This is a genomic window from Pantoea sp. LMR881 (assembly GCF_027157825.1).
Classification (GTDB): domain Bacteria; phylum Pseudomonadota; class Gammaproteobacteria; order Enterobacterales; family Enterobacteriaceae; genus Pantoea; species Pantoea haifensis.
In genome coordinates this window covers 1-114,577 of the sequence record NZ_JAPVOK010000004.1, presented here as the reverse complement: position 1 = coordinate 114,577, position 114,577 = coordinate 1, and the positions used below count along the sequence as shown (strand labels likewise).

Genomic DNA, 114,577 nt, shown 5'->3' with positions numbered 1-114,577 from the left:
TCCCCTCCGGGGTAAAATGTGATTAGTCACATCACCAAGCGTAGCGTTTTATCTGCTAATTTTGTTTTATTCAGGAATAATTTCTGCATGCAGCACCATATAAAGAAAAAATTATGGCAACTGCCGGTCAGATAACAATGACCTGACGGGCTACGGACGAAAAAATTACGGACAAAAAAATCCCGCCATGACGGCGGGAATGCGGGAATTTAAATTAATTATCACCTGAGTGGTCCGGCTGTTCTGTTCACTGTACGGCAGACCCGGAATAAAAAGCAGTTCCGGCAAACATCGTCGTTGTAAAATCAGCACATTTCTTCTGTATCCGCCCTGCTGTAACGCCGGCCTTCAAAAAGAGCGGATGCGCATCAGGTTCCCGTCAGCTAAAGGCACTGCCTGAGCAGGAACTCTGGCTGAAGCAGGGCCGTGTACTTCATTTAACAGATGCTGCAGTAACGTTAATGTTCGCTTTATCCGGATTCATGGCCTTAACTAAAGATTATTGTGATGCGCAAAGCAAAACGGGCGGGGCAATGTGTCAGTTACTTTTTCGCTGCCCTGAATGCGGGTGCAGAAAATTCCTGTACACCACCGTAAACAAGCTGCGCCATCTTCCTCACGGCGCCGTCTGTAGCAGATGCGGCACACGCCTCACGGCTGACTCATGCCTGCGTGAGAAAAAACCGCCTGTTCGCTGACTGAGTCAGTAAATCAGTCCGGCGTGTCGTTTCATCGGGTTTATACGGGCGTGGTATAACGGGATTACATCAGCGGTTACCGCTGAGGATGCGGGTTCAATTCCTGCTGCCCGTTCCTGCATGAGTGATGCCCCGAACATAACACCTCTGCGATGTGTCTTTGTGATACTTCAGAGCACCAGTGTCCGCATCTGGCACAAAGCAGACATGCGCGCGGGGCAAAGTCCGCTTTGAGAGAAAAGCGGACATTTAAGTTGTCGCCCTTTCTGTTGTTCCTGACGGCTGGCACAGCGTATTAGTGTTTCGCTGCGAGAGCGTCACAGAAAAGCTTGGAACAAACTCCCGCCAGTTCCTCAAGGTCCTGCTCACGCTCAGCAATGCGGGACATCTGATCGAGCATCCCCAGAACGAGTCTCGCCTGATAACGGACGGGGATATCGCCACGCAGAATACCTGCCTGCTGCTCCCGCTCCATGTTCAGGGCAATCCATTCGAGCATCTGTGCCTTTGTTGCCTCACCACTGAACGTCTGATAAAAACCCATCTCCGTTAAATCTCGCTCCCTGCACAGTACGGTCAGAAAGCGCATAAAGCTCTGACGTAAATCTTCAGACAGATCATCCGGGTCAAGTCCGGGAGAAATCAGGCACTGACGGGTTGCTTCGCGCAGTTCGTGGCGAAACTCGCTGACCAGCGTCTCAAACAGCAGCTCCTTACTGTCATGGTACAGATAAAAAGTCGGCTGGCTTACGCCCGCTTCAGCCACGATGTCGCTGATTTTAGTGTCATGAAAACCTTTCCGTGCAAAAACCCTTATAGCCGCTTTGCGGAGTGTTGCCTGTGTATGAGCGGCGCGCTCAGCCCTTTTTGACATATTAACCATGATTTTCCCTCCTGTTGCCGAAAGATAACAAAACGGTTGCGTCCTGTCAGCTCAATGGTTACTTTTGAGTAAGTTATTAACCAGTAACCTAGGAAGTTAAATCATGACTGTTCCCGTAATTGCTGTTTTTCGTGTAAAGCCCGGCACTGAAACTACGGTTGAAAAACTGTTTCGTTCGGTCATTGATACTACGCTTGCTGAAGAAGGCTGCATCCGTTATCAGCTCAATCTTGATACGGAGGATGCGTGTCGTTTTATCTGGACGGAAGAGTGGCAAAGCCAGGCCTTACTCGATCGCCATCTGAATGCGCCGCATATTCAGGCGCTGTTTTCTGAGCTTCCGCAATATATTGAGTCGTCAGAAATCATCGCACTGAAACCGCTGGCCGGGGGCGCAGCATGAAGCTTTATGTTTACGACCATTGTCCCTTCTGCACACGGGTTCGTATGGCGTTTGCCCTGAAGAATAAGCCTGTGACGCTTTCCGTTATTATGGAAGGAGATGCGGATACGCCTGTCCGTCTGGTGGGCAAAAAAGTGGTACCCATTCTGGAAAAAGAGGACGGATCGCATATGACAGAAAGTCTGGACATTGTGCGCTATGTTGACGGAACCGGTACACCAGCATTTTCGGGTCAGGTCACACCCGAATTAGAGGCATGGATAAACGATGCCTGGCCTGTTGCTCTTAAGTTGTTCATTCCGCGTTTCACGCAGGGGGATTTCCCCGAGCTGTCCACGCCCAAAGCCCGTGAGGCTTATCGCCAGCGCGAGGAGAAAGCCTTTGGTGACCTGACCGTTTTAACAGCCCGGACGTCCGTCCTCATTGATGAAATGCTGCCTAAACTGCATGCTCTGGTACCGCTGTTACAGCTTCGTCAGCAAACTGATATCAACGATATCGTTCTGTGGCCGCTGCTGCGCTGCTTGTCCATCGTAAAAGCACTTTCTTTTCCCCCTGCTGTTCGAGACTACGCCGTCAGGCTGGAAACCCGGACGGTGATCCCTTTGCTGTTTAACCAGGCGTTTTAGGGGAGAATGAAATGCCAGAACAGGCGCGTTCCGCACGTTTCATACCGGCTGAAATCGCTAAACGGCTGCCCGAATATTCAGACACCATGCTGGCTGACGAGTATCTCACTGACAGACCTGAAGCGAGCTGTCGTGTTTTTCGTGCTTATCATGGCGTAAAGCCGCATTTTCACCAGCAGTGCGATGAGTACCTTTATGTACTTTCCGGACGGGGCACATTCTGGATGGAAGATCCCAGTGATGAGGCTGAATTTGGTCCGGGTCACCTGCTTTTTTTGAGCGTAACGTTGTACACGCGCTGCCAACGCTACTGGAAGAACCTGTTATCTTCCTGTCGTTAGACAGCCCGCGTCGTAGCCCTGAAGATATTACGTTCGTTGATCCTGATGATGGCAATGCAGGGACGTTCATGGCCAGAAATAATAAGCCGGCATAGTTTGTTTCAGAGACATCTGCTTTTGACGCTAAGCTGGTCATAGCGGGCTGTGAGTCCGCTATGAGCGAAAAGCGGACGTAGTGGCATATCCGTTAAGGCGGCTATGCTGCAAACTAACTACTCAGCCTCACCATTTGACAAACAACAAGGCTTACGCAGTTAACCGGGTACATCCAGCGTTTTCGTGCGAGGCAACCCACCTTCTCTTTTATATCTTATAAAACAAAAAGTAAGCAAAACAGAGTACATAAAAGTGAATAACTGTTAATTTTCTGGCAAGACTGTGCTCAACACCAGTTGATGTGATGAAGATATCAGGTATTCATTCAACACAGAGTGGGTCGTGCCCTCCTAAAGAGAATAAAATTTATTTTGCTTGACATTTTGTGCGCCTAATTTAATGGAAAGGCGATATGCGGTCTCTTTCATTAACTTGCCAATACCGCTGTCACGCATCGACAGTATCAGACGTGAAGAGGGTCCCGTTAAAGCCAACGCCGCGAGAAGTGTATCCCGCTCGCCAAAAACCGGCAGCGAGAACGCAGCGATATGTGGATCGCGCATGCCGGAAGTGAAAAGTGGCAAATCGGGCATAGAGTCAAACAGGGGTTCATTTAATCCCCAATAGCGAAGCACTTGTCCGATCGCGGAATTATCCAGCGGCAGCAATGTACCAGGCAAACGCGTTTCACGTAGTCCTTCGGACGGCTCAGCTCTAAGCAGGCAAAGCCTTTGGCCTTTTTCAATGACATACCATGTAGCGCTCTCGCCCGTTGCGGTGGCCAGGGCGTGAAGTTCAGGTTGAACGATACTGGCCAGATGAAAGGACTGTTCATAAAGCTTACCCAGATAGAGAAGTCTCGGGCCAAGCGTGTAAACGCCACTGTCGCGTCTGATCACATAGTTCATGCGTTCCAGTGAATTCATCAGACGATAAACCGTGGTTTTATGATAACCGGACAGTTGAGCGAGAGCGGTAAGCGTCAGAGATTCTTCGCCAGGTTTAAAGCAATCCAGTAACGCCAGCGCTTTTTCTACGGCAATTACGCCTTCATTTCCCATTCGTATCTTCTCCTGTTTTCAACGGTAGAGAGTTTACCGTGCAAATTGTGATTTACATCTTATTTACATCATAAATGAAGGCTTAACTGTAGCGAGAACTAAATTAACATCGCTATAGTAGTTTTATATTGTACAACGTAGTTGTATACAGTAAAACAAAGTGAGGACTTTTTATGCCAAATGCAGACAATACTTTCATCAAACGTGACATCACTCGTGTTTCGCCAGAGTTGGTAAAACAGGCTGCAGAATTTCAAGCCGCGATTCTGGCTGATGTTGCTGGACGCCGTGGCACACTACACGGTCGCGTTAAGCCTCTCTCCACCTCAATGAAAGTTGCAGGTCCCGCCATAACAGTTGAAGTCCGCCCCGGTGATAATCTGGCTATTCACGCAGCACTGGCTATCGCTCAGCCTGGCGACGTCATTGTTGTGGATGGTAAAGGTGACATCAGTTGTGCCCTGATTGGTGAAATCATGTCCACGCAGGCCGAAGCCTCCGGTATTGCCGGCATTATCATTGATGGCGCTGTCCGCGATGCTGATGCGCTGAGTGAAAATTCATTTCCGGTCTTCTCGGCAGGTCTGAATCCTTGCGGCCCGACAAAATCTGTTGCCGGCCGTGTTAATTATCCGACCTCTGTAGCAGGGGCAGCTATAGAGCCCGGCGATCTCATTATTGGTGATGTCGATGGTGTGGTGGTTTTACCCCGTGAAGCAGTACCTGCCCTGCTTGACCTGGCACAGAAAAAGTTGGATGCCGAAACCAAACGTATTGCGGCCATTCGTGAGGGTGATACTCGTGCGCCCTGGCTGGAAAATGCCTTGCGTGCTGCCGGTATGCTCACTGAAGGGGAGAGCCTGTAATGACTGTATCTCAACCTGTAATTCTGGTAACAGGCAGTGACTTAGCACAAGAGGCTCTGGATTTGCTCACAAACTTTGAAATTATCTATGCAGGCAGGCAGCCCAGTGAAGATGATTTATGCCTGCTGTGTGAAAAGCACGATCCAGTCGCCATTATCGTCCGCTACGGCAAAATCACTGCCCGTATCATGGATGCTGCCCCGCATCTGCGGGTTATCTCCAAGCACGGCAGCGGCATCGACGTTATTGATCAAAAAGCGGCGGCTGAACGTCATATCAGCGTACAGTCTGCTCCCGGTGCTAACGCTGCAGCGGTTGCCGAACACGCCTGGACAATGATTCTGGCCTGCGCAAAATCTGTGCTTCCTCTGGACCGGCGTATGCGTCAGGGACACTGGGATAAGTCAACGCATAAGTCAGTAGAACTGGAAGGCAGAACGCTGGGGTTAATTGGACTTGGTGCCATCGGCGCTCGTGTCGCCCGTATTGGCAATGCGTTCGGAATGAATGTCATTGCTTACGATCCTTTTGCCAAAACCTTTCCTGATGGATGTCACTCCTCTTCTCTGGACGCGTTGCTGCAAAATGCGGATGTTATTTCCCTGCATTGTCCGCTGACCGAAGATACGCGCAAAATGATCAACAGTGACACGCTGGCCTTGTGCAAAAAAGGCGCGATATTAGTCAATACCGCACGAGGTGGTCTGATCGAAGATGATGACCTGCTGCGTTCGCTTGATAATGGCACTATCAGTTGGGCAGCCCTTGACAGTTTCACCATTGAGCCTTTAACGGCGCCGCACGTCTGGCAGTATGTCGATAACGTTATTCTTTCACCTCACATTGGCGGAGTCAGCGATACCTCGTTTGTTAAAATGGGAACGGCTGCGGCCAGTAATGTACTGAAAGTGCTGGCTGAACCACTGAAAAATGAAGGTGTTCTGCCATGATTTTTCTGAACCAGCCAGAAATACGCGCAACCACACTTTTTACACGTCTTCCTGATGCGTTTCGCCAGCCGGACCAAAATAATGCGTGGGCACAGGCCAACCGGGGCGGCCAACTTGTCGACTCGTTTCTGGAAGGGCCAGTATGGCATCCATCGGGATGTCTTTACCTGACGGACATCCCTTATGGCCGCATTTTCAAAGTCGATATGCAAGGCAACTGGGAGCTGATCGTTCAATACGACGGTGAGCCGAACGGCATGAAATTGATTTCAGCGAATACGCTGCTAATCACGGATTACCGTCACGGTTTAATGAAGTTGTCGCTGGATGACCGCACCGTCAGCCCGTGGCTGGCGCGGCGAAACAGTGAAAGCTTTCGCGGCATCAATGATCTGACACCAGACAGCCAGGGAAACATTTACTTCACCGATCAGGGGCAAACGGGGCTGCACGATCCGACCGGCCGCGTGTACCGTTTGTCTCCGGACGGAAAACTGGATTTGCTGCTCGATAACTGCCCCAGTCCTAATGGACTGGTGTTATCGCCGGATGAGAAAACCCTCTATGTCGCAATGACGCGCGGTAATTCAGTCTGGCGCTGTCCGTTACAGCCAGATGGTTCAGTCAGTAAAGTCGGTCAGTTTTTCACTTCGTATGGTCCCAGTGGTCCTGACGGGCTAGCCATAAATGCAGATGGCGAACTTCTGATTGCTAATCCGGGGATTGGACGAGTCTGGTATTTGAATGATTTGGCTGAACCGGTTGAAATCCTTACCAGCCCGCTTGGTCGATCGACCACTAACCTCTGCTACGGCGGTGATGACCTGCGCCAGTTGTACATCATCGAATCCGTTTCAGGTTCTGTTCTGACCTGCTCAATGGCAACGCCTGGCAAACCTGTTCCTGTCCCGTCATTCGTTCCCACCAAATAAAAGTTTTGCCTGAAAACGCACAGGAGATCGTTATGGCCCTGCTTACTTCCACTGAACATAATGCGACATCATCTCCAGGGTCGCTTGGCGAACCTGGTACCTTGAATGAGCAAGATTTTAAGCTCAGTGAAGCCGCTGCTAAAAAAGCCTTCAAACGGATATTGCCGTTTATTTTTTCTTTGCTATGTCGTCAGTTATCTGGACAGAACGAACGTGAGCTTTGCCGCGTTGGGAATGAACAGTGATTTAGGGATAACCGCAGAACAGTTTGGTTTTGGTGCCGGGATGTTCTTTATTGGCTATTTCCTGTTTGAAATTCCCAGCAATCTGATTATGCAAAAAGTCGGCGCGCGCGTCTGGATAGCGCGCATCATGATCTCATGGGGCCTGATTTCCATGGCCACGGCATTTGTTACCGGCCCGGTCAGTTTTGCTATAGCGCGTTTCTTTCTCGGCGTTGCTGAAGCGGGTTTTACGCCGGGCATCTATCTGTTTTTTACTTACTGGTTTCCGGGAACGTGGCGAGCCAAAATCACTGCCGCCTTTTTAGTGGGGATACCCGTCGCAAACATCATTGGCGCGCCGGTTTCAGGTGCATTGATGCAAATCACGCATCATGAGCATATTCGTAACTGGCAGTGGTTGCTGTTGATTGAAGGGGCACCGGCTATAATTTTAGGCATCATGTGTTTGTTTTTTTAAGTGATAAGCCTGCAAAAGCGAAATGGCTTGATGATAATGAAAAAACAGTGCTTACCCGACGCCTTGAATCTGAACAGAAAAAAATCGCAGCCTCACATGGTTCAAGCCTGAAGGATGCCCTGAAGAATCCGCTGTTGTATCTGCTGGCATTCATCAATTTTTGTGGGATCGTTGGATCAATAGGGGTTGGCCTGTGGATGCCTCAGATCATTAAACAACTCGGGGTCAGCCATACTCAGACAGGCCTTCTGACAGCCGTGCCTTATCTGTGCGGTGCGCTGTGTATGCTTTTGTGGGCACAGCGCGCCAATCGTGCACAAAACCGGATTATCTGGATTTGCGGTGCTCTGTTGATCGCTTCGGTTGCGCTTGCCGCCAGTGCGTTGGTGGATGATCCTGTTCTGAAAATGATTGCCCTTTGTTTTACCGTAAGTGGCATACTCTCTTTTCAGGCCTCATTCTGGGCGTTGCCTTCGGGTTTTCTGACAGGCAGTGCAGCCGCTGGTGGGCTGGCGATGATTGTCTCTATTGGTAATCTGGGCGGTTTCTTTGGTCCTTCACTGATCGGCTATATCAAGCAGATGACTGACGGTTTCATGTGGCCATTGCTGGCTGTTTCTGCTGTCCTGCTGGTGGGGTCGCTTGCTATCGCTTTTGTTAAAGATCCTTACCGTCACATCTGATAAATCCAAGTCAGTATAACCCGGTTGTACTCACATGCTTTCCATCGGCCTTCCTGATCTCAATTGACTCATGCGTTTTCAAGTCTGGGGCACGACGTGTTCGCTGCCCAACTCATGATGAGCTGAGGGAAGGGCTACCGCTCCGGATACGGCCCGTGCCAGGAGTAAACCTCAGCAAAACTGTAAATGGCGTTGCTGAAATCCCGCCACAATAAATCTTCATCCCGCTGCGAAAGTATTGTCAGAAAATCTGCTCATAATGCCGCAGCACAGCAAAATTACCTGACTATTGCCGGAAGTGAATAGCATAAGTAAAAGGTGTTAGGTGAGAGGTAAGGATAAAAGAATTACACATGAAAAGTGGGACGCTGCAGGCACTTGTGTAAGTGCCTGCAGGCTGCTCATTTATTTGCTAACCGAAGAAGCGGTGTTTTCAACTTCAATGTTCAATTCTTTTTTACGGCCCATGACCAGAACGGCGATACCCCCGATACTACATAATATAGCCAGTGGTACCATGGCCAGCGTATGGCTTCCTGTAGCCTGGTTAATGATCCCGTAAACGTTCACCATTAATCCGCCGCCAATCAGGTTAGCCACCGCACCGATAGCTGCCAGGCCCGCCGCTGCGGTAGTTGAAGACATCCATCCTGAAGCCAGCGCCCAAAATGGCCCTTTCATTGAGTAGGCGCCCACCAGAACGAGTGACAGAATGATCACGCTGCTGGCCAAGGAATTGGAGATAAAGGCAGACAACAGACCACCTGCAATCAAAAACAGCGTCAGCGCGGTGTGCCAGCGGCGTTCACCCGTGCGGTCAGAACTGCGGCCCCATACAATCATCAGTACTGACGCCAGGCCGTAAGGGATAGCATTAACCAGACCCGTCGTAAAATTATCCAGTCCGTAAGATTTTAACAACTGAGGTGACCAGACGCTCAACGTTGAGCCTGCTGCTGAAGCACCTGCATAAATCAGTGCCATGACCCAGATATGCTTGTGACGCAGTAACTGCCATAAAGAAATATGACCAATGGCCTTTTTCTTGCCGTTCTCGGCTTCAAGCGTAGCGTTGAGCCAGTCTTTTTGCTCATTATTTAGCCAGCTTGCATTGTTGGGGCGATTACTCAACATAAAAAAGGCTGCAATGCCCAAAAGCACAGCAGGAATACCTTCCAGAATAAATAACCAGTGCCAGCCCCTCATGCCATGCCAGCCATCCAGCGACAATATTGCTCCTGAAATCGGGGAGCCGATGAAGTTTGCCGCCGGGATAGCCACCATAAAGGTTGCAATTACCCGTGCGCGGTATTTGCCTGGAATCCAGTAAGTCAGATAAAGGATAACGCCAGGAAAGAAGCCCGCCTCCGCCGCGCCCAGTAAAAAGCGCAATACATAGAGCGTATTGGCACTTTCCACAAATGCTGTACATACAGAGATAACCCCCAGGAAACCATGATGCGGGATATCCAGATTTTGGCACCAATTTTCTGCATAGCGAGATTACTTGGCACCTCAAACAGAAAATATCCCACGAAGAAAAGGCTGCTCGCCAGGCCAAAAACGGCTTTGGAAAGGCCCAGATCTTCATTCATTTGCAGAGATGCCATGCCGATGTTACCGCGGTCAATAATGGCAATCAGATAGCAAACAATCAGGAATGGCAGAATGCGCCAGACGACTTTCTTGACGGTCTGCTGCTCTATATCGGCGGAAAAAGTCTTGTTTTGCATTTCCTCAGACATGATGTTCCTCACATATTTGTCATGGCTTTACGCGGAAAACGTAAAAAACGCCTTGTTTGTTTTACTGTGTAAAACCATGATGTACACAGTAAAATCATTATCATGGTAAACTCGGTTTCATGCCTGAAGTTGTAATCAGGATGTGTCTTTTGTCACAGAAAGGTATCGACTAGTTTTCATTTATGTGATGGCCGGAGGGTTTCTTAAGCCCTACAAACCTTACTTCTTAGTGATAAGAGATAACGCCACCAGGCAGCAGGCGCGATCGGAAGCCCTTGCTAAGCAGCATGGCCGGCAACCGCTTAATTAAATCTGCAACTTTAAACAAGACGGAGTGATGCAATGCAGACTCAAGAAAAGATCGGTGAATATCTGCAGCTTCTGGGTATCCAGCGACTGCAATCTATTATTCATAATCCCGATTACGCTAGTTTGTTTGAAGCCGAGACGCAGGCAGGTTTGAGTGGCTATGAACGAGCGCAGGTGACCTCATCAGGGGCAACGGCCGTTGACACAGGCATGTTTACCGGGCGTTCACCGAAAGACAAATATTTCGTTTATGACGAAGTGACAGAAAAGACATTATGGTGGAATGATAATCAGCGTAATAAAAATGATAACAAACCCATTACTCCTGAAATCTGGCATCATTTGAAATCCTTGGTTGTACAACAGTTATCCGATAAAACGCTATACGTGGTCGACGCCTGGTGTGGTGCCAATAAGGAATCAAGAATTGGTGTAAGGTTTATCACCGAAGTTGCCTGGCAAGCGCACTTCGTCACTAATATGTTTATTCAACCCAGCGAAGAAGAACGCGCTGGTTTTAAGCCTGACTTTACTGTCCTTAACGGATCAAAATGCACGAATCCTGCCTGGCAGAGTCAGGGCCTCAATTCTGAAAACTTTGTGGCTTTCAACTTAACCGAAAATACCCAGCTTATTGGCGGCACATGGTACGGCGGTGAGATGAAGAAAGGTTTGTTTTCAGTCATGAACTATCTTATGCCTCGTCGCGGTATTGCCTCTATGCACTGCTCAGCTAATGTGGGCAACAAAAACGATGTCGCGCTCTTTTTGGTCTGTCCGGTACAGGAAAAACAACCCTTTCAACCGATCCTAAACGTAAACTTATCGGTGATGATGAGCACGGATGGGATGATGAGGGTGTGTTTAATTATGAAGGCGGATGTTATGCAAAAACCATTCATCTGAGCGAGAAAAACGAACCTGAAATTTATCAGGCCATACGACGTGACGCTTTATTAGAAAACGTTGTTATTCGGGCTGACGGCAATGTCGATTATGATGATGCGAGCAAAACAGAAAACACCCGTGTTTCCTATCCGCTCACTCACATCAAAAATATTGTCAGCCCTCCTTCCCGTGCTGGCCACGCGCGTAAAATTATCTTTCTGACTGCAGATGCTTTTGGCGTATTACCGCCTGTCAGCAGGCTCACAGAAGCGCAGATGCAATATCATTTTCTGTCAGGTTTTACAGCCAAACTTGCAGGTACTGAGCGCGGTGTAACCCAACCACAACCTACTTTCTCTGCCTGTTTTGGTGCCGCTTTTCTGACCCTTCATCCTACTCATTACGCAGATATTTTGCTGAAAAGAGTTAGAAATGCGGGTGCCGAAGCCTGGCTGGTGAATACCGGCTGGAACGGACGTAATGAAAGAATGTCTCTTGCGAATACGCGCTGCATCATTAATGCAATTTTAAATGATGATCTGGTAGATACCTCGGTCAACATCCTTCCTGTATTTAATCTTGCCGTTCCTGCTCATATAGAAGGCGTGCCAGAGGAAGTCTTGGATCCACGTACTTCATGGGAATGCGCTGAGCAATGGCAGGCTAAAGCTGAAGAGCTTGGCGCGATGTTCAAAGCAAACTTTGCGCGTTTCTCTGACACAGAGACAGGACATAAATTACAGTTAGCTGGGCCTGTTATTCCCTGATTACGAATGAATACGCCGCCCTGCCTCGCGCGGCGTATTCAAGTAAACGTGCCTCAAATGAATATCATTTTAGATGAAATTCCAGGATTTTTATGAAAAAAGATAATCAGAACCAAGCTATTGCTCATTTTGCATGGTGCGCGCTAATCGCACTGCATATCGCCAGAAAAGAAGGGGAGATTGACCACCCGCACTCAGAACACTTTTTTCTTCTGGAGTGGCTTGGAAAAGCACTTAAACAGCACACTTTTAACAAATGTACGGAAGCTGAAATAAGATGGTTACTTAATCAGGCACTGATGTTTGGCGAACAGTTTGATCTGCTCAGTAAGCTCAATTTATTATGGAATACCAGCAGTGGCGCGATAAAGGATGAATCAGATTTGATTCATCTGACCCAGGCGGTTGATAAAATCAAAACGGCAAGCTGGGATTATGGATTATTAACTGCTGATGAATGGAATTTGAATATCCGATCCAGAGCGGAATATCACAAAAACGCGCTGCTCTTATTAAGAAGCAGCCTGGATAAAGCATTTGATCAGACAGGAAAACAAACAGAAGCAATAATGGCTATTGCTTCTGGTCAGATAAAACGCTTAAAAGATATTTTGGAAGCATTCGGCTGGACTTACGTAAAAGTTGATAACACCAATATCATTAAAATCTCAGCTCAGGTGCAACAAACTATGTCATTTTCAAATCATCTACTTAAAAAATGGGCTGTGTCATGTTAAAAATTCTGCTATTGGGTGACTCAGTAAAATTAACGACATTATTTTTCCATCAGGACACGGCCTGCGAACCGGTAATTTCCACCAGTGAGCCAAAGAGGTAAGGGGCTTCATCCGAGGCGAGAAAGGCTATCAGGACTGCGGTTTTTCAGGCTCTCTGATACGGCCAAACTGCACCAGCGCATTGAGATCCTCCAGTGTTTGCCCGCTACGCGCCAGGTTGTTTTCTGGCACGGGGTATGCGATTCGCCGGGACACACGGCGTTAACACGTACAATTTGTGATGCGTAGTGGCAGCGACGGCCGTTTTTGAAGTGTTATAGGCAATATGCCCGGGTGCCGGATGCAGCCCCCATTGCGAAGCCGTGTTGACAATTGCTCCTTCTCCTTGGGCGATCATATGAGGCAGAACGGCCCGGCACATATGAAAAATTGCATCAAGGTTTACGGTAAAAGTGATATGCCAGTCCTCTTCGCTGAGATCTATGAACGGGCCACGACGATTGATGCCGGCATTATAACCAGCACGTCCAAATAAATGTTCGCCTTCAGCTGTGATCTCCTCAACAAAGGCGAAAATAGCCCGCGCCTTAGCTAAATCAACAACGAGCCATTTTGCCTGACCACCTTGTTCGCAAACTGAATCCGCCAGTGCGGCAGCCTGCGCAGCATTAGTATCGACAACCCAAACTTACGCATCTTCTTCAGCAAACCGGAAATATATTGCATCACTAATGCCACCAGCACCGCCTGTCACAATGACGCTTATTCCTTTGAAGCGGCTCATTATTTATGTTTAAAAGAGGAAAATATCAGGAGATATAACCGTTCTGATCTGAACATAATTGCGGTTTTTTCTGATGAAAAGCAGCACAGGCAAGCGAAAAGCTTTATATTAGTATGTCGATTTTTTCGTGATGCTTTTGTAATACATTGCATATACAGGTCAGAAAAGCTTACCCGAAAGAAGAATGTGTGTCTATGGATTGCGTTATTCGCCGCATCAATATAGTACGCTTACTTTTTTGCTTTCAGACGTCAGCGTTTATTTCATCTTTCACTACGGTAAATGAAAGCCAGCATTATGCTGATCTTTTTAAGATAACAGGAAAAGAAGCAGAAAGTTTAAACAGTAAAAACTAAAATTTTGTAATCATGAATAATCTCTTTGCAGAGAAACTGTCTGATAAGGATATTGATTACGTGACTCCGTTGAAAAAGGCACGGCCGGAATAGTCGTGCCTCGCTTTTATTTCATTATAACAGGGCCATGTGCAGTGATTACTGTAGTTTCACGCCTTTTGTTTCCGGTGCCAACCAGACCACAATCATCGCGGCGATAAAGGCTACAACAGTAGTAGCCAGCCCTGCGGTAAACCCACCCATACTGGCAACGAAGCCAATCAGTAGCGGGGCGATGAAACCGCCTAAACGACCACCATTATAGGCGAGTCCCATTAAAAAACCGCGTGACTGAGTGTCGCCAATAATCTCGGCGAGAAAGGGTCCGGAGCCGGCAAAAATACCGTTTACGCCAAAGCCTGCCATAAAGATTGCTACCATCAGAATCAGCGGCTGGGTTGTCGCGAGATACATTCCAACCGCAACAGCACCGATAAACAGATAAAGCAGAAACATGGGCCTGCGCCCCCATTTATCTGCCATAAGTGAGAAAACCAGGAAGCCGGCAATCGCACCGGTTTGCAGTGCCAATACAAACTTCAAGCTGTGAAGAAAATCAAGGTGTTTAACCTCCCGGAGATAAGTTGGGGTCCAGGTAAAGACTCCCCAGAACAGGTACTGGATGAAAAAGATAAAGATAAACGCCAGCAGCAGCCCCTTGAGATTGGTTTTGCCTGATCCTGCCGTCCTGATACGGTTGTGAGCACGTTCTTGTCGGCGCGCCAGCCACACTGGCGATTCAGGCGTGATATAAGCAATTATCATCATGATAAAAACCGGCAGCGCACCAATCATGAAGAGATATCGCCAGCCACCGTTTTCCAGTCCACCCGTCATTGCCGTTACTAACGCCGTAAGGACTATAGCCAAAATTGCGCCAACCGGTAATCCCATTTGCATCAGCGCGCCACCGCGCGCGCGCCGCTCCGGGCGCCAGGTTTCTGCGATAAGTGCCGCCCCTGACGTCCACATGCCGCCCATGCCCAGTGCACCACAGAACCGCAGAACCGCAAAGGTCTGCTGATCGTGAGTAAAAGCCAGCAATCCGGAGAAAAGTGAATAGATGGCAATGCAGAGAAGCGCCGTTCTGACCCGCCCAATTTTGTCAGCGACCAGCCCGAACAGAATGCCGCCAATAATCTGCCCGCCAGCGGTAGTACTTATAAACACGGCAAGTTCGGTTTTGCTGATGTCAAAGACCACGCCAAGTACAGGTAATAAAAGAGAGAGTAAAAATGAGTCATAGCTTTCAAATGTCCATCCCAGCCCCCTAGTGCAAGGGTTCTTTTTTCTGCCGTGGTATAAGAGAGCGTAGCGTTGACCGCATCCTGATCCAGTGGGTGAGCCTCATGCAGTCTTGATTTTATATTCATCGGTGTTCTCCAGAGAGGATAAGCGGTAGCGTGCAGCCGCGGTACGCCAGAAAAGGTGTTCTCGTTCCGCTGAAGAAGCGTTTTCAGCTAGCCGTTTGCAGGCATTCCAGAAGACTCCATAGCTGAACATCCCTTTGTCGACGGGGAAGTTGCTGGCAAACATACAGCGCCCGGACCCGAACTGCTCGACAAGGGTTTCAAACAGCGGCCGCCAGGCTCGGGAAAGTGTCAAGGAATCCGGTGGTGTTGCGGCCTGTGCGAAGGAATAGCCCATAACTGTCATGCCAAAACCGCTGATTTTGATGCTCACGTTTGGCAACTCTGCCAGAGCTGTAATGGATTTTTTCCATTCCTGAAAGACGTCATCCCTTTTGCCGGCATAAGGCCCGGTTCCAATCGGCCCTCCGCAGTGGTCCACGATGATATGAAGATCGGGTAGCGCCCGCGCCAGCTCAGCAATTTCATTTAGTTGGGTGTGGTAAACCCATACATCCAGCGAAAGCCCGGCCTGGCAAGGCAAGCTGCACCGCGTCGAAATGCGAAACTGGTAGCGAGACCGGCGGGGGAGTCACGGGACTTGAAACTACGCGTGGATCGTCGTGCCAGGCAAGCGGATTACGCATACCCCGTAGTCGGCCTCCTGAACGCTGCATCATGAGTTCAATGACCGGCAGTAGATCATCCCCTGCCAGCAGGCTGGCACCACCAACTATAGCTTCGCAACCCAATGCCTGGCCGTAATGACCACTATCAAACATAGCGGCGACGCCGCTGGCGAACTCTATCTCTCCGACGGGCCTAAGCGCTTCTGGTCCGTTACGGCGAAGCATTGAACGGCACTGAATATAAACTGAAGACAGTACCCGGTGCCCGGACAGTTGTATATCGCGGCTAAATTCAGGTGCCAGATAAACTCCTGACTGGCGATCCCACAAATGATGATGCGCATCTACTATCGGCAGTTCGGGCATCAAGGCTTTTTCATGATGCAGTTCGAGCCAGTGTTCTCTGACAGATAAATGCGGTGCATTTACAATCTCCATTGCTTCCCCCTGAAGCGCGTCTGCTTACAATGAAAGCTTTGAAATCTCAAAGCGCGGACCAAAGATAGACCTGATAAAATGCCAGTTGTTTTACCTTGTAAAACTACGTTTTACACAGTAAATTGACTATAGAATCACCGCACAACCTTTAGCCAATAAAAAGGGAATGTTAATGATGTAAATAAGAAGTTAATCACAAATCCCCCTGTATCACTTCAAAAGTGAATTTACAGGGCAAAAAGATCTGTTTTCATGTTAAAGAGGCTGAATAATTCATTAACACCATTACATTTGCAAAATTCAATAAAACTATCCTGCACCTTTTATGGGGGCAACCGCATCAAATAAATCAACTTTATCAGCGAGACTGGGTGTATCACGGGGCATCATAATCATAAGTGAAGAAAAGTGGCTCGCTGCATTCTATGCAAATGATAAGTAGTCATAACGTATTATGTTCAGGGTTCTTCAAAGCTCAGAGATGCCATCAATCCACACCTGATGTCATGACTTAAGGCAGGTATATCAATGGTTCAGAACCTTCCGCCAAATACACGATCGAATCGTGGCTGGATGATGGGCATCATTATGAAGTGAATCGCCACGGATAATCTAGACACTTCCGAGCCGTTGATAATACTGGTTTTCATATTCTGTCGGTGACATCCAATCGCTCGAACCATGCCGACGCTTACTGTTATAAAATATTTCGATGTAATCAAAAATATCGCTGCGGGCTTCTTCCCGCGTTCCGTAGTTCTTTCTCTTTATCCGCTCGCGTTTCAGTAACTGGAAAAAGCTTTCTGCAACCGCGTTATCGTGACAGTTACCGCGACGGCTCATACTCCCCTCCAGGCCGTGTGATTTCAGGAACGACTGCCACTCATGGCTTGTGTACTGACTGCCCTGGTGCGAGTGAACCAGCACCTGTCTTTGGGGATTACGCCGCCATACAGCCATCAGCAGTGCGTTCAGGACAATATCCTTTGTCATCCGGGATTGCATTGACCAGCCGATAACCTTAAGTGAGAACAGGTCAACAACCACGGCCAGATACAGCCACCCTTCGTGGGTCCTGATGTAGGTTATATCCGTTACCCAACGCTCATCCGGAGCATTCGGATTGAACTGTCGCTGGAGCCTGTTGGGCGACACAATACTGGCCTCGCCTTTACGTGCCCGCGGACTCCGGTACCCGACCTGAGCCTTTATCCCGACACGCTTCATCAGTCGCCAGACTCTGTTCACTCCGCACTGTTGCCCGCTGTCCCGCAGGTGCAGATGGATCTTGCGATAGCCATAAACACAACCGGACTCCAGCCAGAACTGTTTAATCTGTCCCGTCAGTCTCAGATCTGCCTGGTGGCGCTGAGAATGCGGCTGCTGAAGCCAGGCGTAAAAGCCACTGGGATGAACATCCAGCACCCGGCAGAGCAGACGAACAGGCCAGCAACGGGTGTTGTCACGGATAAAGGCGTACCTCAGTCGGACAGCTTTGCGAAGTACGCCGCGGCTTTTTTTAATATGTCCCGTTCGTCAGTAACCCGCTTCAGCTCCTTCTGGAGTCGGCGGATCTCGGCATGAGCATCTGACTGTTCTTTATTAGTCGATGAGTCTGGACCCTACTTCTTTATCCAGGCGTAAAGGCTGTGGGTGGTGATATCGAGACGTGTTGCAACGCTGGAAACAGAATGACCGCGATTAACAACCTGTTTGACTGCTTCAATTTTAAACTCTTCGGGGTAACGCTTACCGCTCATAGGCACCTCTCCTCAAATCATCTCAAATGACTCCGGGGTGTCTGTTAAACCCGTTGCGATTCATGGCGGACATTTATGTATACCCTGTTTAAAAGTCTAACGCTTGAGCAAAGCAGTGACCTTGCGAGCTTAGCGCGTCAATAAACTACACTGGATAAATAAACAGACAGTTGGTTAATTACGCTATGCGGCGCAACAATATATTATGATGGGTAAGGGAGTAAATTGGTCAGAAATATAGTCACTCATGGTGTGTTAATTTTGAGAGTAGATGATCGGCCAATAAATAATTTTAGTTTTAAAGATAGGCTGTGAACCGGCGAGTTGTGAGCCGGGGATGTGGAAAAAGAGCAGGAAGTAATTTACCATGAATGGTGCTTTAACTGGCGTTCAGACACTTTACCAACTCAATAACATTGCCATTTTTCAGTCTTTTAATGTTAGCCGGGTGGGTCACGCTACATTAACAGGCTCCTTAGACTTAAGAGCCTGTCAATACAGCCAGTTAACTGTTTTTATACTATTAACTTTAAAAACCAAAGCTCAGCGCACCACCGTCAACAGCAATTTCCTGACCATTTATATAGCGACCTGCGTCACTCAGCAGGAAACAGAACACGGGAGCCAGCTCTGACCACGCGTCGCCGTAACGATGCAAAGGCATGCGTGCCAGAATTTTCTCAAGCCGCTGTGGATCGGCTACCGTGGCGGTCATGTTGGTTTTAACCCAACCTGGCGCGACAGCGTTAACCAGCACGTTTTGTCCAGCCCACTCCACCGCCAGGCCACGCGTTATACCCATTACAGCCGCTTTAGTGGAGCAATAAGGTGTGACACCATCGAAGCCGAGATGTGCAGCCATCGAGCTGACGTTAACGATACGCCCGACATATGGCGACTGTCTCAGCCAGGGTAGCAAAGCTGGCTGGTGCGAAATAATGCATCAACGTTCAGGGCATGAATCTCGCGCCAGAAATCTGACTCAACCTCATCTGCACCAATACGCCGGGTTTTGCCGGCATTATTCACCAGAAAATCGATACCCTGCTGTTCAGCGACGTTACTGATTGCTGCAGCAAGCGCTGCTTCATCCGTGATATCAACGGAAATATCGATTACCCGGTCACTCCAGGGTAAATCAATGTCACGCTGCGTCGGGCGACGGCTGAAGTTGTAGACTTTAGCTCCGGCATGACCAAGCAGGTGCGCGACCGCACGGCCGATCCCTGCGGAAGCACCGGTGACTATGCCGCTGCGTCCTGATAGTGAGAAAAAGGGTGAGATAATATCGTTCATCCTTCCTCCTTACAGTTCCTGCAGATGCTGTTTCAGGAAAGTGAACCCCCAGCCGGCACCTTCACGTGCCCAGGCCTCACCGTTTTCAACCCGCATTTTGTTGTCGATGATGCCGTCGATCCAGTCGAAGGACTCACTCCCGTAAAAGTTTGGCACTGTGCACAACAGCGGAACATCATAATCTTTGTAGTAATGAGGTAACACAGGAATGTTATGCGCATGCGCCAGTAATGCAGACTGACGCCAGGCTTCTACGCCGCCAATACGGATGATGTCGGGCTGCCACAGGTCCAGCGCGTTGCGATCAATCAGATACTTGAGCGGTTCCATATCATATTCGCGCTCGCCCATAGCCAGTGCAATGCCTGTCTTTTGGCGGATTAGCTGATAACCGGCGAAGTCAGTGTGCGGCACCGGCTCCTCAAACCAGTGAATGTTGATACCTGCAGCAAGCGTAGACAACTTGATAGCATCCGGCACATTCATGCCCTGGTTTGCATCCATCATGATATTGAGCTTGTTACCCACGACCTCACGCACTTTGCGTAAACGCATTATGTCACGTTCAACACCACCTTTGCTCTCCGGCGTACCGACTTTGATCTTCACCGCGCCGAATCCCCGAGACTTATAATCACTGACTTCATCAATCAGTTCCTGATCGCTGTAAGAAAGCCAGCCACCCGATCCGTATACCGGTACTTTGTGTGTTGAAGCCCCCAAAATTTTCCAGACCGGTTGCTTCAGAGTTTTGCCCCATGCGTCCCACATTGCCACGTTTACAGTAGCCAGAGCCCATTTTTGCAGGCCGTTGTGGCCGAAATATTCGGTTTCGCGCTCAATCGCAGCTGTCAGTTTCGCCGTTTCATAACACTCAAACCCCACGACTGCGTCGCGCAGGTCGTTAAGTGCCCCGGTTATTGCCTGTGGTGAGTAGTGAAATGACAGCAGATAGCCTTCACCCGTGACACCATTATCCAGTTCGAGTTCAACCACATAGAAAGCAATCTGGCTGATGTCATGTGTCGCATCGGAAATTGGTTTACTCAGGGTAGATACAGCGCGGTAGACGTTCATCTTTTGAATAACAGGCATAGCGATAACTCCATTATTGATGTTTTTAAATCCTATACCGATATATTGGAAAAAGTGAAGGCCTGGCGCCGTTGTTAAATAAATATATTTATAAGAATATATTTATCAATAAGTTATAATTTGATTAAATATTTTTGTTACGTGTGTGTATTTTAATTGTGACTTTAATCACGTTTAAAATTACAAAAAGATCAAGTATCGATATATCGGTGAGCAGGGAAACTACTTTAGTTGTCCCGTTGAATGCATCGGCAACATCACACTTATAACGATTGACAGAACTCTGAGGATTACCCTATGTCCCAAAACGCCATCGTTTACCCACCGGAGCAATCGGCCGAACATGCCGGAACGCGGGAAGATCGCCGCAAGCTGACCTATGTTGTTGGCTCATCTCTGGCGGGCAACACCATCGAACAATACGATTTTATGATTTACGGCCTGGCGGCAACGCTCGTGTTCCCGCACCTGTTCTTTCCCAATCTGTCACCTTTTGCTGGCACCATCGTGTCGTTTCTCACCATCGCCATAACTTTCTTTAGCCGCCCGCTCGGTGCAATTTTCTTTGGTCACTACGGCGATAAGATCGGCCGTAAGAAAACGTTGATCATCTCCATAGTGATGATGGGGCTCGCCACATTTGGCATCGGTTTGATTCCAAGCTATGAGGTGATTGGCAACTTTGCGCCTGTGTTGTTGGTGTTTCTGCGCCTCTGTCAGGGTTTCGCTATTGGCGGCGAGTGGGGTGGTGCTTCCACTATGATTGCCGAATATGCCCCCGCAAACCGTCGCGGCTTTTTCGGTACGTTTGTACAACTTGGCAACAGCATAGGTTTATTCCTCTCGACAGCTGCATTTGCGCTGGTCGCCAGCTTGCCGGATGAGCAGCTCTTTTCATGGGGCTGGCGCGTTCCGTTTCTGGTGAGCGTTGTACTGTTAGGCCTTGGCCTGTTTATGCGTAGCAAAGTGGATGAAACGCCGGTATTCCTTGAGGCGCAGAAGAAAAAAATGCAGCAGCCAAAACAGTCAATGCCGCTGATGCGCCTTCTGAAAACTCATCCTCGCGCTATTCTTATTACGGTAGCGATGCGTATGACCGAGTTGGTGCTCGCTTACTGGATTGCGGTGTTTTTTACCTCCTACGCCACTACCACGCTGGGTTTGTCGCGTGATATCCCTCTTATTGCGATAGCTATTGCCAGCGTAGTCGGCACCTTTACCTTTTATTCTTCGGTCACCTTTCCGATCGTATTGGCCGTCGGCCGCTCTATCTGACAGGCGTTTCATTAGCGCTAATCTTTGCGTTCCCGTTGTTCTGGATGATCGGTAGCGGCTCTGTACCGCTGTTCATCTTTGCCATCGTGTTCAGCTACAGCATCATCTATGGGCTGATGTACAGCATTCAGCCTGCACTGTTTACCGAATTATTCAGCACCGAAGTGCGTTACTCAGGCGTATCACTGGGTTCACAGCTGGCCGGCGTGATAGGGGGAATGACTCCGATGGTATGCGCCTTCCTGATCAAATGGAGTGATGGGGCAGCCTGGCCGCTGTCGCTCTGGCTGGGTGCAATGGCGCTTATTACCCTGTTCGCCACGCTGAAAACAAAAGAGACCCTGCATCAGGATCTCTCTACCGACAGAAGTGAGTAATCAGCTTTTCAGAACGCAGTGGCGTTCGCTTTGGAGGAAAAATGGAAAGTATTAAGGTTATCGCACCGGGGAACTGCTGGTTGAAAAGCTGCCAGCACCCAAGCCGGCGGCTGGTGAGGTACGGGTGAAAATCAGTTACGCCGGCATATGCGGTTCTGACCTGCACATTTATCACGGCTCACATCCGTTCGTTAAATATCCAAGAGTCATCGGCCATGAATTTGCCGGTGTGATTGAGGCGGTCGGAGATGGAGTATCCGCCTCCAGGATTGGACAGCGTGTTTCTGTAGATCCTGTTGTCAGTTGCGGGCATTGCTACCCCTGCTCAATTGGACGTTCGAACATCTGCCATAACCTGCAAGTGGTTGGGGTACACAGGGAGGGCGGCTTCAGCGAGTTTTGCTGTGTACCGGACTCACTTGCCTATAACGTACCGGATAATATTAACGCACCTGCAGCTGCTATGGTTGAGCCGTTTTCCATCGCTGCCAATATGCTGAACCGCACCGGTGCCAGCGCACGGGATGTGGCGCTTGTCTATGGGGCAGGGCCGATTGGTCTTACGGTGGTTCAGGTACTTAAAGGCGTTTACGGCGTTAAAAAGTTGATAGTGGCGGACCGCTTGGATAGCCGCTTAAAAGGCGCTTTAGAAAATGGAGCGGATGTTGTGGTGAATAACAGCGAAAAAGAACTGGCGAGCTGGCTGCAGGAACAAGGTATTGCTCCGACTCTTGTTATCGATGCTGCCTGTCATCCATCGATATTTGCAGAGGCGACACAAATCGCTGCACCTGCCGGACGCATTGGTTTAATGGGCTTTCCGGCAGAAACATCGTCAGTGGTACAGCGTTTTCTCAATGCCAAAGAGTTGACGGTTTACGCGTCGCGCCTTAACAACAAGCTTTTCCCGACGGTGATCGACTGGATGGCTAGCGGCAAAATTCAGCCCCATAAACTGATAAGCCACCGCTTCGACTTTCACGATATTAAGCAGGCACTGAATCTGTTTGAGACCAATCCAATGGCATGCTGCAAAGTGCTGCTGCAATTTGACGAGGAATAATTTATGGCACGTTTATTATGCCCTTCTGTTTACAGTGTGGATTTCAACCTACTTCAGCAGTCCATCCAGGCTTTAGACGCAGCAGACAGTGACATCTTTCACGTCGATATTATGGACGGTCATTTCGTTCAGAATCTGGCGCTCAGCCCGCAGGATTTGCGCGTAGTACGCGACAATACTAAAAAGCGCGTTGATGTACATTTGATGATTGAAAATCCGGGTCGCTATATCGATTTGTTTGTTGACTGCGGTGCAGACATTCTCTATGTACACCCTGAATCGGAAGTACATATTGCCCGAACGCTGGACCGCATTCGGGCTCATGGAAAAAAGGCTGGTATCGCGATTAATCCTGGTACTTCAGTGGCTACCATCCAGGAGCTCTTACCACTGGTAGATTACATCATGATCATGGGCGTCAATCCCGGGTTTGCCGGTCAAAAGTTTCTGGACTACATAACGCCTAAAATAGACCAGCTGGCAGCCCTGCGTGAACGTTATGGTTTCCAGACGCTGCTTGATGGCGGTATCAATTTTGATTCACTTGATCGCCTCAGTCAGCTTGATATTGATGGTTTTGTCGTGGGGCATGACCTGCTGCACAACCAACCTGCCAGCAGTTATGTGGAAATTCTGGATCGGGTTCGGCATATAACTGGCTAATCACCCTCATGTTAAGCCGCTGCTGCGGCTTAACATCCTCCCGGTGCGCAGGTAAACTGTTACTTTATCCCCACTCAGGGCAGAGCAGATGCTGAACACTCCCGTCACGGCAAAGATGCAGATTTATGAATGGCTAAAAAGCGAAATCATCATTAATCGCCTGCGGCCAGGAACCATCGTAGAGAAAAATGAGCTGAAGGAACAGTTTAACGTATCGCTGACGCCTCTACGAGAAGCGCTGATTTTACTGTCGCATGACGGACTGCTGGAAGTTAACCCCAACCTCAATACGCGTGTCACACTGATTGATATTAATATTGTCCGTGAGTCCGTATTCATTCGCGCAGCGCTGGAGGGCAGTATTGCTGAAGCACTGGCCGAAAAAGGCCTGACCCCGGAACAACTGGAAGGACTACAGGTTATTCTGGACGCGCATGCGGATGCTCTGAGACGTAAAGAGATAAAAGAAGTATATCAACTCGATTTTAGTTTCCATCAGCGACTGAGCGAGTTATCCGGCTATCAGTCGTTGTGGAAACATGTTGAACAGTATCGTATACACATCGATCGTGTTCTCAACTGCTCGCCGGATAACTTTCAGCTGATTCGTGCCTCGTTCAATGACCATAAAAAAATCATTGAAGCAATACAACAGCGTTCAGCTACGGTAGCACGTAATCGCATGCGTAAACATGTATCTCGTATAATGCAGGACATAAACAGCCTGCCAGACGAGTATCTACTGAAGGGCAAGAACTGAGGGCAGTAGTTCTAATCTGCCCTAAACGGATGTAGCATTATTAAGAGTGCATAATGCCTTCTTCAGATTAACGGTTTCTCGTTCAGTATCATCGGCGTAAGAAAATCCAGACGTTCATCAAGAGCCATATAAATAAACCAGCGCAGATTAGAGATTATGTTTTCAGAAAGGCGCGCAATATCACACAGCAACACTTCCTCCTTCTCAACGTTTCGAACGTCATAAACTTTGTCTGTTTGAAGTGGTCAACAAAAACTGGCCACTGCGTTAGAATATTTCCAGTATCGATTTTCCGATTCGTTGGGTGGTAACCCGCCGTTATATTCGTGCGGTCTGAGCGCACTGTAATATCCATCGGTATAATCTGTTATTGCATGAGTAGCATCACTGAAGTTTATGTAACCTGTTACCGGCACCCATTCATTCTTCAGGCTCCTGAAGAACCGCTCCATCGGGCTATTATCCCAGCAGTTTCCACGTCGGCTCATACTCTGTTTGATCCGGTATCGCCACAGTAATTGCCGAAACTGCCTGCTTGTATAATGACTGCCCTGATCACTGTGGAACATCACTCCGTCTGGCTTGCCGCGAGCTTCCCATGCCATTTTCAGCGATTTGGCCCTCAGTTTGGTATCCGGGGAGAACGACATTGCCCAACCCACCGGCTTCCTCGCAAACAGATCGAGAACAACTGCAAGGTATGCCCAGCGCTTACCTGTCCAGATAAACGTCACGTCGCCGCACCACACCTGATTTGGCTCTGTCACTGCAAACTGCCGCTCAAAAACAGATCGAGAACAACTGCAAGGTATGCCCAGCGCTTACCTGTCCAGATAAACGTCACGTCGCCGCACCACACCTGATTTGGCTCTGTTACTGCAAACTGCCGCTCAAGGTGATTAGGGATAGCGACGTGTTCATGGCCGCCGCGTTTATATCGATGAGTCGGCTGCTGGCAACTGACCAGCCCCAGCTCTTTCATCAGTCTACCAGCAAGCCAGCGTCCCATCCGATAGCCTCTCTGGGTTGCCATTGTGGCGATGCTCCCTGCTCCGGCAGAACCATGGCTGATGTTATGCAGCTCCATCACCTGGCTTCGTAATACAGCCCGTCTACCGTCTGGTTTTTCAGGACGGTTTTGCCAGTATTTGTAGCTGCTACGATGAACCCCGAACACGTGGCAGAGAGAGGCCACTGGATAACGCGCCCTGAGTTTCCCAATTAACGAGAACTGTTCAGGGAGTCTGACATCAAGAGCTCGGTAGCCTTTTTTAATATTTCTTTTCCCATTTCAATATGTTATAGTTTTTTTAGCTCACGTATTTCGATTTGTTCCGGGGTTATTGGAGAGGCGTTTGACGTTTTCCCTGCCGCTCATCACGTAGCTGTTTTACCCATTTCGTCATCGTAGAAAGCCAACGTCCATGGCCTTAGCAGCCTGAGCGGCTGTGTAATTTTGATCGACAACCAACTGGGCTGATTCGCGTTTGAATTCAGGACTAAAATTTTTTCTTTTCATTGGTGCACCTGTGTTGTTCTGAGGTAAGCATATCACCTCTGTTCAGGTGGCCAAATTCAGTAAACCACTACACCGTGCGGAAAGAATTGGAACCGGCGGCATATCGTCAGACGATCCTGATGCTATCTATAAGCTGGAGCTAAAGCTTGAAAATCTCCAAAAATCTCATGCAATAATGATTGCCGGTAATAAGGTGCTCCGCAAAAAATCATTGTCAGACGAAGACAAGATAGAGCAGCTTTTCTGTCTAGGCTTCAGCGAAAAACACGCAAAAGAAGTTGTTTAAGCAGTCTACGGCGAGACAGGATTTCCAAAATACAGATTATCGAACAGCAACGCCAATATTAAAGCAACTGAGAAGCGAATCAATGAGCTTAAAAGCGTAAAGAAAATAGATGCCGAGACGAAAACATATAAGGGCTTTGAATTTGAGATTAATACAGAAGATAATCGAATTCTGTTCCGGTTTGACAGTCGTCCCCGCCAGGACGTTTGTTCTCTTATGCGCAGGCACGCTTTTAAATTTAGTCCAACGCGTAATAATGCCTGGATTCGACAGATAAACCCAAATGCTTTAAGAGCAGCCAGGCTTCTCACAGAGGAACTGCAAAAATTATTGTAAATCTTAAGGGGTATTGCCCCTTATTTTTTATTGAGTCATGTTAAAAGGAGTGTGTAATGAATTATTTTGAATCAGCCGAAGGCGAAACAATCGACCGTAAACGGTTGTAAAAGAATTGAAGGATCATGGTGCTTCTGAAATAGACCAGATAGATTTTTTCAGTAAATATCCACCTGAGCATGATGCATTTGACGCTTAAGCAGTTCTGATTTTTTTGGCTATTAAGAGGTAATGATGCGTTATGAGTGATTTACATAATTCACCTGCTTTTAGAAAACGATACACAGGAATTTTCTTACAGGTTGTGCTTACGATTTTTTTAATCATATCAATTAAATGGTATTTTAATGCAACAAAAGAGGCGTTAACTAACCTGACTTATTTTGCTAATGATCGATATTCTTTAACCTCATTGTTGATTTTCAGTCCAACGCTTTTTCTTATGCTTGAAATTTTGTTGAACGGATTCAATAAGCTCGTTTTATATTCGATGAAAAAGTTAACGAAAATTAAGCCAAAAGACAGGCTTGCACTTCATCGATTTATGGCTGACATACTAAGGCTATTATTTGTGTCTTTTGCCCTGTACTACACTTCTGATGTGCTTTATGCACAGGGCAGTAAGCTGGCAAGTGATCTTCGCTTTATAGTCTTGGGGTTTGTCTGGGCGGGTTACTACGGGTTTGTTCTGACGCGTATTATCACAAACATTATCCAGAGTTTTGAGGATGCAAACGCCTCCCTGTATGAATGATAAAAATTGCGCATGCGCAACGTTTTGGTTTTGCTGGCAGTAGTGCTTTGTAAATCAGTAAGGTGATTTTAATTTATAATCAACGTGTTATCAAAGTAAGCGGAACTGTTGCTTGCGGATTTCAGAACCCTCTTTTCAACTGTTTATATGTACAGTTTTTAATAAGGAGGTGAAACATGAACTTGCATATTTTTAGACCAACAGAAGAAGAATTACTAATCAGCGCCCCGTTCTTTATGGAACCTGTGAAGGCCCGGTTTCCAAGCCCTGCGGCTGGCTATGAAGAAGCTGAACTCAACTTACATCAATATTGCGTAAATCATCCCAGTACTACTTTTTTGTCAGAGCATCCGGCTCATCAATGCTTGAGGGGGAATATCAAATAACGATTTACTTGTTGTTGATCGTTCTTTAACTCCTGAAGATGGCGATATAATTATTGGCAGCATCGATAATGAATTCACGGTAAAAATGCTAAAAATAAAAGGTGACAGACCGTGTTTAATGCCTATGAATCCTCAGTATTCCCCTATCTATTTTGACCCTGATACATTTCAGGTATGGGGCGTTGTTACGTTCATTATAAAGAGAACGAACAATGTGCGCGCTTGTTGATGTTAATTCTATGTACTGTAGCTGTGAGACAGTTTTCAGACCTGACTTGCAGGACAGACCTGTAGTTGTTTTGTCAAATAACGATCTGAGTGGTGGGAAAAGTTAGTTAATTTGATGCTGTTCATGTCAGCAGCTCTGGAGAGTTTTTTGGTCTGCTATGAGCGTGAAGCGGACGTCAAAATCATGGCGACAGGGTAGTTATGCCACATTAAACATAACATCCCTGTTGCGTAAGGCAGTAAAAAGCCCGCCAGAGACGGACTTTTTACTGCCTTTGAAAAAACAGCTCAGGAAGCGGAACTGTCAGAGCGACTTCTCCGGCTGACCAGGCCGCCTCTGCGTCCGGCCTCACTGGCACGTTCAGGGCTGTTTTTAAAGTTTCCGCCGCTGGCCTTTCCGCCTTTTCTGCCTGCTTCAGCGGCCCGTTCCGGGTTCTCCGCAAAGTTTCCTGCCCCACCACGATGTGCTGCCATAACCCCTCCACGGGAAAAATGTGCGTTATCACACCATTAAGCGTAGCCGTTTTTATCCGTAAATTTAGTTTTATACAGAAATAATCAATGCAAGCGAAACCGCTGACAGCAAAAGATTACCCCACCCCGGCGACCGGTGAGTGACCAGCGGGAGTGCAAAAAAATCCCGCCATGATGGCGGGAAACCGAGAATTTTCAGTTAATTACTTTTTTATGGCCCGGATGCTCTGTCTGCCATACAGCTCACACAGAAAAAACGCAGGCCCGGCAAACAGCATCGCAAAAAAAGCACCCTCGTCAGGGTGCTGACAGAAAAAGGTCTCGTTTTATCAGGATTCCCCTGGTGCCGGGCAAAACAGTTATCGGGCCATTTTCAGAATGCCTTAGTGCACGGGTAATTTTTTTAATTCACGTTGTCGCGCTGTACACGTCAGGAAACAGGGGAGCGGCTTCTCACCGGGCCTTAGAAGGCCGAAAGAGTAAAAAACCCCGCCATCTAGAGCGGGGTGAACCAGAGACAAGATTCAGAATTCCTCACTGTGACCGGGACCAGCAGGCACCGGCACTCTCTGAGTCTGGAGAAAAATGCTCTGCTGCACAAGCAAACCGGTACACACAGGCTGACCAGTTTCGCCTTGCGGCAAAAAAATCCGCCGTACGGCGGGAACATGAGGATTTCAGGTTTTTTATAATTCTTGTGGCCCGGCCAAGCACCGGAGCGCCAGCCTGGCGAAAAAACAAAAGGCTGGCAAGCGTCATCGTTAAAACGGCGCCGTTTTTCCGACTGATCCCACCCTGGCGGATTTAACATAAGAGTTCTAGCCCGCACCTCCTGAGAGGCCCTCAGCGTGTTTCTGGCGCGTGCGGGTCGTTTAGTGCACCTTCTCATGTTCATACAGTGAAAAAATATTCCTGATGATTTTGGCGTGCCTGCATGACTATGCAGCGAGATCTGTTCTCCACAGATTAGTGCATGCAGATGCTGGAAACGTCCGCTTCTGGCACAAAGCGGACTGACACGCGGGCCAATGTCCGCTATCAGCGAAAAGCGGATCTTTGCAATTTATGCAGCAGACAGCGATTTTGCTGGGACATTTGAAAATTGATTGAACTAAAGCTGGTCACGACATGCCCTTCACATAAAGCAGCAATCTCAAACAGGTGGTTTACTTAACTTCACGGATCATACGATGAAATGAGTCATTGGCACGTCAGTTCCCGGACCATAACTGTTACCAATTCACCAGCAACTACACGTTGCTCTTGCTCTACCCATCCTAAATTTCTGTATAAAGACTGCTTGTCAGGAGTGTAGAGCCAAAGCTCTGTAATACCTTGATTAGCAGCTAACTCAATAATGCGTTTAATCAGTTTAGAACCTATCCCCTGACCTCGATGAGTTGAGCGTGTAATCACCTCTCCTAACCAGTAAATACGCGCCGGATCATCCTTAAGCTCATAACAGATGAGGCTACCGGCAGCAGTCACTGTATTTTGTGCATCTAAAGCCACTAAGGTGAATTGCTTACTATCGGTAGAATTACGCTCAATAAGACGGGTACGAATTTGTTGTAGTCCCGCCCAGGAAGGCAGATGTGACCATTCATTAAACAGCAAATCCGTTGTAGCATGAAGATAATCAGGGTGATCCATTAGGTTTTTAATTCGCATTTTTAACCTGACAGTTGTGGATTTGAAGTTCTTTATAGCGCCAGTATGTATCCATCATCAATTAAATAAATTCTGCTAAATCGACTGGTCCTACGGCTTCATAAAAATATTCTTTCGAGTAAGCGGCAATGTCCGCTTTTGGCACAAAGCGGACTGACACGCGGGCCAATGTCCGCTATGAGCGAATAGCAGACGTTCAGACTGGTATAAGTAAAAGCAGAGCGAGAGGTATAGTTATTGACGCTTAATATCAGTCGGCTTGCGTGAAACGAAAGACTTTGGCAGCATCCCGCTCATTACGCCGTCCCGGTCGATCATTGCATGCTTGAGAGCAATCAGAATATGCCCGGCGATTAAAGCGCCCATTGTGAAGGCAAGAGTGACGTGAATATTTTTCATCAGTTCATAATATTCGGGATGCGGTGCGGTCAGTGGCGGCAACCTGAATGACCAGAGCACCATAATCGGCTTGTCAGCAACCGAGCTCCAGAGCCATCCGGATACCGGCAGTGCGATGAGGCCTGCTGCGTATATCACAAAATGCCCAGCATGGGCGGCCCTGCGCATGACTGCACTCATGCTGTCCGGTAAAGGCGGAGCAGGATGCGTCAGACGCCAGGCTATACGTATGACGACGAGTAACAGTAACGTACTCGCCAGAGCTTTATGAGCGATGGTGAGCGAATGGTCCTCGTTAAGCTCATCGCGCCACGTTACCGCAACATAGCCAACAAACCAGGCTCCAATCCAGATGAAAGCCATCAGCCAGTGAAGAAACTTAGCCAGGGACGTGAAATGCTGAACCTTAACGGGGGACATAAATATGCTCCATGCAGTCAAAACGGAAAGGTGGCAGCTGGCTGGTAGCGCAGCTCTATATGAGTCAGCAGCTTACGCACCACCGCTACTGAGATAATTTTCAGTAGCGGTGGTTCGCCAGCACAGGCGCACCAGACAGCTGTCAGGGCTTCCAGCGACGCAGAGAGGTGTGGTCTTCATACGGAAGCTTTGAAGGCAGAGAAATCAGTTCAATGACGCTGCCCCACGGGGTGCGGCCATAGCAGAAAAAGTTATTCTCTCCGACCTCGGTCGGGAACATCAGGGGCTGAGGAGAGGTAAACATTTTACCGCCTGCCCGCTCAAACAGGCTGACAGCCTCGCTGATGTCATCAACATATACGGCAAAATGCTGCAGGCCGTAATCGCTGGGGCGTACGGGCTGGCTTTGCTCTGGCCCCTTCATCTCAAAAAGCTCCAGCCCGGGGCCATGCTTGAGCTTCATCATTCTTACCGTGGTAATTTTCGTTCCCGGAAACAGGTTCAGAATGCTTTCCGTTTCTTCGCCTTTTACGTCGTCATCTGACGGTGAAACAGAGTCATAGATAACTTCTGCGCCAAAAGCCTCAGAAAAGAAGCGGGTGGCCTCATCAATATCGGAAACGGTAATGCCGACGTGGTCCATACCGCGAATAATGTCGGTAGACATAGTTTTCTCCCTGTGGTTTTACAGATATGTGTGACGTTAAAAATCAGCCCTGCCTGCCCGCCATTTTCGCGAGCGCACTGAGCTGGGCCGTAATCAGGCTGCGGGTGTCCGCATCCGTTATGCTGCCGGTTTCCGGGTCAAGCCGGGATGGCGCCTTTCCTATCATGACCTCTGGCTTGTTAAGCACTCTGCCATCCAGAAAGACCAGAATCTGGCGCAGGTGATACTGCGCCCGCGCACCGCCTGTGGCACCTGGTGACGCCGTGAGTATGGCAACGGGCTTGCCGGCGACAGGGGTGTCGGGCAGGCGGGAAAGCCAGTCCAGCACATTCTTCAGCGCGCCAGGCACGGAGTAGTTATATTCAGGCGTAACGATAATCAGACCGTCCGCTGCCGCTATCGCTTTTCCCATTGCAACAACCGCTTCCGGAAACCCCTGAGCCTGCAGGTCTGCGTCATAGTGGGGTATGTCAGCGACAGAGCCGAGCGCGCTGACTTCCACGCCTTCCGGCGCCAGCAGGTCAAGGTTACGGGCCACAACGGCGTTGAAAGAACCCGCGCGAAGGCTGCCCAGCAGTGAGACAAATTTCAGAGGTTGTGCCTGAGACATAACTGCTTCCTGTGCTTTGAATGAATTTCCGGCAGCGCCGGCGCTTTGTTTACGGACTGACTTAAGCCTGGTGTAGAATTACACATCGATAAACGTGCTATGAGTCGACAGAGAGTCAACTTTATGTCTACCGGATTTACTGCTGAATCCCTGCGGGGAATTACCAATTTCGTCACGACGGCCAGGTCGAGCAGCTTTACTGAAGCTGCAGAACAGCTGGGCATCACAAAATCTGCCGTTGGAAAAAGCGTGGCGCGACTTGAGGAAAGGCTGGGAACGCGGCTGTTTCATCGCTCAACCCGTAAGCTGAGCCTGACCAGTGATGGTGAAGCCTATCTGGCCAGCTGTCTCTCTGCGCTGGAGATACTGGATTCGGCTGAAAATACGCTCAGCAGGCGCCAGGACAACCCCGCCGGAACGGTCCGTATAGACATGCCGGCCTCATTCGGACGCAACCTGATGATGCCGGTGCTGCTTGAAGTGATGGCCCGTTATCCGGCTCTGCGACTGGCGCTGACCTTTAACGACCGGCTGATTGACCCGGTAGAGGAAGGCGTTGACCTGGTGCTGCGTCTGGGCGACCTGCAGAGCACCGATGAGCTGATTGCCCGTCGCCTGAGCCGGCAGCGCCTCATGCTGTGCGCATCCCCGCTTATATTGAGCGGCACGGTCAGCCCGGCAATATCGAGGCGCTGAAAAAGCACTGCTGCATAATGGGCTACCGACGCGGGGCGCCTCTTGCCTGGCGTCTGCGACCGGCCGGGGAACGGGAGATAAAGTTTATCTCCGGTTCGGCGCATCAGATAAGCGACGGAGACGCCATGCTTCAGGCCTGCCTGGCGGGAGCCGGCATTGCTCAGTTTCCGGAGTCGATGGTGAATGACCATATTGATGCAGGCAGCCTCGTTGCCGTTATGCCCGATTATATGCCCGTACCGGTCGAGCTGAACGTCGTCTGGCCCCGTACAAGGCACCTGATCCCTAAAGTCAGGCTTATCGTGGATGAGCTGCTCAGAAAGGCCGGCGAGGGGTATTTCGGCGCGATCAGGTAGAGTTTTTGTCACCACTCAGGGGATTTCAGGGTTATTTATCAACTTCCGGCAAACTTATATTCTGCACGTCTCGCTGCTGCCAGTAAGTACCGCACCGGTTTTTTAACGGAAACCGGCCGGTGCCATGCGCAGTCCAGACACAACCATATTTAACTGACAGGATATTTGTTATGCCATTTGCTCTCTGGGCGCTGGCGATTGGTGCATTCGGTATCGGAACCACTGAATTCATCATTGCCGGCCTGCTTCCCGTTATTGCCGCTGATTTCAACGTAAGTATTCCCGTGGCCGGAAACCTGGCGACGGCTTACGCCCTGGGCGTTTTTGTTGGCGCGCCGGCCCTGATTATTCTGGGCTCAAAAGTGCCCCGTAAAGCGATGCTGGTATTCCTGATGCTGCTGTTTGTGGCGGGTAATCTCGTGACGGCCTTTGCGCCGACGCTGGGTATTGCCATCCTCGGCAGGATTATCACGTCAATGACCCACGGCGCCTTTTTTGGCATCGGATCGATTATTGCTGCAGATATGGTCGCGCCGTCTAAGCGCGTCAGGGCTATTGCGTTCATGTTCATGGGGCTGACCGTGGCCAACCTTATCGGTGTTCCGGTCGGGACCTGGATTGGACAGCACCTGTCCTGGCGGGAAGCTTTTATGGCGATAGCCGCAATCGGAGCCATTACGGTTATCAGCGTCGGCATGCTCATCCCGCATCAGCCCCGCCCGGAAAACCATAATTTTGCGCATGAGTTTAATGCCTTCCGGAACATTAACGTACTGCTGGCAATGGGCATCACAGTCTTCGGACCGGGCGCATTTTTTACCTCAATCACCTATATCGCCCCCATGATGACGGAGCTGGCAGGCTACAGCGAAAGCAGTCTGGCATGGCTGTTGCTGCTGTTTGGTCTGGGGCTGTTTGTCGGCAATCAGCTGGGCGGCAGATACGCCGATCGCGCGCTGATGCCGATGCTTTATGTGACTCTGGCCGCGCAGGCCGTGGTACTGCTGGTATTTAACTTTACGGCCCACAGTCAGGTTATGTCGGCGATCTGTATTTTCCTGATGGCTGCTTTTGGTTTTGCGACCGTATCTCCGATCCAGAAACTGGTCATGGATAAGGCGCGGGCAGCTGGCGCACCAACGCTGGCCGCGGCCGTTAACATCGGCCTTTTCAATCTCGGCAATGCCGTCGGTGCCTGGCTGGGTGGCGCTGTGATTGCGGCAGGGTTCGGCCTGCAGTCGCCTAACTGGGCTGGCGCGGTACTTTCAGTCGTAGCGCTGGTCCTGGCTGTACTGTCGGGCCTGACGGATAAAACAGGACATGCTGCAGAAATGCACTAGTCGTATCAGGTTCTGTGAGTCAATAAGATGCACTGAATGATGATTTTGCTGATGTGGCGAACACACTGCTGCGCCGGCACGGAAAATGCAGTTTCAGCCGGTCTCATCTGAAACGATTAAGGCCAGATATTACCTGATACAGCTTTCAGTACAGTTAAAGTCCGGTACTTACGTACCGGACTTTAGTGAAACCTGATATTCCGGTTAAGTTACGCTTTGCAGCACTGACCCGCCGAAGGATTATCGCGAACTGTGCTGTCAGTGTGTCTGGTAAAAGCGGGCTATGCGGTGAAAAGCTTTTTTGGGTGCCCAGGGCGGCATCTGTTTTGATCGCGGATCGTCTTCCGGAAAGGTTTTAACCAGAGAAAAACTTATCATATCGAGATCTTTTGCCCCTTCTCCGGCGCGATAAGTCGGGAACGAAAATACATAAATAAAGACGCCATCAACCCCGGCACCGCTGAGAAGTTCAAGCTGTTCGCCAACATAATCAGCCTGCTCCTGTTCACTCCTGAGAGGCGGAATGCCCCCGCGAACTTACCGCTTCCATCCGGATTTACGCCCTCCAGAATCATAAAGCCGCCGGCACCTTTCTGTGCAGCACCTTCATAAGCGCAGCAGCCCACTTCCATTACCACAAAAGGCTTTTTACTGCGGTAACGTTCGATGCCCGCAACATATTCTTCTGCCGTTTCACCGTTCCGGTAATAATCCACACCTGTGATATCAAACAGATCCCAGTTTACGGTTTCCCAGCTACCGGCTGAATACGTTAAAGGTCCCCGGTATTCAGCACGCACCTCTGTCACAACTGAACTGAGCAATGCATTCAGCCTGACGGACGCCTCTGAGAAAAGCGCATACGCATTCTGCTCAGCATCATGCCCGGACTGTGAACCCATCCACGTTGCCCGTTCTATCACCGTATTACCGGGGAAAATACCTTCATTGAACATCGTAATTTCGCAACCACAGACAAAAACGATATCCACCCTTTCTTTTCTGAGAATCTCAGCTTCTCTGGCTGCCTGTTTAAAATAAGCAGGCAGTTCGCTGACAGGGACATTCATTTTCCAGGGATTGAAAAATACGGTCAGCCCGGCCTCGTGAGCAATGCGTGCTGCCGTCGTCAGGCGACTGATCTCTTCACCCTCGATACGTATTGCGTTGGCATGCAGCGGACCGGCAATTGCATTAATGTCATACCTGACCAGCTCCGGATCAAAATCTTCGACCGAATAAGGATTTTCCGCGACGAATTTCAGCCCGACATCATACACAACACCTTTATATTTCATAGGATTCCCCTTTTTTTGTCCTGCAGAAGAACTGTTACAGCCCGCAATCGCAAGCGCAGCAGTTCCGGCCATCATCCGGAACAGGGTTCTTCGGCTCAGTTTCATAATTTTCTCATTTTGAGGCGCTTCCAGGTTTAGTAGCCGGTACGGGTTATGATTCGCTTTAACATGGTTAACCCGCACTGACCGGGCAATGTATGTTCGTTATGTCCTGTCTTTCTTATTCAGAACGGATACGATAGGCAAATCAGGACCCCGTAACCTGCCACCGGCGGGCGCTGTACTGTTCATGCAGCGGAGCTTTTGATGTGCAGCTCCTGAATAACAAATTTTTAGCAGGCCCCATAACTAAATGTCACTCTGTGACATCCGTTTCAGCTGACTCTAAGAACACGCTAATGAATACACGCACCCTGGCCAGAAAAGCGATCAAAGAGCAAATCACCCTGACTGCATATAAAATGTTCAGGGAAAACGGGTATGAAAAAACAACGGTAGAAGCCATCTCAGGTGCGCTTGGCATGTCTGCGCGCAACTATTTCAGGTATTTTCCTGCCAAGGAGGATGTGCTTCTGGAGCCCACCCATGAGTTCAGGTCCCGTTTTCTGACAGTCTTCGCGAAAAGACTTGATACTGAGGAAATCTGGGAGGCAATGAAAAATTCAATAGCTGAATGCGCGCTGCACTTCACCAGTCAGCAGGAAGAAGAGATGCAGGCGTTTATCCGGCGTACGCCCGCACTGTTTTCACGACAGCTTGAGATATTTGAAAGTCTGGTTTCTGAGGCCACGGACTATTACGTACAGCATCATGCTGAAACACTGAGCAGGAACACGGTAAACGCTGTGATTCGGTCCGGTTTTGCCTGTCTTCAGGCTGTTCAGGGGGACAGCACTGAAATAGCGCCAGGTGAAGCGTTTATCACCCTGATGGCAGAAATGAAACCTGTATTCCTTGCCATGTCCCGATAACCAGACGGATCAGAAACCGAGCCATTTTAGCCCGATGCTATCGGCATGACGTAACGCCTGTGTTGGTGAGTTAAGCCATGCCTGTAGCCCATGTAAAACTATGCTTTTCTTTTACTCTCGTGATTTGCCAGTTGCCGGCTGAACTCGTCAGCTGGCCAGCCTTGTTGTAACGCTTCAAGCAACAGCTGCTGTTGCGTTTTGGGCACCAGACCACCCAGCGGCGGATCGGTATCAAGATTAGTCGGGAAGGAGTAACCTTCGCCACTCGCTGCCACAACGGCCTGTTGCTGCTCATCGCTTAATGGCTTACTCAGCAGAGTAGAGTAGATCGCCTCCATCACCCTGACATGATTCACTTTTTCCATGGTTTTGCCAAAGGCGGATGAGACCTGCAGCAAATTAGCCGTACGCACATGGTCCTGCGTGACGTTATTGCCCGCGGCATGGAACAGCGCCGGATTAAAGAACAACCCGTCGCCTTTTTTCAGCGGCAACTGAATGGCATGCTGCTGGAAAAATTCGATAAAACGCGGATCGCGCCAGGCCAGATAGCCCTCTGCATATTGCTGCGACCAGGGTAACAGCTGCGTCGGCCCTGATTCTATCGGCATATCGGTGTGCGCGACCGCACCCTGAAGCGTCAGATATTGAGACAGAATCTGCAGCGGCAGCGGGAAGCGGGCGACTACGTCATTAAGCTGGAAGCCCAGATGATAATCCCGATGCGGCTGTTGTGCTTTGCCGCCGGGACGAACCTGATTTACCTGTGCCGTGATTTCATAACCGGGGCCAACCCAGGCTTCGCAAATCAGCGCCAGTAAAGGGTTGCTGTAGTATTCAACGAAGACATCGGCATCACGCTCTGCGACTTTTTGCAGCGCATTCCAGACTCGCCCGTTGCTGCCCGCTCTGGCAAAGTGGTCGCCGCCCCCGCCGCTTGCCGCTTCGCTGGCGAGAATAGCCTCAAAAACCTTATTGCTGCTGTCTATAGCGGAAACGTCGCTGTATAAGCCCTGAACCACGAACACCCCGGCCCGCCAGACAATGCGTGATGCAGTTCACCCAGCATGGACTGACGATCGGTTCTGGCTGCCGCCATCAGATCGTCATGATGATAGATAAGCACATTCTTATCGGCGGAACGCGCCAGTGGAAAGTCGTCTTTACGCAGCGTCTGCGCGCAAAGCGTAGCAAACTTATCGAGAGAACTATGACTGTCATTTATATAGATGCTGTTCATGTTTTACCTCACAGAGTCAGAACATGTGATGGCTGAAAGCCACCGTTGTCACCGCAACCCACCACACTTTGGTCAAAATCGATCACCGCGCCTGTCATCATTCCCGACTCGCCGGAAAGCAGAAACGCTACGGCCCGTGCGACCTCGGCTGGCTTCAGCAGACGGCCAAAAGGTTGCGCCTGCTCAGCTCTGGCCAGCCAGTTTTCTTCAGCATTGTGATAGTGCCGCTGGATCTCGTGCTCATGGGGCGTGTCCATCCAGCCAATGTTAAGACCGTTCACCCTGATACGATTACGCATGGCGCTGAAAGCCACGTTTTTGGTGAGCGTGACAAGGGCACCTTTCGATGCGGCGTATGCGCTAAGGAAGCTCTGACCGCCATGAGAGGTCATTGTAATGATGTTGACAATGCTGCCTTCGACGCCTCTGGCAATCATCAGCCTGATCGCCGCCTGCATCAGAAAGAAAGGGGCGCGAATGTTGACCGCCATAATGGCGTCAAACAGTTCCGGGGTGGTGTCGAGGATGGTGCCGCGGTCGGACATTCCTGCGCAGTTCACCAGTCCATGCAGGGTGCCAAACGCCGATTCTGCTGCCGCCACTACTTTGTTACAGGCTTCTGGCGAGCTGATATCCGCCTCAACAAATATCACCTCACACCCGGGGTGGCTGAGAGTTGCTGCCTGTTCGCGTCCGGCTTTCGCGTTACGTCCGCAAATTACGATGCCCCGTGCTCCTCGCTCTGACAGCAGACGGGCAACGGCGGCGCCCAGTCCCTGGGTTCCGCCGGTAACGACAAACACTTTATTATTGAAACTACTGCTTTCACTCAGGTCCATTTGTTGTCCTTTTATATTGAGGTGACGTAGGGTTGTCCGCTTGCTTACCCTGACCTTAGCAATTACATTCGGTTAACAATACGCCTACATAACCTCAAAAAGACCTCAACTTATGGCTAGGTCATTCTCTATCAAACAAATCGCGGCCCAGTCCGGCGTCAGTAAAGCCACTGTTGACAGAGCGCTGCATCAGCGCGGCAGCGTGAGCCCGCGTACGGCGCGACGCATTGACCAGGCAATCCGGGATCTGGAATTACAACAACGCGCCAGCCTTGCCAGCGGACGCACGTTGCCCATTGACCTGATAATGCACACGCCGGAACGCTTCAGTTCGCTGACGGTGGCGGCGCTCCTACGTCAGATTAAAAGCTTTGCACCTTTCCGGCTGACGCTGCGCTGCCACATCTTTGAAGAGGTCACGCCAGAGGAGTTACAACGCGAGTTGCGTCGCTGCGGTAATGACAGCTATGGCGTATTGCTCAAAGCCAGCGATCATCCGCTGCTTGAGAAAACTATCGCAGAACTGGCGGAGCTTAATGTTCCGGTTGTCACACTGGTTACAGACCTGCCGCACAGCAGGCGTATCAGCTATGTGGGAATGGATAATGTCGGTGCGGGGCGAACGGCAGCATGGCTCCTTTCCCGATGGCTTTCGAGAGCGACGCAAACGGTCGCGATAGTAATCAGCAGTACGGATTTTCGTGGAGAAGAACAGCGCAAGGCAGGCTTCATACAGGCGCTAAATCAGCGGGCGCCGTATCTGAAAACCATAACTGTCAGTGAAGGATATGGTATCGATTCACTGACTTTTACGCAGATGTGCAAGGCGCTGGAACACGACTCTTCTATCCAGTCTGTTTACAGCGTGGGCGGGGGAAACAGCGCGATTCTGCGGGCTTTTACAGCAATGCATCGGGATATAGAAGCGTTTGTTGGCCATGACCTGGATGAAGAGAACCGTGCTCTGCTGGCTGCTGAAAAAATGGATGCGGTGATTGATCATGACCTGAATGAAGACGCGAGGTCAGCATTTAGCGCGATTCTGCGTTTTCATGGTTTTTTGCCGGAAACAGAGGATGAAGCGGCGTTATCCCGCGTGATTGTTGTGACCCCTTACAACATCTGACTTATATCTCCAGCAAGGTCTACCGGGCGCTGAGAGGTATACGAGTTAAAAATTAATTTACTGATGCGCTGGATTATTGATTCCCTTCCCTAAACATCAGCGTAGCCAGGGATGAATAACGTCTGCTTTTGGCACAAAGCGGACAGACGCGCAGGCTAATGTTCGCTATGAGCTAAAAGCGGACATCAGGGCTATGGGGACTGCCTTACTGTATTTGCTTATTCGCGCTTTGGCCTTCACCTGACACGTCATCGCAGTAACCAGGGTCGACTTTTCTTTTCACGTGGTTTAGGTTAGTGGATTGCCGGCCAATCATGCTCCTTGCTTACTATGTACACCCAAATGGGCAATAGCCGATTGCAGGTGTTCCAGAAATGCCTTCACTTTGACCTGTAAGTATTTACTGCCGGAATACAACGCGTATAGCACCAGATCTTCTGGTTCGCGGTTACAGTTAATTTTAACAAGGGAGCCGTTGTTCAATTCTGATTCACAGGCATGAAGAGGCAAAATGGCGAAACCAAGTCCTTTAAGTGCAGCGGACTTGGCCATCTGTCCACTGTTCACTTTGTAGCTGGACTGCACCTGGACGGTTTGGTTTTGTTTAAACCTCCACGGCATTCCCTGGAGTACAGACATGCTGGTAATGCAGGGTGTTTTGGTTAATTCATCAACCGATTGTGGTGGTGGGTGACGTTCCAGAAGTGCTGGTGCGGCTACCACACAGCTCGGCCAGCGGAGAATTTCTCTGGCGACCCAGCAAGAATCCTTCAGTGGTCCACGTCCAAAGCGTAATACCAGGTCGAATCCATCGAGTAGCCCTTCTGTTGGGTTCAACTGTGTGTCACAACTTAACTGCATTTGTGGATGCCGAATGCAGAAGTCAGCAAGAATGTCTGCCATGAATGGAAGGTCTGGAGTAATAATCTTCAGATGGCCTGATAATGAATCACCAAACAGTGAGACTTTTTCCAGGGCATGATCCAAAGCGTGCGTGAGCGGCGTAATGGATTGATACAACAGCTTACCGGCTGCAGTTGGAATTATCTTACGCGTTGTACGCTCCATAAGCCGCACATGAAGTTGTTGCTCAAGTAAAGCGACATGCCGACTGACATTAGAGGGTGGCAACTGAAGCTGCTCTGCCGCGAGCTTAAAGCTCAACTTTTCATAAACAGCCTGGAAGCAGATTAACCACTGCATTTCTAATTTTTCAATCATTAATCATCCCAAAAAATGAAATTAACAAACCTATAATTCCATATTTATCACTAATCAGACGGTCATTACAATTTCCATTAAGTTTCGTTACAGGAAGGAAATGATGACCAGACCTAAAACAATTGCCATTGTGGGTGCCGGGGTTGCTGGATTGGCACTGGCAATACTCGCAACCAGGGAGGGCTATCAAGTCAGCCTGTTTGAGCGTGGCAGCAACGTGTTTTCTATGGGAGCGGGTGTGACGTTATGGCCCAATGCCATGTTCGTCATGCAGAAGATGGGGCTGGACAAAAGGTCATGCAAGTGGGTGGTACACCATGCATGATGCGCCAGTTTAATCAGCATGGTTTCCTTCAGACCGAGTTCAATATTTTAACAGTAAATTCACTTTGCGGTTTTCCCAGTGTGACAGTTTTACGGCGTGAGCTGATGAGTTTACTGGCCGGTGCGTTAGAGAAACTGGGTAGGGAGATCTCGTTCAATTGTGAAATCACTGCAACGGACGTGAAGAAGTTGAGCCAGGAGTTTGATCTGGTAGTCGGGGCTGACGGGCGTATGAATTCAATTGTCCGCCAGGCATTATATATGGAGAAGGTCACTCCTCGTTATCATGGTTTTGTGAACGTAATAGGTGTGGGGAGACAACGAAAGGGCATCTTGAATAACGCTATTGATGACTTTCGCGGCCAGGGTGAGCGTTTTGGAATCGTCCCATTGAATAATGGGTGGTGCTATTGGGCAGGAGCGTGGAACATTTCTGCTGACAATGAACATCCCAGGGTGCATTGGTGCAATGAGTTGCAACGGCGTTTTCGGGACTGGCCTGATCCTGTGCAGAATGTGCTGCTGTCATGTGACAGTGCATCAGTGAATGGCATTTTTGTTCATGACATTGATCCTCTTCCCTTTTGGCATCAAGACAATGTCTTGATGATCGGAGATGCGGCTCACGCTTCCTTGCCGACATCTGGACAAGGAGCATGCCAGGCGCTGGAAGATGCATGGCACCTTACTCGCTTACTGAAGGAGAACGACAATCTGGAGATTGCTCTACAAGAATTTTACCAACAGAGACATATCAAGACCTCAGCAGCACAGATGGTTGGAAGACAATTCGCTAAGAAAGTTTTTTCTGAACGAGCTGAGCCACTGCTGCCTGCATCCAATATTTCCGCAGCAGAACTCAGCCGGTTTTGGATGCAAGGTTTAACGTAATTAGCCTTTGAAACCAAATCATATTAATTCGGTATGCCTGTATGTCAGACGAATACCAACCGATGCGATGTTCTTTGATAAGCACTGCCCTGTTTAACGGTAATGATGCAGTGCGGATCTGGCAATGCCTGCTTCTGGCACGAAGCAGACTGCGTAAAGGTTGATGTCCGCTTTGAGCGAGGAGCGGACGTTTTCTTGTTGTCGGGAAGAGTGGAAGTGCGAGATTTGGCGGAGCTATTCAGATAGCGCAGCCTTGTTTGGCCATCTACCCCACATCAAATTAATGGCCCGATTTTGTCGTTTATTGGCCCTTAAGCCTCTGAATTCTCCATCAGCTAAACACTATAATTTTCACATTCACTGCAGCCCTGCTCTGAGATTACGCTCATCACCGGGGGTTGTTTTCCTGAAGTAGTACGAATATTTAGGGTCTTAGCATGAAACTGACGCTGATACGCAATGCCACACTGCTGCTTGAGTTAGCTGGCCAGAGAATTCTTATCGATCCACTGCTGGCTGAAAAGGGGGCTTACCCGGGCTTTGAGGGTACGTTAAACTCTCATTTACGTAACCCGCTTGTTAACCTGCCGGTTGACGCGGCCACACTGATTGATGCCGACGCCGTTATCGTTACGCATACTCACCCGGATCACTGGGATGAAGCTGCGGTAAACCTTATTCCTAAAGATAAGCTTATTTTTGTGCAAAATGAGCAGGATGCTGAACTGATACGCTCTTCTGGATTCAACAATGTCCAGGTGCTGGACGATGAAACGCAGTTCAGGGGAATAACACTTCACAAAACTGGCGGACAGCATGGTAGCGATGAAGCCTATGCTGTGCCGGAGCTTGCAGCCATCCTTGGAGAAGTATGTGGTGTCGTGTTTTCTTATCCCGGTGAAAAGACCATTTACCTTGCCGGTGACACATTATGGAATGAGCATGTCACAGGCGCGCTTAAGCAATATGCACCGGATGTGGTTATCCTGAACGCAGGCTTTGCTCAGGTTCCACCTTTTGGAGGAATTATTATGGGCAAAGAAGATATAGGCCGCACACACAATATGGTGCCTCAGGCGAAAATAGTGAGCGTCCACCTGGAAGCTGTTAACCACTGTGTTCTGTCACGAGATGAGCTGCGTACATATATTGCTGCAAATCAGCTTGAACAGTATGCACTTGTGCCTGAAGACGGTGAATCCTACACGTTCTGATTGTCAGGCCGGGCTGGTACCCACCTCGTCAGCCTGGCAATACCTGTTTAAGGAGAATGCATGCCTGCGCCAGCCGTTGTGGTCATCGCCACAAAGGGATTCAGCCCGTTTCATCTCTCGGTGCCCTGTATCATTTTTGGCAAAATCCTTCAGGACAAACACCTTTTTGATTTAACCATCTGTGCCGAGAAAACGGGGGTGGTCGATTCCGATTCGGGTTTTAGTCTGAACATCAACGACGGCCTGGAAACTGTGGAACATGCGGATATTGTCGTGGTGCCATTCTGGGAGCACACAGACGTAAAACCGGGCAAAGGGCTGCTTGGCTCGCTGCAAAAAGCAGCAGAGCGGGGTGCTGAGATTGTCGGTTTGTGTCTGGGAACGTATGTACTGGCATGGACAGGCCTGCTGGACGGGCGTCGCGCAGCCACACACTGGGAAAATGAAAAGGATTTTAAAACCCGGTTTCCGAATGTCTGCCTTGATACCAACGCTTTATATGTACAGGATGGCCAGTTCATAACGTCTGCTGGTACGGCAGCAGGTATAGACTGTTGCCTTCATATCGTGCGCAAACACTACGGAAGCTGCTATTGCTAACCGCGTGGCAAGGCGAATGGTCATGCCACCTCACCGTGAAGGCGGTCAGGCACAATTCATCGAACGTCCGGTTCAGCAGTCAACTCAGGACAGTCGTATTAATATGCTGATGGACTATCTTCGCAGAAACCTCAGCGGGCGGCATGACCTGGATGCCCTGGCCCGTTTCGTGAGCATGAGCCGGCGAACACTGACCCGTCAGTTTATGAAGGCTACCGGCATGTCGCTGGGCGACTGGCTGACGGCTGAAAGACTACAACGCAGCCAGGAAATGCTGGAAACCACCACCTACTCCATTGAAAAAGTAGCGGAAGAAAGCGGTTTCTATTCCGTCACAAATTTCAGGCAGAGCTTTAAAAGCCGGTTCGGTGTCAGCCCGTTGGAATGGCGGAAAACTTTTAGTGGCTCGCCCGAGCAGTTCTGATATGCCCTTTCATGGTTATCACTTTTAGACTGTCCGTTATTGGCACAAAGCGGACGGAGTTCGATGAAAATCCGCTAAGAGCGAGAAGCGGAAGCCAAATTGCTTTCCTTTGCGGGTCAGGGGTGCCAACAAAGCTTGACAATATTCAGGAAACATATTTGTTGAATCCGGTAAATCTCAGTGCTAAAACAAAAGAGCAATTTTTTTGGATTCGTTGTGTTTCCTATTCCTCATACCCAACCCATAAGAGAAAGTCAGAAAATGATTAAGTCAGTTCATCCAGCGACAACCGTTACCACCACCGGAACTTTCGGCGGCGTGGGCGTATCTGTGACTGGCTCCTGACAAAACAGACTCTGACTCCCCGCCAAACCGGACGGGGAAGAAAATTTCTCCGTTCATGACTTACTGAATGGAGATACATCATGATTTCATCTGAAAATGCGCTTTTAGTTATCGATATGCAGCAGGGACTTTTCCGTGGCCCCGCCTCACCGTATTTTGCCGACTCGGTTCTGTCTAACATCTGCTTGCTGATTGAAAAAGCGAGGCAGGCTAAGGTGCCCGTATTTTTTGCCCGCCACACCGGACCTGATGATTCTCACTTCTCTGAGCAAAGTCCGTTGACACAACTGATACCCGAAATGAATGTGAACGCTGAGCACGATGTCGTGTTTATCAAAAAGTACCCCAACTGTTTCCGGGATACGAACCTGCAGCATCAGCTCAGCCAGCGAGGTGTTAAGGAACTGGTTATCGCCGGGATGAAAACAGAATTCTGTGTGGACACTACCTGCCGCGCAGCACCGGAACTGGGATTCAGGACCGTGCTGATTTCAGATGCGCACACGACAATGGATAACAATTGCCTTTCCGCAAATGAAATCATCAGCCACCACAACGTCACACTAGCTGGCCCGTTTGTGTCGCTCGCGACAGCAGCTGACTGGGCCTTTCACTCTGAGAAATGAGTTGAGACTGAGAGCCGCCCTCAGGGCGGCTAAGGTGCTTAAAGTCCGCTTCTGGTACATAGCGGACATTAGTATCAGTATCCTGATGGCCCCTCCGGCTCTCTGCCGTTGCCGGATCGTTGAGCCTCACTCCGCTAACCTGCAAAGTCGGTATCAACGTTGGATATTCCCTGACGTGGAGCCACCCGGCTGGAAAGGAACAATTGTGATTTCCCATCCTTTCCTGCTCAAGGAATAACCGCCCTCGCTTTCAGCGAAATATCAGTGACTGATGAGCGGCGGCGCCTGTGCGCGCGCCGTCGCCGACGGCAATGGCTACGTTGCCTGCGGCAACCGCCGCATCCCCGCAGGCGAATACGCCGGGGACGTTCGTTTCGCGCATCGCATCCACCGTAATAAATTCACCGGTCGGACCGGCCTCCAGTGCGCATCCGAGCTGCGCGGCCAGCGGGGGAGCACAGGCGTGTCCGGGGCTGAATAAACAGCCCGGCAAGCCTGATGATACGCCCGCTGGCGAGGGTGATATCGGCCTGATCTTCCCCGATGGACAAAACCGGCTCGGCTTCTACCGTTACGCCACGCCGGGCCAGCTGGGCGAGCTGCGCGGCATCCGGTGTGAATGCCCCATTGAGGAACAGCGTTGTTGGCCCCCAGTCCGGCAGCATTAACGTCTGATGGATAGCCAGCGGCGATGACGCCAGCACGCCGATCATTCCGCCGTTCAGTTCATACCCGTGGCAATAGGGACAGTGAAAAACTTTCTTTCCCCACAGCGTGGCCAGTCCAGGGAGGGCTGGCAGCTCATCCTTCACACCCGTCGCCAGAATCAGGCGGCGCGCCGTGAACGACTGCCCGGATCCGACAGCAATGGCATAGCCCTCTGGCTCCGCTTTTGCATAGAGGGCGGTGTCCGCCACCCACTCGACCGTGGGATAGGCCATCAATTGCTCGCGCGCCTTGCTGGCTATCGTGCCGGGATGCTCTCCGTCCTGCCCCAGAAAGCCGTGTGAGCTGTCAGCAAAGCGATTGCGGCGTTGCCCAGCATCGATGATCAAAATCTGCCGGCATGCCCGGGCGAGCTGCAGGCCTGCGGAAATACCGGCGTAGCTTCCGCCGACGATAATCGTGTCATAAACCATCTTGCTCTCCTGAAAGCTGCAACGGCTGGGTGAGTTTCGATACAACATAAGTTACTTGATAATGGGGTGTCAATAATCTCGTAACTTATGCTGTTTCGAGTTATGCTCATCGCCAGTTCTTCAGGAAGCGATCGACATGAGAAATGACACCCGTCTCTCCCGCATGCTGCACGTATTGATCCACATGTCCCGGCATGACCGGCCCGCCACGTCGGATACCATCGCGGAGATGCTTAATACCAACCCAGTTGTGGTGCGGCGCACCATGGCGCTGCTGAAAGAAAAGGGCTATGTGCGTTCGGAAAAAGGCCATCGGGGTGGCTGGACGCTAGCGAAGCCGCTGTCGGATATCACCTTGTTGGACATTCATAAGGCGCTGGGCTCGTCTTCACTGTTTGCGATCGGCTTGTCGACCGATCATCCGGAGTGCCTGGTCGAGCAGGCGGTGAACGCCGCGTTAACCGAAGCGTTCGACGCGGCGCAGGCGATGCTGTTGAAACGACTCGAAAGCGTCACCCTGGCAGAGTTAGCCAGCGATTTTGAACGCCGCTATCTGACGCGTTGAGTGTGTCTGTGGGAGCGGGCTGAGGGCCTGTCGATGTCTGCTCCTGACCTGAACCGGTCAGAACCCCTGTTTCTCCGTGCGCCTGCCGTTTTAACTGAACGCCGTGAATCAGGAACGATGGCCTTGGACAGCATCTGGCTGTACGGACAGGCCAGATCGCCAATCCAGCGAAAAAACCGCCCGCCGAGCAGGGCGGCATGGCTGCCAGCGGCTGAAAATAACGGACTGAAACGCCGCCATCCAGGCTGCGGCTATCTGGCCTGGGGACTTTTATCCACCAGCGTATCCGGCAGCGTGCTGCGCTGCCGGAACCACGCCGCGAAAAAGCCGATAATAATGCAGAATTCGGCGATATCGCCGCCGTAATACATCCACTGCGCGGCCGCCTGTATCTCCGCAAGGCTGGCTGCGGTGCCGTGCGGGTAGCCGTAGCCGTACATCAGTTTACCGAGAATGGCATGAGCGGCCGTGGCCAGGAAGATGACCAAAAGCCGTACCGATCTCGGCGGGCGATGGGGCGCAGGATCAGGCCCGGCGACCGACCAGGTAAACAGGTAGCCGGAGAGGACAAAATGCAGATGAAGAAAAACAAACAGGAGGGGACTGGCCATACTCAGCGCGTAAAAGGGAGTGAGATAAAGCAGATACATCCCGCCAATATCTAAAAAGGCAGCGGTAACCGGATGGATTAACAATCGCACCGGCCGGGTACGCAGAATAGCCATGATGCCGCGCGCCCGCTGCGCGCAGACGCTGCGCAGCAAAAGCGAGCCAGGCGCGCCAAATACCAGTCCAAGCGGCCCAAACATCCCCAGACAGAGATGCTGCAGCATGTGACCCCGTAAATCGTGATGCGCCCAGTCAGCCAGAGGCGGCAACACAGCAGCCACGATCACAAGGGTGCCGGCCGTAAAGCTGGCCATGCGCCAGAGGCTCCATCGGGCGGTGGGGCGCAGCCGCACCGCGGCCAGCAGATAAAAGCAGAGCAGGATGAGAGGCAGGATGCCCAGCAGCAGCCACAGCGTGGCTGAAGGGTGTCCTCCAGAATGATGCATCATCGTATCCACTGGCTACCTTCCCGTCTCAAGACGCGCTGCCGCCCGCGCGCGGCGATAGAGGAGAATGCCCGCCGCGATGAACAGCAGACCAAACGCGTTCCAGACAAGGTCGTAGAGCCACAGGTTATCGACATAGCGGATCTGATGCAGCCTGAGCAGCTTATGGTCAACAATGCCGTCAAACAGCTGAAAAACGCCCAGGCCCAAAATGAAGCCCGCCCATGCCGCGGTGAGATCAAGTCGTTTGCGGCTGCGTAGATCGGCAAACATAAAAAAGCCGAGTACAAAAAAGATCAGCTCACCTGAATGCAGCAGACCGTCCGAAAGCAGGCTGAACGCTGGCGTGCCCCAGTCAAAAAAGTGATGCCAGGCAAGGATCTGATGAAAAATGATTTCATCAATCGCCGCCATCATGCCGATGCCAAGCGGAAGGGTGGCGATGAATGAACGTTTCAGGTCGGACTGCGAAACGGGAATCGAAGGCGGCACGGTGCTCTCCTGAGAAAATCAAAACGCCGGAACAGGAAGCGTAGCTGAAATTCACCGGTACCCGATCGGTTGCCCTGAGCCGCCACGCGGTTGCCGCTGGCGCAGGCTACGGCCAGGCAACTAATCTGGCCGACGATTAACTGACTGAATTGCAAAAGACGTGGCTGAATAAGACATCATTCCTCCGCAGTAGGTATAGTAATTTAATTTTAAACTCAATACAGTCTGGTTAATTAAGCTACTCTCATTTGACTAATACAAAGAGATCAGTGACATGTCCGCTTCTGGCACAAAGCGGACGTTAGTGTCAAAACCCTGATGGCCACCTCCGGCTCCCCGGCGTAGCCGGGTCGTCGAGCCCCACTGTGCTAACCGGCTGTGCCGGTAAGCTCCGCCGAATCCCTCCGGGGTTCGGGCCTGACGGCCAGGGTCTGATGGCGAACGGCAAGGTCAACCCCTGCAGCCGGCTGGCGCCAGCGCGTTCACTGGCCACAAAAAGCCGTGGCCGTTGCGGACCGGCCCGGCACCGTGGTGTGCCGTTCCGGGGCCGTGCCCTGTTCATCCTTCCGCGTTGTGTTTTGTTCCCCTGAGCCCCTTCGCCGTGCAGAAACCTGGCACCCGGGCGTCTTCACGCAAGGGTCGCATGCTAAACGGCTGCACCCGGTCCCTGCGGGCTGCGGCTTTGCCGTTTCCCCCTGCGTTCAGCCTGTTGCCCGGTCGCCCGTTCTGCCCTCACGGCGAGGAACTCAGAGAAACATCACTTAAACCACACGGGAGACACAACATGTCACAGCAGAACGTCAACACCACGGCTTCAGAATCTAAAGAATCATCTTTTTTTAACGGCCAGGGCGATCATGGCGGAGCGGGGGAACTGCTGGGCGATAACTTTTATGCGCCGGTAGAGGCGGATCTGATTGATTCTCTGCTGGGACGCTATCAGCACACCCGGGCGAAAATTGAAGCCATCGCCAGCATGGTGACCAGCGGTGAAAACGCGCCTGCGGTGGCGCACTTTATCAGCGGCAATCTGAGCAGCCGCCGGGGCTATCACGGGCGTTCCGTGGGCGAGATGTTCAGCGTGCCGGGCGCGGTCGCGTCCCTGAATGCGGCATTCTGGCAGGAAGCATTAGACCTGACGGACGTTTACCATTACATGCCCAACGATCGGCGCAACGAGTGGAACGAGCAGATCCGCGAGATGAACGCGCCGGACTTTGAGGAGAAAACCGTACGCGCCACGCTGTCTGAGCTGCTGTTCTCACGCGAGAAGTTTTTTGCCGAGCGCATAGATGGCATTTTCCGCAACCTGTCCGGGGAACACGTCACCAACCGCCCGGAGGGTTTTGGCAAGCGCATGATCATGGCGCGCGTGTACGACGAGTGGGGCGGCAATAATTACGACCGCACCGGCTACATTGATGACCTGCGCCAGGTGATCGCGAAATTCATGGGCCGGGATGCCACCAGCTACCGCACCACAGACAAAATTTTGCAGATTGCCCGCAAGCGTGCCGGGGAATGGCTGATCCTCGACGGCGGCGCGCTGCGCGTGAAAGCCTTCCTGAAAGGCACGGCCCACCTTGAAATTCATCCCGATATGGCCTGGCGGCTCAATGACATTCTGGCGTTTCTGCATCCGGCAGAGATTCCGGCGGAGCACCGGCAGAAGCCGCGCACAAAGTCGAAGACCTTTAACCTGGCGTCGAACCTGCTGCCGTTCAGCGTGCTGAGCGAACTCAGCGAGCTGGAGATCGAGCGCACAGAGCCGCAGCAGCGTAACCGCTGGGAAGAGCCACGCCAGCCGGTTACCACGAACCCGAATAATCGCCGCTTTAAAAACCTGATGGACTTCGATAAGGGCGTGCGCGTGGAGGCTGAAAAAGTGCTGATAAGTATTGGCGGCGTGAAGATGGCCAGAAACGCGTTTACCTGGTTTGAATTCGACTACGACCCGACCACGGCAATTCAGGATATTCAACTGAGCGGCGCGCTGCCGGATCAGAAAACGCACCAGTTTTACCCGACAACCGAGGCGCTTGCCACGCAGCTGCTTGACGAAGTGAACATTCAGGAGGGCGAGAGCTGCCTGGAGCCAAGCGCGGGTATGGGCGGATTAGCTGATCTGATGCCGCAGACTCAAACCACCTGCGTTGAAGTCTCGCCGTTGCACTGCCGCGTACTTGAGGCCAAAGGGCACACTGTGATTGAAGGCGACTTTCTGCAGTGGGCGCAGGAAACCCGCCAGCGCTTTGACGTCGTGGTGATGAATCCACCCTACAGCGAAGGCGGCGCCGTGGCGCATCTGAATACAGCCGCTGCGCTGGTAAAAGATGGCGGCCGCCTGGGGGCCATACTGCCAGCGGGAATGGACAGAAAAGGCGTGCTGCCGGGCTGGGACTGCAGCTGGTCTGAACCAATGGAGGGCATGTTTGCAGGGACGGGGGTACGCGTGGTGCGACTCATGGCGTACAAACCGGAATAACAGACAGAAAAAAGGCAGGGTGTTAACCCTGCCAGATTCCGCCCCTGGTATCTGCGACGAAGCCGGGGCATCAGAGAAACACTGACCACAGAACAGGAGATCAATGTGTCTACAGCGCAAACCTTAACACTGGATAACCAGACAGTAAACCCGGAATTAACCGGGACGCGCGAGCCGGTGCGAATGGACGTTATCGAAGAGATTGCCGCAACGGCTGCGGGAACTGAGCGACCGGCACTTATCTGGGGCAATACGGACCGGGCAACGGTTGCGGCCGAAGCATTGTGGATATTTGCCCGGCGTACCGGTTTAGACGGAAGAGGGGACGAAGCTTACACGGCTGTGCAGGATCTGATAGCTAACCTGATGCACCTGTGTGAACAGGAGGGCATAACGGACGAAAACGTAACATTTTCGTCGCTGGTCAGTTCTGCGGAAATGCATTATCAGGCCGAGCTGGAGGAATGTTAAAAGCAATAAGCGCGGGGCTGGCTAAGCCCTGCAGCTGCTTCAGCCGCGGCTTTAAAGCGGGCGGCCCTGCGGGCCGGGAAAAACCGGTGCTGACGCACCGTCACTCTCCCTTCGCCTGCGCTTTCTCTCTCCGGGACGCTGTCTCACGGTCTTTTCTCTCTGCTTCCTGCTGCTGTCCGTTCTGTTGCTGTGCTGCAGCTGCTCCTCCGGTTTCCTGTCCATCAAGGTCAACGGCATAAACAGCCTGATGGCCCCCTCCGGCTCCCCGGCGTTGCCGGGTCGTCAGCCTCACTGCGCTAACCGGCTGTGCCGGTAAGCTCCGCCGGACCGCGAAGCGTCCCGGGCCTGCCGGCTAGGGTCTGATGGCGAACGGCCAGGTCAACCCCTGCAGCCGGCTGGCGCCGGCGCGTTCACTGGCCACATAAAGACGTGGCCGCTGAGTACGCCCGCGTTGCGGTCGGGTGTGTGCCTGCTCATCTCCGGCGCGGTGGTCATGTTGCGGTACGTCCCACGCGGCGGGCGAATCCAAGCACCGTCATTCATCAGATACAAAGGTGAAGTGCACGCCTGCGGCGCCCTTGTATCTGCTGCCTGCCGTTACTTCTCAGCCCTTTGCCGCGAGGAACTAACCGAAACATGAATTAACCATCTGAACAGGAGAACCAGCATGCACACACAAAACGTCAACACCGCCGCTTCAGCATCTCCCAAAACATGGGGTAACGGACCGAAAATCTGCGTCAGTGCAAACGATCTGCGCACGCGCTGGCACACCACGGGCGAGGACGGAAAAAACGTCACGCCGTCAGAGGGGAAGCACTACCCGGCACGAAACGGCAGCTATGGTGTGGACGCGCTGCTGCTTGATGAAGCGGATGTGGTGGCACTTCTGGCGGCAGGACATACCTCACTGCCGCGACTGGCGAGTTCGGGCGGGAGCATGACGGCGCTGTACGACCTGGGCGAAAAGGCCGCAGGGCGTTACCTCATTGCCAGCCGTGGTCAGATTTTTTATCGCACGGATTCATGGCAGGAAGTGCGCCGGGAGTATATCCGCCGGGCCGCAGAGGTGCGGAGGGAAGAGGTACAGAAGATTCTCGATAAATTTGACGCGGCGATGGCGGCAGGACTGGACCTCTACAAAGCAAGCGACGTCGCGCGCGGGATCATCACACTGCAAAACGCCCTGAACCCGGCGACTGAAAATCAGGTAACTGCCGGTGCCGCTGATACCACTTTGAACGAGATCCCTTTCTGAAAACGTTGCGCGGCCTGTAAAGGCGGGCCGCTTTTTCGTCTCAACTGATTTAAGGAAAACTGAAATGAAAATGCACAATGCGCAGGCAGTGGTCATCGGTCAGGTTGTCAGCACAGTTCTTTACAATCGCGGACGGGGTGTCATTTTTGCCGTTCACGGCGAGCAGAAACCGGCATCAGTCGGGTCGCTTTCGGGCTGCATATCTTATGGTGGAAATGCCACGTTTGATATTGCGTTTGAGAGCGGCGGAATATCGCGCGGGCTGCCTGAAAGTATCCTGCACGGAAAACAGTGGAGCATATTTCCGGAAATAAAAAGCGGGGAAGAGACGGCGAAAATTGTAAAACATGCCGAGTCAGAAGAACGCCGTATGCAGCAGGAAAAAGAGGAGGCAGAACGCCTTTACGCGAATGAATGCGAGCGTTTAAAAACAGCCCCGGAATATGCGGCACTTTCTCAGGATAAAAAAGGGGCCGTGCAGGTAACATCCAATATTCGTAAGGAGCTGAAGGCCAGGTTTCCGGGCGTTAAATTCTCGGTTCGTAAGCGCAGCTATGACAGCGTAAGTATTAACTGGATGGACGGGCCGACAGAGGAAGAAGTAAAAGCCGTAACGGATAAGTACAAGGACAGTTATTTTTACGGCATGCAGGATATGTCCATTTCCTGTGCCTCTCCGTTCAACCGAATTTATGGTGGCGTGGGCTACATTTTTACCGACCGGGATTATTCGGACGGGATGAAGCAAAAGGCAGTGGACATTATCGCTAAAAAATATGGCGGGAGTCTGGAAGGTGAGGAAATAACTCTTTCGCGTTTTAATACCGGCGAGCTTTACCGGGTCGGGCGCGATTACTTCTGGCACAGTCAGGGTGTGCAGGGTGAGATAAACAGAACTCTTGCCGAAATAAAATAACAGTCACCGGGGAGCCTGAAGGTTCCCTTTTTTTTCCTGTTATCCGCCGCCGGTATTAAACCGGAGACGGATAAACATAAACCGGCGCGAAGTCGGGAACAGGCGACACGTAAGAAAAAAGAGGATTACTCAGGTTACCCGTTCCCGGTATTGATCCGGGATCGGGTAATTCTGTGCGCAAGGTTCATTACTGGCGGTAAGATTGTCTGGCACAGAAAAAATAAAAGGAGGTGCGGGCCTTAACGGTACTAAAACCTGATTAGCCGTTGAATGCCTTACGCGGGATTGTACCAGCCTTAATGGCCTTGTAATGTTTGTCAATCAGCATCGCATAGTTATAGCGGTTCGTTACGGTCACCGGCAGGTTTTTCATTCCCGCGTTGTACATTCCCACCGCCAGCCACGTTGTGCCGTACTGATTGAAATTACGACGCAGCAGCATGGCACCAATATAAATATTCAGACACGGCTCGCTGAGCAGCTTTTCTTTGCTGAGGCCCGGGTACTCTTTTTGTAAGCGGCGCATTGTGGCCGAATTAATCTGCATGAGCCCGTAGTCACTGCTGCCGGGTTTTCCATCTTTGGTCCGGTTGGTATTTACAGCCGCCGGATTATAGCGTGACTCCTGCCAGGCGATAGCGCGCAGATAGTCCGGATCGATGGAATACCATTCACCAGCTTTAATAAAACAGTCCGCATTCACGCTGGCGGAGAAAATGCCTGTCGCCAGCAGGGCTGCAGCGTGAGTAAATAAACGCATTGCGGCTCCTGGTTTGAAAAGTTCGGGGAGGTGTCAGGCTCTATAATATCATAAGAGTCAGGTTTTTACACACCACTCGCAAATTTATTTTTGCTGATTTATATCTTTTATATCATGAACTTATCTTGAAGTTATAAATTATTTAAACAGTAATGTGGTTGCCTGATGGTTGCTGGCAGAAGGCTTATAAGCCCCCAGGTAGAGGCTTAGTGGCATAACCTTAATAATCATATATATAACGCTAAGAATAGTTGAGAAAGTGCCGTGTGGAGGCCTTGTATTTTCTTATTGGTGGCTATATGGTTGCCTTATGGCATCCATTAATGGCTTGTTTTTCCCGCAGGGCTGAAGCTGAATCAACTCATCCGATGAGGTGATTTTATCCACTTAGAAAATGTTGAGGCTGATATTAATATGAATGACGATAATTCATCTAAAAGGAACCGCGTCTATCTTACCGTTCCTTTTTCATTGCTTGAAAAAGTCGATGCGCACGTAGAAAAAATGCTTGAGGACGGCGAGTCTCGTGATACTGCAAACCGGTCATCCTTTGTTATGGAGATGTTCAGGCTTGGTTTGCGGGTTCATGAAAACAAACTCAACAAGGATGCTTCTGAAAAAACGCTTGATCAGAAACTGGAATTGATTGCAAAAAATGCGCTCATGAATGGATTTATCATCGATGCGATTTTCGGCATTATGAAAGAAACGGTAGACCACTCAAAGGTTGTTAAAAATGAGATGCTTCTTGATCCAGAATGGCCTAAAGAAATGAAGGAAAGAGTTGCAGGTAAGCTGCTGGAATATTTCAAATAGCTATTTCATGCCTGATATATTTTCACGGATATCAGGCTTTTTTCTTTACTCAACTTCTCCTTTGTCTGAATCGACCTCTTTCTCCCGCAATGCTTCAAGCTCTCTTTTTTGCGCATCACGAATATAACGCCGCAGGGTAAGCGCATTTATTCCGTACTGCGTGTAAACCTGCTTACGGGTAATTCCGTCCCGCAGAACGGCGTTAACGGCCTGATCGCGGTCGCGTTTAGACAGCACGTTTCGATTATCGTACTTGACGCGTTTTTCCTGAATGTCGGGTGAGTCTTTCTTTTCCCTCCATGCATCTTTTACGGTAGAAATGGTCACGCCGAGAATATCGGCCGTCTGTTGCAGTGTTTTTCCCTGAACACGTAAACGAACCGCATACTCTTTTAATTCTTCCGGAACAGGTCTGTAGTCGTCGCTTGTGCCGACGTACTTTATCAGTGTTTCTGTAGTGATGTCGTATTCGGCAAGAATATCTTTTCTGAGCACGCCCTCGCTTAATTTTTTCTTTATCGTCTCTACGTCATCAGGCGTCAGCTTTTTCTCTCTTTCGCGGGGAGTAATCTCTGTGCCGTCACGTTCAGCTATTTTTTTTACGGCCTGATATATGGCCGCGCGCGATACGCCGCAGGCTTTTTCAATCTCTTCCAGCGTCATCTTCGGCTCGGCGTGATACATGCCTGAAATCAGCTCCCACTGCTTCCATCGATAATCCATTGCAGAGTGTCCCTTGCGCTGTTTAATCAGCTTATAAACGTAGGATTCAGAACACCCATGTTCTTTGCAAATATCTTTAACGCGCCAGCCGAGCATGACGCGCTCCATTATTTTATCTGCATTGGGTCCGCGTTTATTTCCGGGAAAACTCTCAGACACGGCATCTTTTTTACCATCAGCCGATGATTTCACACCAGGCAGTGCAGGTTTTTTTTGAGGCTCCGTTATATCACCCGGATCAGTAAATAGCGCCTTATTAAGGCTGTTCTTTAATTTACGGGCCTGCCAAAGATTTACACCGGGGCGGGGAAGGGGAGAAAAAAAATCTGCATTAATCATTATCCAGGCGGTCGGATCGGCCACGTCTGAATAATCTTTTATCTGCGCGAGTGAACGTTCGGCCGTTGCCTGCAACAGCCTGGCCGGGACGCGATTTTTAATAAAGGCGAGCAGCGGAATGGTGACCAGCTGGCAGGCATAAAAGCGGATTTCTCTGAAGGTGACCTCATACCAGCCCGGGTCACGCATGTAATGCAGAAGGGCATCATTGAGTAGTTCACTTAAGGCTTCCTCATGATTTGTCCTAAAAATCTCAGCCGCAAAGCCCGCCGGATCGGCGACAAGAACAACCAAATCGGCAGTTTCAGGCATGATTTTTCATTCTCATTCAATCGGTTAGGAACTTAAGTGAAATTTCTCACCATAACGATAAGTGAAGTTGATCAGCAAGATCAATAACTTATATTGAAGTGTGCGATCCGGAAGCGTAAAAAAACGTCAGCCGGTTAAGAAACCGTAAGCATCTGTAGCAATCCCACAGATTTGTAAAGGAGGAGTAACCGGCAAGCCAGAAATTTGACTTAAGGCCATACAGGCAAAAACAAACGATAGTTCAACCGACTGATCATTATATCCCTAACTGAGGAAAAAACCTATGAAGGGCTCTCTCTCTTCGTCTTTAAACTACTGCCGCAAGGCAGGGGCGGTAGCGTGGAAGAAACTGAACAAGTCTGCACTGCTCTCAGCACTGGCGATCCTGGCTGTTTCCGTGATGCCAGCCCACGCCCAGGACTACTTCGCAGGGGCGAAAACTGATGTTACAGATACTTTCGGCGGTAACTCAGCCGTAGTATATATTCTCTATGTGATTGAGATTGCTTTCATCGCTTTCACCTACATCAAAACCAAAAACCTCGCGCTGTTCGGCAGCATCGCCGCGCTGCTGGTTTTCGTGAACGTCGCCTTCAACGTCATTCCGGCTTAACGTCTGCTTATGGATAAACGTGACCGGTATACCTGTGCGGCTACGTTTTCCGAGCAGAAGCGGTTCGTGGGGCTGCCACCTGATGAGTTCTGCCTGTATGTGCCACTGGCACTGCTGGCAGTTTTTCTCAACATGTGGATTTTTGGCCCCACGCTTTTAGCCGCCGTGGTTGGAATACGTCACCTCAAGAAAGGCCGCGGTTCTCAGTATCTTCTCAACCTTGCGTACTGGTGCCTGCCCACCTCAGTGATGCGCTTCTTTATCAGCATCCTGCCTGACAGCTACAAACGGCACTGGGTCGCCTGACCCCCCTCCGGAGACAACATGGAATTAAAGCTGCGTTCGGCGGGAAACCGCAATATGGCCGTGGCTATTCTGGTGCTGCTCGTTATCACGATCCTTGCGCTTCTTCTCTGCTGGCGCATCTACGGCGATAACCGGGCGCTGATGAATCAGCTCCTTAATAACAAACAGACCATCATCGTTCCCTACGGCGCGGACACGCCGTTCAGCTTTACCGGTGAGCGCGGCGACGCCCGCTACCTGCGCCTGATGGCGCTGGCGTGGCTGAACCTGCGCCTCAACATCTCCGACAAAAACGCAGAGGCCAGCCACGAAATGCTGCTGGCGGGCGCCTGTGACGGCGCGGAGAAATCACTCAAAGGCGTGCTGGCTGATGAAGCCGCGCGCGTTAAAGGCAACAGCGGCGGGTCGGTGTTCTACCCCAGAGACGTCAGCGTCTGGCCGGACAAGGGCATCGTGGACGTGACCGGCGACCTGCAGCTGAGCTATGGGCTGCACGACGGCAAGCCGGTGAAGAAGCACTACCGGCTGCGCACCGACACCCGAAACAACCGTCTCTGCTGGAGCGCTTTCCTGGAGGTTCCCGATGCGTAAATCCCTGCTAATCAGCGCCGTGGCGTTGCTGACGGCGTTTGGCGCCCGCGCCGAACAGCTGACGCTAAACCCCGGTGCCCGCGTCAACGCGGCGGTGAGTAACACCAACCCGAACTACCTGCGCGTGAACGATGATCGCATCCTCAGCGTGCAGGCGGCACAGGGCGTGCTGAGCGCCAAATCCCCGACGCCGGAAGGCGCTGTCATGTTTTCTACCCTGACCGACAAGCCGTTCACCATGTTCGTACAGACCGCGTCCGGCTTTGCCTTCTCGGTGCAGGCGACGCCGGGCAAACGCGCGGGCCTGAGCCTGACGGTAGATAACCACGAGGTGAAGGGCACGGAGGAGGCGCGGGAGTACGAGCAGAAGCAGGACACCTACAGCGCGCTTATCAGCGGTCTGGTGGGAAGGTTCATCACCAACCGCAAGCCGGCAGGCTACGTGCTGAGTAAAAACACCGACGTGCCGGTGAGCGAGTCGGTGAAAAGCGCGTTTGCGCTGCGTCCGGTGACCGCCTGGCAGGGCGACCGGGTACGCATCGTGCGCACCGACATCACCAGCCTCTCCTCACAGCGCATCCGCCTCAGCGAACGCTATTTCTGGAGCCCGGGCGTGATGGCGGTGGCGTTTCATCCGCAGCTCGACGTGCTGGAGCCTGGCGCAAAAGTCTCCGTCGTGACGGTGTTCCGCACGAAAGGAGGCCCGGATGAACCTTAACAGCCTGGTCCGCAGCAAACAGCGCAGGCTGTTTGGCATCATCCTCGCCGCCGCTGCCGTCATCATCGGCGGCCTGTACCTTGCGAACCGGGGCGCAGCCGGAAAGAGCGGGGGCCATGAAAGCAAACCTGACCGTGCCACTGCCGAGCCGGATCTGACCGGCGGGGGCGTGGTCAACGCCTTTGACGGCTCCGGGCAGGGCTCGCTGCTGGTGAGTGCACAGAACCGAGAGAAAGAGGCGCGCGAACAGCTCGCCTCGATGCAGAAAGACTTCAAATCGCTGAAAGACCAGATGTCGGATGTGATGAACAACAACAAGTCGCTGCAGCAGAACGTCAGCGACCTGATGGATCAGCTGAAAAATCAGCAGAACCAGCCAAAGACGCCTCCTGCCGGACAACAGGCACAGCAGGGCGCGCAGCAAGGGACGCAGCAGGGTGCCGGTTATACGCCGCCGCGCACGGAATACACCTTTGCGCCCGCGCCGGTGCAGACCGGGCAAATTGACAACCAGACGTTTGACTATTCGCAGTTTGAGCCCAAAGCGAAAGACACCTCGTTCTGGGTCCCGACCGGCACGTTCTCTGACGCCATCGTGATCGAGGGTGCTGACGCCAACGCCTCGGTGCGCGGCGAGAACAACCTGGTGCCGATGCAGTTCAAGCTCAAGGGCCGGGCGCACATGCCGGGTAACAACAAAATGGGGCAGCTGGATAACTGCTTTGTGACGGCCGCAGCCTACGGCGACATCTCCAGCGAGCGCGCCATCGTTCAGCTGCAGCGCCTCTCCTGCATTATCGACGGCAAGCACGTCGATCAGGCAGTGAAGGGGCACGTCGCCTTCTACGGCAAGAACGGTATCAAGGGCGTGCCGGTGATGCGCAACGGCAAAATTCTGGGGCTGGCATTTACCGCCGGGGCGCTGGGCGGTCTCGGTCAGAGCGCCTCGCAGGTCGGCCAGACGGTCACCGGCATCGGCGCAACCAGCACGGTCAGCGGCGGAGACGTGGCGCGCGGCACCGTGGGCGGCGGCGTGAGCAAGGCGGCGGACAAGCTGGCCGACTACTACATCGAGCGGGCCGAGCAGTATCACCCGATTATCCCGATCGGCGCGGCGAACCGCGTGGAGGTGGTGTTTATCGAAGGCTTCCGAGCGAAGTTTATTGAGGATGAAGAGGCCGCGAAGCTTGCGAAAGAGCAGCAGCGCTCGGGCGGGCAGCAGCAGGACACGCAGACGCGGGAGCAGGGCAACAGCGGCCTGCCGCCGGATCTCGTGGGCAAGCTCGGTGACGCCACGCGCCTCAACATGAATGACTTTGTGACCCCGACCAGTGGCGGACAGGCGAGGGGTACGACCCCGCAGGGCGTGGCGCAATGACGGCTGAAAAAATCCGGCTTCGCCACGCAGAGCACTGCGGCTGGATGGTCTTTACCGAAAGGACGGTGAACTGCTTCGGTCGCGAGGCTGACGCGCGCATTCCGGGTCTGCAGGCACTGGGGTTTGGCGTGAAGAAGCTCTACTGCAAGCCCGGCCTCATCCCGGACGACGGCTACGTCGCCCTGTTCGGAGAGACGCTGCGCCGCCTGCTGGAGGTTGCTCCCGGTGACGCCTTTGCCATGAGCATGCTCTCCCGGCTCGGGACCAGCGGCAAAAACGGCGATCTCTTTATCGACTTTACCGAAATATCTGATCTCAACGGAGAGCCCCATGATTAAGTCACATGCTTTATCCGTCTGCGCGCTGGCGCTGGTTCTAAGCGGCTGCGCAGGCATGAACAGCGACTTTGAGTTCGACAGGCCCGCTAAGGATTCGGGGGTCTGGATGTCGCAGGCTGACGATATGTCCGCCGGGAGCAGCGGTAACGCGCCAGCGGCTATCGCGCCGAACGGTTTCACCGGTGCGGGTATCCGCCTGGACGACTACCGCCTGATTGATACCGGCACCATTCGCCTGGACCCGCAGACTGATGCCCGGCGGGACGCAGCGGCCTGAATGAGGGCATTCCGGCGCGCGTGGCGTCATCCGGCGGGGTCCGCCCGTTCACACGCGAAAACGGCGTACTGCGCACGACAGCAAACCAGACCGCGTACTGCAGCGCGGCGCACTGCTTCCCGGAGCCGACCGCCGCGTTCCGCCGCCCTGACGGCGTGGCGCGCATCTGGATTGCGCCGTACGTCTCCCCTGACAACAACGTCCACATGGGCGAGGTCATCTACAGCGTCTCCAGTCACGGCGACTGGAGCGGCATTCTGATGTGAGGTCCGCATGAAATTTCTGAAAGGCTTCCGCTTTGACCCGCTGAACGTGGTGGAGACGGTGGCGGGCATTCTGGGCGAGCGGGACACCACGAACGAGACGCGCCAGAAGCTGCAGGACATGGACTACCCGCACATCCGCGACCTACTGCCCTACAAAGATTACGACACCGAAAGCCAGATCTGGGTGAACAAAGAGTCGGTGGGTTTCGTGGTAGAGAGCCAGCCGCTGATTGGCGCCAACGAGAAGCTGGCCGAGAGCCTGGAGTATCTCCTGCGCGACGTGGCGCCCCGCGATATTCCTCTGCAGGTGATGCTGGTTTCTTCCCGGGCAGTGAAAGAGCAGGTTGAGCAGGGTCTGAAAAACTTCGCCTGGAAGGGGCACCGGGCAGACGAATGCAATGACGTCACCGCGCGCTTCTTCCTGAACGGCGCACGCTTCACCTACAACAATGGCCTTGATCATCCGCTGACCCTGCGCGACTACCGCCTGTTCTTTATCTGGGCGATGCCGGTGAAGCACCTGAGCGAAACCGACATGATCCGCGTGCGCGACGTGCGCCGAAACCTGCTCAACGCGCTCAACGCCGCCGACCTGTGGTCCTCAGCCATCGGCGTCAGCGAGTTCAGCAGCGTGCTGCGCGAGTTCTTCAACCACGACCCGGCGCGGCTTGGCGCTACGACAGCGAGTACGATCCGGCGGCCGACCTCAGCACGCAGTTTGTGGACCGCACCACGTCCTGGCGGGTGAAGCCCTCGCATATCCGCATTGAGGGCAGCGACGCGAAGAACAAGCCGTTTGCGGCGCGCATGGTGAATCTGAATCTCGACCGCAACCCGCAGGAGCACTTCCTGTGGCAGAACGGCAACATCATTCAGGACCTGATGTCGCCGACCAACGGCATTCCCTGCCCGTTTATCTGCACGATGGTGCTGACCACCGAGGAGCAGATGAAAAGCCAGGGCGAGGCCAACAGCCGCTTCCTGTCGCTGGACTCGCGCGTGAACACCAGTTACGCCAAGTACATTCCGTCAACGACGCGCCAGCACGCCGAATGGAAAGACGCCCGCGCGCGGCTGCTGTCCAATCAGACGTCGCTCACGAGCTACTTCTACGGCATTACGCTGTTCTGCCCGGACGACGATGACCTGACGTCCCGCTACACCGAAAAAACGCGCAACGCCTTCGCCGCGCAGGGGCTGCGCTTCGTACGCGCCGACTTTATGCAGCTGCGCAACCTTCTGGCTACGCTGCCGTTTGCGATGGTGAACAAAAAACTGCGCGCCGACTGCCGCAAGACCGGCGGCATTCAGCGATCGGAGTCGTTTCACGCGGTAAACCTGATGCCGGTCATCGGCGACAACAAGCTGTGCGCCTCGGGCATTCTCATCCCGAGCTACCGCAACCAGGTCGCGTTCATCGACGTGTTTGACGAGAGCCTGCCGAATACCAACTTCAACTGGTTTATGTCCGGCACCTCGGGTGCGGGCAAGTCGGTACTGGCGAACTCCATTGCGCGCTCGGTGCTGGACAAGGGCGGGACGGTGGCGGTGCAGGACATCGGGGATTCGTACAAGGCGGCCTGCAGCAGCCTCGGCGGCACCTACATTAACGGCGACTCGCTGCGCTTTAACCCGTTTGCGAACGTCACGGACATTACGCTCGCGGCCGAGCGCATCCGCGATCAGCTGTGCATTCTGGCGAGCCCCAACGGCCTGCTGGATGAGGTGCACGAGTCCATGATCCTGGAAGCCATCACCGAATCGTGGCCGACCTGGCAGCAGGACATGCGTATTGACCACGTTATTGACTATCTGACGAAACGACAGGCCGCTATTACCCGCGAACACTCCTCACTGATTGGCGGGCGCATTGATGAAATCACCACGCTGCTCGGCAAGTACAGCACGAAAGGGATCTACGGCCGGTTCTTTAACTCGTCCGAGCCGACCCTGAAGCCTGACCTGCAGTTCGTGGTCACCGAGCTGGGCGACCTGCGCAAGCAGCAGGACCTGCTGTCGGCGGTGCTGTTCAGCATCATGATCTGGAACGAGAACATGATGTACACCACCCCGCGCAGCATGCGGAAGATGAACATTATCGACGAGGGCTGGAAGCTGCTGGGCGGGTCGAGCACCAAAATTAAGGACTTCATCGAGGAGGGTTACCGCACCGCCCGCCGTCACAACGGCTCCTACGGCACGGTGACCCAGGCGATACGCGATAAAAACCTGTCCACGGCGGCGCTCGCGGCCTACGACAACAGCTCGTTCAAGTTTACGTGTATGCAGGACGCCAAGTCGTTCACCACCTTCCAGAAGGAGGAGCCGCACGCGTTTAACGAGCTGGAGTGGGAGATGATCAGGAAGTTCCCGCCGGCGAAAAAAGCGCGCTACAGCTCGTTTCTGCTGAGCGTGGGCGAGTTTTCCAGTTTCCACCGACTCATTCTCGATCCGCTGAGCGACGGGCTGTTCTCCTCCAAAGGCGAGGACTTTACCTATCGCGAGAAGCGCCTGCGCGAGGGCGCGGACATTAAGGACATCCTGTTTGAAATGGCCGAAAACGACGCGCACAAGCGCGACATCATCCACATGCTGCGGGAGATTCAACTGTGAAATATGTCATCACTTACGTGGTCATGGTGGGCGTTGTCCTCCTGGTGTTCCACCTGTACTAACCGGGCGAAGAACCCATTCCCATCATTTCCCTGCAAAGGAGTCTGAAATGGACTTAAAACAAGGCGCGGCCTGTGTCGCAGCATCCATGTTGCTCAGCGTGGGCGCCTGCGCAGCCGTGTGGTTCCTCTGGCTGAAGCCGCCAGCGCTTGTCACCTTCGACATGAAGGGCACGACCAACGCGCTTATCCGCCAGACCGCGAAGCTGGACCTGAACGACGATCAGCGTAAGGCGCTGCTGACCCGCTTTGACCGCAGCGTCACCACCGCTACGGCGGAATATGCCAGCGAACACGGTGCGGCCATTCTGGTGAGCCCCGCCGTGGTCACCGGCCTGCCGGACGCCACGCCGGAGATTCAGGCGCGCCTCGCTGAGCTGATGAAGGCCGGTAACCCGCCGCAGTAACCCTGTCCGATCACCCCAACGGGAGCTTCCCGATGACACATGCAACTTCGCTGGCGCGCTTAGCCGCCGGCGCACTTTTCGCCACGCTCAGCCTGCAGGCGGGCGCGGCTGAACTCGGCACCTTTGGCGATACCTGGGACATCCGGGAGCACGACCTGATTACCGTGCTGAAGAAGAACCTTGAACAGCACTTCGCCGGCAAGACGCAGGAACAGATACAGCAGGAGATGCAGAAGAAGGCCGAAGACGAGGCGATGCGCCCGCCGCCAGTGGAGGGCCTGACCACCGGCCGCGAGACGCACCGCCGCCTGTTTGACCCGTCATTCACGGTGCAGCGCGACATCGCCGACCAGAACGGCGTGGTGTTCGCGCACAAGGGGCAGAAGGTGAACCCCTTCGACGTCATTCCGGTGTTTGACGAAACCCTTTATTTCATTGACGCCGATGACGACCGGCAGATTGCCTGGATGAAGCAGCAGGTGCCGCACACCACGACGTCTCGCGTCATTCTCGTCAACGGCAACGTGCGCGACAGCGCAGAGGCCCTCGGCAGTCGGGTCTACTTCGACCAGACCGGCAGCATCACGAAAAAGTTCGGCATCACTCAGGTTCCTGCAGAGGTAAAGCAGGCGCCCGGTCAGAAACTCTTCCTTATTACTGAATTCGGTCTTCCCGACCGCTAACGGAGCCAGACATGAAAAAGTTAATCCTTGCCACCGCCCTGACGCTCGGCCTGTCAGGCCACGCTTTTGCAGCCGGTGAAACCTTCAGCGACGCGCAGAAAGCACAAATCGGGCAGGTGGCGGCAGACTACCTGCGTGCGCACCCGGAAATCCTGATTGAGATGAGCCAGAAGCTGCAGGCGCAGGCGCAGAGCAAACAGCTGGGGTCGGCCGCCGCTGCCGCTCTGAAGAACCAGGACGCGCTGCTGAATGACCCGTCCTCGCCGGTGCTGCACCCGAAAGGTGACGTCGCGGTTATTCAGTTCTTTGACTATCAGTGCATTTACTGCGCGAAGGTGGCCCCGGCCGTGGAGCAGTTCATCAGCCAGAACCCGAACGTGCGCTTCATCTATAAGGAGTGGCCAATTTTCGGCAGCCGCTGGCCTGCATCCATTCAGGCGGCTAAAGCGGGCCTGGCGATTTACAAAGACGGCGGGCCCGACGCGTACCACCGCTACCACGCCGCGCTTTATGCCACCGGACATAACGAAGGAAAACTGCTCGATGCGGATATCCGCCAGGCCGCGGTGAAGGCGGGTGTGACCGCCACGCCGCGTGAGGACGTTGAGGCGACGGGTGCGAAGCTTGAGGCTAACAATCAGCTTGCGAAGCAGCTCGGCATTCAGGGCACGCCCGCATTCTTCATTATGCCTGTGAACGGTGCCAACACGGACAACGTCAGCGTGATACCGGGCGCAACCAGCCTGGAGGCGCTGCAGGCGGCAGTGGCAAAAGCGCGCGGCGGCGTGCAGAAGGGGGCTGATATGGGCTGGCGCACGGCTTTTCTGGCGCTCGCGGTGTGGTTCTGCCCGCAGGCAAATGCCGCTGACAGCAGTGGCAATACGTCCCTGACCTGCGAAGGGCGCTGGGTCAACCCCATCACCGACGTCTGCTGGGAGTGCATTTTTCCGATGAGTGTGGGCAGTGTGCAGGTGTCCGCGGGCTCGCTTCCCGATACCGATAACCCGGCCTCGCCCATTCAGTTCTGTCCGGTCCCGCCGCCGATTTTTGAGCGTATGGGCGTGGCGGTGGGGTACTGGGAGCCGTTTGCAATGACGGACGTGACCCGCTCGCCGGGCTGCATGGTGAACATGGGCGGCTTCAACATCAACATCCCGAACACCGGCACCGGGGTGGGCACGAAAACGGCGAACGAGCACCCCGGCACCTTCTATCACGTTCACTGGTACAAGTACCCGCTGATCTCGTGGCTCAGCATTATCACCTCGGAAATGTGCCTGCAGGGCGGCGAGTACGACATTGGCTACCTGTCCGAGCTGGACCCGACCTGGCAGAACGACAACCTGGCGCTGTTCCTGAACCCGGAAGTGATGCTGTTTGCGAACCCGATTGCGCAGATGGCGTGCGCAGCTGACGCGGTGGCGGCGGGCGTGAGTAAGCCGATTGATGCGCTGTTCTGGTGCGCGGGCTCGCACGGCTCGATGTACCCGTTCACGGGCAACATTGTGAATGAGTCGAGCGGGCTTAACAGCTCGGTGCTGCTCTCGGAGCGCATGGACTTCAAGCTGCACCGCGAGGGACTCATCCTCGACACCGTGCCGTATGACGTGGCGGTCTGCTACGAGTATCCGTCCGCGATCCTGCCGAAAAGCCGCTACCGCTATCAGATGGTGAACACTATCCCGGACGTGGCGTCGTGTCACCCGCTGGGGCGCAACGTGATGCTCTGGCAGACCGGCAAGGAGATGCCGACCAGTAAAAAGAACTACGGCTATCTCATCTGGAAAAAACGCAACTGCGTGATGTAAGCGAGGAAACATGAAACCTCTGAACGCGGCGCTGCTGACCGGCGCCTGTCTGACCGTGAGCCTGTCGGCGCAGGCACAGGACGGTACGCAGGTCACCGGCACGGAAAACGAAACGGCGTATTTCCTGTCGTCCTCGCTGCCCGACAAGGAGCTGGCTCTCCTGATGAAGGCGGCGGAGGCAAAAAACATCCCCGTCTACTTCCGGGGGCTCATCAACGACAACATGGATCAGACCGCGAAGTACATGCTGAACCTGATCACTACTTACCGCGTGCGCGGCGTGCAGATAGACCCGGTGCGCTTTGGCCGCTACGGCGTTAAGCAGGTGCCGGCACTGGTGAAGAAGTGCGGTGACCGCTTCGACATCGTGTACGGCAACGTGGCGCTGAATCAGGCGCTGAGCATGATCGAGACGCGCGGCAACTGCCGCAAAAAGTCCTGACCGACCCCGCTGTCCGCTGCGGCGGGCTTTCTTAACCCTTTCCGGAAACTCTCATGAAAAAAGCCACTTGCTCTCTGCTGCAGGGGCTGCTGCTGACCTGCCTGTCAGCCAGCGTCCTGGCGGCGTCGATGGACGCTTCCAACCAGGAAGGCATTAACGCCGGCAAATCTGCTGACGGCACGACCAGCGCCGATCCGAACGGCTACTTCGACAACTACAGCTCAGACGCGCCGCAGCGCGGCTACTACAGCGGCCCGACCCAGACGTCATCGAATATTGACGTGAAAGGGCAGGCGGAGCTGAGCGAGTCCGACCTCGGGCAGACCGCGCGCGAATCCTACGTGAATAACCCGGCGGATAAGCTCAGCTACGACTCCGACATGATGAAGTACAGCGACGAAATCCGGGAAAACGCCAATGCTGTTACCGGTGTAAACGGCAGTCAATGCGTGGCGCAGGAGCTCAACAAAACCACCTGGACCACGCACAGCTGCGAGATGGCGACCACCCTGACGCAGTCGTGTACGCGTAAGGCAACCATCGTGACCACCGGCTCTTATGAGACCTATAACACGCAGCTGGTGCTGAACGCCGGGGACGTCACTGCGAAGCGCATTGCGGACTACTGGATACAGTACGACTTTGTGGTGCCGCAGGACGGTACCATCAGCAGCGGCACCGGGAGTTCCTTTACCCAAAAGCACCGGGCTACCACGGAGACCGTCTGAACTACTCCATTCAGGCGTTCGGGCAGACCATCAAAACGAAATATAACTACTCGGGCATCTTCAGTATCCCGTCACAGACGGTCACTCAGGGGCAGATCATTACCCTGCTGCTTCGCTACAACACCGATGGTCATTATGACCAGGCGGCCGACGGCGTGGTAAAGGCCATTGCCAGCGGTAATTACGTTGCCCGCATCACTCTGCCCATGCAGGCGGTGCGCGACACGGTCACGGCGGGCATCGAATGGACCAACAGCTGCCCGGCCGACATGGGCGACGCGGTGAAGATGAGCGAGGTCTGCAGCGACCCGGGCGGCACCAGGTCGGTAACCGTGGGCGGGCAGGCCTACAGCGTCTACAGCGACTGCTGGGGCTACACCACCCAGTGGAACGTGTTCGAAGATGACACTAACACCTGTCAGGCATATATCGATGATCCGAACTGCAGCGAAGGCACACGCACCTGCACCCAGAAAATCGGCAACCTCTGCGTTTACAGCCAGCTGACGTATCAGTGCGCGCACACCGTGAAAAGCACCGGCTACGTCTGCGGCTCGGAGTTTTACTGCTCGGACGGCAGTTGCTCGGCGATGCAGGCGGGCCAGAACCAGAACTTTGAAATGGCTGTGTCCCAGCTGGCAGCGCCGCGGCCGCGGGCAAAGACTTCGCGGGCATGGACCCAAACTCGGTGACGGCGTTTACGGGCAAGGCGATGGCCTGCCGCCAGAGCGCAGCGGGCTTCAGCAACTGCTGCAAAAGCGGGGGCTGGGGGCAGAGCGTGGGGCTGGCGCACTGCAACACCGAGGAAAAAGAGATCGGCACCGGCAAAGAGAAAAAGCTGGTCGTGAAGGTCGGTTCGTACTGCTCGAAAAAGGTGCTCGGGATCTGCCTGCAGAAGAAAGAGGGCTACTGCGTGTTCGACAGCAAGCTTGCCCGCATCGTGCAGGAGCAGGGTCGCCGCGACCAGCTGGGTATCAGCTTCGGCTCGGGTGAAAGCCCGGACTGCAGGGGAATAAAGGTCGCCGAGCTGCAGGGCATTAAGTTCGATCTCATCGACTTCAGCGATTTCTATGACGACCTGAACAGCAACATCAAGCTGCCCGACCAGGACGCGCTGAACCAGCGCATCACCTCCGACATCCAGAACAGCCTCAAATCAGGAGAATAAGCGTGAGAAAACTCATCAGCCTCGCGCTGCTGCTGGCGGTATCGCCGCTGCACGCGGCAGAGGAAAAAAGGCCCGACGGCTACAACTACGATCCGGCGGTGGGCTGGTACTGGTACAACGAGCCGGTAAAAAAGGACGAGGAAGAACAGCCGGCGCCGCCACCCGCCGCGCCGCAGGAGACGCCCACGCAGAAGATGAAGCGCCTGCAGGCGTTTCGCGACAACCTGATGAACGAGGCGATGCTGCACCCCTCTACCGAAAACATCCGGCGCTACAAAATCGTGCAGGACTGGATGGTCAATCAGGCCAGCATGTTCGCCTCGCGCTGGGAGAAGGTGCTGCTGGACAACCCCGAGCTGGACTACAGCCTGAAGCACCCGTTCTACAACGGCACCGCCAACATCCAGTACACCGAGCAGCGCCAGAAGCAGCAGGCGGCTATCCGGTACGTCAACCAGCGCTACGGCGTTTTCTTCTTTTATCGCGGTAACGAGCCGCTGGATAACCGGCTCGGCGGCGTGGTGAAGGAGTTCAGCGAGCAGTACGGCCTGACCGTAATTCCCGTGACCGTGGACGGACGTGCCAGCCCGGACCTGCCGGACACCCGACAAAACGGCGGGCAGGCGGAGAAGATGAAGATTGAACACTTCCCGGCCATCTATCTGGTCGAGCCGCGCACGAAGAAATACCAGCCGCTGGCCTACGGCTTTATCACCCAGGACGACCTGGCGCGCCGCATGCTCAACATCGTTACCGACTTCCAGCCCGAGGATTAATCATGATTTCAAGACTCTTTGCCGTACTGCTGATGCTCATGCCGGTGCTGGCCACGGCCAGCACGATTGACGACATTGCCCGCCTGGAGCAGGCGAAAGAGGGCGCGGACGCGTCCGCACAGCCGGATCGCCAGCCAGAGAAAAGCGGCCCGGCCTCAGATACGCCCGCTGCGCGGCCGCAGACGTCGATGGCAAAGCCGGTCTGGTATCACCTGAGCGACGGGCGCCGCGTGGACGTGGGCCACTGGCAGATCGTGCACTTTGTCCGCTCCGACTGCCCGTACTGTCACCGCTTCAATCCGACCCTGAAGTCGGTTTCAGAGCAGACCGGCATCGGGGTGTTTGTCTACAGCTTTGACGGCAAGGGCGACGCGGTGTTTCCGAAAGTCATGCCGGTGAACGACGGCATTCTGAAGGACTTCTTCGCAGAGCTGCCGCAGGCGACTCCCACCGACTTCATTATTAACACGCAGTCGCTGGTGACCATCCCGCTGTCGCAGGGGGAAATGAGTGAGGAGGCGCTGAAGCAGCGCCTGGATGAATTGTTTGCACTGGCCGTGCGTCTGGGGGTGCTGTGATGAATAAATTTGCGTTAAGTGCCGGTGTCGCGACTGGTCTGTTGTTTTCCGCTGCCGCGAGCGCGGACGTGCAGAACGACATTAACAAGTTCTTTAACGACATGGGAGGCGGTGGCGGGAATTACACGCAGGCGGCCGCCTGGCAGGGGCAGTCGGCGGGCTATCTGACCGGCGGCAACCTGTTTATCCGCACGCCGGTGCGCAACATCCAGTTGATTTCGGTGACGCTCCCGGACATCAAGTCGGGCTGCGGCGGCATCGACGCCTATCTCGGCTCGTTCAGCTTCATCAACAGCGACAGCATCAAAATCATGGGCAAGCAGATCCTGAGCAACGCCGCCGGCTACGCCTTTGACCTGGGGCTCGAAACCATCTGCCCGCAGTGTAAAGCAGTGAAGGACTACCTGCAGAAGCTCGCGGCAGACACCAATAACATGAACATCTCCACCTGTCAGGCCGCGCAGTCGATCGTCGGCGGCCTGTGGCCAAAAACCCAGGCGGCCAGCTCGCAAATCTGTCAGGACCTCGGCACCAAACACGACGTGTTTTCTGACTGGGCGGCGTCCCGGCAGGGCTGCGGCGTGGGCGGGGAGACGAACAGCGTGTTCGACAAGGCGACTGACGAAGAGAAAAAGCGCATCCCGCGCAACCGCAACCTGACCTGGGACACGTTCACGAAGCTCAACCAGTTTTTCAGCAACGATCGCGCGCTGAAGGAATTCATCATGTCGATGGTCGGCACGGTGATTTATGACGCGAACGGCAACCCGACGTTCCTGCAGCCGCGCGGGGGCAGCGAGTCGATGTTTAACACGCTCCTGAACGGCGGGACCGAGAAAATCTACCGCTGCAACGACAACAATACCTGCCTGTCGCCGACTATCGCGGAGCTGACCCTGTCGGAAGACGAGGGCATGACCGGCCGGGTGCGCGACATGCTCAACGACATCTTCGACAAAAGCCGTACCGATACGGCGCTTAACGACAACGAAAAGGCGCTTATCAGCAGCACCCGCGTGCGCATCCTGCGCTACACCATCGACTCCGCGTCGGTGGGCATGGATCAAAGCGTGGTCAGCAGTCTGGCGGAGTACATCGCGGCTGACATGGTGATGTCCTACATCAACGGCCTGATTGACGTGGCCGCGAGCGGGGCGGCGGGCACGCTCGATACCGAGGAAGAGAACAAGCACTTTCGCGAGAACCTGCGTCAGGTGCGCAACGAACTGAGCCAGCGCGTCGCGCGCATCCAGGTGCAGCAGAACGGGCTGGCGGAGTATGACCGCAGCCTGTCCGAAACGCGCCAGCAGCTCTCTTCATCCGTGTCCGACAGCGTGCTGTCTAACTATCAGTTCGGGGGTAAGCATGGCGCTTGATATCTGGGTAGTCAGCTCCGGCGGCATGATCACGATGGGTCTTAACGCGGTTGCGACCGTGATGGAAAACGGCGGCTGGAAAAGCACAATCTGGGTGGCGGAGATGCTGGGCATCGCTTTCTGCGTGATGACCTACCTGCGCACACACAATATGACGGCGATGTTCGGGTGGGGGCTGACGTTCGTGCTGGTCACTGCCCTGCTGCTGACGCCGAAGGTGACGGTGGTGGTCAACGACCTGACCGCTCCGGACACGATCGGGCGCGTGGATAACGTGCCGGTGGGGCTGGCGATGCCTCTGTACCTGGCTACCGGCGTGGGCTACACGCTCACGACTACCTACGAAGACATCTTTCACTTCCCGGACGAGCGGTCCTACACCAAAACCGGGATGCTGTTCGCGAGCAAGCTGCTGCAGGACAGCTTCACCATCGACAGCCGCAACCCGGTGCTGGCCTACAACATGGGGGAATACGCGAAGAACTGCGTGGTGCCGGACATCATGCTGAACCACAAGTACAGCATGCAGGACGTGATGGAGTCTAAGGACGTGCAGGCGCAGATTTTCAGCAACCCGAGCCCGCTGCGCGCCATCTACTGGCGGGACGCTACGGGCACGATGTTTATGGTCTGCCGGGACGCCGCGCCGCGCCTGAAAAACCTGCTGTCGGCGGAGAGCAACAATACCGGCAGTACGTTTATGGCCCACGCGGTCCGCATGCTGCCGGGCAACAACGCGCCGCAGACGGTTTACGCCGAACAGCTTGCGGGATCGTATGAATACTTCCTCGGCAGCAGCAAATCGGCGCAGAGCATTATGATGCAGAACATCGCTGTCGCAGGCCTGCGTCGCGGGCTGAACAGCTACGTGAAGGGCATGAACGACACCGCCTCAATGGTAGACATCGCGTCTGAGCAGTCGCTGATGAAGCTGCGCCTGTCGCACGCGGTCAGCTACACCATCGCGACGGAGGTGCTGCCGCAGCTGCACACGGTGCTGCTGCTGTTCTGCATCTGCATCTTCCCGGTAATGGTGCTGGCGCTGTACGTGCGGGAAATTGCCTGGGCCGTTATCAAAAGTTACCTGAACTTTATGGGCAGCCTGATGCTGTGGCCGGTGATGTTCGCCATCTTCAACTTCGCGGTGAACTACAGCACGCAGAACAGCTTTCACGCGACGGGCCCGACGCTCTCCAACATGAACCGCCTGATGGAAACCAGCACCACCACGGCGGGCATCGCCGGCTGGCTGATGCTTTCCATCCCGTTCCTGGCGTTTCGTCTGTTCACCGGGCTCGGTCAGGGCTTTGCGAGCCTCAGCTCCAGCCTCGGCAGCGCGCTCAGCAGCGCGTCTGCAGCGGACTCCGGCGCGGTGGCGTCAGGCAACATGAGCGTGGGTAACGTGCAGCTGGACAACATCAACGGGCACAAAACGGACCTGAACCGCGCTTATCGTGAGGGCAATACTTCCATGCAGCTGGGCAACAGTGCCATGCGCACCATAACGCAGGACGGGCAGACGGTGTATGACGCCTCCGGCGCAACCAGCCGCCTGCCGGTGGATCTGCACCTTGACCGCAATCTGGCGAGTGCCGCGCAGCGCTCGGTGCGCGACAGCATGGCGCAGACCGAAATGGCGGCGCAGGGCTACAACCACTCGGTGCAGGAAACCGGCTCGCAGCTCAAACAGTTCCATGAGCAGTTCGGCAACAGCGATTCGAAAACCCTGTCCGCTTCAACTGGCATGAGCATCACCGACGCAGAGCGCGTAAACAAAATGCAGAACGTGGCGCAGGACTACGCAACCCGTAATCATATTGGTCTTAACGAGGCGTATTCGGAGTTAGAAGATAAGGCACGTAATGCTTCTGTTAACACCGGAGCTCGCGTTCAGGCGGGAATTGACAGTAGCAAAAGTATTCTGACTAAACCGGCAGAGTGGATCACCGGCGCCTCAGTTAAAGGAGACGTGCATGCAGGCACTGAGCTTAGTGCAAGAACGGGTTCTACCTCGCAGACATCTCAGGGAGGACAAAGCGGAAGTGACAATTCTCAGACGCTTTCCGCACGTGAATCGCAGGACTTCAGTCAGGGCATGGACGTGCTGCGTAACTACAGCACGACCTACAATGGCCAGCATGTTGATAACAACGCGTCCGGCCTGATGAACCAGATCTCTTCCGGCATCACGACCTCAGATAGTAAATATGCACAGTATACGGCCAGTCAGGCGCACACGCATGAGATGCAGAAGATGGCCTCTGAAACGGAAACGCTCAGCGCAGGCGCGCGTGACAACTACACCCAGCAGTTTGTGGAGTGGGCACAGAGGCGATCGCCGGGGAATGCCGAAACCATCCTTACCAATACGTCCGATGAAGGCGTTCAGAAACAGCGTGACGGTCTGGTTCAGGAGTTCTTCGCAGAGAAGCTGCAGGGCCGCATTGACGGAGACTATGCGCGTAATTCAGGAAGTACAGGTGAAGGCATGGGCGCACCGGCAAATACAGCAGGTGCACAGTTCGGCGGCGCCTATAACAGCGCAAACCAGAGCATCGAAGCGGGTGTGGCAAGAAATAATATCCGTACTGATGTAAACGGACAGGTTGAAGCCCAGCAAGCCTTAGTGAACACTAAGGCAAATGAAGCACAGGCTGAAATATCTGATGGCCGAACTGCTGTCAAAGAAGGTAGTGCTAACAGGAGCGCCGATTATCAACAGGCGAATAATAATTACACGGAGAAAAAACATTTGGCTGATGCATCGCAGGAGAATTTTTTAAGTAAAAATCTTAGCGATAAGCTCCATCGTGACGACTTGAAAAAATAATTATGGTGAGGTGTTGATATGAGGGTTACCTTTAGTGAGGTTCAGCAAGAGGTTAAGGATATTTCATTGCTGATTAGCAGCTCCAATGAAATTGTCCCAAGTGTTTTTTCTGGCTTTAAAAGAAGGTTATTGCCTGTATCTTTATATTTTTTGTTTTACTTGCTATGTCCTTTTGGAGAGGTATTTGATAGGAATCTATGGTTGGGGTTAGGTATTATGTCCGTGTTTTTTTGGTTTTTTATTTCGTTCTTTCTTTATGGATATAGCATGCTCTTCTCTATGCTTCCTAAGGATGCATTTCAGAAATACAAAATTTTAAAGTTATACAGGTCAAAGGCCAAGAGTTATTACCTCGCATGGAATGTCGTGATTATAGTTGCCGGAATGTTATCGCTTCTTACAATCTTCAATGTGATTGCTCTTGCTGCGATAACCTTGCTTGCAACTATACTTCTGGCAATTTTTTTTAACCTAGATATTTCTCGTTATCAAATGTCTGCTGTTTTTGGTGCAGCATCAGCTGTCAAGCATAAAATGAACAGTTAATTAACAAACGTGATTGTGTCGGGCCTTTGCCCGGCACTCCCATAAATAATCCAAATCTTGAGGATTATATGCTTATTCATTTAACACCCTCCTTTTTTCTTAATTACTCCGATGTCTCTGTTAACTTAATTGATGTTGAAATTCCTGAGTTAGGCCTGCATCTGCAAAACGAAAGAGATATAACCGTCCGTTTTCCTGCGCCCAATAAACGGCTGCATTACGTCTGCCGTAAAAAAGGACGCAAAACCGTGTACGGTATTTTGCTGAATACCGATAGAAACGTAACGGACATTACCGTCATAACGCGCTGGGCCGTACAGGGTGAAGTCTCCACGCACCGTGTACACATGCACATCGTGGGTGCCGACGATGCTGCTACTGATGTTATCCACCTCTGGAGCAGCATTTTCAACACCCCTTCCGGGATAAAGCACCGGACCTGACTAAAAACTGGATCCCTGCCTCGTGTCAGCCGCGCCTTAGCGTCTGCGCCGGCGACAGGCCGTCCGAGCGCGAGCCGGCAATCTGGCGACTTGCGGACGCGGCCGGGATTATCCGTCAGCAGACGGAATACTTCACCGCCGCCACCGTGGAGCCCGAACGCCTGCTGACGCCTACTCGCAGCAATGACCGGCTGCCGGCGCTGGAAGACGCGTTTGACTGCAAGGTGCGGGAATATGCGGACACGCTGCGCGTGCTTTATGCCTATCCGGGCGTGACCGTCTGCCCGGTGACGGAGCATGAGGAGCTTATCGAAAGCGACCTGATGGAAGAGGGAAAGCGCGATGCGTTCACCGCGATAATCCAGCCCGTGTTGCAGGAGGTTCGCGCGGTCTGTCCGGTATTTTTTACCAATACCACCAACCTGATGAACAGCATCCGCCGCTTCTCCACGCACTTTCATGCGCTGAGCGATGCTGAAAAACAGTTTGTCGAATACCAGATTAATCAGCCCCTGTTTCGCGTTTCAGTGAGCTGAGACCGCCCGCCGCACAGCCTGACGCGCCCTGCGTCTGGCGGAGGAGGCGGAACATCCCGTCAGCCCATCCGGGCACGTTCGCACCGTAAGTAAACCCCGCGCAGCTTTCTGTCTGGCTTTCGCCTGCCCGCAGCCCTGCGCGGCTGTCTCTGTTTCCACATAAAGGACTTTCCATGAGCCTCAACGCCCGCGACTTTACCCAGGGCGGTCAGGTGATGAAATACATGATCGGCATGTTTGTGCAGATCATGAATATCGCCTCCTACTGGGTCGTGCTGTTTTCTGCACTGGTATTTTTCAGCTGGATGCTGCTGCGCCTCACGCTGCAGGAGTTTATTCACGGCAGCGCCTACTGGCTGATCAAGTGGCTGATTATGCCGCTGGCGAAGCTTTCCGGTAAGCCCTCACAGGCTGGCTGGACCTTTCACTTCGAACGACCTAACGGTGAAGTGGTGGCGTTTAAGCATACTGCGCTGCAGGTGATGAATGACCCGTACTTCGTGCTGATGGGCCAGCACGTTAAGGACACCGCGTTTTACGGCTGGGGCATTTCAGCCTTCAGCTTTGTCGCCGCCATTATGGCCATTACCTGGTTTCTCGGCAGCAAAGGCGCGAAGCAGCGCGAGAGCGAACTCACCGGCGGCCGCATTCTGGCGACGAGCCCTTCTGTTGTGAACCGCCTGCTCAAGAAGGCCGGCGTGATGTCCCCGCTCAGTATCTGCAGCCTGCACATCCTGAAAGACTCGGAGATGCAGAACTTCGGCCTCCACGGCACCGTCGGGTCGGGCAAGAGTACCGCGCTGAACGACCTGTTACGCCAGCTGCGCGAGCGCGGCGATCGCGTCATCGTGTATGACAAAGGCAATAATTTTATCCCGACTTTTTACCGTCAGGATAAAGACCTCATCCTCAACCCCTTCGACGCGCGCTGTGCCCCGTGGGACCTGTGGGAAGAGTGCAAAACGGTAGGAGACTTTGAAAACTTTGCGACCTCGCTGCTTCCTGACAGCAGCGGCAACAGCGATCCGTTCTGGGTGCTGTCGGCGCGATCGCTGTTTGTAGCCACCGCGCGGCGCATGGCCCGCGAAAAGGACCGCAGCATTGGTGAGCTGCTGAAAAAGCTGATGTCCATCAGCCTGGCGGACCTGCGCGCGTTTCTGGAGGGCACGGACGCGGCGAACCTGGTGGACGGCAGTATCGAGAAAACGGCGATGACCATCCGCACCATTCTGACCACCTACGTTCGCTCGCTGCGCTACCTGCAGGGGCTCGATCAGGACGGCCGCCGTCCGTTCAACATCCGCGACTGGCTGCACACCGAAGACGCGAGCGGCGACAACCCGTGGATTTTCATCTCCAGCGACGGCCAGAACCACAACGCGCTGAAGCCGCTGCTGAGCGCGTGGCTCTACATGACCATGTCCGGCATCCTCGGGCTCAGGGCCGACCGCAACCGCCGCATCTGGATTTTTCTGGACGAGCTGCCGTCCCTGCACAAGCTGCCCATTCTGCCGGAGTTCTGCGCCGAGGGCCGTAAGTTTGGTGGCTGCACCGTCGCCGGCCTGCAGAACTTCCCACAGCTGGAAGAAACCTACGGCACCAACGCGGCCAAATCCATCTGGGACCTGCTGAACACCCGCGTCTTTTACCGCGCGCCCAGCGGATCGATAGCGGACTGGGTGCAGAAGGAAATCGGCGAACAGCGACACAAGAAATTTAAAGACCAGTACAGCTACGGCATCGACATCATCCGTGACGGCGTGCAGTTCTCCAAAGACGAGGTCAATGAGTTCCTGGTCAGCTATTCCGACGTCCAGAGCCTCAACGACCTGGAGTGCTACATCACCCTGCCCGGCGAGTGGCCGGTGGTGCGCATGAAGCTGCCCTGGAAGCCCTACCGCGAAATCGCCGAAGGGCGCATCCCGCGCGACGTGGAAGACGTTTTTGACCCGGACATCGAGGCGACGCTTGCGGGCGAAACCGCCGACAACCAGGCCGGCCAGATTGTCGGGCGGCTGTTCGGTGACGCGACTGAAGCGGCAGCTCATGCAGAGGAACAGAACGCCGGTAATGTCGTGCCTGCTGCAGGTTCGCAGAGCGCTGCGGCGCCCGCTGAAAACGCTACGGCACCTGCGGAAACGGCATCCTCCTCATCGGCGCAGGCAGCGGCTGCTGAAGCTGGCGGGCGCGTAACGGCGCTACCGCCGCCCGCAGCTCCGGAAGCTCCGGCAGCGCCAGCAGCAGCCGCGCCGGCGCCTCCCGCCCAGCCCGCAGCAGAGAAATCCCTGCGGCCGGTGGACGTTGTTAAACACCGCGACTTCGACCCTGACGATCGTTTTTGAGGTGACCGATGCTTTCAGTTTCCGCAGTTAAAAACGCCGGCAAGGCCGGCGCCTATTACACCAACGAAGATAACTATTACTTTCTCGGCGAGCAGTCCACGGAGTGGTACGGCACCGGCGCGGACAATCTGGGCCTTGAGGGCCCGGTTAACCGCGACACCTTCGTGGCGGTGCTGGAAGGCCAGCTGCCGGACGGCGCCGACATGCGCCGCATGGAGGGCGGGGTCAACAAACACCGTCCGGGTTATGACCTGACTTTCTCCGCGCCCAAGAGTGCCTCGGTGCTCGCCCTCGTGACCGGGGACACCTTCCTGGTGGACGCACACAAGGAGGCGGTGCGCCGCACGCTGGACGAGGTGGAGAAACTCGCCACCACGCGCACGATGACCGACGGCATCACCGAGATGGAGAAGACCGGCAACCTTGTGATCGCAACCTTCATGCACGACACCAGCCGCAACCTGGACCCGGCGATGCACACGCATGCGGTTGTGGCCAACGCCACGCTCTCGCAAAACGGCTGGAAAACCCTCTCCACTGATATTAACGGCAAACAGGGCTTTACCGACGTGGTCTGGAACGAGCAGGTGAGCATCGGGGCGCTCTATCGCGGTCATTTCCGTTCCATCATCGAGCCCGCGGGCTACCAGACCGAGGACTCCGGGCCTCGCGGGGAGTGGGACATCACCGGCGTGCCGGTGAAGCCCTTTCCTCCCGTCGGCAGGACATTCTCGATCTGGTCGGCGACAACGCCACGGCAAAGCAGAAAAGCATGGCCGCGCTCGATTCCCGGCAGGCCAAGCACTTTGAAGACCCGGAGACCCTGCACGAGCACTGGCAGACGGTCCTGAAAGATACCGGCTTTGACGTGCAGACGTTCGGGGAAGAACTGGCAGAGCGCCGCCAGCAGCGTGAAATCGAAAGCGCCGGCGAAGAGAAAAAGGTGGCCACGCCATCTGTGCTGGACGGCGCGGTGCGGGAAGCCATTGATCGGCTGTCCTCGAAAAGCGTGCGTGTGACCTACGACGACGTGATGACCAGCGTGCTCAATCACGTGCCTGTCAGTGAAGGGAGTTACGGGCAGGCGCGCAAGGCCATTGATAACGCCATCGGGCGCGGCCAGCTGATCGCCGTAGACAAAAATCAGACGCTGTTCACCACCGCCGCCCACGTCCGCGACGAGGCGCGCCTGGCGCAGCTGGCCGCCGGGCTGGCGGAAAAGCGCGGTGGGCTTACGGCGCCGGCGGGTGAACGGGGCGTGCTGGTGCAGGTGGCTGACGCCGACCGGGCCGTGTCGCTGATTGACGTGCGCGGCGGCACGCAGTTTATCAGCGACCTGAACCGCAGCATCATGGCAATGGCCAGTGAGAATAAGCGTCCGCTGATAGTGGTTGCCGCCGACGGCGCCGCGCGTAAGCGCCAGCTGGCGAGCTTCGGGGATAAGCCCGGCGTACATCTTATGACGGCGGAGGAGATGAAAAGCGGCTGAGCTGCCGGCGCGCCCGCTGGTGCTGGTCGCGGAGGCCGAGCGATTCAACACATCCGGGCTGCACGACGTGCTGAAGACGGCGGCGCAGCACGACGGCGCCACGCTGGTGACCGATACCCACGCACGGCGTACGGCAGGTTTTGCGTCGGAAGTGCTGAGCGCGGCGGGCGTGAAGCAGTTTACCGCTTCACCGAAAACCGAAAACGTGCGCGTGACGATGGTGCAGAAGGACACGGTAGAGGACCGGCTCAGCGTGGCGGCACGCTACTACGCGCAGGAAAAGGCGCAGAGGCGGGCGGTGTCGCTGCAGGCTGGCAATGCGCGCACGCGCGACCAGCTCACGACCCGGACCCGGGAAATCCTTGCCGACGAGGGGCAGCTCGGCCTGGTGCTGGGCGAGGCCACGGTGCGGGTGCCGGTGTGGCTGGATGCAACCAGCCGAAACGACCGCAGCGTGTACCGTGCGGGCATGGTGCTGGAGCATCACGAGGGTCAGGGTCAGAAAACGGTGTTTACCATCGCCGGCGTCAGCGAGCGGCATAACCTGCTGACCCTGAAAGACGAAAAGGGGCAGACGCAGGGCATGAGCATCAGCAGCATCGACAGCCATTACCGGCTTTACCGGGAGAAGAAGCTGGAGCTGCGGGAAGGCGAGCAGCTGCGCGCCACGGCCGATCTCGGCAGCCGCGCCGTCAGCGGGGAGCGGCTGACCGTTACCGGCGTAAAGGCGGGGCGCTGGCTCTTTAAGGACACCATCACGATGGAGAATGCAAAGGGCGATCGCATCAGGCTCGACCGCAACGCGCCGCTCTACGCAGACTACGCCTACGCCGAGTCTTTTGGCGCCACGCGCCGCACGAAGGGAAGCGTGGTGGCGGTGCTGGCGGGCAGGGAGGTGAACGACGCGACCGTCAACATGCTGCGCCGCAGCGGCTCGTACGTGATTGCATTCACCCCGCTGGACGAGGCCACCATCGGCCGCCGCCTGGAGGAAAACCGCCCGGTGGTCAGCGTGACGCAGGGCATCAAATCACTCGCCGGACAAAGCGAGCTGACGGACGCCCTGCGCGAGCTGGAGTCCCGGAAGATGTCGCAGCCGGAGCGCGCGATGCGGCTGGCCATCGAGAAAGCCACCGGCACCGACGTGACGTTCACGGGCGTCCGGGCGCTGGCCGGGGTGATAAGCGCAGACCGCAGCATTACGCCGGCGCGCGCAGAGGAGGAGCTCTCACGGCTGGTGCAGCGCGGGGAGATTTTTGCACTCAGCGCGGAGCAGGGCGCGGCCGGGAAGTACATCTCGCGCGAGAACTTTGAGAACGAGGTGTCCATCCTGCGCCACGTCGCTGAAGGCAAAAACAGCGTGGAACCTCTGCTGTCCGGCGGCCTGAACGGGGAGAGTGCTGCTGTGCTCACGGACGGCCAGCGAGAGGCGGGCAACCTCATTCTGACCACCCGCGATCGCTTTACCGCCATTCAGGGCTATGCCGGCGTGGGGAAAACCACGCAGTTCCGCACCGTGGCAGCCGCACTCGCCGCCGCAGACAACGCCCCGGACATTCGCGGGCTGGCGCCCACTCACCGCGCCGTCAGCGAACTGTCTGACGCGGGTATCCCGGCGCAGACCATTGCCAGCTTTCTGAGCGAAAGCAGCCAGTGGCAGGCCGCCGGACAGGCGCGCGACTTCCGCAACACCGTGTTCGTTATCGATGAATCCTCCATGAACGGCAACGCCCAGCTGGCCTCCCTGATGAACGTGATCGCCGAAGGCGGCGGACGTGCCGTGTTGAGCGGGGACCAGGACCAGCTGAAGTCGCTGGAGTCCGGCGCCCCGTTTGCACTGGCCCTTGAGCGCAGCGCCGCCGACGTCGCGGTGATGAAGGAAATCGTGCGTCAGATCCCTGCGCTCAGGCCCGCCGTGGAGGCGGTTATTGCCGGCAACGTGCGTGAGGCGGTGCGCATCACAGCGGACACCAGCCCGCAGAGCGTGCCGCGCCAGCCGGGCGCATACGTTCCGGAGAGCAGCGCAATGGACGGGAGCAAGCTGGTACAGGCGGCAGGGCCCGCAGGCGGGGAGGCCGAAAAAACCGACCTGACCGGAATGATTGCCGACGACTACGCCGGCCGGACGCCGGAGGCGCGCGAGAACACGCTTATCGTGGCGGAGCTCAACGCCGACCGCGAGGCCATCAACAGCGCCGTGCATAACCGGCTGCAGGCGCAGGGCGCGCTGGGTGACAGCGTCACGGTGCCGCTGCTGGTACGCGTCAACAACAGCAATGCCGATCTGGGCCGGCAAAAGTTCTGGGAGGCGCAGGAGGGCAACGTGGTGCGTCGGGGCGAGCAGTATTACCGGGTCGGAGAAACCGATACGGAGAGCGGTGTGGTACGCATGACGGGTCTTGATGGCGCGCCGGACCGCTGGATCAGACCCGCCGAGATGCGCAAGGAGGACGTGGCGGTGTTTGAGGAGGTCACGCGGGACATCAGCCCGGGCGAAAAAATCCGCCTGACCGCGACGGACCGCGACCGCAACGTGCGCGCCAGCGACATGGCCGTGGTATCAGGCATTACGGAGGAGGGAAAAATTCTCATCGATACCTGCGACCGGCAACTGTCTTTCGATCCCGCCGCGCACTATGCCGACCGTCACATGGACTACGGCTACGCCGTCACCACCTACAGCTCGCAGGGCGCGTCCGTGAAGTACCTCATCGGTCTCTTTGGCGAAGAGGGTGCCAGAGGGCGGATGGCGGCGATGGACAGTACCTACGTAGAGCTTTCGAGGTCAAAGGAGCACGTTCAGACCTACTTCGACAACCTGTCTGGCTGGGCGGCGAAGGTGGAGAGTAAAAGCGGACGGCGCCAGACAGTGCATGACGTGCTGATGCGGGCGGAAGACGTGCGGGCTGACCGGGAGATACAGGCGTGGGACAAAAGCCTGCCGGTATCCGGCACGCGCCTGGCAGACCGGGTCGATCAGGACCTCACGGCGGACGCGCGCTTTATGGCCGGGAAAACGCCGGAAATGCTCTGGCCGGTTATCAACGAGCACGGCCGTCAGCGCGGGAACTGGCACGTTCCGGTGTCGCCCTCCAGCGGGGAAGTGGACTTTTCGACCGCCCACTATGAAGGGGCAGCGGACGGCAGCCGCATTGTGCTGCAGCGCGGGGAAAAGCACGGAAAGGTGCTGGAAGCCGCGGATGTCGCGGAGGCGCTGCAGCTGATGAAGGACAACCCGGAAAGCCCTGTCGTGCTCGCTGCTGACCACAGTGAACGTACGCAAAGCAGCCGCGCCGCGACAGCGGCAACCGCCGCTGCATCCGGAGGCGAAGAGCTGGACCACCGCGAAGCCGACGCGCTGGAGAAAGCCGTTAAGGCCGCGCTGGGTCAGGAGGAGAAAGAGCCGGAGCCGGCAGTACAGGATGACGGCAGGGAGGCACCGGAGGACAAAGACCGCGAACGCGAAGCCGCGCTGGCAGCGGCGCTGGAAGAGCTGCAGGAAGAGGCATTTGATTACCGCGACTACGACCTGTCGCCGGAGCGTGAGGACCGGGCAATGATGAACGACGAAGTGAACGTGATGCGCCACGAGCGCAGCGAACCTGAGCCTGAGTTTGGCCATAAACCTCAAAAGACCCTGGAGTAGGCCCTATGACATTACTGCTGATTGCGGCCACCGTGGCAGTTTCCCTGATGATGCTGATGGCCTGGCTGCCCGAGTTCCGGGCTGAAGGCACGCTGCTTCGCCGCTGGAGTAAGGGCGGCGGTGAGCCCCGCTGCAGTGAAACCGTGCTGAACGTGGTGGGCGGCTTCATTGAGAATTTCTCTGCAGCGCATAGCCTGACGGAAGCCGAAACGGCGCGCATCCGGGAGATGAAGACCCGCCCGGGCATGATGCCGGTGACCCTGCTGCTGCATCCGCAGCTGGTCACGCGTGAAAAGGGACGCTTTGGGCGGGGGCGCAACCTTACGTCCGTGTTTGTGGCCACGGGCGTGAGCGCGCTTATCATGCCGCCGCTGGCCGGTATGGCCATGCATAACATGAGTCTGTGGCTGCTGCCCTTTCTGAATACGGCGGTATTTTTCGCCGGCCTGCAGCTGCTGCGCTATGCGTATTCAGACCTAGGACTGATGAACGTACTTGTCACAGGAAAAGCTGATTGAATAAAGGGTTGCCGTTCCGGTGCTTATGCGTATGGTTATAAGGTCTGGTATACAGTTTAAAGGGAGGTTTACTGAGTGAAAGATGCAGAATTTAAGCGGAAAAGAAAAAAGGCCTATGCGCTGATGGCTGCAACCGGCCTGCGCAGAAGCCAGCGTATCCCTGCTACCTATCGGCTACTGTGGTGGCTGGGCATAAAGAAGCGGCCGGCACTTTTTGCCAGTTTTTGGAGCAACCTGATCCTGCTGGGTGGTTACTATGCCGTGTTCTGGGGATGGATGATGTGGTTTATCACATGGCAATCACGGGGGTACAGCCCGCTGGCCAGCGTAATAACAGCGCTGGCTGCCGGCCTGTTATTTGGGCTCATCATGGCGAGTATTTTACGAAGGCGCCGAAAAGCCAAATGTCTGCCGGACTGGGAGCAGCTTTAACTCTCCTTTACCAAGCTTAAAACGGCCTGCCGCCCTGCGGTTGGCCGGTCCGTCGCGTCCAGGATTGAAAATCCCAAACGCTCCCGCCCCTCAAATGAGACATTTAATATGGCTTGGATTAGGGGAAGTTCTTATGCTTACTGCGTACTTAATCAGGTATATAAACTCCAGACGTGAAAGTAAATCCTGCATGCCCGAAACCATTAAATAGTTGCTGTTTTTTCTCACATACAGTCAGGTGCTGTTGTTCTTGAGCATAGCCACAGCATCAGTTCCCTCCATCTGAAACTGCACCCGGTGCCGGGCCGCCACGTCCAGCGCAAACACCCGCGTGTATATCTCGGTAGACTTGGCGCTCTTGTGTCCCAGCAGGCTCTGCAGCGCCTTGAGCGGTATGCCTGCGTATAACATGTGCATGGCGTAACTGTGCCGGAAGGTATGCAGCGTCACCGGGATTGAAAACGTTACGCCCTCTGACGCCGCCGCCTCAACCGCCTCATTCAGCCAGGTTCGGGCGGTGCGATCGGTTACCTCCCACAGCCGGACCTTTTCCGTCCGGCCTGTCTTCTCGCTGCGCCGCTCGAGCGGAATCCGCAGGGTGGCGATCATCATCTCCAGCTGCGTCACGTACTGAGCGTCGGAAAGGGGCACCAGGCGATGCGTCACGGTCCCCGCAGGCAGGCGTCCGGCACGGCGCTCCGCCTTTTCCTCACGTTGCTTCAGCGTGGCCAGTTGCACGAACGGATACTGCTGGCGCAGCAGAAAGTCCCCTCTGGTCAGCGCCAGCGCCTCGCTGATGCGCGCGCCGGTGTTCCATAGGGTGGTGAACAGCATCTTGCGGCGCAGGTCGGGCATGAAGTGGAGCAGGGCGCTGACCTCCGGTGCCAGCAGGTATTTTGGCAGGTCGTCAACGAGGGCGGCCATCTGACGCAGGGCCAGAGCCGCGGGATAATCGATGGCCACAGGTAGATGCGCAGGCGGCGTGGCGTAGCCGTATGAAACGAGTCCGGTCATGTTCGATCCCCTTCTTCATTATCAGATGCCTGCGAGCTGCTTACTGCGACGGGTATGCTGAGTTCTGACATCATTTTGTAGTGGCTGCGTGCGTGGCGCAAATCGGTGTCGATAATCCGGGCTCGCACGATGGACAGCGTCCGCCATGCTGACCAGGGTGCACTGACAGTTCATCTTCCGGCATTGAGCAAAGACGTCTGAGTTCCCGCGAAAGACGTATTGCACGAAGCCCAAGCCTGCAGGACTGTTTATTAAGTTCATACAGACCGTCATCACCATCCCAGGGGAGTCGTTATTAAACGCGGCAGCTACCGACTTGCGCGCTTCTTCCTGTAAAACCGGGATCTGAATCAACCGATACATGAGATCCTGCGGCAGTGAGCGCCAGTCACCAGTAATGGATGAGTAGTCGATGTCTGGCAAATCGTGCGTCACCTGAATGTAGCCTGATTCATGATCGTAATAACCTGACTCATAAGCAGCCGGGGCGCATCGCTGGGAAAATCTTTCCAACATAAACACCAGCTCGGTGCCTATGAAGTAACGCTCTCTTATCTGCTTACCTTCGGCTGCCGCCTTTTCACGCTTAAGCGTAAACCGGTGCGTCAGCATTACGGCCGCAATCGCCGCGCCAGCGGTGATCAAACCGGTGGCCACGTTCCCCATATTCCGGCCCCCTGATTAATCACCTGAACCGTGACCGGGTGAGTTACAGCTGCCGCCACACTGTCAGCGATCTGCTCGGTTCGCATCAGTTTTTCCTTTGTTGAAGCGTAAGCTCGTTACAACCAAAACATGCATAACATGTCACCTGTTAAGTGAGTGTTCAGCTACATAACTGAGAATTCTAAGGGGCACTCACGAACTGATAGTTCTTGGTTAAGAGTCAGGACGGTTCTATTGTCATTCTCTGGAACATCCACTCTCCGGTCACGGCCTGACCCGTTGCTGCAATCGCACTTTTCTGTCTGAAGACAACGGTTAATGCTGCAGGCCAGATTTCCCAAGCTTTCTTCTCGTCAGACCACATTGCCAACGTACGGTTGTCGTCAGAGACGATGATGCGTGTGACTGGCAGATGACCGAACCGTTCTTCGTGATACCAGAGACCTGTGTGGCCCAACACACGAAGAATATCGATGACTTCTTCAAGCACCCATTTAGTTTCTTTGTTCATTATTGATTTCCTTATCATTAGATATAAATTAGTTATTAATATTTATTATTTCAGAAGAGACATTCCATTGCCCTTTGTAAAATATTCCACTGCTAACAGTCACTCACGAAATTATCTGACCGGTGTCAATGAAAGATCCGGTTTATTCCTTCATAGGGGATTTTGCGGAAACCATAAAGCATGAAAAATGCAGTGATGAGCAGCAGGTGAGTTACGAATCAGGTATGTGAAAAATCCTGTAACACACTGTATAGTATAGCACAAATTTTCATTTTGTTCCAAAAATAACCGATATCTTTTTAAGATCCGGTTCTTACAGAAACCGGATCCCGTAAAAGCAGCTGAACATAAAATATACTTATGGTGTAAATTGGTATTAATTTATCCCGGAATCGAATTTACCACCCATCTTGATTAATGTTATCCTAAAAACAATAAAGATACTGCTAGGTGTTATTAGTATAATAATCAGAGAAAAGGATGTATATGATTAAGAAAGGTAACGCTCAGCCTGATCCGGACATCCCAACTGGCGAACTGAGCACTTCGATGAACATAAAGAATATGCAGCCGGCTACGGTCCAGAATCTGGAAAGAATCTCTGCGGCAATGAGAATCGCGCGCTCCGCGATGGCGCGCACCATCATGGACGTCACGATGCAGGATCCGCTGCGCCTGTTCTGCATATCCAGCAGCCTGTGTGACGCGCTCGATCAGGAGGTAGCCCGCGCGGCGGGCGCCACCCTGAAGCAGGACTGGTTCGACGCTGACTGGCCCCGGACCACTAACGCGGCCTGGTGCAGCATTCTCGGGCTTGAGTCTGAAGATGACATGAACGAAGTGCTGCTGCGCGCGGCTCCGGCGCTTTCGCTGCGCGCCAGGCAGACGCTGCAGTATGCCGTATGGATCCCCGGGGCATAGCCATGACGTTTGCGCTGTTTGTTGAAACGTCGCTGCGGGGGATCGATACCCTGATGCGCGCCTACCGCGAAATCCTTTCGCCTGCAGGTATCGGTCTTGCAACGGTGCTGCGCGACGCAAGTGAAATCCGCCAGGCCCTGCTGGCGCCGCCGCTGATGCTGAACGGCCCGGCCGGCGCGCTGGGTAAATACTGCCGGTGTGATATTTTCAGTCCGCCAGACTATCAGCACGGCGCATGGCGCGCGATCGTGACGTTGGATGCCCTGAAAACCCGTAATGTGCGGAACGCGGCCACGCGGCAGTTTGAACTGCCGGTTCTGGAGAGAAGGCTTATTACCCCCGATGGTCCGTACGGCCTAGCCGTACCTGATGGGGAAGGCTGGAAAATGGGGTTCTGTTTCCGGGAAGGGCGCGCAGAACTGCACCTTTATTCGAACGGAATAGCTGAGGGTGAAAATCCCGTGACGCTGCAGGAGGTCGCGGAGACCCTGTGCGCCGGGGTCGACAGTATCTTCAGCGGCCATGACGGCGATGCACACCCGTGACGGGCGGCCAGGGAAGGTTACGGAGCGCAGAAACGAGGAAGGCCCACCATAGGTGGGCCTTCAGTAACGCTTTGCCTGTGATGCAGCGCGACTAGAACCAGTTAAGGGGAAGTTAGCGCTGCAGGCGGATTCCGATTAATAATACAGGATGCGGTAAAATGCGTCAACCTGATATCACGCACCAGATTACCGGCTAAAGGAGCTGCAATGCCATTCAACACGCCGCTGAACGCCGTTCTGCCGCTGATTTCGAGTCCGCGGCTGGGGAGTTACATTGTCACATTTAAACCCGTTCACGACCACGAACTTTACGGGATTTACGTCTGGAGCCAGCTGGCAGCTGGCGCAATTTACCCCTGCTGCAGAACCTGGAAATAACCCTGCGCAACGCCGTCGACACCGAGGCGACCCGACGGTTCGGGCAGAAGTGGTGGGACAATACCGCGCTTGGCTGCGCAAAGCCCATCGCCGGCACGGCCTTTTACGGTAAAATTGACAGAGCCATCCGTAATCTGGACGACGCATGGAAAAAGCAGCAGAAAAAGAACAAGCAGCGCCCTTATCCGCTGCCGCAGTGGAGCCATGATCAGATCGTGGCGGCGACCGACTTCAGCGCCTGGCACTTTATCCTCAACAATGACTTTGCCGCGCCTAACAGCGGAAAAAACCGGAGCTTTCTGTGGCCGATATCCACCGGGCGCGTGTTCCGGCTTTACAACAGCATTTCACCTGCTGAAAAAAACGCCCGGCAAAAAATCCAGGATCTGATCGTGGAACTCAGGGAGTACCGCAACCGGCTTTTTCATCATGAGCCCCTGTGGATCAAGGCACCAAACGTGACGGATGCCGCAACGGCCATCGACACCATCCGCACCAAAATACGCAAAGCGGAGTCGCTTATCCGCGTCATTGAGCCGGACAAACACGCCATTATGGAAAAAATGGGTCTTTTCAGCCACGCGCTGCGCATCTGCTCGGTTCAGGAGCTGGAAATTCACAGTTTCAGCAGGCAGTTCTGTCTTTTGACTCGCCGGCAGAAACGAAATCTGCGGGGCGTGGTGAACGCAGCCGGCTCATGCAATCAATCTCAGATATTTGAATACGACAGCAGGATTTACGCGCTGCATCCGGTCCGCTGAGGGAAAGGCCGCGGGCGTAACCCGCGGTAAGCTATGCCACGCGGCCACCGTAAATGACGCTCAGCGCACGGCGTGAGTAGGCGAGCAGCTCCCCGGGTTCGACGTTTTCAGCTCCGGCGGCCGCGTTCGTGTCGTGGTGAAACTTGCCGGCATAGCTGTTGATTTCATTGAGCTCGTCAACCAGCGTGGCGGCGTGGCAGAGCGGACTGTCAGAGCCTGCCCCGGCAATTTTTCTTACAATCTCACCAAAAAGCAGCCCCGGCGCTACGTGTCCAGGATAACGCCGGTGCAGATAACCTTCCAGCAGCGGTCGGATAGCGGTTGCTACTTCGCGTGCGACATAGTTCTCTCCGGCCAGGTAGCCACTGACCAGCCTGTGGTTGCTGTAATAGGCGGACTCACATTCGCGATCCACGTCCAGCGTTGCAAAATGACTGTGGTCTCCCTGAGCATGCACAATGCGCATGCAGGCCACGTTCTGCGATTCCTTTTTCTTTTCAAACTCGTCGAGCAGGGATTTCAGAAAGTACATATCGTGCGCCATGACGATGAGCTGCCGGCTGCCATCATAAACTTTTTTGAGCACGCTCAGGGTCTGGGTGCGGCGGTGTTTATCCAAGCTGCACATGGGGTCGTCAATCACTACGATTTTATTCTGCAGCCCGGGATCGCTTACCACCACCGCAATGAAAAAGGCAAAGGCAAGCGTGCGCTTGTCGCCTTCGCTCAGGGACGTTCTGAAAGAGGATGCCTCGCCGCTCAGGGCCAGTTTTTCACCGCGCAGCTCAATGGCATATTCTGATTTGGGCTCACCGCCGCCGCTGTAGTTGTAGCTGATTTCCCGGATACTGAATCGCGCGCCAAAGTTTATCAGCAGCTTGTTGATAGTCTGTTCATACTGCCCGAGCGTATTGCGCATGATGGCGCTCAGAGCCTCCCGTCGCGCTTCCTTTTCATCCAGCGCCAGCTTTTCCGCCGCCTTAGCCTGCTCACAGGATTCGATCAGTGCGATAACCTCAGTTGAAAACCGCTTCTGCCTTTCGTTGAGCTCATTCAGCCGCGCACGCAGCTGCGCAACAGGAAGCTGACCCAGCTGTTCACGAAATTCAGCAATACGCGCGTTGGCGATGGTCACGCTGACATTAAATCCGTCCAGCGGATCATTAATTGCATCCAGCAGCGCAGTGCAGCGATCAGCTAGCATTTTATCCAGGGCCGTCAGCGGGGAGATTTTTTTCTGCACAACAAGCTGCGTGAGTAGCGCATCAAGCTCTTCATAACGTGCTTTAATCTGCTCCAGATTGGGCAACTCAACCTTTAAGTCGAGTTCACCGGCCCAGAGATCGGTTATCGCCTCTGCCTGCTCTATGCGGCTCTGAAGCAGCGGTAAGTTCAGCGTCCCCATGACGCGCCCTTTCAGGTCATCTAGGGTGGCAACCTGGCCAGTAAGCCTGCTGAATGCCTCATCAAAGCACTCGCGATAGTAGTCAATGAGGGCGATTCCATTCAGGCTTTGCGTACAGAAAGGGCATGTTTCATTTTTAATGAAGTTCAGCCCGTTGTGCGCCCAGCTTTTGAAATCCGCCGATTCGATATGATCCACATGGGCCCTGACGGCGTCTTCTGCCTGTGAGCTCAGCTCCTGATGGGTTGTGTTCAGAATTGCCAGCAGCCCGGCCAAATCGGGCCTGAAGCGGGCAAAGGAGTCATAGCCTTTACGAGTACGGATTGAGGCTAAGTTGTCCGCCTGACGAAGCTGTTGTTCAGTGGTGGCAATTTCTTCAGCCGCTCCGGCAATCTTTTTCATACGCATGTACGCCGCAGGCGTTGCTTTGCCACGGTGTGGGGTCAGCTTGTCCTCGGCGGCTTTACGACTTCTTGTTTTCTCTGCGGCCGCATCCGTAGCGTCACTGAAGGCCTTCATCGCGCTGACGGCCTTCTCGCCCAGTGCAAAACTCAGCAGTCGCTTCCTGTGCGTCGCGTTAATCTCGCCGCCTGAATAAACGCTGCTTTCAACAAAATTAAGGTCGTAGACATGCGTGCCGTGATACTGCGCACTCCATTGCCCGGCAGTAAAGGCAGACCTGTTCCCCTGCGAAAACAGGAGCTCTGCGTACTGAGGCGTGGTTGATCCGATCGTGCGGCGGTTGAGCAGCAGCTGCGGCTGATTATCGCCGCAGGATTTGAGCAACGCCGCCAACGTTGATTTACCCCGACCGTTATCTGCGTATATCAGAGACAGCTTACGGAACGGAAAAGCAGAAGGCTTCGTATCGGCAAAGAGGCCGATGCTGGTTATTTTCTGAATTCTTTCTAACACGCAAATATCCTTATAAATCGTATTAAGCTGTTCTGACGGAGAGGCTGGACTAATTAACATTCTGGTTCGACAGCGTTCGTGTCTGCTCTTTTGCGCAAAGGCAGGGTCCTTACAGACAGGCTAATTACTTCTTAAACCTGCTTTGGGCAAAGACTCTGCATACGCTGTACCGGCATGAGCGGCTTCTATTACCGATTCGCTTATATTACTGAAATTACGCTCAGATCTAACGCTTCGGCTTACAGTATTACGAAGAGCATGGCGTCCCGACATTAGAGTCTAAAGTGTTGGCTCGTAGTCGTTCCCACCAGATACCGGTAACCATATTACAGCGGATGAATAATTGTGCCTATACATGGAGGTGTTGCCAGCTTTCATCGCAACCACAAGACCGGAGTGATCCAGAAGGAGCTGAGCGTTTATTCGAGAGGATGAGATTTAGAAGGGGACCGCGTGGTACCGTCGAATGACACTAACACTAAACGTCAGACTATTCACAAAGTAAAAGCGGCAATGGAAGACGCAGATGCTCGCTCGTGAACTGTTCTTTCAGTGAATGTCCGCTTTGTGCCAAATGCGGACGCTGATGGCATCTGAACTGGTCATATTCAGGAAGCAGGTCACTTCAGGCGGAATGAACAGATGGGACTTAAACGCTAGTTTTCAGATCTGACAATCTTTTTTGTTATTTTACCACTCAATACTAAATCATCTTGCGTTGAAATGAGCCACAACTCCCTGATGTCATCTTCCCAAAGCGTTTCATTACGAAAGCGGTCCAGGATAGTAGAAAGTTCCTGCGTTTGATGCTGGTCGAGATGGTCTGTCAGGTTAAAATATCCAACAAGAAAGAACTTCGTTTGCTTAAGCCCAAGCAGTGACTGTATCTCCCCGAAGATGTGTCCCGCACCGTTTGCTTCCGGATATACTTTTAAATACAGTCTTCCCGTGTTAACCGGCCCAATGAAAATTCCGCCAAGCCTGTATTTCTTACAGGGAGGAGTATTTAAAAATGACTGAAGGGCTTTCGTGACATGCTCGGTGCAATCATCACTCAACCCGCTACTTATAGTTGCATGTAGCAGATTTTTCCGCTTATCCAGTAGATCCCGGCTATCTTCCCGGAAAAAGATGCGTTGCGCAGTGCCTTTTCAAGCCCGATAAAAATAGCCGTCTCGCGCAGACGCTCATCGCTGACAGGCAACACAAGAGAATTGCGTTTAGTGGTATAAGTACCCATAAAGTAGTCTTCATCAATGGCTATAACATCAGGGTGTGACGGATTAACCAAAGGAAGGTGAGCGCGCCGGTAATTGGCATCCAGAGAAATTTCGTCTCCGTCTGAGAATGCCCGTTGAGCACTACCGTACCCCAGCATCTTATCGTCAGTAAAAATCATCCCAATAATCCTTTTCTGCGGACTAAAAGCTAAAAATTGCGATGGCTTACCCATTAACTGTTTAATGAAACAGTTAATCGAGCTTAAGCATCCCCGGAGGTCCACGCTAGCAGGCATTTGTTACAGTCAAATTAGGGAATTATCTGTTGGGGTGATGACCTGTTCCCCGCTCATTAACACAAACCGATGTTAATAATTACCTCATTTGTTGTGGGAACGATTGCGAACGTCCGATCCTCGCTCAAATCGGACCTTTAGGCACTTATGTCCGCTTTGTGCCAGAAGCGGACATTATAAGAATCTCAAAAGACAGGAGAAGTGGCTGTGGCTTAATGTGCAAATCTGCGCGAGCCGATTACACAAACGATTACGCCCAGCGTTATGATAATCATCACCGGGCTTACCGTTTCAGACAGCAGCGTTGCCGAAAGCCCGAGGCCGAAGAATGGCTGCAGCAACTGTAACTGCCCTACAGCGGCGATGCCTCCAGCGGCCAGCCCCTGTACCAGAAAATAAAACCGATCAGCATACTGAACAGAGATACATATCCCAGCGCAAGCCATACCGGCAGGCTTATATTACTTATGCCCTCCGGTATTGTCTCAATGGTGGCAACCAACATCACAGGCAGCGCAATGATCAGCGCCCAGCAGATAACCTGCCATCCCCCAGCTCACGCGAAAGCTTCGCGCCTTCGGCATAGCCGAGGCCACACACAACGACCGAGGCCAGCATCAGCAGATCGCCGGTTGCAGATATAGCCCCGCCCTGGAATAAGGCGAATCCCATCACCAGCAGGCTGCCGGTTACAGAAAATATCCAGAAAGCCAGCCTGGGCCTTTCACCTCCTCTGACAACGCCAAAAACAGCGGTTGCCATGGGCAGAAGCCCTAGAAACACAACGGAGTGTGCCGAGGAAACATGTCGCAGCGCCATTGCTGTCAGAAGAGGAAAACCGACTATTACGCCCAGGGCAACGATAATCAGGAAATCAGCTGGCTCCGCTGCGGGCGTGTCTGTCTTAAAAAGGATCAGCATAATGGCCAGCACACCGGCAACTGAAGCACGCAAAAAGTCAGAAAAAAAGGGATCCATTTCCTGTACTGCTATGCGGGTTGCGGGCAAAGAACCACTGAAAATGACCACTCCCGCCAGCCCGCTTAACCAGCCTGACTTCAGAGCTGAATTGGTTTTACTTACCCTGTTTTTGGCCACACCAGACCTCGTTCAGTTCATATAACGTTTTTAATGAAGTTGACATCCTCTATGCTAAGTTCCAGCATTCATTACAATCAAATAATTGTCATAGATACAATTTATGAAAGCGAGATATAAAGTCATCGTGGATGAGTTTGCATCCGCTATCCGAGCCGGCATGCTCCTGCCGGGCACACGTCTGCCTACTCACAGAGCACTGTCGGCTGAAAAACACATGTCTCTTGCAACAGCTACCCGCGTTTACGCTGAGCTGGAAGCCATGGGTCTTGTGAGCGGAGAAACCGGAAGAGGGACTTTCGTCAGGAGATTTCTCTGCCTGCGGGGCTGGGGTTAGATCAGCACGCAGTGGCGTCAGATGTGCTCGATCTGAACTTCAACTATCCTTCCCTGCCGGATCAGTCAGAACGGTTACGCGACGCAATGCGACAGCTGACCACATCAGGCGATCTGGCTTCCCTGATGCGATACCAGCCTCATGCGGGCAGACAAAGCGACAGAGAGACAATCGCGACATGGCTTAATTGCACCGGCCTGAATACTTCAGCCGATGATGTTTTAATCGTCAATGGCGCGCAGCACGGTCTTAGCATTGCCGTGATGGGGCTGCTGAAACCCGGCGATGTAGTTGCTGTTGACGCGCTGACCTATCCCGGCTTCAAAGCTTTGGCCAGCCTGTACCACCTTGAACTTGTGGCGATACCCGCCAGTGCCAGCGGATCGGACCTGACTGCACTCAGGCATATCTGCCAGCGCAGGCGCCTCCGTGCGGTTTATACGATGCCGACGCTGCATAACCCGCTTGGCTGGGTTATGAATAATGCCCAGCGCAGGAGCTGGCCCTGATTGCCAGAACGTTCGATCTGCTCATCATCGAAGATGCGGCCTATGCTTTTCTTATCCGACGTCCCCCACCGCCGCTTGCCACTTATGCGCCCGAAAGAACGGTTTATGTAACCGGTTTTGCCAAAAGCATTGCCACGGGCTTGCGTGTAGGTGCCGTAGTATGCCCCGCTGGCATGCGTATCGCCCTGGAGCGAGCCATCAGGGCAACGACCTGGAATACCCCCTCTCTGATGGTTTCGATTGTCTGCGGCTGGATTAAAAAATGGCACCATAAAACGCTTTGAGTCGCTGAAAAGACGCGACGCCCGCCAACGTCAGGCGCTGGCCCGCAAAATACTTATGAACAGTGAATGGGTAAGCCATGCAAACTCATACTTTATCTGGTTACTGTTGCCTCAGGAGGTAAGGGCTGACAGACTTGTCCACCGGTTGATGCAGCAAAGCATCTCCGTTTCCACAGCAGAACCGTTCAGCACTTCAGATAGCGTGCCGCATGCTATTCGCCTCGCTCTTGGCTCAGTCACAATGACCCAACTGAGCGAGGCACTCACTACGATTAAAGAGACTATTGAGTATGAAAAAGATTTCTGAACGAGTGTCCGCTTTTCGCTCATAGCGGACTTACCGCCCGCATAAGGCTGCTTTGTGTCAACAGCAGACATCGACAACATCACGATATGTTGATAACCAAACCTACTCCGGCCTCACGTTTCAGGAGGTACTGTCAGGCGGACATGCCTTTCCAACAACGCCAGCCAGAAATTCCATGACCATTACAGCTGAGGGATCGCGTCTGTACTCTGGATAGGCAACCAGCCACATACTTCTGCCTGGAGGGGGAGAGTTTACAGTCAGTTTTATCAGAGAGCTGTCATTGTCCCCCATAAAACAGGGTAACGTAACCACGCCAAGCCCACTCCTGGCGGCCTGCTGCTGTGCCATCAGGTCGCTTGCCCTGAAAATAATCCGCCTGCCGTTCAGCAGGGATTCCAGCCATTTCTGCTGCGTCACATAATCCAGCGACTTCTCGTAGCCAATGAATGACCAACTTTCGGGCGGCCGATCCTGCCAGGAAGGTGAAGCATACAGGCCGAAACGCATCGTCCCGATCCGGCGTACCAGCAAATCGGGATCATCCGGTCTTGTCAGACGGACCGCAATATCAGCCTCGCCTTTGTTCAGTTGAACATGATGGGATACGCCTGATAAGGAGAGCGGGATGTTCGGATGACTTTGCGTAAAGTCAGCCACGGCCGGTGCAATCAACAGCGCAGCGACAGCCGGGGATGCGCTAATCCTGACAGCAGCCGCTGGCGCAGCAGACAGCGACTTAGCCTGTATATAAACCCGGTCTGAAATCCTGTTCATTTCATCAGCCACAGAGGCAATGACTTTACCCTGTTCTGTAAGAGCGGTACGTCTGGGCAAACGTTCAGTGAGACGAAGACCGGGCGAAATTTCGAGGGCGGCGATGCGCCGGCTTACGGTGGCATGGTCGACGTGAAGCTCTTTTGCCGCAGCGGACATGGAACCCCTGCGTCGGAACACTGACAGCGAGTACTATTTCAACTGAGATTGGCGACGGGAAGCAGTACGCCAGCAGCCGTGACTTTGCGGCGGCAACAGGGCTGGTACCTCGACAGTACAGCACGGGAGGTCGGACGACATTGCTGGGAATTAGTAAGCGAGGCAACAAAAGATCCGAACTTTGTTGGTTCAATGTGCCAGGGTATTCATACAAAAACTGGAACACCAGTCTGGTAAATTGGCCGATTGGGTCAGGGATTTACTGTGCAGGAAAAGCAACTTTGTCGTCACTTGTGCTCTGGCAAACAAGCTGGCCAGAATAGCCTGGCACTGACGGCACGACAGCAAACTTATGAAGCATAACGGCAGAAATACACCGGTTTAACGAATCACTCATCTGGTTTTGCGAATACTGATATTGATGATATTAACGGCCCACCGGCCTGTTGAGGAACCTGTAAAACGGAAAGGCTCATTGAAGCCGTATATTTTCTGAAGGTTCATCAGGCGCGGAACTCATCGAGGCGCGGGAATAAAGTCCCATTCAGACGCCGGATAGATTCAAGCAAGCCAACTTATCGTCAAAATCGGTGTTGCAAAAACGGGAGTGACCATAGATTCCGTTCTCCAGGCGGCCTCTATAAGTAACGGCGGTTTAATCAGAAGACATGATTCTTCCTGTTCTGTCATTTCAAGCCGTTCGCAGCGTTCACAGCTGTCATAAAAAGTACGCTTCATCAGGCGGCAGAAAAACGCCACATCTCAGGCAACGGGCAGTCATTCGGGACACTTCTCTACTGACAGCCGTGTCCCGGACACAAGCAAAAACAACCCTCCGGAACCGTAATCCGTAACGCTTCCGGAGGGGATGCATAGCATCACCCGATACAGGTTGAGCCGTTAATTCTCCATAACGGCGCCAGTGGAATATTGATCTGGGACATTGTTTCCCTGCGAAATTACCCTGAAGGTGCCTGAAAATTTTTAACAGCACTGACTATGAACCCGAATTTCTGACTATGCGCTGTAAAGAAAATTTGTACCCGGCTTTCTGATGAAGCCGTGGCACAAAAAATATCTTATCGGTTATTTTTTGTGTGCTCTGAAAACAATATGCACGACTGATACGACCGTTATTACAGAACCACATCAGGCGCATTATTTTTCGCTACAGTAATTTTCATATTTTAAACCACGTCAGCTCCAGCGCTATCACATAACTTCTGACATTCTTTTTCTGCCTGAAAGTTTATCTTTCCGGGCAGGGCAGTGATTTGCCATCAGAATATTTTAAGAATCAGCCGGATAGAAAGGCCAGCCGAAACAAAAGATACTGTTATCCGTATACGGGAGTAACGCATGAATCTACTGACAGATTATATTTCAACACAGGAAGGACGGCGGCAAGCCAGAGAACTCAGCTTCGAGCTGAACAACCGGTTACTGGGAAGGTTTACGGCCCTGTTTATGGCTGAGAACCGGATCTGTTTTTCCCGGGACGGAATGATTAATGAAATCCCCTGGACGACAGGCTTCGGGGCGGCCACGCCTGAACTTAACCCTGACGTCCTGAACATCAGGCTGGCCCGACGTTAACCGTCTTAAGAATATCGGAAAATTTTACCGGATTCACGGTGTGCATAAAAAGACAACAGGATACAGACCGGACGCTATGTCCCGATAACTGACCTGCTGCAGGCACAGCAGAGCGCATACAGGGACTGAGTATGGCGCGATCAGCAACAGGGAAGGAAATACAAAGAGATTAGCGATTATACGAATATAATAAATGGTGGGCTGGGGTAAAAGTGACCCGGACACTTCATCAGTTCGTATGCGGACGTCTTCTGATGGGCACGGCCCGTGCAGTAACGGCTGATGCCCGCTCCGGCAGCCTTCCACCGGCACAGCTAATCTCGATGACCGGTCGGCGTATTATGTTTCTGCCCGGCGGTTTGCCCCGAAACCAGAACAGGAAACGGACTTTTCCCACCGGTGCGTTCATCCGTGAGAGCCAACGGCCCCGGTAAGCTACCCGCCAGGCCATGTATCGGCTGTTTTACAAACAGGGCTGACACGGGCCTGACGAAGATATCTGAAGCCCTGCAAGCCGGCACATGCGGTTATGCCGGAACAGTGCTGCCATCGTCCCGCTCTCCGGCTGTGGAGTAATGCAGGCAGCCGTCAGGCGCATTAATTCATTCCGGGGCGGCCCGGACAGCGTTCAGATGGACGCCACAGCCTGCAGCATGGAAAGTAACATCCGTGTAGCGTTATAAAACATCCTGCACACCCGGCAATTCCGGCATCACTTTCTTCAGCTGCTCAGGCGGCATAGGCCTGCCGATGTAATAGCCCTGGAGCACATCACATTTCATCTGACTGAGCAGATCCATCTGCCCCTTGCTTTCCACACCTTCAGCGGTAATGTCCAGCGAGCAGGCTTTACCCAGATTAATCAGGCTCGCCACAATATCACGCGCATCAGGGCAGGTCTCTATCGGCATAATAAACGACCTGTCAAGCTTGATGCCATCAAAGGAAAGCGCCTCAGCTGCCCCAGTGAGGCATAACCGGTACCAAAATCATCAATGAGAAACTTAACACCCAGTACGCGGATCTCATTCATGATTTGTATCGTTTTTTCCGGGTTCAGCAGCATGGCGTTTTCAGTAACTTCTATTTCCATTCGGGTGCTTTCCAGTCCCGACAGCTTCAGTGCCCGCTGTACACGTCCGTAAAGCGCACCATCCTTAAACTCAACCGCTGAAATATTTACCGATACCGATAAGCCGGGAAACAAATCATGCACATCCCGGCAGGCAGTAAGCATTACCCAGTCGCTCAGTTCACTAATAAACCCGGCTTCTTCTGCAACAGGAATAAAGCGGTCTGGCATAATCTGACCCTGCCGGGGTGTTCCCATCTGACCAGAGCCTCCAGAGACGTGACACGGGACGTTTTTATATCATAACGAGGCTGATAGACGAGACGTAGCTGCTCTTCATGAATAGCTTTACGCAGTTCATTTTCCATTTCCTGCCGCTGAGCAATTTTTTCGCCCATTTCGCGCTGATAGAACATCCAGCCGTTGCGGCCGGCGTTTTTCGTCGCGTAAAGGGCGATGTCTGCAAATCTCAGTAAACCTGCCATATCCTGCGCATCCTGTGGTGCCAGCGCAATCCCCATGCTGGCACCGATACGGACGGCGTTGCCGTTGATATAAAATGGCTGACTGACCTCCCGGATAATGGCGCTACAGAGGTTTTCGACAGACTCCTTTCCCCCGGTTTCGAAATGACAATGATAAATTCATCACCCCCGTGGCGCGTCACCAGGCCGGTTGACTTCAGGCAGTCGCTGAGCCGTGACGCTGTTTCATGCAATACCCTGTCGCCTGCCGTATGTCCGTATATATCGTTGACCGGCTTAAAGTTATCAAGATCAACCATCATCAGGGCCAGGGGATTTTCTGTATCAGGCGGGTTCTGTAACTGCTCGGTCAGGAATTCCTTCAGTCTGGCCCTGTTCGGAAGGCCGGTCAGGTCATCGTGATAGGATAAATAACGTATACGGACCTGCGTCTCCAGCTCAGACGTAACGTCTGTTGCTGTACCCGCACACCGCTCCTGCCCGTGCTGATGGAATAGCGTTTAACCGTCATCCGGCAGAAACGCTGTTCGCCATGAACCGTGAGGTAGCGGCACGCTGAAAGCGTCAGATTTTCTTTCTTCCGCAGGCTCTGCTTCAGCAGAGAAAGCACATGGCTGTCATCCAGTAGAAACTCAGCCAGGCTGCGGCCCGCCCAGTCAGATACCTGATGCCCGGTTACTGCCGTAAAGCGCCCGGAGATCCAGGTCAGGCGCAGCTGGTCATCCGTTTCCCAGATCCAGTCGGTCGTGGTTTCTGCCACATCGCGAAAGCGTCGTTCGCTGGAGAGGAGCGCCAGCCGGCTCTGCTCCAGAAGAAACGTGTTTTCATCATTCATCCGGGCCCGACGTGCTGCACTTTGTATCAGTGAGACTGAAATAATCCCGGCCGCCAGCATGGACAGAAACAGCAGGGGTAGCATCCCCGTCAGGAGCGCACCACCGGGATCCTCGCCCGCCCACCGGAGCCTCACGCTGCCTCCGCTGCCGGAGACGACTAAAGTGGATCCATCCTCCGGGATAAATTCAGGGTATTTCCTTCAAGACGGACCTGTTTTATACCGTATTCCTGTCCCATGTCGTTCAGCTCACCGGGCGTCAGCTGATCGGCAAATATCATCAGTGACGGACGCGAGTTGCCGGCAGAATTTGCCTTTCCCTCCTCAGGCGTTATCCATGCAGCTGACAGGATGGTCAGCTTCCCGGCGGTAACAACCAGCCCCGATATGGCTCTTCCCTCTGACAGGCTGAGCGAATGACGGAGCCCGGGCAGAGGATCGCTTCCCAGCCAGGCGGGGAGAGACGGTGGGGAATACCTTCCGTTGACCACGCTGTAAGCTGTCACACCGTCGCCGGTAACAACAAAAACGCCTTCGTACCCGAATACGCTGTACAGGGACGTTCCGAGATTCTGATTGTCCCATGCCCATTCTGTATTAACCCGGGGAGAAAGATTACTGTAAGCCTCGCCCCATACTGCATAATCCGTCAGGTGGTTTCTGATTTCTTTCTGACGGTTAAGCAGAGCTTTCTTCAGAATCAACCGGCTTTGCTGGCTGGCCTTCAGGTTCAGATCGTCAGCAATATAGAGCAGTACACCAAATGCCGCCGAGAAAAACACACCCAGCAGCACACACATCGTTACGAGAGGTGGCCGGACAACAGCGCGGGTGTACTCTTTGAGAGTGATTTTTTTAAATAAACAGGATGGTTCATTATGCAGCCTTCCGTAAGATATCTTTTTATGGCTGTTACCGCGCCACAGGATGTATATCGGCAGGCTGGCGGAAAGATTGCTTCTGTTTACGGTTTTTTATGAGCCCGGACGGCGGCCGCCGACAAGTTATCCTCGTAAAATTTTCCTCATTTTCTCACTGGCAACCGGCAGGCAACAATGCTGCCGGCCCCGTTGCCGAACGGACCAAATACAGGCCCGGCAGTGCCCGGGGCAGGGTTACTGAATATTATCCGCCTGTCGTGCCCCCTGAGCAGCGTGCGAACCAGCTCTTTCGGACGGACCGCATAAATAATATTGCTGTGCCCGGGATACCATGCCAGCCACCTGAAAGTTGCTTTTGCTTCAGGAACGGTGGCTGTAATGGCTGGAGCCCGGACGGAGCCATCAGGAACAATAAGTGAAATAAAAAGTGATTCACCATCAAGGCAGCTGAAGCGCAGTATGCTTTCTCCGTCCGTTGAGCGGGCAAAAAGATTCACGGCACTGCTCTCTCTCATTTCCATTCCGCTCCCGAAGGCGGCATCTGACAACAGCAGCCAGCCCAGGATGAAAAATAAACTTTGCCAGCGACACAGGCTCACCCTGGCCCTCAGCTTCTGGTACATTCTCATGTAATTTCTCCGGCTGCCGGCCTGACGGCAGAGGTGACAGGAAGTTGTCTGATTGTCCTGACTGAAACGGTATTATTCACGACGATGCCGGGCGAGACAGAGCAGGCAGGGACCCGCCCGGAAGTACCAGATGTTTGCCGCCTGAACGGCAAACCCCATATGCAGAAACGAGCCCAGAAAAATGCGCTCCCGGGCTTCAGGTAAATTAGGGCACCCCGCGTTGTGTACCAGCCGGGTCCCGCTGACAGACATTCTTTTTCTGCGTAATAAAACAGACTCATTGATTCTTCCCGCCAGTCAGTTCATTACGTCCGTTTCAGGGCTAATGTATGGTTACATTTTCGCTGTTGTCCTTCTCACCGGGCGAAGCCGGCGTCACGGCACAAACCATCTTGCCGTCGACAAAAGGCCAAAGCATTTTTTCCCATCCATTATTGCCGGTAAAAATTCAGTTTTACCCACCTCTTTTATTTTTTCCCGGAACTGCCTGTGCAGTCTGACCTCTCCGCCCGTCAGTGCAGTGAATACAAACATGACTTTATTGTTATTCAGGATCAGATGAAGGCGTGAGGAAGAATGGTCAACCGGCGTGACGGATTCGTTTTCGGCTGCCAGCTTATCCCTGATGCAGGCCGTCAGCTGCTCACAACTCATGCCGGTCTCAAAAAATTCGTTCAGTAAAACCGCATACGATCGGACATCAAACATAGCTCCTCCCGGAAGTGACATTAACCCGCCCGGATAAACAGAGAACGACGGCGGGACTTTGTTTAACCTTAAGCTGGCAGTACAGGTTACCTGGCGAACATATTTATGGTGCGCTTGCTGTCTTTTACGGTCATTCCTGGCTGAATGTATCTTTATGTAAAAATCCCGTCAAGCATATTACTCATTATTTTCTTATGTTTCTTTCAGGGTTTTTTATAACCACGATAAACAAAAACAGCATTTATGGTTAATTAAATTACTGTTTATTATTAATTCAGCTGCTGCTGAAAATTTCTGCTTTTCTAAAAAATTCGCTGATAAACAGGTGAAATCAACTGTCTTTTTTTATCTGAAGAGTGACTGAGAGCGACAGAATAATTGCTCAGGAAGGCAAATGATTAGAAATACTTATATTTAATATAATATTGCTTAACTTCTCTGATAAAGTTTTTTATTTGCTGCCAGCATTTCAGCAATGCATGCGCCGGAACGCTGAAGCGGCGTTAGTTACGCTTCAGGCGTCAAAAGTCTGGGGGAAGGACTGCCGTGCGTGATGTGTGATGCGGCAGTAGAGGTGTTTACTGCCGCCTTTGATCATGGCTGCGAAAGGACGCGATACAAAGCCAGTTGTGCGTTTGTCCTGTCAGGTTTCTCCGTGAGCGCGGTTTCGCCCGCTGCGCTTGGCTTCATAAAGCGCCTTGTCCGCCCTTTCCCTGAGCCGCTGCGCCTCTCCTGCCTGTCCGGTAGAAATCAGCGTGCAGTATCCAGCACTGATTGTTACCACTTCCGGGGTAAGCTCCGTCGCTTCATGCACAATGCCGCTCTCTGCTATCGTTCTGACTGCCCGCTCTGCCACTTTTCTGGCATCAGGCTCGCTGCTAAAGGGCAGGATGATAGCAAACTCTTCGCCGCCATAGCGGGCCACAAGGTCTGCACTACGGTGTGTGGTTCCCCTTGAGCAGCCCGCCTACCTTTTTGAGACATATATCACCCGCCACGTGTCCGTAGGTATCGTTGTAGCGTTTGAAGAAGTCGATGTCTATCATAATCAGTGACAGGGGCTCCCCGGTCTTATGCGAGCGCTGCAGGCCCTGCTCCAGCAGAGCGTCAAACTGCCTGCGGTTGGCCAGTCCTGTCAGCCCGTCCAGTAGCGCCAGTGACTGCAGCGTATGGTTGATAGTGGTCAGCTCATCCCTAACCTGCGTCAGCTCCAGCTGATTTCTGACGCTGGCACCTACCTGCCGCAGCATAAACATCCCCATCACCATTATCACGACCAGCTGGATAAGGTTAAGGACGGCGACGGTGAGATTTGCTTCAAGCCACTCGGCTTTGACTCTGTCGCGGTCATAACCAGCGGTCACTATGAGCGGATACTGGTCCAGGCGTGCATAGCCGTATATACGCTCAATACCGTCCAGCGCGAGCGCCACGTTGCGCTGCCGCTGTCGGATTGACGCAGCGCCGTTCTGAAAGGGGGCTGGCCGACAAACTCCGGTTAATAAACGAATCCGGAAGCGGGCGGACGTACATGACAGAGGTATCGGCAAGGATCAGGCCCAGCACGTCCTTTCACCAGGCTGTAATGACCGTAAAACTGCCGGAAGTAGTCCACCTTTACGGTGGCCAGCGCGACGCCGGCAAAGTTTCCGGCCTGATCATTCAGCCGCATTGAGACCGAATGACCAGGTCACCCGTCGAGCGGCTCCGGATGACCTGACTGATGTGCTGCCAGTGCCGGTATGGGTGCGGTGCCAGATAAAGTATTTGCGATCCGCATTGCTGGCCTTCGCCGGGATATAGTTGCCCGACGTGGCAATCCAGTTGCCCCGGCTGTCGTAGATGAACAGTCCGTGAAGCTGAGGAAGCTTTCCGTGCTGTTCCTTTATCTGTCTGGCAAAGGCGGGCGTTGCGGCATAATCCGCCCCGTTCAGCCTGAGCTGCCTCACAGCGTCGGTCAGTGTGATGTCAACCTGCAGAAAGGCATCTTCTGCCTGCCTGGCGAGAAACGGAAAGATTCCGGGCATCATTTTCTCTGTCGGTAAGCATGAGTTGCCGGATTTCCATACTGACCACACGCTGACGGCTGTGACGGCCATCCCCGTCAGCAGCAGAAAAACAGCCATGCTTCTGCCCAGCGGAGTATGCATAAGCGAGGATGGTCCGCCCGATTTTTTGTCCATACCTGATATTCCTGGAAGTCGGCTAACTGTTAAGATTACACAATAGATTAAACGGGGAGGGTGAGGCAGTGTAAGGGATGCAGTTAACGGCATCCCTGTAAACGTTCAGCCTGGTTAATCAGTTTCTGCTGACAGGCAGGCGCGCCGGTTTTTCATCAGTTCACGCGGAACGTATCCACCATGCCCCTCAGCGCATGGACCTGCTCTGCAAGTGACTGCGATGCAGTAGTCGACTCCTCAACGAGCGCAGCGTTGCTCGCGTGACGCCGTCCATCTGACTCACGGCCACGGTGATCTGTGCGATGCCGTGCATCTGCTCATTTGAAGCCAGGGCTATTTTATCCATCTCATCGGCCAGTTCACCGGCCATACCAACCACACCCATAATGCTGGCTGCGGTATTATCTGCGACGGTCACGCCATCTTTGACCAGCACCACGGCCTCTTCAATCAGCCCTTTGATATCCTTTGCCGCTGCGGCTACGCTGCGCCAGCGTTCGTACTTCACCCGCCACCACGGCGAACCCGCGTCCCTGTTCGCCGGCACGCGCGGCTTCAACCGCGGCGTTAAGCGCCAGAATGCTGGTCTGAAAGGCAATGCTTTCGATGGTGCCGGTGATTTCTCTGACCTTCGATGCGCTTGCTGATATTTCCGCCATGGTCTTCGTCATGGTCCGCACACTGTCTTCACCCTGACTGGCAAGCGTAGCCGCACTGCGTGCCGAACCTGCCGTGTGCGTGGCGCCAGCCGTGTTGCTTTTACCGTGGCGGTTATCTGCCCATGCTGGCGGCAGTTTCCTGAAGGGCTGCAGCCTGTTGCTCTGTACGGGCCGAGCTCGGTATTACCCGGGCTATTTCATCGGAAGCAAGCGCAACCGATGCCGACGCATCCTTTATCTGCGTCATCATTCCCCGGAGGCGATCCTGCATTCCTGAAGAGAGGCCAGCAGGCTGTTATTATCTCCCGGACGCAGCGTCATCAGAGGTCAGGTCGCCGCCGGCTATGGCAGCTGCCATAGTCTGCGCCAGTGCCGGCTCGCCACCCAGCTGTCGCATCAGCACCCGCACCGTCAGTGTGCCGGTCACCGCAGCCGGAGCACCGATACAGTGACCAGTATCACCAGAAAAATAACTGCCCGGCCGGTGTTACTGCTGCTTTCTTCCACCGCACCACGGGCGTTCTGCTTCTCAAGGTCAGTCAGCGCATTTAGCGCATCGAGAGGCCCGCTGCGCCGGTCGGGTGACCGTCAGCAGATAGGTAGTGGTCTCCTGTTGCAGATTCTGAAGTCCGAGCTGTCCGGCCTTTTCGAAAGTGGAAAAGGCCGGCCCTTCACTGCAGTAATTTTCTGAAAGGCCGCCTGTCCCGCAGGAACGGGTTCAGCCAGCATCAGGCGCTTCAGCTCCTCCCGGTTCTTGATGAACTGTTGCTTCTGTGTCTGCAGGCGCTCCCCATTCAGGCTGCATTTCTTTCCGGGTCCGTCAGGAGTGCAAGGTTACGTACCGCAATGGCCATGTCCCGTACGCTGCCGCGCATATCAGGATGAGCTGGTACTTTTTCATTTTAATGTTAACGACATCGTTCATGCTGTGTCGGGCACTGTTCAGGCTGTATATAGCCACCCCGTACAGACTACTAACAGTAGGATCAGCAGTCCGTAACCTATGGCAAGGCGTGTTGAAACTTTCATGGAAATTTATCACCGTAATTAATCAGTAACATTAATATCGGCACCCGTCTGGAAAAATTTCAGGCTTTCTTGCTCATGTCCTGACACGAACATTTTCCGCCGCTGGCGGACAGGCTGTTCCCTGTCAGGGTTATCACGTTATGCGACAGCCGCGCCGCGTCACTGCCGTGTTAAGGAGGTGTGTCGGTGGTGCCGGAAACCCACCGGGGTAAAAACAAGGCGTACTAGTGCAGCCTGCTTTACGCTGCCGCCACGGCTGGTATGGAGAAACAGGATGACAGTTTGACTCGCTTCGTTACCCGCAGTGTCTGCCGCCCGAATCAGGGAACTGCGCTGACCAGCATCCTTACTTTTTCTCCAGCCGCGAAGCTGGGTCAGCGTCAGTGATGCGGTAGCCGCTTTCTGTATTCTCCTGTACCGGTACGGGAGTTCTGGCGGGGAGCTGTTGAAGATAACAGTGAGTGATTAAAGAAAAAAGCAGCGGTTGCCGATAACTAAAATGCCTCACCAGGGTAATTATCTGTCCCACATCAGAAAACCAGGCGGGGCCGGTAAATGACTTTCTTTATCTGCCTTCTGCCCGAAGCCTGCATTATTCAGCTTTTTGTTTTAATTACGCTACAGGCGAATGCCATCAGAAAAGAACCGGCCATGACTGAAGGGAAATAATTCGCTTCAGTCAAATCCAGCAGCCCGCTGCGCAAAACCTCTGGCTGAGGATTGCAGGCAGCAGTACGACGCGGACCTCCGTTAAGAACGGAAGTCAGCTATTTTTGTAATCTGCCTGCCTCGCTCGTCAAAGTTTTCTTTCCTCAGCCAGGCTTTAGCACGGCTGAAACTTCAGGCCAGTCACTGGCTGTGATTGAAAAAACTGCCACATCCTCAGAGTAACCTTTTTGTAATTTTCCGGTCCCGCAGAATGCCTTCTTTTCTGAAACCAATCCGCTCTGCGGCACTGATGGCGGGCGCGTTAAGGCAGTTTGTGCGCCACTCGCATCGCCTGTACTGCAGCGTGTCCATGAAGTAACTGATGACAAGAAACAGGACTGTGCTGAGTCGGGTTCTTTCATTACCGGACTCCAGTTGATTTCGGACAGAGCAAAACACCGTTATCCGGTTCAACTTCATTAACACAAAACAAACCCTTTACACTGCCATCACTGGCGTCTTTACGGAAAAGTATAACCTGTCTTTATCGGAGCAGAGATGACGGAGATACTGATAGCAGAGCTCTTTCGAACCGGGTTTTGAGTCCGAAAGGTAAGTCCAGTCTCGCTCATCATCAATGCTCAGCCAGTCATGATACAGGTCCTCTGCGTGATCTACTGATAACGGACAAACGATACAGTAATTTCCTTTAAGGTGACTTTCGGGCAGGGAGCGTGTTACCCAACCCTCTGCCGGTTTGCCGAGGCTCTGACCGTACTCGTTTTGAAAAAACCATGCTATGTCCTCACACAACTGTTACCTGCCAGTTCATCATTGTAAACCCGACATGATGTTGTGTCCTCTTCATCATCACTGAATGTTGCCTGCCGTGCCCGGTATTCTGGTACCAGAAAATAAAACCGATCAGCATACTGAACAATGATACTTATCCCAGCGCAAGCCATACCGGCAGGCTTATCTCACCAATGCCCTCCGGCATTGTCTCCCAGGTAGCAACCAGCATCAGCGGCAGCGAAATGATCAGCGCCCAGCAGATAACCTGCCATCCCCCCAGCTCACGCGACAGCTTTGCGCCTTCGGCATACCCGCGTTTACGCTGAGCTGGAAGCCATAAGGCTCGTGAGCGGAGAAACCGGAAGAGGGACTTTCGTCAGGGAGATTTCGCTTGCCTGCGGGGCTGGGGTTGATCAGCTCGCGGTGGCGTCAGACGTGATCGACCTGAACTTCAACTATCCTTCCTGCCGGACCAGGCGGAACGGTTACGCGAAGCAATGCGACAGCTGACCACATCAGGCGATCTGGCTTCCTGATGCGCTACCAGCCTCATGCTGGCAGGCAAAGCGACAGGGAGACCATCGCGTTATGGCTTCATGCCACCGGTCTGAGTCCGTCAGCCGATGATGTCTTGATCGCCAATGGCGCGCAGCACGGACTTAGCGTTGCCGTGATGGGGCTGCTGAAACCCGGCGATGTGGTGGCTGTTGACGCGCTGACCTACCCCGGCTTCCAAAGCCCTGGCCGGTCTGTACCACCTTGAACTTGTGGCGATACCTGCCAGTGCCAGCGTACTGGACCTGACTGCACTCAGACATATCTGCCAGCGCAGGTGCCTCCATGCGGTTTATACGATGCCGACACTACATAACCCGCTTGGCTGGGTTATGAATGATGCCCGGCGCAGGGAGCTGGCCCTGATTGCCAGAACGTTCGATCTGCTCATCATTGAAGATGCGGCCTATGCTTTCTTTGCCCGCCGTCCCCACCGCCGCTTGCCACTTATGCGCTCGAAAGAACGGTCTACGTAACCGGTTTTGCCAAGAGCATTGTCACAGGCCTGCGTGTAGGTGCTGTAGTATGCCCCGCTGGCATGCGGAGCGCCCCGGAGCAGGCTATCAGGGCAACGACCCGGAACACACCTCTCTCATGGTTTCGATTGTCTGCGGCTGGATTAAAGATGGCACCACGAAACGCTTTGAGTTGCTGAAAAAACGGGACGCCCGTCAGCGTCAGGCGCTGGTCTGAAAATACTGGAGAACAGTGATTGGATAAGTAATTCCGGGCTCTTACTTCATCTGGTTACTGCTTCTCAGGAGATAAGGGGCTGACAGACTTGTCCACCGGTTGATGCAGCAAAGCATTTCAGTTTCCACAGCAGAACCATTCAGCACCTCAGATAGCGTGCCGCACGCTATTCGCCTCGCTCTGGCTCAGTCACAGTGAACCAGCCGAGCGAGGCACCCACTACGATTAAAGAGACTATTGAGTATGAAAGAGAGTTCTGAACTGATGTACGCTTTTCGCTCATAGCGGACGTTAGCCTGTCGTCAGTCTGCCTGGTGCCAGAAACGGACATCAATGCACCCTTAATAGATGACAAAACCTGATTAGCGATTATTTACTTCCTGAGCTTTAAGAAAGCGGGGGCGACTCGTTGCTCTGAATATGTAGCGCCATCAATCTTTCTTCGGTGTGACTCAATCCGCACAGCTTTGCCCATAACAACGTATGAGAAAGAAAATATCGGCCAGTGTAAAGTTGTTACCGCAATCCATGTTTGAGTTGGGTTAAAGCGAATCTGAGAGATAACTTTATCTGCTTCCTTACTGAGGTAATTCATCGTCCGGGGAACGTTGGGATTTTTCGGGAGGGAAGATAACATGTTTGAGCAGACTTCTAGATCGGGGTTTAGATCGGATAGCGTGAAGCTTAACCACGAATTAACGGAGTGATTTTTCTTCAGCGGTTGGGGATAAATAGAGATGTTTTTGTTGTTCACAGGTAAATACAGATCGCTAAGGTTTCAATGATTGACACGTCACCATCGGTCAAAAAAGCGAACTTTTCCCAATGGATGGGGTGATTTAACCTCAGCTATGGGTTCAAAAGATCGACGCTGATGGACTCGTAATCTACTCCCATTTCTTCAAGAGCCCGGTGAGTACTTTAATGACCGGCTTTTGGGGTAGGTATAGATCTTTCAATTCAATATCTCTTTGTTGTGAAAACAATTTTATAAGGTAAGTGGGCAGCTAAATGTCAAAATGTCCACTTTTCGATGTGAGTTCACGGGTCGATGCAACGCCCTAATCATGGGACGTTGCCATGAAACGAAGAACGCGCATTAACTATTCAGAAGCAGATTAACCATTTTAAGTCATCAACAGAGTGCCGGATGTTTAAATTGATGTTTGACGCTGACTGCTATTTCTATTATTCTGAATTATAGTTAAAGGAGGCAGTAATGGATTTATATACCGCAGCAAACGCACTTCGGGAGCTGGGCCACCCGGACCTGTCTCCCAGCATACGCTGGAGCTTGTCAGGGCGGGTCATGACGGCTCGCCGGTTGGCGAACTACAGAAGCACCTTTGATATTCCTGCCTCCATCGCTCAGCCATCATCTTTCTGCAGACTGATGTCTGCTGGCCTCATAAGTCAGGGAACGTCAGAGCCGAACCCTGTTCTGCAGGCCCTGTTATTCAGCGCTTGAGCAGCTGATGGTTTTCTGACTGAAGAGTGCTGCGTGCCGGCGGGCAGCGACTGCAGCCTGACTGCCGCGATCCCCCCCTTAAAGACTCCGCATTGTGAATAACGAATGATGCCCTGAACAATATCGATCCGACGCCCTGGATGCGCAAAGCCTTACGGAAGAGTAGAAGCCGAAGGTCGCAGGAGTAGCTGCACCCGGCCCCGCATCCTGATGCTCTACGGTTCGTTGCGGGAACGCTCTTACAGCCGGCTCACCACGGAAGAAGCTGCCCGGTTGCTGACGGCTATAAGGAGGTGAAATATTTAATCCGTCCGGCCTGCCTCTGCCGGATGATGTACCTGAAACGCACCCGGAAGGCTGCAGAGCTGCGCGAACTGGTACTCTGGTCAGAAGCGGGATGGTCTGGCTCTCCTGAGCGTCACGGTGCCGACCGGCATCATGAAGACGCAAATTGACTGGATACCCTGACGGCCGGGGCGGTCCGGGTCATCGCAGGGGAAAACCTTTGCAAACAAGGCAGGTCAGCGGCGGCTCACAGTCGTTCAACGCCGTAAACTTCGGTGGTGATAAGCATTCTCGGGCGCGCTGGATGCGAATGATCACCATCCCGAACCAGTCATCCGTGGCAAAAGCCTGGCCGAGCGCTTTGATGAGGACGATCGCATGAAACCTTCACCATATTACGACCGCATCGTGGACGTCAGCGGAGGAATCGATGAAGTTCACCCTGCTGACGCGCGGGCGAAGCAACTACCTGACCGACCGCTACAGTGAAAGAAAGAGAGTGCTGCCTGGGGCTCTCAGAGCGTGGGTCAATCAGCGCAGCATCTAGCAAAAGCCGGCAGATGCCGGCTTTTCACACTCGTTATGTTCGCAGCCTGGTGAAAAAATCAGTGGCTGACGCGGTGACTGTGCTCATCAATGACCACTTCGCCATCCTCTTTGCAACGCTCCCTGCTGCGGATCTGGCAGAATGCGTCGAGAACTGCTTCGACGGACGGCAGAGTTCGCGCCGAGCGGCGTCACCACCACCGGGCGATTAATATGATCGATTGAGCCAGCATGGCATCGAGCAGTTCGTTATCGCTGAAGCGGTCTTCTGCCAGGCCGAGCTGCTCGTACGGTTCGGTATCTTGCGCAGCAGGGCGCGTACGCTGATGCCCATGTCCGCAATCAGCTTCTTCAGCTCGTCGCGTGACGGCGGTGTTTCCAGATACAGAATGACCTTGTCTGGTGCCGCTGTTGCGGATAAGCGCCAGGGTGTTGCGGGACGTCCCGCACGCCGGGTTGTGATAATGGTGATGTCAGTCATAAGCGGTATTCGTAAAGGCGCTGCACAGTCGCAACACCGGGGTTAAGTGTTAAACAGGACAGGCGCAGGGGCCAGCGCGGCCAGCGTCACAAAAAGTACCGGCAGGGTCATCACAATGCCCACGCGGGAAGTAGTAGCTCCAGCTGACAGTAATGTTTGCGCACAGTACGTGCAGCCACAGCAGGGTAGCGAGGCTGCCGATGGGGTGATTTTCGGCCGAGGTCGCAGCCGATGATGTTGGCGCGTAAATCATCGCTTCCTTCACCACGCCCCAGGCGGTGCTGCCGTCAATCGAAAGCGCACCAACGAGCACGGTAGGCATGTTGTTCATGACAGAAGAGAGCGCCGTCAGGAACCGGTGCCGAGCGTTGCGCCCCAGACGCCGTGCTCTGCAAACCGGTTCAGGGCGGCAGAAAGGTAATCAGTCAGGCCGGCGTTACGAAGACCGTACACCACCAGATATACATGCCCAGCGAGAAGATAAACAATCTGCCAGGGCGCGCCTTTCAGCACCTTGCCGGTATCAATCACGTGTCTTTGCGGGCAACCAGCCAGAGAATACACGTTGCCACCGCTGCCACTGTGCCGCCGGCACGCCGAGTGGTTCGAGAGCAAAGAAGCGACCAGTAGCAGGATGAGAACAATCCAGCCGGTTCTAAAAGTGTGCGCATCGCGAATGGCCTCACGCGGCGCCTTCCAGTTTCGTCAGGTCGTAGGTGGCCGGGATGTCCCTGCGGAAAAACAGGTGCAGCATCACCAGCGTGGCGGCCACGGAGGCGATATTTACCGGCACCATCACCGAGGCATACTCGCTGAAACCCAGCTTCAAAGAAGTCCGCCGTGACAATGTTCACCAGGTTCGACACGATGAGCGGCAGGCTGGAGGTGTCGGCGATGAAACCTGCTGCCATCACAAACGCCAAAGGTGGCGCCGGGGTTGAAGCCCAGCGCCAGAAGCATGGCGATAACGATTGGCGTCAGGATGAGCGCCGCGCCGTCATTGGCGAACAGCGCCGCCACCGCCGCGCCCAGCAGAACAATATACGTGAACAGCAGCTCTCTGCCGCCACCCCAGCGGAAACATGCAGTGCCGCCCACTCACAAAAGCCGGACTCATCCAGCAGCAGACTGATGATAATGACCGCCATAAAAGCTGCCGTGTAGCGTTCCAGACAATCTGCCAGACCACCGGAATATCACCAAGGTGTACCACGCCGGTCAGCAGCGCCAGAGCGGCACCCCGATAGTGGCACTCCAGCCAATACTGAGCCCTTTCACAGATAACCAGTATCGCACAGCGTCAGGACGAAAATCAAACGCGCCAGAAACATACATTCTCCTTTAAATATAACCATCCGTTAAAACGGGCTGGAAAATTACTCATGCAAAAAACACATTCAAAAAAAACGAATATGGGCGACAAATTTTTAAATGCAGACAGGCTTGCCGTTGGTGGTTGCGTTATCGCGTTCAGCCTGCTGGCTGAGCTTCAGGATGTCATCCTGCTGAAGTACAGGCAAGCCTGTTCAATCACTGTTGCTGCCCAGGCTGGCATGTGCGGAGACAAACGGTACGGATCCACCTGCTGCCCCGTCGGTCGATAAGCAGGCCGCTTTCTCAGTAAAGCAAGGTGACGGGAAATTTTGGGTTGTGATTCTTCAGCGTGGACGAAAGCTCGCAGACGCAGAGCTCACCTTTTCGCGGAGTAACAGCACCAGGCTGAGCCGGGTTTCGTCAGACAGGCTTTTGAAAAGCTGCAGGGGCATAAATGGTGGCATGACATTCTCCTGAATTACAGAGTTCAGTGTCGTTTCCAGGACTGGGCATGTCAATTTTATATTTGATTAATCATA

The 114,577-nt window shown here is 53.5% G+C and carries 108 protein-coding genes and 22 pseudogenes; 75 read left to right on the top strand and 55 right to left on the bottom strand.

Annotated features, from left to right (window positions below; translation table 11 throughout):
• Positions 1-993 precede the first annotated feature (993 nt).
• Positions 994-1,572, bottom strand: coding sequence for a TetR/AcrR family transcriptional regulator (locus O3W44_RS21130; protein WP_269294800.1), 579 nt, complete (start codon positions 1,570-1,572; stop codon positions 994-996).
• Positions 1,573-1,684: 112 nt separating this feature from the next.
• Between O3W44_RS21130 and O3W44_RS21125 the strand changes: the two genes are divergently transcribed.
• From O3W44_RS21125 to O3W44_RS21115, 3 genes are read left to right on the top strand one after another with little or no spacing between them, the layout of a single operon-like run.
• Positions 1,685-1,984 carry a putative quinol monooxygenase gene (locus O3W44_RS21125; RefSeq protein ID WP_269294707.1) on the top strand — a complete coding sequence of 100 codons (300 nt, stop codon included), beginning with the start codon at positions 1,685-1,687 and terminating at the stop codon, positions 1,982-1,984.
• Positions 1,981-2,613, top strand: a complete 633-nt coding sequence (gene grxB / locus O3W44_RS21120) for a glutaredoxin 2 (RefSeq protein WP_269294706.1) — start codon at positions 1,981-1,983, stop codon at positions 2,611-2,613. The genes O3W44_RS21125 and grxB overlap by 4 nt, the downstream gene beginning before the upstream one ends.
• 11 nt (positions 2,614-2,624) lie before the next feature.
• Positions 2,625-2,954, top strand: coding sequence for a cupin domain-containing protein (locus O3W44_RS21115; RefSeq protein WP_269294705.1), 330 nt, complete (start codon positions 2,625-2,627; stop codon positions 2,952-2,954).
• Positions 2,955-3,400: 446 nt separating this feature from the next.
• Here the strand turns inward: O3W44_RS21115 and O3W44_RS21110 are convergent, their stop codons facing one another.
• A complete protein-coding gene (locus O3W44_RS21110) occupies positions 3,401-4,111 on the bottom strand; it encodes an IclR family transcriptional regulator (protein WP_269294704.1) in 711 nt (236 codons plus the stop codon).
• A gap of 173 nt (positions 4,112-4,284) precedes the next feature.
• Between O3W44_RS21110 and O3W44_RS21105 the strand changes: the two genes are divergently transcribed.
• From O3W44_RS21105 to O3W44_RS21080, 6 genes are read left to right on the top strand one after another with little or no spacing between them, the layout of a single operon-like run.
• Positions 4,285-4,977: an RraA family protein gene (locus O3W44_RS21105; RefSeq protein ID WP_269294703.1), complete on the top strand. Its 693-nt coding sequence runs from the start codon at positions 4,285-4,287 to the stop codon at positions 4,975-4,977.
• Positions 4,977-5,927, top strand: a complete 951-nt coding sequence (locus O3W44_RS21100) for a hydroxyacid dehydrogenase (RefSeq protein WP_269294702.1) — start codon at positions 4,977-4,979, stop codon at positions 5,925-5,927. Before O3W44_RS21105 ends, O3W44_RS21100 begins: the two co-directional genes overlap by 1 nt.
• Positions 5,924-6,859: an SMP-30/gluconolactonase/LRE family protein gene (locus O3W44_RS21095; RefSeq protein ID WP_269294701.1), complete on the top strand. Its 936-nt coding sequence runs from the start codon at positions 5,924-5,926 to the stop codon at positions 6,857-6,859. Before O3W44_RS21100 ends, O3W44_RS21095 begins: the two co-directional genes overlap by 4 nt.
• Positions 6,860-6,891: 32 nt before the next feature.
• The gene (locus O3W44_RS21090) at positions 6,892-7,104 is read left to right on the top strand and encodes a hypothetical protein (protein ID WP_269294700.1); all 213 of its coding nucleotides are present in this window, start codon (positions 6,892-6,894) and stop codon (positions 7,102-7,104) included.
• A complete protein-coding gene (locus O3W44_RS21085) occupies positions 7,073-7,561 on the top strand; it encodes an MFS transporter (protein ID WP_269294699.1) in 489 nt (162 codons plus the stop codon). Before O3W44_RS21090 ends, O3W44_RS21085 begins: the two co-directional genes overlap by 32 nt.
• Positions 7,546-8,244, top strand: a complete 699-nt coding sequence (locus O3W44_RS21080) for an MFS transporter (protein WP_269294698.1) — start codon at positions 7,546-7,548, stop codon at positions 8,242-8,244. Before O3W44_RS21085 ends, O3W44_RS21080 begins: the two co-directional genes overlap by 16 nt.
• Positions 8,245-8,649: 405 nt before the next feature.
• Here the strand turns inward: O3W44_RS21080 and O3W44_RS21075 are convergent.
• Positions 8,650-9,989: pseudogene (locus O3W44_RS21075) on the bottom strand (MFS transporter).
• A gap of 342 nt (positions 9,990-10,331) precedes the next feature.
• Between O3W44_RS21075 and pckA the strand changes: the two are divergent.
• Positions 10,332-11,953: pseudogene (pckA, locus tag O3W44_RS21070) on the top strand (phosphoenolpyruvate carboxykinase (ATP)).
• A 92-nt stretch (positions 11,954-12,045) separates the two neighbouring features.
• A complete protein-coding gene (locus O3W44_RS21065; RefSeq protein WP_269294697.1) occupies positions 12,046-12,690 on the top strand; it encodes a DUF2913 family protein in 645 nt (214 codons plus the stop codon).
• Between the two features lie 205 nt (positions 12,691-12,895).
• Here the strand turns inward: O3W44_RS21065 and O3W44_RS25105 are convergent, their stop codons facing one another.
• The 8 genes and pseudogenes from O3W44_RS25105 to O3W44_RS21030 form a co-directional block, all read right to left on the bottom strand.
• A complete protein-coding gene (locus O3W44_RS25105) occupies positions 12,896-13,339 on the bottom strand; it encodes an SDR family NAD(P)-dependent oxidoreductase (RefSeq protein ID WP_442954686.1) in 444 nt (147 codons plus the stop codon).
• On the bottom strand, positions 13,282-13,428 hold the full coding sequence (locus O3W44_RS21060; protein ID WP_269294696.1) for a hypothetical protein: 147 nt from the start codon (positions 13,426-13,428) through the stop codon (positions 13,282-13,284). Before O3W44_RS21060 ends, O3W44_RS25105 begins: the two co-directional genes overlap by 58 nt.
• Before the next feature lie 540 nt (positions 13,429-13,968).
• A pseudogene (locus O3W44_RS21055) lies at positions 13,969-15,242 on the bottom strand (MFS transporter).
• A complete protein-coding gene (locus tag O3W44_RS21050) occupies positions 15,217-15,762 on the bottom strand; it encodes an amidohydrolase family protein (protein WP_269294695.1) in 546 nt (181 codons plus the stop codon). The pseudogene O3W44_RS21055 and the gene O3W44_RS21050 overlap by 26 nt, the downstream one beginning before the upstream one ends.
• A complete protein-coding gene (locus tag O3W44_RS21045; RefSeq protein ID WP_269294694.1) occupies positions 15,704-16,285 on the bottom strand; it encodes a hypothetical protein in 582 nt (193 codons plus the stop codon). The genes O3W44_RS21050 and O3W44_RS21045 overlap by 59 nt, the downstream gene beginning before the upstream one ends.
• A gap of 612 nt (positions 16,286-16,897) precedes the next feature.
• Positions 16,898-18,045 (bottom strand): annotated as a pseudogene (locus tag O3W44_RS21040) (IS3 family transposase).
• Positions 18,046-18,574: 529 nt separating this feature from the next.
• Positions 18,575-19,341, bottom strand: a pseudogene (locus tag O3W44_RS21035) (SDR family NAD(P)-dependent oxidoreductase).
• Positions 19,342-19,350: 9 nt separating this feature from the next.
• Positions 19,351-20,436: a mandelate racemase/muconate lactonizing enzyme family protein gene (locus tag O3W44_RS21030; protein WP_269294693.1), complete on the bottom strand. Its 1,086-nt coding sequence runs from the start codon at positions 20,434-20,436 to the stop codon at positions 19,351-19,353.
• A 297-nt stretch (positions 20,437-20,733) separates the two neighbouring features.
• On the opposite strand from O3W44_RS21030, the gene O3W44_RS21025 reads away from it, so the two are divergent.
• The 5 genes from O3W44_RS21025 (at position 20,734) to O3W44_RS21005 (ending at position 24,574) form a co-directional block, all read left to right on the top strand.
• A complete protein-coding gene (locus O3W44_RS21025) occupies positions 20,734-21,711 on the top strand; it encodes an MFS transporter (RefSeq protein WP_269294692.1) in 978 nt (325 codons plus the stop codon).
• The gene (locus tag O3W44_RS21020; protein ID WP_331283454.1) at positions 21,687-22,088 is read left to right on the top strand and encodes a hypothetical protein; all 402 of its coding nucleotides are present in this window, start codon (positions 21,687-21,689) and stop codon (positions 22,086-22,088) included. Before O3W44_RS21025 ends, O3W44_RS21020 begins: the two co-directional genes overlap by 25 nt.
• Positions 22,089-22,212: 124 nt before the next feature.
• Entirely contained in the window at positions 22,213-23,151 is a 939-nt protein-coding gene (locus O3W44_RS21015; RefSeq protein WP_269294691.1) for a Zn-dependent oxidoreductase, read from the top strand.
• A gap of 3 nt (positions 23,152-23,154) precedes the next feature.
• Positions 23,155-23,814: a ribulose-phosphate 3-epimerase gene (locus O3W44_RS21010; RefSeq protein WP_269294690.1), complete on the top strand. Its 660-nt coding sequence runs from the start codon at positions 23,155-23,157 to the stop codon at positions 23,812-23,814.
• 88 nt (positions 23,815-23,902) lie between these two features.
• Positions 23,903-24,574 (top strand): GntR family transcriptional regulator, encoded by a 672-nt coding sequence (locus O3W44_RS21005; RefSeq protein WP_269294689.1) that lies wholly within the window; start codon positions 23,903-23,905, stop codon positions 24,572-24,574.
• 62 nt (positions 24,575-24,636) lie between these two features.
• Here the strand turns inward: O3W44_RS21005 and O3W44_RS21000 are convergent, their stop codons facing one another.
• The 3 genes and pseudogenes from O3W44_RS21000 to O3W44_RS20990 form a co-directional block, all read right to left on the bottom strand.
• Complete coding sequence (locus O3W44_RS21000) at positions 24,637-24,765, bottom strand: hypothetical protein (RefSeq protein WP_269294688.1); 129 nt, start codon at positions 24,763-24,765, stop codon at positions 24,637-24,639.
• A 54-nt stretch (positions 24,766-24,819) separates the two neighbouring features.
• Positions 24,820-25,359, bottom strand: a pseudogene (locus tag O3W44_RS20995) (IS3 family transposase); the annotation flags it as partial.
• A gap of 11 nt (positions 25,360-25,370) precedes the next feature.
• A pseudogene (locus O3W44_RS20990) lies at positions 25,371-26,093 on the bottom strand (IS3 family transposase); the annotation flags it as partial.
• A gap of 46 nt (positions 26,094-26,139) precedes the next feature.
• Between O3W44_RS20990 and O3W44_RS20985 the strand changes: the two are divergent.
• From O3W44_RS20985 to O3W44_RS24720, 5 genes and pseudogenes are all read left to right on the top strand, one after another.
• A complete protein-coding gene (locus O3W44_RS20985) occupies positions 26,140-26,379 on the top strand; it encodes a hypothetical protein (protein WP_269294687.1) in 240 nt (79 codons plus the stop codon).
• A gap of 577 nt (positions 26,380-26,956) precedes the next feature.
• Positions 26,957-27,469 (top strand): hypothetical protein, encoded by a 513-nt coding sequence (locus O3W44_RS20980; RefSeq protein ID WP_269294686.1) that lies wholly within the window; start codon positions 26,957-26,959, stop codon positions 27,467-27,469.
• A gap of 176 nt (positions 27,470-27,645) precedes the next feature.
• Positions 27,646-27,855, top strand: coding sequence for a hypothetical protein (locus O3W44_RS25100; RefSeq protein ID WP_442954680.1), 210 nt, complete (start codon positions 27,646-27,648; stop codon positions 27,853-27,855).
• Positions 27,845-28,084 (top strand): LexA family protein, encoded by a 240-nt coding sequence (locus O3W44_RS25095; RefSeq protein ID WP_442954685.1) that lies wholly within the window; start codon positions 27,845-27,847, stop codon positions 28,082-28,084. The genes O3W44_RS25100 and O3W44_RS25095 overlap by 11 nt, the downstream gene beginning before the upstream one ends.
• Positions 28,068-28,169, top strand: a pseudogene (locus O3W44_RS24720) (Y-family DNA polymerase); the annotation flags it as partial. The gene O3W44_RS25095 and the pseudogene O3W44_RS24720, both read left to right, overlap by 17 nt.
• Positions 28,170-28,371: 202 nt before the next feature.
• Here O3W44_RS24720 and O3W44_RS20970 read toward each other — a convergent pair.
• The 5 genes from O3W44_RS20970 to O3W44_RS20950 form a co-directional block, all read right to left on the bottom strand.
• Positions 28,372-28,557 (bottom strand): general stress protein, encoded by a 186-nt coding sequence (locus tag O3W44_RS20970; RefSeq protein WP_269294685.1) that lies wholly within the window; start codon positions 28,555-28,557, stop codon positions 28,372-28,374.
• 1,200 nt (positions 28,558-29,757) lie between these two features.
• Complete coding sequence (locus O3W44_RS20965) at positions 29,758-30,228, bottom strand: GNAT family N-acetyltransferase (RefSeq protein ID WP_269294684.1); 471 nt, start codon at positions 30,226-30,228, stop codon at positions 29,758-29,760.
• Positions 30,229-30,462: 234 nt separating this feature from the next.
• Positions 30,463-31,047 (bottom strand): cytochrome b, encoded by a 585-nt coding sequence (locus O3W44_RS20960; RefSeq protein ID WP_269294683.1) that lies wholly within the window; start codon positions 31,045-31,047, stop codon positions 30,463-30,465.
• Between the two features lie 142 nt (positions 31,048-31,189).
• Positions 31,190-31,714: a VOC family protein gene (locus tag O3W44_RS20955; protein ID WP_101986948.1), complete on the bottom strand. Its 525-nt coding sequence runs from the start codon at positions 31,712-31,714 to the stop codon at positions 31,190-31,192.
• A gap of 43 nt (positions 31,715-31,757) precedes the next feature.
• Positions 31,758-32,324 carry an NADPH-dependent FMN reductase gene (locus O3W44_RS20950; protein ID WP_269294682.1) on the bottom strand — a complete coding sequence of 189 codons (567 nt, stop codon included), beginning with the start codon at positions 32,322-32,324 and terminating at the stop codon, positions 31,758-31,760.
• 123 nt (positions 32,325-32,447) lie between these two features.
• On the opposite strand from O3W44_RS20950, the pseudogene O3W44_RS24715 reads away from it, so the two are divergent.
• Positions 32,448-33,376, top strand: a pseudogene (locus tag O3W44_RS24715) (LysR family transcriptional regulator).
• A 170-nt stretch (positions 33,377-33,546) separates the two neighbouring features.
• Positions 33,547-34,716 (top strand): MFS transporter, encoded by a 1,170-nt coding sequence (locus O3W44_RS20935; RefSeq protein WP_269294679.1) that lies wholly within the window; start codon positions 33,547-33,549, stop codon positions 34,714-34,716.
• 374 nt (positions 34,717-35,090) lie between these two features.
• On the opposite strand, the gene O3W44_RS20930 is transcribed toward O3W44_RS20935, so the two are convergent.
• On the bottom strand, positions 35,091-36,119 hold the full coding sequence (locus O3W44_RS20930; protein ID WP_269294678.1) for a glycoside hydrolase family 113: 1,029 nt from the start codon (positions 36,117-36,119) through the stop codon (positions 35,091-35,093).
• A gap of 293 nt (positions 36,120-36,412) precedes the next feature.
• On the opposite strand from O3W44_RS20930, the gene O3W44_RS20925 reads away from it, so the two are divergent.
• A complete protein-coding gene (locus O3W44_RS20925; RefSeq protein ID WP_269294677.1) occupies positions 36,413-36,985 on the top strand; it encodes a TetR/AcrR family transcriptional regulator in 573 nt (190 codons plus the stop codon).
• Between the two features lie 98 nt (positions 36,986-37,083).
• Here the strand turns inward: O3W44_RS20925 and O3W44_RS20920 are convergent, their stop codons facing one another.
• Genes O3W44_RS20920 through O3W44_RS20910 form a run of 3 tightly spaced genes read right to left on the bottom strand, consistent with a single transcriptional unit; the run spans position 37,084 to position 39,064 of the window.
• Positions 37,084-38,013 carry a phytanoyl-CoA dioxygenase family protein gene (locus O3W44_RS20920; protein WP_269294676.1) on the bottom strand — a complete coding sequence of 310 codons (930 nt, stop codon included), beginning with the start codon at positions 38,011-38,013 and terminating at the stop codon, positions 37,084-37,086.
• Positions 37,971-38,225, bottom strand: a complete 255-nt coding sequence (locus tag O3W44_RS20915; protein WP_269294675.1) for a hypothetical protein — start codon at positions 38,223-38,225, stop codon at positions 37,971-37,973. Before O3W44_RS20915 ends, O3W44_RS20920 begins: the two co-directional genes overlap by 43 nt.
• A gap of 8 nt (positions 38,226-38,233) precedes the next feature.
• A complete protein-coding gene (locus tag O3W44_RS20910; RefSeq protein WP_269294674.1) occupies positions 38,234-39,064 on the bottom strand; it encodes an SDR family oxidoreductase in 831 nt (276 codons plus the stop codon).
• Between the two features lie 112 nt (positions 39,065-39,176).
• Here O3W44_RS20910 and O3W44_RS20905 point away from each other — a divergent pair, with 112 nt between their 5' ends.
• Positions 39,177-40,190, top strand: coding sequence for a LacI family DNA-binding transcriptional regulator (locus O3W44_RS20905; protein ID WP_269294673.1), 1,014 nt, complete (start codon positions 39,177-39,179; stop codon positions 40,188-40,190).
• Between the two features lie 312 nt (positions 40,191-40,502).
• On the opposite strand, the gene O3W44_RS20900 is transcribed toward O3W44_RS20905, so the two are convergent.
• Positions 40,503-41,411, bottom strand: coding sequence for a LysR family transcriptional regulator (locus O3W44_RS20900; RefSeq protein ID WP_269294672.1), 909 nt, complete (start codon positions 41,409-41,411; stop codon positions 40,503-40,505).
• A 100-nt stretch (positions 41,412-41,511) separates the two neighbouring features.
• On the opposite strand from O3W44_RS20900, the gene O3W44_RS20895 reads away from it, so the two are divergent.
• The 5 genes and pseudogenes from O3W44_RS20895 to O3W44_RS20875 all read left to right on the top strand — a co-directional run bounded on the left by O3W44_RS20895 (position 41,512) and on the right by O3W44_RS20875 (position 45,835).
• The gene (locus O3W44_RS20895; RefSeq protein ID WP_269294671.1) at positions 41,512-41,736 is read left to right on the top strand and encodes an NAD(P)-binding protein; all 225 of its coding nucleotides are present in this window, start codon (positions 41,512-41,514) and stop codon (positions 41,734-41,736) included.
• On the top strand, positions 41,709-42,626 hold the full coding sequence (locus O3W44_RS20890; protein WP_269294670.1) for an FAD-dependent monooxygenase: 918 nt from the start codon (positions 41,709-41,711) through the stop codon (positions 42,624-42,626). The genes O3W44_RS20895 and O3W44_RS20890 overlap by 28 nt, the downstream gene beginning before the upstream one ends.
• A 437-nt stretch (positions 42,627-43,063) precedes the next feature.
• Positions 43,064-43,840 carry an MBL fold metallo-hydrolase gene (locus O3W44_RS20885; protein WP_269294669.1) on the top strand — a complete coding sequence of 259 codons (777 nt, stop codon included), beginning with the start codon at positions 43,064-43,066 and terminating at the stop codon, positions 43,838-43,840.
• A gap of 60 nt (positions 43,841-43,900) precedes the next feature.
• Positions 43,901-44,864 (top strand): annotated as a pseudogene (locus O3W44_RS20880) (GlxA family transcriptional regulator).
• Between the two features lie 425 nt (positions 44,865-45,289).
• The gene (locus O3W44_RS20875; RefSeq protein ID WP_269294668.1) at positions 45,290-45,835 is read left to right on the top strand and encodes a cysteine hydrolase family protein; all 546 of its coding nucleotides are present in this window, start codon (positions 45,290-45,292) and stop codon (positions 45,833-45,835) included.
• A 401-nt stretch (positions 45,836-46,236) separates the two neighbouring features.
• Here O3W44_RS20875 and O3W44_RS20870 read toward each other — a convergent pair whose 3' ends face one another.
• Positions 46,237-46,974 (bottom strand): NAD(P)/FAD-dependent oxidoreductase, encoded by a 738-nt coding sequence (locus O3W44_RS20870; protein WP_269294667.1) that lies wholly within the window; start codon positions 46,972-46,974, stop codon positions 46,237-46,239.
• 136 nt (positions 46,975-47,110) lie between these two features.
• Between O3W44_RS20870 and O3W44_RS20865 the strand changes: the two genes are divergently transcribed.
• Entirely contained in the window at positions 47,111-47,539 is a 429-nt protein-coding gene (locus O3W44_RS20865; RefSeq protein ID WP_269294666.1) for an Rrf2 family transcriptional regulator, read from the top strand.
• A gap of 251 nt (positions 47,540-47,790) precedes the next feature.
• Here O3W44_RS20865 and O3W44_RS20860 read toward each other — a convergent pair whose 3' ends face one another.
• Positions 47,791-48,597, bottom strand: a complete 807-nt coding sequence (locus tag O3W44_RS20860) for a cytochrome c oxidase assembly protein (protein WP_269294797.1) — start codon at positions 48,595-48,597, stop codon at positions 47,791-47,793.
• Positions 48,598-48,609: 12 nt separating this feature from the next.
• Positions 48,610-49,086 carry a DUF2243 domain-containing protein gene (locus O3W44_RS20855; protein WP_269294665.1) on the bottom strand — a complete coding sequence of 159 codons (477 nt, stop codon included), beginning with the start codon at positions 49,084-49,086 and terminating at the stop codon, positions 48,610-48,612.
• A 784-nt stretch (positions 49,087-49,870) separates the two neighbouring features.
• On the opposite strand from O3W44_RS20855, the gene O3W44_RS20850 reads away from it, so the two are divergent.
• The 4 genes from O3W44_RS20850 (at position 49,871) to O3W44_RS20835 (ending at position 54,216) form a co-directional block, all read left to right on the top strand.
• A complete protein-coding gene (locus O3W44_RS20850; protein ID WP_269294664.1) occupies positions 49,871-51,571 on the top strand; it encodes a DUF4942 domain-containing protein in 1,701 nt (566 codons plus the stop codon).
• A gap of 105 nt (positions 51,572-51,676) precedes the next feature.
• Positions 51,677-52,042 carry a hypothetical protein gene (locus O3W44_RS20845; RefSeq protein ID WP_269294663.1) on the top strand — a complete coding sequence of 122 codons (366 nt, stop codon included), beginning with the start codon at positions 51,677-51,679 and terminating at the stop codon, positions 52,040-52,042.
• A gap of 667 nt (positions 52,043-52,709) precedes the next feature.
• Positions 52,710-53,300: a hypothetical protein gene (locus tag O3W44_RS20840; protein ID WP_269294662.1), complete on the top strand. Its 591-nt coding sequence runs from the start codon at positions 52,710-52,712 to the stop codon at positions 53,298-53,300.
• Between the two features lie 64 nt (positions 53,301-53,364).
• A complete protein-coding gene (locus tag O3W44_RS20835; protein ID WP_269294661.1) occupies positions 53,365-54,216 on the top strand; it encodes an LPD29 domain-containing protein in 852 nt (283 codons plus the stop codon).
• A gap of 259 nt (positions 54,217-54,475) precedes the next feature.
• Here the strand turns inward: O3W44_RS20835 and O3W44_RS20830 are convergent, their stop codons facing one another.
• Positions 54,476-54,976 (bottom strand): lytic transglycosylase domain-containing protein, encoded by a 501-nt coding sequence (locus O3W44_RS20830; RefSeq protein WP_269294660.1) that lies wholly within the window; start codon positions 54,974-54,976, stop codon positions 54,476-54,478.
• A 414-nt stretch (positions 54,977-55,390) separates the two neighbouring features.
• Between O3W44_RS20830 and O3W44_RS20825 the strand changes: the two genes are divergently transcribed.
• Positions 55,391-55,792 carry a relaxosome protein TraM gene (locus tag O3W44_RS20825; protein ID WP_269294659.1) on the top strand — a complete coding sequence of 134 codons (402 nt, stop codon included), beginning with the start codon at positions 55,391-55,393 and terminating at the stop codon, positions 55,790-55,792.
• Positions 55,793-55,837: 45 nt separating this feature from the next.
• Here the strand turns inward: O3W44_RS20825 and O3W44_RS20820 are convergent, their stop codons facing one another.
• Positions 55,838-57,166 (bottom strand): hypothetical protein, encoded by a 1,329-nt coding sequence (locus tag O3W44_RS20820; RefSeq protein WP_269294658.1) that lies wholly within the window; start codon positions 57,164-57,166, stop codon positions 55,838-55,840.
• A 283-nt stretch (positions 57,167-57,449) separates the two neighbouring features.
• Here O3W44_RS20820 and O3W44_RS20815 point away from each other — a divergent pair, with 283 nt between their 5' ends.
• The 29 genes and pseudogenes from O3W44_RS20815 to O3W44_RS20665 all read left to right on the top strand — a co-directional run bounded on the left by O3W44_RS20815 (position 57,450) and on the right by O3W44_RS20665 (position 85,073).
• Positions 57,450-57,779 (top strand): type IV conjugative transfer system pilin TraA, encoded by a 330-nt coding sequence (locus O3W44_RS20815; RefSeq protein ID WP_039390122.1) that lies wholly within the window; start codon positions 57,450-57,452, stop codon positions 57,777-57,779.
• A gap of 9 nt (positions 57,780-57,788) precedes the next feature.
• Complete coding sequence (traL, locus tag O3W44_RS20810) at positions 57,789-58,085, top strand: type IV conjugative transfer system protein TraL (RefSeq protein WP_269294657.1); 297 nt, start codon at positions 57,789-57,791, stop codon at positions 58,083-58,085.
• An 18-nt stretch (positions 58,086-58,103) separates the two neighbouring features.
• The gene (locus tag O3W44_RS20805) at positions 58,104-58,676 is read left to right on the top strand and encodes a TraE/TraK family type IV conjugative transfer system protein (protein WP_269294656.1); all 573 of its coding nucleotides are present in this window, start codon (positions 58,104-58,106) and stop codon (positions 58,674-58,676) included.
• A complete protein-coding gene (locus tag O3W44_RS20800) occupies positions 58,669-59,394 on the top strand; it encodes a TraK domain-containing protein (protein WP_269294655.1) in 726 nt (241 codons plus the stop codon). The genes O3W44_RS20805 and O3W44_RS20800 overlap by 8 nt, the downstream gene beginning before the upstream one ends.
• The gene (locus O3W44_RS20795) at positions 59,384-60,772 is read left to right on the top strand and encodes a TrbI/VirB10 family protein (RefSeq protein ID WP_269294654.1); all 1,389 of its coding nucleotides are present in this window, start codon (positions 59,384-59,386) and stop codon (positions 60,770-60,772) included. The genes O3W44_RS20800 and O3W44_RS20795 overlap by 11 nt, the downstream gene beginning before the upstream one ends.
• On the top strand, positions 60,769-61,110 hold the full coding sequence (locus tag O3W44_RS20790; protein WP_269294653.1) for a hypothetical protein: 342 nt from the start codon (positions 60,769-60,771) through the stop codon (positions 61,108-61,110). Before O3W44_RS20795 ends, O3W44_RS20790 begins: the two co-directional genes overlap by 4 nt.
• Positions 61,103-61,387 (top strand): hypothetical protein, encoded by a 285-nt coding sequence (locus O3W44_RS20785; RefSeq protein WP_269294652.1) that lies wholly within the window; start codon positions 61,103-61,105, stop codon positions 61,385-61,387. The genes O3W44_RS20790 and O3W44_RS20785 overlap by 8 nt, the downstream gene beginning before the upstream one ends.
• 20 nt (positions 61,388-61,407) lie before the next feature.
• A complete protein-coding gene (locus tag O3W44_RS20780) occupies positions 61,408-61,653 on the top strand; it encodes a TraV family lipoprotein (protein ID WP_269294651.1) in 246 nt (81 codons plus the stop codon).
• Between the two features lie 7 nt (positions 61,654-61,660).
• Positions 61,661-64,266 (top strand): annotated as a pseudogene (traC, locus tag O3W44_RS20770) (type IV secretion system protein TraC).
• 109 nt (positions 64,267-64,375) lie between these two features.
• Entirely contained in the window at positions 64,376-64,732 is a 357-nt protein-coding gene (locus tag O3W44_RS20765; protein ID WP_269294649.1) for a TrbI F-type domain-containing protein, read from the top strand.
• A gap of 32 nt (positions 64,733-64,764) precedes the next feature.
• A complete protein-coding gene (traW, locus tag O3W44_RS20760) occupies positions 64,765-65,415 on the top strand; it encodes a type-F conjugative transfer system protein TraW (RefSeq protein WP_269294648.1) in 651 nt (216 codons plus the stop codon).
• Between the two features lie 11 nt (positions 65,416-65,426).
• Positions 65,427-66,170: pseudogene (locus O3W44_RS20755) on the top strand (DsbA family protein); the annotation flags it as partial.
• Between the two features lie 48 nt (positions 66,171-66,218).
• Positions 66,219-67,223 carry a conjugal transfer pilus assembly protein TraU gene (gene traU, locus O3W44_RS20750; protein WP_269294796.1) on the top strand — a complete coding sequence of 335 codons (1,005 nt, stop codon included), beginning with the start codon at positions 66,219-66,221 and terminating at the stop codon, positions 67,221-67,223.
• Between the two features lie 10 nt (positions 67,224-67,233).
• Positions 67,234-67,665, top strand: coding sequence for a type-F conjugative transfer system pilin assembly protein TrbC (trbC, locus tag O3W44_RS20745; protein ID WP_269294647.1), 432 nt, complete (start codon positions 67,234-67,236; stop codon positions 67,663-67,665).
• A gap of 53 nt (positions 67,666-67,718) precedes the next feature.
• Positions 67,719-68,393 carry a hypothetical protein gene (locus O3W44_RS20740; protein WP_269294646.1) on the top strand — a complete coding sequence of 225 codons (675 nt, stop codon included), beginning with the start codon at positions 67,719-67,721 and terminating at the stop codon, positions 68,391-68,393.
• Positions 68,394-68,548: 155 nt separating this feature from the next.
• Entirely contained in the window at positions 68,549-69,085 is a 537-nt protein-coding gene (gene traN / locus O3W44_RS20735; RefSeq protein WP_269294645.1) for a conjugal transfer protein TraN, read from the top strand.
• Positions 69,082-69,561 (top strand): conjugal transfer protein TraN, encoded by a 480-nt coding sequence (gene traN, locus O3W44_RS20730; protein WP_269294644.1) that lies wholly within the window; start codon positions 69,082-69,084, stop codon positions 69,559-69,561. The genes traN (O3W44_RS20735) and traN (O3W44_RS20730) overlap by 4 nt, the downstream gene beginning before the upstream one ends.
• 2 nt (positions 69,562-69,563) lie before the next feature.
• Positions 69,564-70,337 carry a type-F conjugative transfer system pilin assembly protein TraF gene (traF, locus tag O3W44_RS20725; protein WP_269294643.1) on the top strand — a complete coding sequence of 258 codons (774 nt, stop codon included), beginning with the start codon at positions 69,564-69,566 and terminating at the stop codon, positions 70,335-70,337.
• A 2-nt stretch (positions 70,338-70,339) separates the two neighbouring features.
• Positions 70,340-70,915, top strand: coding sequence for a type-F conjugative transfer system pilin assembly thiol-disulfide isomerase TrbB (gene trbB, locus O3W44_RS20720; protein ID WP_269294642.1), 576 nt, complete (start codon positions 70,340-70,342; stop codon positions 70,913-70,915).
• Positions 70,915-72,291, top strand: coding sequence for a conjugal transfer protein TraH (locus tag O3W44_RS20715; RefSeq protein ID WP_269294641.1), 1,377 nt, complete (start codon positions 70,915-70,917; stop codon positions 72,289-72,291). Before trbB ends, O3W44_RS20715 begins: the two co-directional genes overlap by 1 nt.
• The gene (gene traG / locus O3W44_RS20710; protein ID WP_269294640.1) at positions 72,281-75,121 is read left to right on the top strand and encodes a conjugal transfer mating-pair stabilization protein TraG; all 2,841 of its coding nucleotides are present in this window, start codon (positions 72,281-72,283) and stop codon (positions 75,119-75,121) included. Before O3W44_RS20715 ends, traG begins: the two co-directional genes overlap by 11 nt.
• An 18-nt stretch (positions 75,122-75,139) precedes the next feature.
• The gene (locus O3W44_RS20705; protein ID WP_269294639.1) at positions 75,140-75,667 is read left to right on the top strand and encodes a hypothetical protein; all 528 of its coding nucleotides are present in this window, start codon (positions 75,140-75,142) and stop codon (positions 75,665-75,667) included.
• Positions 75,668-75,735: 68 nt separating this feature from the next.
• Positions 75,736-76,646, top strand: a pseudogene (locus O3W44_RS25090) (DUF6012 family protein).
• 173 nt (positions 76,647-76,819) lie between these two features.
• A complete protein-coding gene (gene traD, locus O3W44_RS20690; RefSeq protein WP_269294637.1) occupies positions 76,820-78,988 on the top strand; it encodes a type IV conjugative transfer system coupling protein TraD in 2,169 nt (722 codons plus the stop codon).
• A gap of 8 nt (positions 78,989-78,996) precedes the next feature.
• Positions 78,997-79,839, top strand: coding sequence for a MobF family relaxase (gene mobF, locus O3W44_RS20685; protein ID WP_269294636.1), 843 nt, complete (start codon positions 78,997-78,999; stop codon positions 79,837-79,839).
• A complete protein-coding gene (locus O3W44_RS20680; protein ID WP_269294635.1) occupies positions 79,761-80,477 on the top strand; it encodes a hypothetical protein in 717 nt (238 codons plus the stop codon). The genes mobF and O3W44_RS20680 overlap by 79 nt, the downstream gene beginning before the upstream one ends.
• 19 nt (positions 80,478-80,496) lie before the next feature.
• The gene (locus tag O3W44_RS20675; protein ID WP_269294634.1) at positions 80,497-84,123 is read left to right on the top strand and encodes an AAA family ATPase; all 3,627 of its coding nucleotides are present in this window, start codon (positions 80,497-80,499) and stop codon (positions 84,121-84,123) included.
• A 5-nt stretch (positions 84,124-84,128) separates the two neighbouring features.
• A complete protein-coding gene (locus tag O3W44_RS20670) occupies positions 84,129-84,641 on the top strand; it encodes a hypothetical protein (RefSeq protein WP_269294633.1) in 513 nt (170 codons plus the stop codon).
• 75 nt (positions 84,642-84,716) lie between these two features.
• The gene (locus O3W44_RS20665) at positions 84,717-85,073 is read left to right on the top strand and encodes a DUF6404 family protein (RefSeq protein ID WP_269294632.1); all 357 of its coding nucleotides are present in this window, start codon (positions 84,717-84,719) and stop codon (positions 85,071-85,073) included.
• A gap of 234 nt (positions 85,074-85,307) precedes the next feature.
• Here the strand turns inward: O3W44_RS20665 and O3W44_RS20660 are convergent, their stop codons facing one another.
• The 3 genes from O3W44_RS20660 to O3W44_RS20650 all read right to left on the bottom strand — a co-directional run bounded on the left by O3W44_RS20660 (position 85,308) and on the right by O3W44_RS20650 (position 87,264).
• Entirely contained in the window at positions 85,308-86,087 is a 780-nt protein-coding gene (locus tag O3W44_RS20660) for a site-specific integrase (RefSeq protein WP_269294631.1), read from the bottom strand.
• Positions 86,088-86,108: 21 nt separating this feature from the next.
• On the bottom strand, positions 86,109-86,753 hold the full coding sequence (locus O3W44_RS20655; RefSeq protein WP_269294630.1) for a hypothetical protein: 645 nt from the start codon (positions 86,751-86,753) through the stop codon (positions 86,109-86,111).
• Positions 86,754-86,973: 220 nt separating this feature from the next.
• Complete coding sequence (locus tag O3W44_RS20650) at positions 86,974-87,264, bottom strand: hypothetical protein (protein ID WP_269294629.1); 291 nt, start codon at positions 87,262-87,264, stop codon at positions 86,974-86,976.
• A gap of 486 nt (positions 87,265-87,750) precedes the next feature.
• On the opposite strand from O3W44_RS20650, the gene O3W44_RS20645 reads away from it, so the two are divergent.
• Positions 87,751-88,185 carry a hypothetical protein gene (locus O3W44_RS20645; protein ID WP_269294628.1) on the top strand — a complete coding sequence of 145 codons (435 nt, stop codon included), beginning with the start codon at positions 87,751-87,753 and terminating at the stop codon, positions 88,183-88,185.
• Positions 88,186-88,187: 2 nt separating this feature from the next.
• Positions 88,188-88,730 (top strand): hypothetical protein, encoded by a 543-nt coding sequence (locus O3W44_RS20640; protein WP_269294627.1) that lies wholly within the window; start codon positions 88,188-88,190, stop codon positions 88,728-88,730.
• Between the two features lie 350 nt (positions 88,731-89,080).
• Here O3W44_RS20640 and O3W44_RS20635 read toward each other — a convergent pair whose 3' ends face one another.
• Positions 89,081-89,314 carry a hypothetical protein gene (locus O3W44_RS20635; RefSeq protein ID WP_269294626.1) on the bottom strand — a complete coding sequence of 78 codons (234 nt, stop codon included), beginning with the start codon at positions 89,312-89,314 and terminating at the stop codon, positions 89,081-89,083.
• Positions 89,315-89,323: 9 nt separating this feature from the next.
• On the opposite strand from O3W44_RS20635, the gene O3W44_RS20630 reads away from it, so the two are divergent.
• Positions 89,324-89,869 carry a hypothetical protein gene (locus tag O3W44_RS20630; protein WP_269294625.1) on the top strand — a complete coding sequence of 182 codons (546 nt, stop codon included), beginning with the start codon at positions 89,324-89,326 and terminating at the stop codon, positions 89,867-89,869.
• A 31-nt stretch (positions 89,870-89,900) separates the two neighbouring features.
• Here O3W44_RS20630 and O3W44_RS20625 read toward each other — a convergent pair whose 3' ends face one another.
• From O3W44_RS20625 to O3W44_RS20610, 4 genes and pseudogenes are all read right to left on the bottom strand, one after another.
• Entirely contained in the window at positions 89,901-92,189 is a 2,289-nt protein-coding gene (locus tag O3W44_RS20625) for an AAA family ATPase (RefSeq protein WP_269294624.1), read from the bottom strand.
• 656 nt (positions 92,190-92,845) lie between these two features.
• A complete protein-coding gene (locus O3W44_RS20620; protein ID WP_269294623.1) occupies positions 92,846-93,247 on the bottom strand; it encodes a hypothetical protein in 402 nt (133 codons plus the stop codon).
• Between the two features lie 8 nt (positions 93,248-93,255).
• Positions 93,256-93,588, bottom strand: a complete 333-nt coding sequence (locus O3W44_RS20615) for a hypothetical protein (protein ID WP_269294622.1) — start codon at positions 93,586-93,588, stop codon at positions 93,256-93,258.
• A gap of 329 nt (positions 93,589-93,917) precedes the next feature.
• Positions 93,918-94,803: pseudogene (locus tag O3W44_RS20610) on the bottom strand (DMT family transporter).
• A gap of 103 nt (positions 94,804-94,906) precedes the next feature.
• Between O3W44_RS20610 and O3W44_RS20605 the strand changes: the two are divergent.
• Positions 94,907-96,240: pseudogene (locus O3W44_RS20605) on the top strand (aminotransferase-like domain-containing protein).
• A gap of 120 nt (positions 96,241-96,360) precedes the next feature.
• On the opposite strand, the gene O3W44_RS20600 reads toward O3W44_RS20605, so the two are convergent.
• The gene (locus O3W44_RS20600) at positions 96,361-97,176 is read right to left on the bottom strand and encodes a LysR family transcriptional regulator (protein WP_269294621.1); all 816 of its coding nucleotides are present in this window, start codon (positions 97,174-97,176) and stop codon (positions 96,361-96,363) included.
• A gap of 5 nt (positions 97,177-97,181) precedes the next feature.
• On the opposite strand from O3W44_RS20600, the pseudogene O3W44_RS20595 reads away from it, so the two are divergent.
• Positions 97,182-97,539: pseudogene (locus O3W44_RS20595) on the top strand (transposase); the annotation flags it as partial.
• Positions 97,540-98,535: 996 nt separating this feature from the next.
• On the top strand, positions 98,536-98,772 hold the full coding sequence (locus tag O3W44_RS20590) for a hypothetical protein (protein WP_269294620.1): 237 nt from the start codon (positions 98,536-98,538) through the stop codon (positions 98,770-98,772).
• Between the two features lie 677 nt (positions 98,773-99,449).
• Here the strand turns inward: O3W44_RS20590 and O3W44_RS20585 are convergent.
• The 11 genes and pseudogenes from O3W44_RS20585 to O3W44_RS20535 all read right to left on the bottom strand — a co-directional run.
• Positions 99,450-100,682 (bottom strand): annotated as a pseudogene (locus O3W44_RS20585) (putative bifunctional diguanylate cyclase/phosphodiesterase); the annotation flags it as partial.
• 35 nt (positions 100,683-100,717) lie between these two features.
• Positions 100,718-101,299: a PAS domain-containing protein gene (locus tag O3W44_RS20580; protein ID WP_269294619.1), complete on the bottom strand. Its 582-nt coding sequence runs from the start codon at positions 101,297-101,299 to the stop codon at positions 100,718-100,720.
• Between the two features lie 23 nt (positions 101,300-101,322).
• Positions 101,323-101,958 (bottom strand): CHASE4 domain-containing protein, encoded by a 636-nt coding sequence (locus tag O3W44_RS20575; protein ID WP_269294618.1) that lies wholly within the window; start codon positions 101,956-101,958, stop codon positions 101,323-101,325.
• 230 nt (positions 101,959-102,188) lie between these two features.
• On the bottom strand, positions 102,189-102,593 hold the full coding sequence (locus O3W44_RS20570; RefSeq protein ID WP_269294617.1) for a hypothetical protein: 405 nt from the start codon (positions 102,591-102,593) through the stop codon (positions 102,189-102,191).
• A 153-nt stretch (positions 102,594-102,746) separates the two neighbouring features.
• On the bottom strand, positions 102,747-102,926 hold the full coding sequence (locus tag O3W44_RS20565) for a hypothetical protein (protein WP_269294616.1): 180 nt from the start codon (positions 102,924-102,926) through the stop codon (positions 102,747-102,749).
• A gap of 123 nt (positions 102,927-103,049) precedes the next feature.
• The gene (locus tag O3W44_RS20560) at positions 103,050-103,382 is read right to left on the bottom strand and encodes a hypothetical protein (RefSeq protein WP_269294615.1); all 333 of its coding nucleotides are present in this window, start codon (positions 103,380-103,382) and stop codon (positions 103,050-103,052) included.
• 643 nt (positions 103,383-104,025) lie between these two features.
• The gene (locus tag O3W44_RS20555; protein ID WP_269294614.1) at positions 104,026-104,307 is read right to left on the bottom strand and encodes a diguanylate cyclase domain-containing protein; all 282 of its coding nucleotides are present in this window, start codon (positions 104,305-104,307) and stop codon (positions 104,026-104,028) included.
• 10 nt (positions 104,308-104,317) lie between these two features.
• Entirely contained in the window at positions 104,318-104,815 is a 498-nt protein-coding gene (locus O3W44_RS20550; protein ID WP_269294613.1) for a GGDEF domain-containing protein, read from the bottom strand.
• 225 nt (positions 104,816-105,040) lie between these two features.
• Positions 105,041-105,565 carry a PDC sensor domain-containing protein gene (locus tag O3W44_RS20545; protein ID WP_269294612.1) on the bottom strand — a complete coding sequence of 175 codons (525 nt, stop codon included), beginning with the start codon at positions 105,563-105,565 and terminating at the stop codon, positions 105,041-105,043.
• Positions 105,566-105,720: 155 nt separating this feature from the next.
• Positions 105,721-107,253, bottom strand: a pseudogene (locus tag O3W44_RS20540) (methyl-accepting chemotaxis protein).
• A gap of 1,534 nt (positions 107,254-108,787) precedes the next feature.
• Positions 108,788-109,009, bottom strand: a pseudogene (locus O3W44_RS20535) (EamA/RhaT family transporter); the annotation flags it as partial.
• Between the two features lie 222 nt (positions 109,010-109,231).
• Here O3W44_RS20535 and O3W44_RS20530 point away from each other — a divergent pair.
• The 4 genes and pseudogenes from O3W44_RS20530 (at position 109,232) to O3W44_RS20515 (ending at position 112,244) form a co-directional block, all read left to right on the top strand.
• The gene (locus O3W44_RS20530) at positions 109,232-109,459 is read left to right on the top strand and encodes an aminotransferase class I/II-fold pyridoxal phosphate-dependent enzyme (protein WP_269294611.1); all 228 of its coding nucleotides are present in this window, start codon (positions 109,232-109,234) and stop codon (positions 109,457-109,459) included.
• A gap of 91 nt (positions 109,460-109,550) precedes the next feature.
• A complete protein-coding gene (locus O3W44_RS20525; RefSeq protein WP_269294610.1) occupies positions 109,551-109,727 on the top strand; it encodes a hypothetical protein in 177 nt (58 codons plus the stop codon).
• 49 nt (positions 109,728-109,776) lie between these two features.
• The gene (locus O3W44_RS20520; RefSeq protein WP_269294609.1) at positions 109,777-109,944 is read left to right on the top strand and encodes a hypothetical protein; all 168 of its coding nucleotides are present in this window, start codon (positions 109,777-109,779) and stop codon (positions 109,942-109,944) included.
• Positions 109,945-111,532: 1,588 nt separating this feature from the next.
• Positions 111,533-112,244 (top strand): annotated as a pseudogene (locus O3W44_RS20515) (NAD(P)H-dependent oxidoreductase).
• A gap of 190 nt (positions 112,245-112,434) precedes the next feature.
• Here O3W44_RS20515 and O3W44_RS25085 read toward each other — a convergent pair.
• The 6 genes and pseudogenes from O3W44_RS25085 to O3W44_RS20490 all read right to left on the bottom strand — a co-directional run bounded on the left by O3W44_RS25085 (position 112,435) and on the right by O3W44_RS20490 (position 114,502).
• Positions 112,435-112,662, bottom strand: coding sequence for a hypothetical protein (locus O3W44_RS25085; protein ID WP_442954684.1), 228 nt, complete (start codon positions 112,660-112,662; stop codon positions 112,435-112,437).
• 111 nt (positions 112,663-112,773) lie between these two features.
• On the bottom strand, positions 112,774-113,046 hold the full coding sequence (locus O3W44_RS20505; RefSeq protein ID WP_269294608.1) for an ArsB/NhaD family transporter: 273 nt from the start codon (positions 113,044-113,046) through the stop codon (positions 112,774-112,776).
• Positions 113,047-113,072: 26 nt separating this feature from the next.
• Positions 113,073-113,360: an ArsB/NhaD family transporter gene (locus O3W44_RS20500; protein ID WP_269294794.1), complete on the bottom strand. Its 288-nt coding sequence runs from the start codon at positions 113,358-113,360 to the stop codon at positions 113,073-113,075.
• Between the two features lie 46 nt (positions 113,361-113,406).
• Positions 113,407-113,553, bottom strand: coding sequence for an ArsB/NhaD family transporter (locus tag O3W44_RS20495; protein ID WP_269294607.1), 147 nt, complete (start codon positions 113,551-113,553; stop codon positions 113,407-113,409).
• A 152-nt stretch (positions 113,554-113,705) separates the two neighbouring features.
• Positions 113,706-113,822 (bottom strand): annotated as a pseudogene (locus tag O3W44_RS24710) (ArsB/NhaD family transporter); the annotation flags it as partial.
• 329 nt (positions 113,823-114,151) lie between these two features.
• A pseudogene (locus O3W44_RS20490) lies at positions 114,152-114,502 on the bottom strand (metalloregulator ArsR/SmtB family transcription factor).
• Between the last annotated feature and the right edge of the window lie 75 nt (positions 114,503-114,577).

What these genes read in the sequence shown, in the direction of transcription:
- O3W44_RS21130 (WP_269294800.1), bottom strand. Translation starts at nt 1,572, where the DNA reads ATGTCAAAAAGGGCTGAGCGCGCCGCTCATACACAGGCAACACTCCGC.
- O3W44_RS21125 (WP_269294707.1), top strand. Translation starts at nt 1,685, where the DNA reads ATGACTGTTCCCGTAATTGCTGTTTTTCGTGTAAAGCCCGGCACTGAA.
- grxB (WP_269294706.1), top strand. Translation starts at nt 1,981, where the DNA reads ATGAAGCTTTATGTTTACGACCATTGTCCCTTCTGCACACGGGTTCGT.
- O3W44_RS21115 (WP_269294705.1), top strand. Translation starts at nt 2,625, where the DNA reads ATGCCAGAACAGGCGCGTTCCGCACGTTTCATACCGGCTGAAATCGCT.
- O3W44_RS21110 (WP_269294704.1), bottom strand. Translation starts at nt 4,111, where the DNA reads ATGGGAAATGAAGGCGTAATTGCCGTAGAAAAAGCGCTGGCGTTACTG.
- O3W44_RS21105 (WP_269294703.1), top strand. Translation starts at nt 4,285, where the DNA reads ATGCCAAATGCAGACAATACTTTCATCAAACGTGACATCACTCGTGTT.
- O3W44_RS21100 (WP_269294702.1), top strand. Translation starts at nt 4,977, where the DNA reads ATGACTGTATCTCAACCTGTAATTCTGGTAACAGGCAGTGACTTAGCA.
- O3W44_RS21095 (WP_269294701.1), top strand. Translation starts at nt 5,924, where the DNA reads ATGATTTTTCTGAACCAGCCAGAAATACGCGCAACCACACTTTTTACA.
- O3W44_RS21090 (WP_269294700.1), top strand. Translation starts at nt 6,892, where the DNA reads ATGGCCCTGCTTACTTCCACTGAACATAATGCGACATCATCTCCAGGG.
- O3W44_RS21065 (WP_269294697.1), top strand. Translation starts at nt 12,046, where the DNA reads ATGAAAAAAGATAATCAGAACCAAGCTATTGCTCATTTTGCATGGTGC.
- O3W44_RS21045 (WP_269294694.1), bottom strand. Translation starts at nt 16,285, where the DNA reads ATGGAGATTGTAAATGCACCGCATTTATCTGTCAGAGAACACTGGCTC.
- O3W44_RS21030 (WP_269294693.1), bottom strand. Translation starts at nt 20,436, where the DNA reads ATGCCTGTTATTCAAAAGATGAACGTCTACCGCGCTGTATCTACCCTG.
- O3W44_RS21025 (WP_269294692.1), top strand. Translation starts at nt 20,734, where the DNA reads ATGTCCCAAAACGCCATCGTTTACCCACCGGAGCAATCGGCCGAACAT.
- O3W44_RS21010 (WP_269294690.1), top strand. Translation starts at nt 23,155, where the DNA reads ATGGCACGTTTATTATGCCCTTCTGTTTACAGTGTGGATTTCAACCTA.
- O3W44_RS21005 (WP_269294689.1), top strand. Translation starts at nt 23,903, where the DNA reads ATGCTGAACACTCCCGTCACGGCAAAGATGCAGATTTATGAATGGCTA.
- O3W44_RS20980 (WP_269294686.1), top strand. Translation starts at nt 26,957, where the DNA reads ATGAGTGATTTACATAATTCACCTGCTTTTAGAAAACGATACACAGGA.
- O3W44_RS25100 (WP_442954680.1), top strand. Translation starts at nt 27,646, where the DNA reads ATGAACTTGCATATTTTTAGACCAACAGAAGAAGAATTACTAATCAGC.
- O3W44_RS20970 (WP_269294685.1), bottom strand. Translation starts at nt 28,557, where the DNA reads ATGGCAGCACATCGTGGTGGGGCAGGAAACTTTGCGGAGAACCCGGAA.
- O3W44_RS20965 (WP_269294684.1), bottom strand. Translation starts at nt 30,228, where the DNA reads ATGCGAATTAAAAACCTAATGGATCACCCTGATTATCTTCATGCTACA.
- O3W44_RS20960 (WP_269294683.1), bottom strand. Translation starts at nt 31,047, where the DNA reads ATGTCCCCCGTTAAGGTTCAGCATTTCACGTCCCTGGCTAAGTTTCTT.
- O3W44_RS20955 (WP_101986948.1), bottom strand. Translation starts at nt 31,714, where the DNA reads ATGTCTACCGACATTATTCGCGGTATGGACCACGTCGGCATTACCGTT.
- O3W44_RS20950 (WP_269294682.1), bottom strand. Translation starts at nt 32,324, where the DNA reads ATGTCTCAGGCACAACCTCTGAAATTTGTCTCACTGCTGGGCAGCCTT.
- O3W44_RS20935 (WP_269294679.1), top strand. Translation starts at nt 33,547, where the DNA reads ATGCCATTTGCTCTCTGGGCGCTGGCGATTGGTGCATTCGGTATCGGA.
- O3W44_RS20930 (WP_269294678.1), bottom strand. Translation starts at nt 36,119, where the DNA reads ATGAAACTGAGCCGAAGAACCCTGTTCCGGATGATGGCCGGAACTGCT.
- O3W44_RS20925 (WP_269294677.1), top strand. Translation starts at nt 36,413, where the DNA reads ATGAATACACGCACCCTGGCCAGAAAAGCGATCAAAGAGCAAATCACC.
- O3W44_RS20915 (WP_269294675.1), bottom strand. Translation starts at nt 38,225, where the DNA reads ATGAACAGCATCTATATAAATGACAGTCATAGTTCTCTCGATAAGTTT.
- O3W44_RS20910 (WP_269294674.1), bottom strand. Translation starts at nt 39,064, where the DNA reads ATGGACCTGAGTGAAAGCAGTAGTTTCAATAATAAAGTGTTTGTCGTT.
- O3W44_RS20905 (WP_269294673.1), top strand. Translation starts at nt 39,177, where the DNA reads ATGGCTAGGTCATTCTCTATCAAACAAATCGCGGCCCAGTCCGGCGTC.
- O3W44_RS20900 (WP_269294672.1), bottom strand. Translation starts at nt 41,411, where the DNA reads ATGATTGAAAAATTAGAAATGCAGTGGTTAATCTGCTTCCAGGCTGTT.
- O3W44_RS20895 (WP_269294671.1), top strand. Translation starts at nt 41,512, where the DNA reads ATGATGACCAGACCTAAAACAATTGCCATTGTGGGTGCCGGGGTTGCT.
- O3W44_RS20890 (WP_269294670.1), top strand. Translation starts at nt 41,709, where the DNA reads ATGCAAGTGGGTGGTACACCATGCATGATGCGCCAGTTTAATCAGCAT.
- O3W44_RS20885 (WP_269294669.1), top strand. Translation starts at nt 43,064, where the DNA reads ATGAAACTGACGCTGATACGCAATGCCACACTGCTGCTTGAGTTAGCT.
- O3W44_RS20875 (WP_269294668.1), top strand. Translation starts at nt 45,290, where the DNA reads ATGATTTCATCTGAAAATGCGCTTTTAGTTATCGATATGCAGCAGGGA.
- O3W44_RS20870 (WP_269294667.1), bottom strand. Translation starts at nt 46,974, where the DNA reads ATGGTTTATGACACGATTATCGTCGGCGGAAGCTACGCCGGTATTTCC.
- O3W44_RS20865 (WP_269294666.1), top strand. Translation starts at nt 47,111, where the DNA reads ATGAGAAATGACACCCGTCTCTCCCGCATGCTGCACGTATTGATCCAC.
- O3W44_RS20860 (WP_269294797.1), bottom strand. Translation starts at nt 48,597, where the DNA reads ATGATGCATCATTCTGGAGGACACCCTTCAGCCACGCTGTGGCTGCTG.
- O3W44_RS20850 (WP_269294664.1), top strand. Translation starts at nt 49,871, where the DNA reads ATGTCACAGCAGAACGTCAACACCACGGCTTCAGAATCTAAAGAATCA.
- O3W44_RS20840 (WP_269294662.1), top strand. Translation starts at nt 52,710, where the DNA reads ATGCACACACAAAACGTCAACACCGCCGCTTCAGCATCTCCCAAAACA.
- O3W44_RS20835 (WP_269294661.1), top strand. Translation starts at nt 53,365, where the DNA reads ATGAAAATGCACAATGCGCAGGCAGTGGTCATCGGTCAGGTTGTCAGC.
- O3W44_RS20830 (WP_269294660.1), bottom strand. Translation starts at nt 54,976, where the DNA reads ATGCGTTTATTTACTCACGCTGCAGCCCTGCTGGCGACAGGCATTTTC.
- O3W44_RS20825 (WP_269294659.1), top strand. Translation starts at nt 55,391, where the DNA reads ATGAATGACGATAATTCATCTAAAAGGAACCGCGTCTATCTTACCGTT.
- O3W44_RS20820 (WP_269294658.1), bottom strand. Translation starts at nt 57,166, where the DNA reads ATGCCTGAAACTGCCGATTTGGTTGTTCTTGTCGCCGATCCGGCGGGC.
- O3W44_RS20815 (WP_039390122.1), top strand. Translation starts at nt 57,450, where the DNA reads ATGAAGGGCTCTCTCTCTTCGTCTTTAAACTACTGCCGCAAGGCAGGG.
- traL (WP_269294657.1), top strand. Translation starts at nt 57,789, where the DNA reads ATGGATAAACGTGACCGGTATACCTGTGCGGCTACGTTTTCCGAGCAG.
- O3W44_RS20805 (WP_269294656.1), top strand. Translation starts at nt 58,104, where the DNA reads ATGGAATTAAAGCTGCGTTCGGCGGGAAACCGCAATATGGCCGTGGCT.
- O3W44_RS20800 (WP_269294655.1), top strand. Translation starts at nt 58,669, where the DNA reads ATGCGTAAATCCCTGCTAATCAGCGCCGTGGCGTTGCTGACGGCGTTT.
- O3W44_RS20795 (WP_269294654.1), top strand. Translation starts at nt 59,384, where the DNA reads ATGAACCTTAACAGCCTGGTCCGCAGCAAACAGCGCAGGCTGTTTGGC.
- O3W44_RS20790 (WP_269294653.1), top strand. Translation starts at nt 60,769, where the DNA reads ATGACGGCTGAAAAAATCCGGCTTCGCCACGCAGAGCACTGCGGCTGG.
- O3W44_RS20785 (WP_269294652.1), top strand. Translation starts at nt 61,103, where the DNA reads ATGATTAAGTCACATGCTTTATCCGTCTGCGCGCTGGCGCTGGTTCTA.
- O3W44_RS20765 (WP_269294649.1), top strand. Translation starts at nt 64,376, where the DNA reads ATGGACTTAAAACAAGGCGCGGCCTGTGTCGCAGCATCCATGTTGCTC.
- traW (WP_269294648.1), top strand. Translation starts at nt 64,765, where the DNA reads ATGACACATGCAACTTCGCTGGCGCGCTTAGCCGCCGGCGCACTTTTC.
- traU (WP_269294796.1), top strand. Translation starts at nt 66,219, where the DNA reads ATGGGCTGGCGCACGGCTTTTCTGGCGCTCGCGGTGTGGTTCTGCCCG.
- trbC (WP_269294647.1), top strand. Translation starts at nt 67,234, where the DNA reads ATGAAACCTCTGAACGCGGCGCTGCTGACCGGCGCCTGTCTGACCGTG.
- O3W44_RS20740 (WP_269294646.1), top strand. Translation starts at nt 67,719, where the DNA reads ATGAAAAAAGCCACTTGCTCTCTGCTGCAGGGGCTGCTGCTGACCTGC.
- trbB (WP_269294642.1), top strand. Translation starts at nt 70,340, where the DNA reads ATGATTTCAAGACTCTTTGCCGTACTGCTGATGCTCATGCCGGTGCTG.
- O3W44_RS20715 (WP_269294641.1), top strand. Translation starts at nt 70,915, where the DNA reads ATGAATAAATTTGCGTTAAGTGCCGGTGTCGCGACTGGTCTGTTGTTT.
- traG (WP_269294640.1), top strand. Translation starts at nt 72,281, where the DNA reads ATGGCGCTTGATATCTGGGTAGTCAGCTCCGGCGGCATGATCACGATG.
- O3W44_RS20705 (WP_269294639.1), top strand. Translation starts at nt 75,140, where the DNA reads ATGAGGGTTACCTTTAGTGAGGTTCAGCAAGAGGTTAAGGATATTTCA.
- traD (WP_269294637.1), top strand. Translation starts at nt 76,820, where the DNA reads ATGAGCCTCAACGCCCGCGACTTTACCCAGGGCGGTCAGGTGATGAAA.
- mobF (WP_269294636.1), top strand. Translation starts at nt 78,997, where the DNA reads ATGCTTTCAGTTTCCGCAGTTAAAAACGCCGGCAAGGCCGGCGCCTAT.
- O3W44_RS20680 (WP_269294635.1), top strand. Translation starts at nt 79,761, where the DNA reads ATGGCCGCGCTCGATTCCCGGCAGGCCAAGCACTTTGAAGACCCGGAG.
- O3W44_RS20670 (WP_269294633.1), top strand. Translation starts at nt 84,129, where the DNA reads ATGACATTACTGCTGATTGCGGCCACCGTGGCAGTTTCCCTGATGATG.
- O3W44_RS20660 (WP_269294631.1), bottom strand. Translation starts at nt 86,087, where the DNA reads ATGACCGGACTCGTTTCATACGGCTACGCCACGCCGCCTGCGCATCTA.
- O3W44_RS20655 (WP_269294630.1), bottom strand. Translation starts at nt 86,753, where the DNA reads ATGGGGAACGTGGCCACCGGTTTGATCACCGCTGGCGCGGCGATTGCG.
- O3W44_RS20650 (WP_269294629.1), bottom strand. Translation starts at nt 87,264, where the DNA reads ATGAACAAAGAAACTAAATGGGTGCTTGAAGAAGTCATCGATATTCTT.
- O3W44_RS20645 (WP_269294628.1), top strand. Translation starts at nt 87,751, where the DNA reads ATGATTAAGAAAGGTAACGCTCAGCCTGATCCGGACATCCCAACTGGC.
- O3W44_RS20640 (WP_269294627.1), top strand. Translation starts at nt 88,188, where the DNA reads ATGACGTTTGCGCTGTTTGTTGAAACGTCGCTGCGGGGGATCGATACC.
- O3W44_RS20635 (WP_269294626.1), bottom strand. Translation starts at nt 89,314, where the DNA reads ATGGCTCCACTGCGGCAGCGGATAAGGGCGCTGCTTGTTCTTTTTCTG.
- O3W44_RS20615 (WP_269294622.1), bottom strand. Translation starts at nt 93,588, where the DNA reads ATGATTTTTACTGACGATAAGATGCTGGGGTACGGTAGTGCTCAACGG.
- O3W44_RS20600 (WP_269294621.1), bottom strand. Translation starts at nt 97,176, where the DNA reads ATGTCCGCTGCGGCAAAAGAGCTTCACGTCGACCATGCCACCGTAAGC.
- O3W44_RS20590 (WP_269294620.1), top strand. Translation starts at nt 98,536, where the DNA reads ATGAATCTACTGACAGATTATATTTCAACACAGGAAGGACGGCGGCAA.
- O3W44_RS20565 (WP_269294616.1), bottom strand. Translation starts at nt 102,926, where the DNA reads ATGTCTGTCAGCGGGACCCGGCTGGTACACAACGCGGGGTGCCCTAAT.
- O3W44_RS20560 (WP_269294615.1), bottom strand. Translation starts at nt 103,382, where the DNA reads ATGTTTGATGTCCGATCGTATGCGGTTTTACTGAACGAATTTTTTGAG.
- O3W44_RS20545 (WP_269294612.1), bottom strand. Translation starts at nt 105,565, where the DNA reads ATGGACAAAAAATCGGGCGGACCATCCTCGCTTATGCATACTCCGCTG.
- O3W44_RS20530 (WP_269294611.1), top strand. Translation starts at nt 109,232, where the DNA reads ATGCGCTACCAGCCTCATGCTGGCAGGCAAAGCGACAGGGAGACCATC.
- O3W44_RS20525 (WP_269294610.1), top strand. Translation starts at nt 109,551, where the DNA reads ATGCCGACACTACATAACCCGCTTGGCTGGGTTATGAATGATGCCCGG.
- O3W44_RS20520 (WP_269294609.1), top strand. Translation starts at nt 109,777, where the DNA reads ATGCCCCGCTGGCATGCGGAGCGCCCCGGAGCAGGCTATCAGGGCAAC.
- O3W44_RS20505 (WP_269294608.1), bottom strand. Translation starts at nt 113,046, where the DNA reads ATGCCTACCGTGCTCGTTGGTGCGCTTTCGATTGACGGCAGCACCGCC.